Origin of the sequence: Streptomyces lacrimifluminis (assembly GCF_014646095.1) — a bacterium.
Taxonomy (GTDB): domain Bacteria; phylum Actinomycetota; class Actinomycetes; order Streptomycetales; family Streptomycetaceae; genus Streptomyces; species Streptomyces lacrimifluminis.
In genome coordinates, this window is record NZ_BMMU01000002.1 from 344,570 (window position 1) to 459,912 (window position 115,343).

Annotated in this window: 97 protein-coding genes, 1 tRNA gene, 1 pseudogene and 1 riboswitch (2 of these 100 running past the window's edge); of the genes and pseudogenes, 39 read left to right on the top strand and 60 right to left on the bottom strand. The window is 71.0% G+C overall.

Features of this window, described 5'->3' with window-relative positions; genetic code table 11:
• The 3 genes from IEY89_RS04605 to IEY89_RS04615 all read left to right on the top strand — a co-directional run.
• Positions 1-108, top strand: the end of a protein-coding gene (locus IEY89_RS04605) for an FtsX-like permease family protein (RefSeq protein ID WP_189145945.1). Its footprint begins 1,902 nt before the window's first position; 108 of the gene's 2,010 nt are visible here — the last part of the coding sequence; the start codon falls outside the window, past its left edge; the stop codon is at positions 106-108.
• Positions 109-247: 139 nt separating this feature from the next.
• On the top strand, positions 248-958 hold the full coding sequence (locus IEY89_RS04610) for a response regulator (protein WP_189145946.1): 711 nt from the start codon (positions 248-250) through the stop codon (positions 956-958).
• A gap of 93 nt (positions 959-1,051) precedes the next feature.
• The gene (locus IEY89_RS04615) at positions 1,052-1,579 is read left to right on the top strand and encodes an NUDIX hydrolase family protein (protein WP_189146100.1); all 528 of its coding nucleotides are present in this window, start codon (positions 1,052-1,054) and stop codon (positions 1,577-1,579) included.
• A gap of 233 nt (positions 1,580-1,812) precedes the next feature.
• Here the strand turns inward: IEY89_RS04615 and IEY89_RS04620 are convergent, their stop codons facing one another.
• Both IEY89_RS04620 and IEY89_RS04625 read right to left on the bottom strand, forming a co-directional pair.
• Entirely contained in the window at positions 1,813-5,187 is a 3,375-nt protein-coding gene (locus IEY89_RS04620) for a pyruvate carboxylase (protein WP_189146101.1), read from the bottom strand.
• Positions 5,188-5,318: 131 nt separating this feature from the next.
• Positions 5,319-7,190 (bottom strand): ABC transporter ATP-binding protein, encoded by a 1,872-nt coding sequence (locus tag IEY89_RS04625; protein ID WP_189145947.1) that lies wholly within the window; start codon positions 7,188-7,190, stop codon positions 5,319-5,321.
• 279 nt (positions 7,191-7,469) lie between these two features.
• On the opposite strand from IEY89_RS04625, the gene IEY89_RS04630 reads away from it, so the two are divergent.
• Positions 7,470-8,456 carry a glycoside hydrolase family 43 protein gene (locus tag IEY89_RS04630; RefSeq protein ID WP_189146102.1) on the top strand — a complete coding sequence of 329 codons (987 nt, stop codon included), beginning with the start codon at positions 7,470-7,472 and terminating at the stop codon, positions 8,454-8,456.
• Positions 8,457-8,531: 75 nt separating this feature from the next.
• On the opposite strand, the gene IEY89_RS04635 is transcribed toward IEY89_RS04630, so the two are convergent.
• Positions 8,532-8,605 (bottom strand) — tRNA-Pro (locus tag IEY89_RS04635).
• Positions 8,606-8,742: 137 nt separating this feature from the next.
• Here IEY89_RS04635 and IEY89_RS04640 point away from each other — a divergent pair.
• Positions 8,743-9,456 (top strand): thiamine pyrophosphate-binding protein, encoded by a 714-nt coding sequence (locus IEY89_RS04640; RefSeq protein WP_189145948.1) that lies wholly within the window; start codon positions 8,743-8,745, stop codon positions 9,454-9,456.
• 83 nt (positions 9,457-9,539) lie between these two features.
• On the top strand, positions 9,540-10,436 hold the full coding sequence (locus tag IEY89_RS04645; protein WP_189145949.1) for a transketolase family protein: 897 nt from the start codon (positions 9,540-9,542) through the stop codon (positions 10,434-10,436).
• 15 nt (positions 10,437-10,451) lie between these two features.
• On the opposite strand, the gene IEY89_RS04650 is transcribed toward IEY89_RS04645, so the two are convergent.
• From IEY89_RS04650 to tdh, 4 genes are all read right to left on the bottom strand, one after another.
• Positions 10,452-10,811, bottom strand: a complete 360-nt coding sequence (locus IEY89_RS04650; RefSeq protein ID WP_189145950.1) for an MmcQ/YjbR family DNA-binding protein — start codon at positions 10,809-10,811, stop codon at positions 10,452-10,454.
• A gap of 84 nt (positions 10,812-10,895) precedes the next feature.
• Positions 10,896-11,798 carry a LysR family transcriptional regulator gene (locus IEY89_RS04655; protein WP_189145951.1) on the bottom strand — a complete coding sequence of 301 codons (903 nt, stop codon included), beginning with the start codon at positions 11,796-11,798 and terminating at the stop codon, positions 10,896-10,898.
• A 58-nt stretch (positions 11,799-11,856) separates the two neighbouring features.
• Positions 11,857-13,056 carry a glycine C-acetyltransferase gene (locus IEY89_RS04660; RefSeq protein WP_189145952.1) on the bottom strand — a complete coding sequence of 400 codons (1,200 nt, stop codon included), beginning with the start codon at positions 13,054-13,056 and terminating at the stop codon, positions 11,857-11,859.
• 32 nt (positions 13,057-13,088) lie between these two features.
• The gene (gene tdh / locus IEY89_RS04665) at positions 13,089-14,117 is read right to left on the bottom strand and encodes an L-threonine 3-dehydrogenase (protein ID WP_189145953.1); all 1,029 of its coding nucleotides are present in this window, start codon (positions 14,115-14,117) and stop codon (positions 13,089-13,091) included.
• Positions 14,118-14,508: 391 nt separating this feature from the next.
• On the opposite strand from tdh, the gene IEY89_RS04670 reads away from it, so the two are divergent.
• The gene (locus IEY89_RS04670; protein ID WP_189145954.1) at positions 14,509-16,395 is read left to right on the top strand and encodes a DUF2264 domain-containing protein; all 1,887 of its coding nucleotides are present in this window, start codon (positions 14,509-14,511) and stop codon (positions 16,393-16,395) included.
• A gap of 56 nt (positions 16,396-16,451) precedes the next feature.
• Here IEY89_RS04670 and IEY89_RS04675 read toward each other — a convergent pair whose 3' ends face one another.
• The 6 genes from IEY89_RS04675 to IEY89_RS04700 form a co-directional block, all read right to left on the bottom strand.
• Positions 16,452-17,039: a GAF domain-containing protein gene (locus IEY89_RS04675; RefSeq protein WP_189145955.1), complete on the bottom strand. Its 588-nt coding sequence runs from the start codon at positions 17,037-17,039 to the stop codon at positions 16,452-16,454.
• On the bottom strand, positions 17,036-17,644 hold the full coding sequence (locus IEY89_RS04680; RefSeq protein ID WP_189145956.1) for a GTP-binding protein: 609 nt from the start codon (positions 17,642-17,644) through the stop codon (positions 17,036-17,038). The genes IEY89_RS04675 and IEY89_RS04680 overlap by 4 nt, the downstream gene beginning before the upstream one ends.
• The gene (locus tag IEY89_RS04685) at positions 17,622-17,999 is read right to left on the bottom strand and encodes a DUF742 domain-containing protein (RefSeq protein ID WP_189145957.1); all 378 of its coding nucleotides are present in this window, start codon (positions 17,997-17,999) and stop codon (positions 17,622-17,624) included. Before IEY89_RS04685 ends, IEY89_RS04680 begins: the two co-directional genes overlap by 23 nt.
• Positions 17,996-18,430: a roadblock/LC7 domain-containing protein gene (locus IEY89_RS04690; RefSeq protein ID WP_189145958.1), complete on the bottom strand. Its 435-nt coding sequence runs from the start codon at positions 18,428-18,430 to the stop codon at positions 17,996-17,998. The genes IEY89_RS04685 and IEY89_RS04690 overlap by 4 nt, the downstream gene beginning before the upstream one ends.
• A 77-nt stretch (positions 18,431-18,507) precedes the next feature.
• Positions 18,508-20,643, bottom strand: coding sequence for a sensor histidine kinase (locus IEY89_RS04695; RefSeq protein ID WP_189145959.1), 2,136 nt, complete (start codon positions 20,641-20,643; stop codon positions 18,508-18,510).
• Positions 20,644-21,015: 372 nt separating this feature from the next.
• The gene (locus tag IEY89_RS04700) at positions 21,016-22,290 is read right to left on the bottom strand and encodes an MBL fold metallo-hydrolase (protein ID WP_189145960.1); all 1,275 of its coding nucleotides are present in this window, start codon (positions 22,288-22,290) and stop codon (positions 21,016-21,018) included.
• Positions 22,291-22,473: 183 nt separating this feature from the next.
• Here IEY89_RS04700 and IEY89_RS04705 point away from each other — a divergent pair, with 183 nt between their 5' ends.
• Both IEY89_RS04705 and IEY89_RS04710 read left to right on the top strand, forming a co-directional pair.
• Positions 22,474-23,664: a glutamate dehydrogenase gene (locus IEY89_RS04705; RefSeq protein WP_189145961.1), complete on the top strand. Its 1,191-nt coding sequence runs from the start codon at positions 22,474-22,476 to the stop codon at positions 23,662-23,664.
• A gap of 101 nt (positions 23,665-23,765) precedes the next feature.
• A complete protein-coding gene (locus tag IEY89_RS04710) occupies positions 23,766-24,380 on the top strand; it encodes a TetR/AcrR family transcriptional regulator (RefSeq protein ID WP_189145962.1) in 615 nt (204 codons plus the stop codon).
• Positions 24,381-24,472: 92 nt separating this feature from the next.
• On the opposite strand, the gene IEY89_RS04715 is transcribed toward IEY89_RS04710, so the two are convergent.
• The 3 genes from IEY89_RS04715 to IEY89_RS04725 all read right to left on the bottom strand — a co-directional run bounded on the left by IEY89_RS04715 (position 24,473) and on the right by IEY89_RS04725 (position 29,044).
• Positions 24,473-25,258: an SGNH/GDSL hydrolase family protein gene (locus tag IEY89_RS04715; protein ID WP_189146103.1), complete on the bottom strand. Its 786-nt coding sequence runs from the start codon at positions 25,256-25,258 to the stop codon at positions 24,473-24,475.
• 245 nt (positions 25,259-25,503) lie between these two features.
• On the bottom strand, positions 25,504-26,484 hold the full coding sequence (locus IEY89_RS04720) for a M23 family metallopeptidase (protein WP_189145963.1): 981 nt from the start codon (positions 26,482-26,484) through the stop codon (positions 25,504-25,506).
• A 3-nt stretch (positions 26,485-26,487) separates the two neighbouring features.
• A riboswitch (cyclic di-AMP (ydaO/yuaA leader) is annotated at positions 26,488-26,647 on the bottom strand.
• A 303-nt stretch (positions 26,648-26,950) separates the two neighbouring features.
• Positions 26,951-29,044: an alpha-galactosidase gene (locus tag IEY89_RS04725; protein WP_189146104.1), complete on the bottom strand. Its 2,094-nt coding sequence runs from the start codon at positions 29,042-29,044 to the stop codon at positions 26,951-26,953.
• 170 nt (positions 29,045-29,214) lie between these two features.
• Between IEY89_RS04725 and IEY89_RS04730 the strand changes: the two genes are divergently transcribed.
• Positions 29,215-30,012 carry a tyrosine-protein phosphatase gene (locus IEY89_RS04730; RefSeq protein WP_189145964.1) on the top strand — a complete coding sequence of 266 codons (798 nt, stop codon included), beginning with the start codon at positions 29,215-29,217 and terminating at the stop codon, positions 30,010-30,012.
• A 24-nt stretch (positions 30,013-30,036) separates the two neighbouring features.
• On the opposite strand, the gene IEY89_RS04735 is transcribed toward IEY89_RS04730, so the two are convergent.
• From IEY89_RS04735 to IEY89_RS04825, 20 genes are all read right to left on the bottom strand, one after another.
• Positions 30,037-30,159, bottom strand: a complete 123-nt coding sequence (locus IEY89_RS04735; protein ID WP_006377565.1) for a DUF6126 family protein — start codon at positions 30,157-30,159, stop codon at positions 30,037-30,039.
• Positions 30,156-30,773: a helix-turn-helix domain-containing protein gene (locus tag IEY89_RS04740; RefSeq protein ID WP_189145965.1), complete on the bottom strand. Its 618-nt coding sequence runs from the start codon at positions 30,771-30,773 to the stop codon at positions 30,156-30,158. Before IEY89_RS04740 ends, IEY89_RS04735 begins: the two co-directional genes overlap by 4 nt.
• A 96-nt stretch (positions 30,774-30,869) precedes the next feature.
• Positions 30,870-32,279 (bottom strand): aspartate aminotransferase family protein, encoded by a 1,410-nt coding sequence (locus tag IEY89_RS04745; protein WP_189145966.1) that lies wholly within the window; start codon positions 32,277-32,279, stop codon positions 30,870-30,872.
• Positions 32,276-34,186 (bottom strand): 1-deoxy-D-xylulose-5-phosphate synthase, encoded by a 1,911-nt coding sequence (gene dxs / locus IEY89_RS04750; protein ID WP_189145967.1) that lies wholly within the window; start codon positions 34,184-34,186, stop codon positions 32,276-32,278. The genes IEY89_RS04745 and dxs overlap by 4 nt, the downstream gene beginning before the upstream one ends.
• Before the next feature lie 42 nt (positions 34,187-34,228).
• Positions 34,229-35,386: a flavodoxin-dependent (E)-4-hydroxy-3-methylbut-2-enyl-diphosphate synthase gene (ispG, locus tag IEY89_RS04755; RefSeq protein WP_189145968.1), complete on the bottom strand. Its 1,158-nt coding sequence runs from the start codon at positions 35,384-35,386 to the stop codon at positions 34,229-34,231.
• Positions 35,387-35,390: 4 nt separating this feature from the next.
• Positions 35,391-36,413: an adenosyl-hopene transferase HpnH gene (gene hpnH, locus IEY89_RS04760; protein ID WP_189145969.1), complete on the bottom strand. Its 1,023-nt coding sequence runs from the start codon at positions 36,411-36,413 to the stop codon at positions 35,391-35,393.
• A gap of 5 nt (positions 36,414-36,418) precedes the next feature.
• A complete protein-coding gene (locus IEY89_RS04765; protein WP_189145970.1) occupies positions 36,419-37,054 on the bottom strand; it encodes a 5'-methylthioadenosine/S-adenosylhomocysteine nucleosidase family protein in 636 nt (211 codons plus the stop codon).
• Positions 37,054-39,054: a squalene--hopene cyclase gene (gene shc / locus IEY89_RS04770; protein ID WP_189145971.1), complete on the bottom strand. Its 2,001-nt coding sequence runs from the start codon at positions 39,052-39,054 to the stop codon at positions 37,054-37,056. Before shc ends, IEY89_RS04765 begins: the two co-directional genes overlap by 1 nt.
• A 112-nt stretch (positions 39,055-39,166) precedes the next feature.
• A complete protein-coding gene (locus IEY89_RS04775; RefSeq protein ID WP_189145972.1) occupies positions 39,167-40,234 on the bottom strand; it encodes a polyprenyl synthetase family protein in 1,068 nt (355 codons plus the stop codon).
• 62 nt (positions 40,235-40,296) lie between these two features.
• Positions 40,297-41,715 (bottom strand): hydroxysqualene dehydroxylase HpnE, encoded by a 1,419-nt coding sequence (hpnE, locus tag IEY89_RS04780; protein WP_373287190.1) that lies wholly within the window; start codon positions 41,713-41,715, stop codon positions 40,297-40,299.
• Positions 41,712-41,852: a DUF6380 family protein gene (locus IEY89_RS41865; protein WP_373287191.1), complete on the bottom strand. Its 141-nt coding sequence runs from the start codon at positions 41,850-41,852 to the stop codon at positions 41,712-41,714. The genes hpnE and IEY89_RS41865 overlap by 4 nt, the downstream gene beginning before the upstream one ends.
• Positions 41,852-42,802 (bottom strand): presqualene diphosphate synthase HpnD, encoded by a 951-nt coding sequence (gene hpnD / locus IEY89_RS04785; RefSeq protein WP_189145973.1) that lies wholly within the window; start codon positions 42,800-42,802, stop codon positions 41,852-41,854. Before hpnD ends, IEY89_RS41865 begins: the two co-directional genes overlap by 1 nt.
• A complete protein-coding gene (hpnC, locus tag IEY89_RS04790) occupies positions 42,799-43,701 on the bottom strand; it encodes a squalene synthase HpnC (protein ID WP_189145974.1) in 903 nt (300 codons plus the stop codon). Before hpnC ends, hpnD begins: the two co-directional genes overlap by 4 nt.
• 380 nt (positions 43,702-44,081) lie before the next feature.
• Positions 44,082-44,861, bottom strand: a complete 780-nt coding sequence (locus IEY89_RS04795) for an ABC transporter ATP-binding protein (protein WP_189145975.1) — start codon at positions 44,859-44,861, stop codon at positions 44,082-44,084.
• On the bottom strand, positions 44,854-45,783 hold the full coding sequence (locus IEY89_RS04800) for an ABC transporter permease (RefSeq protein ID WP_189145976.1): 930 nt from the start codon (positions 45,781-45,783) through the stop codon (positions 44,854-44,856). Before IEY89_RS04800 ends, IEY89_RS04795 begins: the two co-directional genes overlap by 8 nt.
• Before the next feature lie 99 nt (positions 45,784-45,882).
• Positions 45,883-46,755 (bottom strand): glycosyltransferase family 2 protein, encoded by an 873-nt coding sequence (locus IEY89_RS04805; RefSeq protein ID WP_189145977.1) that lies wholly within the window; start codon positions 46,753-46,755, stop codon positions 45,883-45,885.
• 8 nt (positions 46,756-46,763) lie between these two features.
• Entirely contained in the window at positions 46,764-47,546 is a 783-nt protein-coding gene (locus tag IEY89_RS04810; protein WP_189145978.1) for a CDP-alcohol phosphatidyltransferase family protein, read from the bottom strand.
• Positions 47,524-48,585 (bottom strand): iron-containing alcohol dehydrogenase family protein, encoded by a 1,062-nt coding sequence (locus IEY89_RS04815; protein WP_189145979.1) that lies wholly within the window; start codon positions 48,583-48,585, stop codon positions 47,524-47,526. The genes IEY89_RS04810 and IEY89_RS04815 overlap by 23 nt, the downstream gene beginning before the upstream one ends.
• Positions 48,573-49,325: a phosphocholine cytidylyltransferase family protein gene (locus tag IEY89_RS04820; protein WP_189145980.1), complete on the bottom strand. Its 753-nt coding sequence runs from the start codon at positions 49,323-49,325 to the stop codon at positions 48,573-48,575. Before IEY89_RS04820 ends, IEY89_RS04815 begins: the two co-directional genes overlap by 13 nt.
• Positions 49,322-51,157, bottom strand: a complete 1,836-nt coding sequence (locus IEY89_RS04825; RefSeq protein ID WP_189145981.1) for a DUF5941 domain-containing protein — start codon at positions 51,155-51,157, stop codon at positions 49,322-49,324. Before IEY89_RS04825 ends, IEY89_RS04820 begins: the two co-directional genes overlap by 4 nt.
• A 421-nt stretch (positions 51,158-51,578) precedes the next feature.
• On the opposite strand from IEY89_RS04825, the gene IEY89_RS04830 reads away from it, so the two are divergent.
• Together IEY89_RS04830 and idi are read left to right on the top strand one after the other, a co-directional pair.
• Positions 51,579-52,517, top strand: coding sequence for a cation diffusion facilitator family transporter (locus IEY89_RS04830; protein ID WP_189145982.1), 939 nt, complete (start codon positions 51,579-51,581; stop codon positions 52,515-52,517).
• A 230-nt stretch (positions 52,518-52,747) separates the two neighbouring features.
• Positions 52,748-53,344, top strand: a complete 597-nt coding sequence (gene idi, locus IEY89_RS04835) for an isopentenyl-diphosphate Delta-isomerase (RefSeq protein WP_189145983.1) — start codon at positions 52,748-52,750, stop codon at positions 53,342-53,344.
• A gap of 3 nt (positions 53,345-53,347) precedes the next feature.
• Here the strand turns inward: idi and IEY89_RS04840 are convergent, their stop codons facing one another.
• Complete coding sequence (locus IEY89_RS04840) at positions 53,348-53,857, bottom strand: ATP-binding protein (protein ID WP_189146105.1); 510 nt, start codon at positions 53,855-53,857, stop codon at positions 53,348-53,350.
• Between the two features lie 242 nt (positions 53,858-54,099).
• Here IEY89_RS04840 and IEY89_RS04845 point away from each other — a divergent pair, with 242 nt between their 5' ends.
• Positions 54,100-54,864 (top strand): enoyl-CoA hydratase/isomerase family protein, encoded by a 765-nt coding sequence (locus tag IEY89_RS04845; RefSeq protein ID WP_189145984.1) that lies wholly within the window; start codon positions 54,100-54,102, stop codon positions 54,862-54,864.
• A gap of 70 nt (positions 54,865-54,934) precedes the next feature.
• On the opposite strand, the pseudogene IEY89_RS04850 reads toward IEY89_RS04845, so the two are convergent.
• A pseudogene (locus IEY89_RS04850) lies at positions 54,935-55,177 on the bottom strand (DJ-1/PfpI family protein); the annotation flags it as partial.
• Between the two features lie 150 nt (positions 55,178-55,327).
• Here IEY89_RS04850 and IEY89_RS41460 point away from each other — a divergent pair.
• A complete protein-coding gene (locus IEY89_RS41460; protein WP_268240720.1) occupies positions 55,328-55,459 on the top strand; it encodes an LPFR motif small protein in 132 nt (43 codons plus the stop codon).
• A 105-nt stretch (positions 55,460-55,564) separates the two neighbouring features.
• On the top strand, positions 55,565-57,964 hold the full coding sequence (locus IEY89_RS04855) for a Tex family protein (RefSeq protein ID WP_189145985.1): 2,400 nt from the start codon (positions 55,565-55,567) through the stop codon (positions 57,962-57,964).
• A 331-nt stretch (positions 57,965-58,295) separates the two neighbouring features.
• Here IEY89_RS04855 and IEY89_RS04860 read toward each other — a convergent pair whose 3' ends face one another.
• Positions 58,296-59,939: an ABC-F family ATP-binding cassette domain-containing protein gene (locus tag IEY89_RS04860; protein WP_189145986.1), complete on the bottom strand. Its 1,644-nt coding sequence runs from the start codon at positions 59,937-59,939 to the stop codon at positions 58,296-58,298.
• Positions 59,940-59,987: 48 nt separating this feature from the next.
• On the bottom strand, positions 59,988-61,040 hold the full coding sequence (locus tag IEY89_RS04865; RefSeq protein ID WP_189145987.1) for an oxidoreductase: 1,053 nt from the start codon (positions 61,038-61,040) through the stop codon (positions 59,988-59,990).
• Positions 61,041-61,130: 90 nt separating this feature from the next.
• On the opposite strand from IEY89_RS04865, the gene IEY89_RS04870 reads away from it, so the two are divergent.
• Positions 61,131-62,060, top strand: a complete 930-nt coding sequence (locus tag IEY89_RS04870; protein ID WP_189146106.1) for an FAD-dependent oxidoreductase — start codon at positions 61,131-61,133, stop codon at positions 62,058-62,060.
• A gap of 115 nt (positions 62,061-62,175) precedes the next feature.
• Here IEY89_RS04870 and IEY89_RS04875 read toward each other — a convergent pair whose 3' ends face one another.
• The 5 genes from IEY89_RS04875 to IEY89_RS04895 all read right to left on the bottom strand — a co-directional run bounded on the left by IEY89_RS04875 (position 62,176) and on the right by IEY89_RS04895 (position 70,573).
• Positions 62,176-63,459, bottom strand: coding sequence for a M14 family metallopeptidase (locus IEY89_RS04875; RefSeq protein WP_189145988.1), 1,284 nt, complete (start codon positions 63,457-63,459; stop codon positions 62,176-62,178).
• Positions 63,456-65,408 (bottom strand): Xaa-Pro dipeptidyl-peptidase, encoded by a 1,953-nt coding sequence (locus IEY89_RS04880; RefSeq protein ID WP_189145989.1) that lies wholly within the window; start codon positions 65,406-65,408, stop codon positions 63,456-63,458. Before IEY89_RS04880 ends, IEY89_RS04875 begins: the two co-directional genes overlap by 4 nt.
• Before the next feature lie 473 nt (positions 65,409-65,881).
• Positions 65,882-68,056 (bottom strand): 3-hydroxyacyl-CoA dehydrogenase NAD-binding domain-containing protein, encoded by a 2,175-nt coding sequence (locus IEY89_RS04885; RefSeq protein WP_189145990.1) that lies wholly within the window; start codon positions 68,054-68,056, stop codon positions 65,882-65,884.
• A gap of 119 nt (positions 68,057-68,175) precedes the next feature.
• Positions 68,176-69,390 carry an acetyl-CoA C-acetyltransferase gene (locus tag IEY89_RS04890; RefSeq protein ID WP_189145991.1) on the bottom strand — a complete coding sequence of 405 codons (1,215 nt, stop codon included), beginning with the start codon at positions 69,388-69,390 and terminating at the stop codon, positions 68,176-68,178.
• Positions 69,391-69,436: 46 nt separating this feature from the next.
• Entirely contained in the window at positions 69,437-70,573 is a 1,137-nt protein-coding gene (locus IEY89_RS04895) for a CaiB/BaiF CoA transferase family protein (protein ID WP_189145992.1), read from the bottom strand.
• Positions 70,574-70,780: 207 nt separating this feature from the next.
• Between IEY89_RS04895 and IEY89_RS04900 the strand changes: the two genes are divergently transcribed.
• Positions 70,781-71,968 carry a saccharopine dehydrogenase family protein gene (locus IEY89_RS04900; protein WP_189145993.1) on the top strand — a complete coding sequence of 396 codons (1,188 nt, stop codon included), beginning with the start codon at positions 70,781-70,783 and terminating at the stop codon, positions 71,966-71,968.
• Between the two features lie 30 nt (positions 71,969-71,998).
• On the opposite strand, the gene mmpA is transcribed toward IEY89_RS04900, so the two are convergent.
• From mmpA to IEY89_RS04920, 4 genes are all read right to left on the bottom strand, one after another.
• Positions 71,999-72,145, bottom strand: a complete 147-nt coding sequence (gene mmpA / locus IEY89_RS04905; protein WP_189145994.1) for a morphogenic membrane protein MmpA — start codon at positions 72,143-72,145, stop codon at positions 71,999-72,001.
• A gap of 123 nt (positions 72,146-72,268) precedes the next feature.
• Positions 72,269-72,967: an endonuclease V gene (locus IEY89_RS04910; RefSeq protein ID WP_189145995.1), complete on the bottom strand. Its 699-nt coding sequence runs from the start codon at positions 72,965-72,967 to the stop codon at positions 72,269-72,271.
• A 58-nt stretch (positions 72,968-73,025) separates the two neighbouring features.
• Positions 73,026-73,352, bottom strand: a complete 327-nt coding sequence (locus tag IEY89_RS04915) for a plasmid stabilization protein (RefSeq protein WP_189145996.1) — start codon at positions 73,350-73,352, stop codon at positions 73,026-73,028.
• Between the two features lie 74 nt (positions 73,353-73,426).
• A complete protein-coding gene (locus IEY89_RS04920; protein WP_189145997.1) occupies positions 73,427-74,494 on the bottom strand; it encodes a WD40/YVTN/BNR-like repeat-containing protein in 1,068 nt (355 codons plus the stop codon).
• 204 nt (positions 74,495-74,698) lie between these two features.
• Here IEY89_RS04920 and ssgD point away from each other — a divergent pair, with 204 nt between their 5' ends.
• The 4 genes from ssgD to IEY89_RS04940 all read left to right on the top strand — a co-directional run bounded on the left by ssgD (position 74,699) and on the right by IEY89_RS04940 (position 79,071).
• Positions 74,699-75,115 (top strand): spore wall synthesis regulator SsgD, encoded by a 417-nt coding sequence (gene ssgD, locus IEY89_RS04925; RefSeq protein WP_189145998.1) that lies wholly within the window; start codon positions 74,699-74,701, stop codon positions 75,113-75,115.
• Between the two features lie 280 nt (positions 75,116-75,395).
• Entirely contained in the window at positions 75,396-77,012 is a 1,617-nt protein-coding gene (locus tag IEY89_RS04930) for an ABC-F family ATP-binding cassette domain-containing protein (RefSeq protein ID WP_189145999.1), read from the top strand.
• Between the two features lie 104 nt (positions 77,013-77,116).
• On the top strand, positions 77,117-77,893 hold the full coding sequence (gene ddaH, locus IEY89_RS04935) for a dimethylargininase (RefSeq protein ID WP_189146000.1): 777 nt from the start codon (positions 77,117-77,119) through the stop codon (positions 77,891-77,893).
• A gap of 200 nt (positions 77,894-78,093) precedes the next feature.
• On the top strand, positions 78,094-79,071 hold the full coding sequence (locus IEY89_RS04940; protein WP_189146001.1) for an acyl-ACP desaturase: 978 nt from the start codon (positions 78,094-78,096) through the stop codon (positions 79,069-79,071).
• A gap of 314 nt (positions 79,072-79,385) precedes the next feature.
• Here the strand turns inward: IEY89_RS04940 and IEY89_RS04945 are convergent, their stop codons facing one another.
• Positions 79,386-79,649, bottom strand: coding sequence for a WhiB family transcriptional regulator (locus tag IEY89_RS04945; protein ID WP_189146002.1), 264 nt, complete (start codon positions 79,647-79,649; stop codon positions 79,386-79,388).
• 417 nt (positions 79,650-80,066) lie between these two features.
• Here IEY89_RS04945 and IEY89_RS04950 point away from each other — a divergent pair, with 417 nt between their 5' ends.
• The gene (locus tag IEY89_RS04950) at positions 80,067-80,858 is read left to right on the top strand and encodes a VOC family protein (protein WP_189146107.1); all 792 of its coding nucleotides are present in this window, start codon (positions 80,067-80,069) and stop codon (positions 80,856-80,858) included.
• A gap of 102 nt (positions 80,859-80,960) precedes the next feature.
• On the opposite strand, the gene IEY89_RS04955 is transcribed toward IEY89_RS04950, so the two are convergent.
• Both IEY89_RS04955 and IEY89_RS04960 read right to left on the bottom strand, forming a co-directional pair.
• The gene (locus IEY89_RS04955) at positions 80,961-81,995 is read right to left on the bottom strand and encodes a LacI family DNA-binding transcriptional regulator (RefSeq protein ID WP_189146003.1); all 1,035 of its coding nucleotides are present in this window, start codon (positions 81,993-81,995) and stop codon (positions 80,961-80,963) included.
• Positions 81,996-82,071: 76 nt separating this feature from the next.
• Positions 82,072-83,064, bottom strand: a complete 993-nt coding sequence (locus tag IEY89_RS04960) for a multicopper oxidase domain-containing protein (protein WP_189146004.1) — start codon at positions 83,062-83,064, stop codon at positions 82,072-82,074.
• A gap of 194 nt (positions 83,065-83,258) precedes the next feature.
• Here IEY89_RS04960 and IEY89_RS04965 point away from each other — a divergent pair, with 194 nt between their 5' ends.
• Positions 83,259-85,790, top strand: coding sequence for a ThuA domain-containing protein (locus IEY89_RS04965; protein WP_229695052.1), 2,532 nt, complete (start codon positions 83,259-83,261; stop codon positions 85,788-85,790).
• A 47-nt stretch (positions 85,791-85,837) separates the two neighbouring features.
• A complete protein-coding gene (locus tag IEY89_RS04970) occupies positions 85,838-87,994 on the top strand; it encodes an OmpL47-type beta-barrel domain-containing protein (protein ID WP_189146108.1) in 2,157 nt (718 codons plus the stop codon).
• 40 nt (positions 87,995-88,034) lie between these two features.
• Here the strand turns inward: IEY89_RS04970 and IEY89_RS04975 are convergent, their stop codons facing one another.
• Positions 88,035-89,414 (bottom strand): cytochrome P450, encoded by a 1,380-nt coding sequence (locus IEY89_RS04975; RefSeq protein WP_189146006.1) that lies wholly within the window; start codon positions 89,412-89,414, stop codon positions 88,035-88,037.
• Positions 89,415-89,597: 183 nt separating this feature from the next.
• Positions 89,598-90,608, bottom strand: a complete 1,011-nt coding sequence (gene ligD / locus IEY89_RS04980; protein WP_189146007.1) for a non-homologous end-joining DNA ligase — start codon at positions 90,606-90,608, stop codon at positions 89,598-89,600.
• 74 nt (positions 90,609-90,682) lie between these two features.
• Here ligD and IEY89_RS04985 point away from each other — a divergent pair, with 74 nt between their 5' ends.
• Positions 90,683-91,753 carry an ATP-dependent DNA ligase gene (locus IEY89_RS04985; protein ID WP_189146008.1) on the top strand — a complete coding sequence of 357 codons (1,071 nt, stop codon included), beginning with the start codon at positions 90,683-90,685 and terminating at the stop codon, positions 91,751-91,753.
• A 142-nt stretch (positions 91,754-91,895) separates the two neighbouring features.
• Positions 91,896-92,894 carry a DUF3048 domain-containing protein gene (locus tag IEY89_RS04990; protein ID WP_189146009.1) on the top strand — a complete coding sequence of 333 codons (999 nt, stop codon included), beginning with the start codon at positions 91,896-91,898 and terminating at the stop codon, positions 92,892-92,894.
• 423 nt (positions 92,895-93,317) lie between these two features.
• Here IEY89_RS04990 and IEY89_RS04995 read toward each other — a convergent pair whose 3' ends face one another.
• Together IEY89_RS04995 and IEY89_RS05000 are read right to left on the bottom strand one after the other, a co-directional pair.
• Positions 93,318-94,106: an IclR family transcriptional regulator gene (locus IEY89_RS04995; protein WP_229695053.1), complete on the bottom strand. Its 789-nt coding sequence runs from the start codon at positions 94,104-94,106 to the stop codon at positions 93,318-93,320.
• A gap of 110 nt (positions 94,107-94,216) precedes the next feature.
• The gene (locus IEY89_RS05000; protein ID WP_189146010.1) at positions 94,217-94,681 is read right to left on the bottom strand and encodes a MarR family winged helix-turn-helix transcriptional regulator; all 465 of its coding nucleotides are present in this window, start codon (positions 94,679-94,681) and stop codon (positions 94,217-94,219) included.
• Between the two features lie 219 nt (positions 94,682-94,900).
• Between IEY89_RS05000 and pcaH the strand changes: the two genes are divergently transcribed.
• From pcaH to pcaDC, 4 genes are read left to right on the top strand one after another with little or no spacing between them, the layout of a single operon-like run.
• Positions 94,901-95,674, top strand: coding sequence for a protocatechuate 3,4-dioxygenase subunit beta (gene pcaH / locus IEY89_RS05005; protein ID WP_189146011.1), 774 nt, complete (start codon positions 94,901-94,903; stop codon positions 95,672-95,674).
• Positions 95,674-96,246: a protocatechuate 3,4-dioxygenase subunit alpha gene (pcaG, locus tag IEY89_RS05010; protein WP_189146012.1), complete on the top strand. Its 573-nt coding sequence runs from the start codon at positions 95,674-95,676 to the stop codon at positions 96,244-96,246. Before pcaH ends, pcaG begins: the two co-directional genes overlap by 1 nt.
• The gene (pcaB, locus tag IEY89_RS05015; RefSeq protein ID WP_189146013.1) at positions 96,243-97,604 is read left to right on the top strand and encodes a 3-carboxy-cis,cis-muconate cycloisomerase; all 1,362 of its coding nucleotides are present in this window, start codon (positions 96,243-96,245) and stop codon (positions 97,602-97,604) included. The genes pcaG and pcaB overlap by 4 nt, the downstream gene beginning before the upstream one ends.
• Positions 97,601-98,728 (top strand): bifunctional 3-oxoadipate enol-lactonase/4-carboxymuconolactone decarboxylase PcaDC, encoded by a 1,128-nt coding sequence (gene pcaDC / locus IEY89_RS05020; protein ID WP_189146014.1) that lies wholly within the window; start codon positions 97,601-97,603, stop codon positions 98,726-98,728. The genes pcaB and pcaDC overlap by 4 nt, the downstream gene beginning before the upstream one ends.
• A 403-nt stretch (positions 98,729-99,131) precedes the next feature.
• Here the strand turns inward: pcaDC and IEY89_RS05025 are convergent, their stop codons facing one another.
• Positions 99,132-101,813 carry an ATP-binding protein gene (locus IEY89_RS05025; protein ID WP_189146015.1) on the bottom strand — a complete coding sequence of 894 codons (2,682 nt, stop codon included), beginning with the start codon at positions 101,811-101,813 and terminating at the stop codon, positions 99,132-99,134.
• 520 nt (positions 101,814-102,333) lie between these two features.
• Here IEY89_RS05025 and IEY89_RS05030 point away from each other — a divergent pair.
• Positions 102,334-103,347, top strand: a complete 1,014-nt coding sequence (locus tag IEY89_RS05030) for a DUF2510 domain-containing protein (protein WP_189146016.1) — start codon at positions 102,334-102,336, stop codon at positions 103,345-103,347.
• Positions 103,348-103,515: 168 nt separating this feature from the next.
• Here IEY89_RS05030 and IEY89_RS05035 read toward each other — a convergent pair whose 3' ends face one another.
• Entirely contained in the window at positions 103,516-104,127 is a 612-nt protein-coding gene (locus IEY89_RS05035) for a TetR/AcrR family transcriptional regulator (RefSeq protein WP_189146017.1), read from the bottom strand.
• 240 nt (positions 104,128-104,367) lie between these two features.
• On the opposite strand from IEY89_RS05035, the gene IEY89_RS05040 reads away from it, so the two are divergent.
• Both IEY89_RS05040 and IEY89_RS05045 read left to right on the top strand, forming a co-directional pair.
• A complete protein-coding gene (locus tag IEY89_RS05040; protein ID WP_189146018.1) occupies positions 104,368-105,168 on the top strand; it encodes a phosphatase PAP2 family protein in 801 nt (266 codons plus the stop codon).
• Positions 105,165-106,199, top strand: a complete 1,035-nt coding sequence (locus IEY89_RS05045; RefSeq protein ID WP_189146019.1) for a DMT family protein — start codon at positions 105,165-105,167, stop codon at positions 106,197-106,199. The genes IEY89_RS05040 and IEY89_RS05045 overlap by 4 nt, the downstream gene beginning before the upstream one ends.
• Before the next feature lie 84 nt (positions 106,200-106,283).
• Here IEY89_RS05045 and IEY89_RS05050 read toward each other — a convergent pair whose 3' ends face one another.
• Entirely contained in the window at positions 106,284-107,189 is a 906-nt protein-coding gene (locus IEY89_RS05050; protein WP_189146020.1) for an LURP-one-related family protein, read from the bottom strand.
• A 76-nt stretch (positions 107,190-107,265) separates the two neighbouring features.
• On the bottom strand, positions 107,266-109,320 hold the full coding sequence (locus tag IEY89_RS05055; protein ID WP_189146021.1) for a phosphocholine-specific phospholipase C: 2,055 nt from the start codon (positions 109,318-109,320) through the stop codon (positions 107,266-107,268).
• A 392-nt stretch (positions 109,321-109,712) separates the two neighbouring features.
• On the opposite strand from IEY89_RS05055, the gene modA reads away from it, so the two are divergent.
• The 6 genes from modA to IEY89_RS05085 form a co-directional block, all read left to right on the top strand.
• A complete protein-coding gene (gene modA / locus IEY89_RS05060) occupies positions 109,713-110,537 on the top strand; it encodes a molybdate ABC transporter substrate-binding protein (protein ID WP_229695054.1) in 825 nt (274 codons plus the stop codon).
• Positions 110,534-111,391 (top strand): molybdate ABC transporter permease subunit, encoded by an 858-nt coding sequence (gene modB / locus IEY89_RS05065; RefSeq protein ID WP_189146023.1) that lies wholly within the window; start codon positions 110,534-110,536, stop codon positions 111,389-111,391. Before modA ends, modB begins: the two co-directional genes overlap by 4 nt.
• Positions 111,392-111,396: 5 nt before the next feature.
• A complete protein-coding gene (locus IEY89_RS05070; protein WP_229695055.1) occupies positions 111,397-112,485 on the top strand; it encodes an ABC transporter ATP-binding protein in 1,089 nt (362 codons plus the stop codon).
• A 92-nt stretch (positions 112,486-112,577) separates the two neighbouring features.
• Complete coding sequence (locus IEY89_RS05075) at positions 112,578-112,997, top strand: TOBE domain-containing protein (protein WP_189146025.1); 420 nt, start codon at positions 112,578-112,580, stop codon at positions 112,995-112,997.
• Between the two features lie 585 nt (positions 112,998-113,582).
• Positions 113,583-115,331, top strand: a complete 1,749-nt coding sequence (locus IEY89_RS05080) for a bifunctional phosphatase PAP2/diacylglycerol kinase family protein (RefSeq protein WP_189146026.1) — start codon at positions 113,583-113,585, stop codon at positions 115,329-115,331.
• Positions 115,332-115,343: the beginning of a YihY/virulence factor BrkB family protein gene (locus tag IEY89_RS05085; RefSeq protein ID WP_189146027.1), read on the top strand. The gene runs 942 nt beyond the window's last position; the window shows 12 of its 954 coding nt (coding positions 1-12); the start codon lies at positions 115,332-115,334; its stop codon lies off the right edge, out of view.

The following is a 115,343-nucleotide window of genomic DNA, read 5'->3' on the forward strand; positions in this document are numbered from 1 at the left end:
CTGGCAGGGTGCGTGACCGTGGGCGCACTGGCCATGTTCGCGGCGATAGGAGCGAGCAGGCCACTGCTGCGGGCGGTCACGGAGGACGCTGCGCGGACGGCGGACTGAGGGCGAAGCACACGTCAGGGCCGGCAACGGCGAGGACCATCACGAGGGGCCACGCCCCTTCTCCTCGTCCCCCTCTCCTCGTCCCCCTCTCTCCCCAGTGCACCACCTTCCCCTCCTACCCCTGAGGCATGATCGAGCCATGACGCCCGCCCAGCCCAGCCCTCCGATCCGCGTCCTCATCGCGGACGACCAGGACATGGTCCGTACCGGCTTCCGCTTCTTCCTGGACGCCCAGCCCGACATCACCGTGGTCGCCGAGGCCGCGGACGGGGAGGAGGCCGTGGCGCTGGCCCGGCGTGAGCGTCCTGACGTGTGTTTGCTGGACATCCGGATGCCCAGGCTCGACGGCCTGGAGGCGACCCGGCTGCTGGCCGGCCCCGGTGTGACCGACCCGATGCGGGTCGTCGTGGTCACCACCTTCGACCTCGACGAATACGTGTACGGGGCACTGCGCGGCGGCGCCTGCGGGTTCCTGCTCAAGGACTCGGGGCCCACCCTCCTCGCGGAGGCGGTACGGGCCGCGGCGGCCGGTGACTCCCTGGTGTCGCCGTCGATCACGGTCCGTCTGCTCCAGCACATCACCGCCCCGCAGGGCACCGCGTCACGCCCTGCGGCGACGCCCCCGGTTTCCGCGGCGACGCTCAAGGAACCTCTCACCGAGCGGGAACTCGACGTGGTCCGGCTGGTCGCGCTGGGCCGCACCAACGCGGAGATCGCCTCCGCGCTGTTCGTCTCCCTCTCCACGGTCAAGACGCACCTGTCGAGCGTGCAGCTGAAGCTGGCCGCCCGGAACCGGGTGGAGATCGCGGCCTGGGCATGGCAGAACGGACATGCGCGCCGGGAGGCGTGAGAGTGGGGCGGGTCACCCGGATGTGGCGCGTTCGACGTGGAGCGGCTATGCAGAAACAGGACGAGTTGAAAGTACGATCAGCCAATGTCTGACATGATCGAAACCACGCCCGGCTGGCTGGCACCCGACGAGCTCGAACAGTCTCGCGCACGGATGCCGATCCTGTACGTCGAAGCAGTACCGGTGCGCGTCGACGACAACGGTGAAGTCACCAAGATCGGCCTGCTCCTGCGCATCAGCTCGGACGGCACTGTCAGCCGCGCTCTGGTGTCGGGCCGCGTCCTGCACCACGAGCGTGTGCGCGACGCCCTCCTGCGCAACCTGGAGAAGGACCTGGGCCCGGTGGCACTGCCCCGGGTCCCGGCATCCCCGCAACCGTTCACCGTCGCGGAGTACTTCCCGACCCTGGGGGTCACTCCGTTCCACGACCCGCGCCAGCACGCGGTGTCGCTCGCATACATCGTCCCGGTGGCCGGCGACTGCCGTCCCCGCCAGGACGCCCTGGATCTGGTCTGGTTCAGCCCGGAGGAGGCGTCCTCCCCCGTGGTCCAGAACGAGATGCCGGGTGGTCAGGGAGTCCTCCTCAAGCAGGCCCTGGCCCATGTCGGCTGCCTGTCCTGACCAGGGCGACCGGCCGAGCGTTTCGGAACCCGTCGCTCACCGGCGGTTCACGGACAGCAGTCACTTCGTCCGCGCCCTCCATGGCACCAGGGCCGGACGCCCACCCGGTACGCCCGGTCGGCCACCCGCCCGGCGGCGATGAGCACCGGTGGGAACAGGTCGGCCGGGGGGCGGGTCCATGGTGCTCCTGCGGACTCTCAGGAGCACCATGGACCACCCCTCATTCAGGCGAACTAGGCGATCTCGACGAGCAGATCGCCGCCCTCCACCTGCTGGATCCTGTTGATGGCCAGCCTCGTCACCTTCCCCGCCTTCGAGGCGGTGACCGAGGCTTCCATCTTCATCGCCTCGATGGTGGCCACCGTGGCGCCGGCCGCCACCTCGTCCCCCTCCGCGACGGCGAGGGTCACCACTCCGGCGAACGGCGCGGCGACATGCCCGGGGTTGGCCCGGTCCGCCTTCTCCGTAGCCGGGATGTCGGAGGACACGGCGGTGTCGCGCACCTGGATCGGCCGCAGTTGACCGTTCAGGGTGGACATCACGGTGCGCATGCCGCGCTCGTCGGCCTCGCCCACGGCCTCCAGCTCGATGAGCAGCCGTACGCCCTGTTCGAGGTCGACGGCGTACTCCGTCCCGGGACGCAGCCCGTAGAAGAAGTCCTTGCTGGCCAGCACGCTGGTGTCGCCGTAGGTCTGACGGTGTGCCTCGTACTCGCGGGTCGGCCCGGGGAACAGCAGCCGGTTGAGCGTCGCCCGTCGGTCCTTGGCCAGCCCCGTGCGGTCGTCCGCGGTCAGTTCCGTCATCGGCTTGGGGGCGGCGCGGCCCTCCAGCGCCTTGGTGCGGAACGGCTCCGGCCAGCCGCCGGGCGGGTTGCCGAGTTCGCCGCGCAGGAAGCCGATGACGGAGTCGGGAATGTCGAACCTGTTCGGCGTCGCCTCGAAGTCGTCCGGCGAGACGTCGGCGCCGACGAGGTGGAGTGCGAGGTCCCCGACCACCTTCGACGACGGGGTGACCTTCACCAGCCGGCCGAGGATCCGGTCGGCGGCGGCGTACATCGCCTCGATCGCCTCGAAGCGGTCGCCGAGGCCCAGCGCGACCGCCTGGGTGCGCAGGTTGGACAGCTGGCCCCCGGGGATCTCGTGGTGGTAGACGCGCCCGGTCGGTGAGGCGAGGCCGGCCTCGAACGGTGCGTAGACCTTCCGGACGCTCTCCCAGTACGGCTCCAGATCGCCCACGGCCTGCAGACTCAGCCCGGTGGGCCGCTCGGAGTAGTCGGTCGCGGCGACGATGCCCGACAGCGAGGGCTGCGAGGTGGTACCCGCCATGGAGGCCACCGCACCGTCGACCGCGTCCGCGCCGGCCTGGATCGCGGCGAGGTAGGTGGCGAGCTGACCACCCGCGGTGTCATGGGTGTGAATGTGCACCGGCAGGTCGAACTCGCGGCGCAGCGCCGATACGAGGGTTGCGGCGGCCGGGGCCCTGAGCAGGCCTGCCATGTCCTTGACGGCCAGGATGTGGGCTCCCGCGTCGACGATCTGCTCGGCGAGGCGGAGGTAGTAGTCCAGGGTGTAGAGCCGCTCGGAGGGATCGGACAGGTCGGACGTGTAGCACAGGGCGACCTCGGCGATCGCCGTTCCCGTCTCACGTACGGCGTCGATGGCGGGCCGCATCTGCCCGACGTCGTTGAGCGCGTCGAAGATCCGGAAGATGTCGATGCCGGTGGCTGCCGCCTCCTGGACGAAGGCGTCGGTCACCTCGGTCGGGTACGGCGTGTAGCCCACGGTGTTACGGCCGCGCAGCAGCATCTGCAGGCAGATGTTCGGAACTGCCTCCCGGAGTGCGGCCAGGCGTTCCCAGGGGTCCTCGGCGAGGAAACGGAGCGCGACGTCGTAGGTGGCGCCGCCCCAGCACTCCAGGGACAGCAGCTCGGGCAGGGTCCGTGCCACCACCGGGGCGATGGCGAGCATGTCCTTGGTACGGACCCGGGTGGCCAGCAGTGACTGGTGGGCGTCGCGGAACGTGGTGTCGGTGACGCCGATGGTCGGTGACTCGCGCAGCCACCTGGCGAAGCCCTCCGGGCCGAGTTCGACGAGCCGCTGCCGGGAGCCGGCGGGCGGTTCCGTGTTCGGCAGGGGCGGGACCTTGCTGACCGGGTCGATCAGCTCGGGCCGTTCACCGTGCGGCTTGTTCACCGTGACGTCGGCGAGGTAGGTGAGCAGCTTCGTACCGCGGTCGGCGGAGTGACGTGCCGTGAGCAGGTGCGGTCGTCGCTCGATGAACGACGTCGTGACCCGGCCGTTGCGGAAGTCCGGATCGTCGAGTACGGCCTGCAGGAAGGGGATGTTGGTGGCCACGCCACGGATCCGGAACTCGGCGACGGCACGCCGGGCCCGGCTGATCGCGGTCCCGAAGTCGCGGCCCCGGCAGGTGAGTTTGACCAGCATCGAGTCGAAGTGCGCGCTGATCTCCGTACCGGCATGGGTGGTGCCGCCGTCCAGCCGGATGCCTGAGCCGCCAGGTGAGCGGTAGGCGCTGATCCTGCCGGTGTCCGGGCGGAAGCCGTTGGCGGGGTCCTCGGTGGTGATCCGGCACTGGAGCGCCGCGCCGTGCAGGGTGACCGTCTCCTGGGAGAGGCCGAGGTCGGCGAGTGTCTCACCGGAAGCGATGCGCAGCTGTGACTGTACGAGGTCGACGTCGGTGACCTCCTCGGTCACCGTGTGCTCGACCTGGATGCGCGGGTTCATCTCGATGAAGACGTGGTTGCCGTCGCGGTCGAGCAGGAACTCCACGGTGCCCGCGTTGCGGTAGCCGATCTGTTCGGCGAACCGCACGGCGTCGGCGCAGATCCGGTCGCGCAGCTCCGGGTCGAGGTTCGGCGCGGGGGCCAGCTCGATCACCTTCTGGTGGCGGCGCTGCACCGAACAGTCGCGTTCGAAGAGGTGGATGACGTTGCCCTGCCCGTCGGCGAGGATCTGCACCTCGATGTGGCGTGGCTCGACGACCGCCTTCTCCAGGAAGACCGTGGAGTCGCCGAACGCCGAGGCCGCCTCGCGCGCCGCGGCCTCGATGGACTCACGCAGCTGGGCGGGTTCCTCGACCCGCCGCATGCCGCGTCCGCCACCGCCGGCGACGGCCTTGACGAACACCGGGAAGCCGATGTCCTCGGCGGCGCGGACGAGTTCGTCCACGTCGGCGGAGGGCGCCGAGGAGGCCAGCACCGGTACGCCGGCCGCGCGGGCGGCGGCCACCGCGCTCGCCTTGTTGCCGGTCAGCTCCAGCGTGTCGGCGCTGGGCCCGACGAAGGTGATGCCGGCCTCCTCGCAGGCGCGCGCCAGATCGGGGTTCTCCGACAGGAACCCGTAACCGGGGTACACCGCGTCCGCGCCCGCCTTTCGCGCCGCGCGGACGATCTCCTCCACGGAGAGGTACGCCCGGACCGGGTGTCCCGGCCTGCCGATCTCGTAGGCCTCGTCCGCCTTCAACCGATGCAGTGAATTGCGGTCCTCGTGCGGGAAGACGGCGACGGTCCTCGCGCCCAGCTCATAGCTGGCGCGGAACGCGCGAATCGCGATCTCGCCTCGGTTGGCGACCAGCACCTTGCGGAACATCCTGGATCCCTTCAGCCTGCCGGTGACGCGCCCCATGGTGTCGGCCCGGCCCGCCTCGCGCCATGTGAGCCGGGCCACTCACCCCCGCCGGGCCGCGTTCACTCAGGTTTGCCGCGGGATGTCCGCACCGGTCATTCCAGCCGACCTGCCTTCTGCCGGGGGTCCGGGTCGTCCCCCGGGAGGACGCAGCCGCGGAGGTCCGCCCGTGCGGGGCTGTCGTCCAGGAAGCCGCCCGACTGGTGCTGCCAGAGCTTCGCGTAGGCGCCCTCCGTAGCGAGCAGCTCCTGGTGCGTGCCCTGCTCGACGATCCGGCCGCGGTCGAGGACGACGAGTCGGTCCATGGTGGCGACCGTGCTCAGCCGGTGGGCCACCACGAGCGCCGTCCGTCCCTCCATGAGCCGCCACAGCGCCTCCTGGACGAGGATCTCGCTCTCCGAGTCCAGTGCGCTGGTGGCCTCGTCGAGCAGCAGGATCGGCGCGTCGCGCAGGATCGCCCGGGCCAGGGCGACCCGCTGACGCTGTCCGCCGGACAGCTTTACCCCGCGTTCGCCCACCATGGTGTCGAAGCCGTCCGGCAGCGCGTCGGCGAACTCCGTGACATGTGCCGCCTCGGCCGCGCGGCGGATTTCGGCGTCGGTGGCGTCCGGCCGGGCGAACGCGATGTTGTCCCGCAGGGTGCGGTGGAACATCGCCGGGTCCTGCGGCACATAGGCGATCAGACCGCGCAGGTCCGCCTGGCGCAGCAGGCTGATGTCCTGCCCCCCGATCAGGATCCGGCCGGCGTCGATGTCCGTCATCCGCAGCAGCAGTCGGCTGAGCGTGGTCTTGCCGCCGCCGGAACGGCCCACCAGTCCGATCTTCGCCCCGCTGGGAACTGCCAGGTCGAGTCCCTGGAAGAGCGGCTCGGCGCCCGCGTGGGCGAAGGTGACGTTCTCGAAGCGGACGTCGGCGGCCCGGGACCGCAGTGCCTCGGGCGCCACGGGGTCGAGCACGGTCGGCGACGTCAGCAGCAGTTCGGTGAACTGCGCGGCCTCCGTCATCGAGCTCTCCAGCCGACGGTAGATCTGGTTGAACTCGAACATGATCCGCGTGGCGTTCGAGTAGTACGTGAAGGCGACCACGACCGTCTCCACACCGTGCCCACCCCCGGCTAGCGTGACTGCGAGCAGCAGACCCAGGGCGTTGGTCAGCACGGACAGCGGCGCCACCAGGGTGTCGATGCGCAGGTTGCCGTAGTCCCACGACCTCAGCGTGAGCCGCCGCGATACCGCGACGCGGGAGCGGTGCTCGGCGGCCTCACGTTCCTCGGCGGCGAAGGCCCGGACCGTGTCCATGTTCATCAGGCTGTCGGCGACATGGCCCGACACCCGGGCGATCGCCTCCTCGCGCTTGGCGACGAGCGCCTGGCGGCGCCGGATGAGGGGCACCACGCACAGCGCCGTCAGGGCGATCATCGCCAACAGGCCGACCACGAGCAGGGGTTCGTAGCGCCACAGCACCACCGACCCGAACACGAGTGGCACCAGACTGCCCACGACCTGGAAGGTCAGCGTGTCGACGAACTCCTCGAACCGGGAGGCGAAGCTCAGAACGCGCTTGGTCAGCGATCCGGCGAAGTTGTCGTGGAAGAACGCGGCGTCCTTGGCGAACAACTCGTCCATCCCGATCACATACAGATGTTCGATGCCGCGGGCGTCGACGCGGTTCAGACAGTGCAGGCCCACGCGCCACAGCACCTCCGAGACCAGCATCACGCCGGCGAAGACGAGGACGTAGGGCATCGCCGAGCCGGTGGTGATGCCCTCGTCGTCGGCGATTCTGCCGACGAGCTTCGCGACGACCAGAGGCGCGATGTAGGCGAGGCCGATGTTGCCGAGCGCCGGCAGCAGCATCGCGGGGAGCGTCAGCCACCTGAGGCGGGCCAACTCCCGTCCGTAATAGCGAAGTGCGAGGAGCACCGGTCCTTTGCCCGGTGAGACCTCGCGAGATTCAGGCGATCCCATTCCCACCCTGTGTCGTCGTAGGGCGGCCCGCCACACGCTGTCGCCGGGGTCGTCCCGACAGATGGGCACAACGACGGAGCCCCCGCGCGTTCACGGCGGCGCCGAAGTGCGAGTACGGGCAGGCCGGAAAGCCCAGTGTCCCGTGGCGGCTCCCGCACGGTCCAAGCGTTTTTCTCGGCCAACGGCACGCCCGAACACGGGTGCGAGGCCGGGCCGGACAGGCGCGTTTATCCTTCGACCGTGGCTGACACCGACACCGACCCGCTGCGGCTTCCCGACATGCCGCTGCACGATCCGTTCGTCGTCGCCGACGAGAAAACCCGCACCTACCACCTCTACACGTCCAACGACCCTTCCGTATCGGGTGTGGACGGCACCGGCACGATGGTCTACCGCAGTCACGACCTGTGCGACTGGACGCGTCCCGTGGTGGTCTTCCTGGCTGCCGAGCAGAAGGAGATCTGGGCGACCGACGGCGGCTGGGCGCCGGAGGTGCACGAATGGGACGGCAGGTACTACCTGTTCACCACCCTGCACAACCAGGACAGGCCGCTCCCGGTGCCGCCGTCCAACCAGTGGGGTACGCCGTTCCAGATCCCGGCCTACATGCGCGGGACGATCACCGCCGTCTCCTCCTCGCTGCTGGGCCCGTTCACCGTCGTCGACCCCGCACGCCCCACCCCGCCCGAGAACCTCATGACGCTGGACGGCACGCTCCACGTCGACCCGTCCGGGCAGCCGTGGATGGTGTACGCGCACGAGTGGCTGCAGACCATCGACGGCACCATGGAGGCGATCCGGCTGGCCCCGGACCTGTCCCGGACGATCGGGGATCCGGTCTTCCTGTTCAAGGCCTCGGACGCCTCCTGGCTCACCGAGGAGATCCCCGCCGGCCTGCCGAACCAGCTCCCGCCCTACATCACCGACGGGCCTCAGCTCCACCGTACCCCTGACGGGTCACTGCTCATGCTGTGGTCGACGTACGAGAAGAACGCCGTCGGCCGGGACGGGAACATCAGCGGCGGCTATGTGCAGACGTACGCCACCTCGGAGTCCGGCGCCATCACCGGACCCTGGCGGCAGCACCGGCCGTTGGTCCGCGACGACAGCGGTCACGGCATGCTCTTCCACACGTTCGACGGCCGGCTGATGATGATTCTCCACCGCCCCTTCGAGGACGCGCGGGGCAAGCTGTACGAGATGGAGTTCGCCGGTGATGAGCTGCGGGTGCTCCGCCGACGCGCCGACCTCGACGGCGGCGGCTGACGCCGCTGTGCGAAAACGCCGGAGGCCGTTCTCCCATTGCTGGAAGAACGGCCTCCGGCCTCCGACTTCGTAAAGTCGGGACGACAGGATTTGAACCTGCGACCCCTTGACCCCCAGTCAAGTGCGCTACCAAGCTGCGCCACGTCCCGATGCTGTCTGACCTGGGGTTTCCCCTGGCCGAACACGCATGGAAACAATACCGCACTCGGGTCGATGGTCGCGCACCTCTTTATTCGCACCTCCACCCCTTGACCTCAAGTTTGGTCGAGGTCGCACGATCGTCTGTATGACAGCCACGACACACGACACAGTCGCCCACTCCCGCTCCCACGCCGAGCTGACCGGGCTCATGGGGCTGATGACCGGCGACGAGAAGCACGGGCCGGCCGCGACCTCCACGCTGGACGTGCTCTGGGTCCTCTACGACCGGGTCCTACGGGTCGGCCCGGACCGGATGACGGACCCCGAACGCGACCGTTTCCTGCTGTCCAAGGGGCACGGGCCCATGGCCTACTACGCGGTACTCGCCGCCAAGGGCTTCCTGCCCGTGGACTGGCTGCCGGGCTTCGGCTCGTTCGACTCACCGCTGGGCCACCACCCCGACCGCGTGCTGGTGCCGGGGGCCGAGATCGGCAGCGGTTCGCTCGGACACGGTCTGCCGATCGCCGTCGGTACGGCGCTGGGGCTGCGCGCCCAGGGGCTCGACGGGCCCACGGTGTGGGTGCTGATCGGCGACGCCGAACTGGACGAGGGCAGCAACCACGAGGCGATCGCCTTCGCCGGTCCCGCCGGCCTCGAACGCCTGCACACCGTCGTCGTCGACAACTCGTCCGCGCGCCATGCCCGGCCCGGCGGCATCGCCGCCCGCTTCGAGGCCGCGGGCTGGTCCACGGCAACCGTCGACGGCCGTGACCAGCAGGCCCTGTACACCGCGTTCACCGCGCCCCATCCCGGCCGCCCGCACGCCGTCGTGGCGCGGGTCGAACCGAAGTCCGGCTGATCCGGCACGCCCGACCTGCGCGACCCATGACACCGACCCACCGCACCGAGCCATCTCACCGACCCGAAGGGATCCACTCCCCCATGGACACCATGCGTGACCGCTTCGCTCCCGTCCTGACCAGGCTGCTCGACGAGGACCCACGCGTCGCCGTCGTCCTCGCCGAGATCGGCGCGGACGCGTTCGCTCGGGCACAGGCCCGGCATCCCGACCGGGTGATCAACGTGGGCATCCGTGAGCAGCTCCTCGTCGGCGCGGGCGCCGGCCTGGCGCTCACCGGTATGCGCCCCGTCGTGCACACGTTCGCGAGCTTCCTCGTGGAGCGCCCCTTCGAGCAGGTGAAGCTCGACCTCGGCCACCAGGACGTCGGCGCCGTGCTCGTGAGCGCCGCCGCCTCCTTCGACTGGCCGGCGGGCGGCTACACGCACATGGCACCCGGTGACGTGGCCCTCCTCGACACCCTGGACGGCTGGACCGTCCAGGTGCCGGGGCACCCCGACGAGGCCGAGACGCTGCTGCGGCACGCGGTCGCCGCGGGCGACGACAAGGTGTACGTACGGCTGTCCACGCAGTCCAACGCGGAAGGTCTCGCGGTCGACGGCGAACGGTTCCTCCGTGTCCGCGAGGGCCGCTCCGGTGTCGTGATCGCTGTCGGGCCGATGCTCGACACGGTGCTCACCGCCACCGAAGGGCTCGATGCCACCGTCCTGTACGCGACGACGGTGCGGCCCTTCGACTCGACAGCGCTGCGCCGGGCCACAGAGGTGGCGGGCACCGATGTCGTCCTCGTCGAGCCCTACCTCGCGGGCACGTCGACAGCCGTCGTGAACGACGCGCTCTCCGGCGTGCCCCACCGGGTGCTGGGCCTCGGCGTGGGCCGCCGCGAACTCCGCCGCTACGGGAACGTCGACGAGCACGTGGCCGCGCACGGGCTCGACGCCCGGACGCTCCGGGAGCGGATCCGGGGCTTCCTGGCCTGAGCTCGCCGCCCGGGTTCAGTCGGCGTCCGGCGCCCCCAGCTCCGGGTGGGCGTCCAGCAGTCGGGTCGGGGCCGCCTGGCGCCAGGAGTCGGCGAGGATGTCACGCAGTTCCCCCTCGTCCTCCAGTGCGGCCAGGCGCACTCTGACCCAGGCGAAGCCCGCCTCGTGGTCGGCGATCCAGAACTTCTCGGGCTCGGCCAGGACCAGTTCGTCGCGTTCCTCCTTCGGGCAGCGCACGGCGATGGAGGTCTCGTTCTCGGGCAGCGTGGCGAACATCTTGCCCGCGACCCGGAACGTGGGCATGCTCCAGGCGATCTTCTCCGTCGTGTCCGGCAGGGAGAGGGAGATACGGCGTACGTCTTCGGCTTCCGGCATGCGACGCACCGTAGCCAATGCCACTGACAATCACCCGCGGCCATCCGGCGGGAGTGCTCGCTCCCCCGCGCCAGGAGGCACCCCCTACGCCTGCGCCGCGGTGCCGAGCGCCTCCAGCACCGGGCGGATCAGCGGGTGTTCCTCCGCTCCCCGGCGTACGGCCGCGAAGACCCTCCGGGTGGGCGCCACGCCGTCGACCGGCCGCACGACCACCCCCGTCAGCTCCATTCCGCGCAGCGCCGAACGCGGTACGAGGGCCACGCCGGCGTCGGCCGACGCGAGGGCCACGACCGCGCGGAAGTCGTCGGAGGAGTGTTCGAGGCGGGGCCGGAAACCGGCGTTCTCGCAGGCCAGGACAACCACCTCATGGCAGGGGTTGCCGGGGTAGGGCCCGATCCACGCATCCTTCGCCAGCTCGGCGAGCGGCACCTCGTGGGCGTCGGCGAGACGGTGGGCGACCGGAACGACCGCGTCGAAGGGCTCGGCGTAGAGGGGGACGTGGGTGAGGCGGGGGTCGTCGGCGGGCGGCGCTCCCCGGTACTCGACGGCCACCGCGACGTCGACCTGCCGGTCGAGCACCATCGGCAGGCTGGCGTCACCCTCGGCGTCCTGGACGCGGACCCGGATACCGGGGGCGGTCTCGGCGAGGCGGGCCAGGGCGGGGGCGACGACCAGGGCGATCCCGGTCGCGAAGGCGGCGACGGTGACCGTGCCCGCGGCGCCCGAGTCGTACGCGGCCAACTCGGCCTCGGCCCGTTCCAGTTGGGCGAGGACCAGGTTGGTGTGCGCGAGCAGGATCTCGCCGGCCGGGGTCAGCCGTACCCCCTTGGCGCCGCGCTCCACGAGCCGGTGGCCGGTCTCCTGCTCCAGGGCCGTGAGCTGCTGGGAGACGGCCGAGGGGGTGAGGTACAGCGCGGCGGCAGCCGCCGTCACCGTGCGGTGGTCGGCCACCGCACGCAGGATGTGGAGCCGCCGCGCTTCGATCATGCGATCGATTATCCAGTACGTCCGGTACGTCCGGACCGCTGTGCCCGGAACGGCCCGGTCAGCCCGCCAGCTCCGCCCGGGCCGCGACGAAGGCGTCGACCGCGCGGTTCACGTCCTCGGTGGAGTGCGCCGCCGACAGCTGGACGCGGATCCGGGCCCGGCCCTGCGGGACGACCGGATACGAGAAGCCGATCACGTACACACCGCGCTCCAGCAGCAGCTCCGCCAGCCGGCCGGCCTTCGTGGCGTCACCGATCATCACGGGTGCGATGGCGTGGTCGCCGGAGAGGATGTCGAAACCCTCCTCGGTCATCCGGCGGCGGAACAGGGCGGTGTTCTCGGCGAGCCGCGTCCGCAGGTCGTCCGCCGACTCCAGCAGGTCGAGCACCTTGAGCGAGGCGGCGGCGATCACCGGGGCAAGCGTGTTCGAGAACAGATACGGCCGTGAGCGCTGCCGGAGCAGCGCGACGATCTCGGCGCGTGCGGCCACGTAGCCCCCGGACGCACCGCCCAGCGCCTTGCCCAGCGTGCCGGTGACGATGTCCACGCGGTCCATGACGCCGTGCAGTTCGGGGGTGCCCCGGCCGCCGGGGCCGACGAAACCGACGGCGTGCGAGTCGTCGACCATGACCATGGCGTCGTGGCGGTCGGCGAGGTCGCAGATCTCGCGCAGCGGGGCCACGTAGCCGTCCATGGAGAACACGCCGTCGGTGACGATCAGCTTCCGGCGTGCGCCACCCTCCGTGGCCTCCTTCAGCTGGCGTTCCAGGTCGGCCATGTCACGGTTGGCGTACCGGAAGCGGCGGGCCTTGGACAGGCGGATGCCGTCGATGATCGAGGCGTGGTTGAGGGCGTCGGAGATCACCGCGTCCTCGGCGTCTAGGAGGGTCTCGAAGACACCGCCGTTGGCGTCGAAGCAGGAGGAGTAGAGGATCGTGTCCTCCTGCCCGAGGAACGCCGACAGCCGGGCCTCCAACTCCTTGTGCACCTCCTGCGTACCGCAGATGAACCGCACGGAGGCCATGCCGTACCCCCAGCGGTCGAGTGCCTCGTGGGCGGCGGCCACGACCTCGGGGTGGTCGGCGAGGCCGAGGTAGTTGTTGGCGCAGAAGTTGAGGACCTCGCCGGGGCGCCCGCCCGCGGTGACGGCGACGGTCGCGGACTGCGGGGTGCCGATGACGCGCTCGGGCTTGTGCAGCCCGGCGGCGCGGATCTCGTCGAGGGTGGCGCGCAGGTCGTCGCGCACGGAGTCGAACATGGAGAAGCTCCTGGGGAAGGGGGACGAGGGAGTTACGTGTTCCAGTCGAGGATGACCTTGCCGCCCCGGCCGCTCGCCGCGTCCGCGAACGCGGCCTCGTGGTCGCGGTGGTCGTAGCGGCCGGTGATGACCGGGGAGAGGTCGAGGCCGCCCTCCAGCAGCACCGACATCGCGTACCAGGTCTCGAACATCTCACGGCCGTAGATCCCCTTGATGGTGATCATCGAAGTGACGATCCGGGACCAGTCGACCGGGAACTCCTCGGCCGGCAGGCCGAGCATGGCGATGCGTCCGCCGTGCGTCATGTTGGCGATCATGTCCCGCAACGCCTCGGGGCGGCCGGACATCTCCAGGCCGATGTCGAAGCCCTCGCGCAGACCCAGGGTGCGCTGGCCGTCGGCGATGGTCGCGCCGGAGACGTTCAGCGCCAGACTCGCGCCGATCTTGCGCGCCAGTTCGAGCCGTTCCTCGCTGACGTCGGTGACGACGACGTTCCGCGCCCCCGCGTGCCGGGCCACGGCCGCCGCCATCAGCCCGATCGGGCCGGCTCCCGTGATCAGGACGTCCTCGCCCACCAGGGGGAAGGACAGCGCGGTGTGCACGGCGTTGCCGAACGGGTCGAAGATCGCCGCCACGTCGAGGTCGACGGGCACCCGGTGCACCCAGACGTTGGCGGCGGGCAGTGCCACGTACTCCGCGAAGGCACCGTCCCGCCCGACGCCGAGCCCCACCGTGGCCCGGCACAGGTGGCGGCGCCCGGCGAGGCAGTTGCGGCACCGGCCGCACACCAGATGCCCCTCGCCGCTGACCCGGTCGCCGACAGCGATGTCGGTGACATCGCGCCCGGTCCCGACGACCTCACCGACGAACTCGTGCCCGACCACCAGCGGCGTACGGATCGCCTGCCGCGCCCAGCCGTCCCAGGCCCGGATGTGCAGGTCCGTGCCGCAGATCCCGGTCCGGAGCACCTTGATCAGTACGTCACCGTGGCCGACCACCGGTTCCGGTACGTCCGCGAGCCACAGCCCGGGCTCCGCCTTCTTCTTGACCAGTGCCTTCACCGCAACGCTCCTGTGGGTAGGCCCCGGGCAGGGCACGCCGAAGGAGCCCGTGGCGGGGAGAATGGTGACGTCGACGGCAGGACCGACGAGAACGCGAACCCTGCGAACACGGGAACGCGAGTCGAAATCTGCCGTACCGCGGCTCCCCGGTCCATCGAGGTTTTCTTAAGCGCCGCCGCAGCTTTCCTTCACGCGTCCGCGGCACGTCGGGCGGTCGTGCGAAGGAACGGCGTCTGGCATATCCCCATTGGCCGGAAGAGCGACAACAGCCGCACACCGGTTGATCCGACCGGAACGATCAGCCGTATCCCTTCTGGGAAACCGCGCGAACCGACAGCGGAACACCGACAGCCGCGCCCCGCCGGGGGCCGTAAGGAGCCAGGAACCCGTCATGCCCGCACCGCACTTGGCGCTTCCGCCCAACGACCGGGTCCTGTCTCTGTTCACCGGCTGGACCCGGGCGCACTGGGAGGCACTCGCAGACCGGCAGTTGGAGGCGCTGGTCCCCTATGCGACGCCGGGGCTCGCGCAGTACCGGCTGCCGGGCCGGAACTCCTCGGCGGGCGTGGTGGCGGACGGACTCGAGGGTTTCGCCCGGTCGTTCCTGCTGGCCTCCTTCCGGATCGCGGGAGCATCGGGCGAGGTGGATCACCGTCTCGTCGAACGCTACGCGCGGGGTCTGACAGCGGGCACGGACCGTGACAGCGGCGAGGCCTGGCCCGAACTCACCGACTGTTCCCAGCCGATGACCGAGGCGGCCTCGATCGCCATCGGGCTGCACGAGACCCGCCCGTGGATCTGGGACCGGCTCGACGTGGACGTGCAGGAGCGGATCGTCGACTGGCTGTGGGGTTTCGTGGGCCGCCGTACCCGGGACGACAGCGGACGGCTGTGCCAGGTGGTCACCGAGCAGTTCCTGGCCTCCGTCGGAGCGCCGCACCGCCAGGAGGACATCGACGGCGGCCTGGACCGGATCGACGACTGGTATGTCGGCGGCGGCTGGTACAGCGACGGCGACGGCCGTACGTTCGACTACCACGTCGGCTGGGCCCTGCACCTCTATCCGGTGCTGTGGGGCCGGATGGCGGGCGGCGAGGACGGCGGGCGCGGCCGGGTCCACCAGCACCGGCTGGCCCGGTTCCTCGCCTCCTACCCGCACTTCTTCGGGGCGGACGGCGCCCCCGTCCACCAGGGCCGCTCCCTGACGTATCGTTTCGCCGCGACCGCTCCCGTCTGGTTGGGCGCGCTGGCGGAATGCACTCCGCTGGCGCCGGGACTGACCCGGCGGCTTGCCTCGGGCGCGGTGGCGCACTTCGTGGAGCGCGGGGTGCCCGACGAGCGCGGGCTGCTCCCGCTGGGCTGGTACGGCACGTTCCTGCCGGTGACCCAGGCGCACTCGGGGCCCGGATCGCCGTACTGGTCGAGCATGGCCTTCCTGGGGTTGCTGCTGCCGCCGGAGCACGCGGTGTGGACCGCCCGCGAACGCCCGCTGCCCGTCGAGGAGTCGGACCAGTACACGGCGTTGCCTGGGCCGGGCTGGCTGCTGCACGGCACCCGGCACGACGGCATCGTGCGTCTCGTCAACCACGGCAGCGACCACACCCCGATGGAAGGGCCCGCCGGCGACGATCCGCACTACGCCAAGTTCGCCTACTCGACGGCCACCGCACCGGAGGCGGGCGAGGTGGCCTGGCAGCGGAACGTGGACGGTCACCTGGCGCTCCTCGCCCCCGACGGCACGGCGTCGCGTCGGCGCGGAATCCTTCCGCTGCACTGCTCGGGGCAGGTGGCCGCCTCCTGGCACGAAGCCGAACTCCCCGGCGTGGAAGGGGAGTTCCGGGTCGAGTCGACGAGCGTGCTGCACGGCTCCTGGGAGATCCGCGTGCACCGTGTCCAAGTGCCCGCCGACGCCGCGGTCCGGGAGGGCGGCTACGCCGTGGCCGACACCGCCCTGCCCGAGGCGGAGCGGGGTGACGGCTGGGCCCTGACCCGTACCGGCTCGGGGCTGACCAGCGTGGTCGTCGCGCTGCACGGCTGGGACGAGGCCACGGGCGTGGCCCGCGAGGTCGACGCGAACGCCTTCGGCCCGCACTCGGCGACGCCGTATCTGCAGCGCGCCGCCGAATCGCCGGGCGCGAGCAGGCTGTTCGTGACCCTGGTCGCGCTGACCCGGGACGCCGTGCATCCGCAGGCCCTGCGCGAGGCGGTGTCGTGCGCGGTGACGGAGGAGGGCCGTGCCCTGATCATGTTCCCGGACGGCGAGACGGTCTCCGTATGACGCTCTCTGACTCTCTGGCTCTCTGTATGACGCTCTCTGTATGACGAGGACGCCCCTCAGAGAGGGGCCTCCCCCGGCGCGAGCTGCCCTACCAGTTCCGCCGCCATCGCCTTGATGGTCTCCAGCCCCGCCCGCCCCCAGGGGCGCGGCTCGAAGTCGGCGACGCACACCGTGCCCAGCGCCATGCCCGCCCTGTCGATGAGCGGCGCCCCCAGGTAGGAGCGGATGCCGAACTCGTCGACGACCGGGTTGCCCGCGAACCGCGGATAGTCACGGACGTCCTCCAGGACGAGCGCCTTGCGCCGGACCACCACATGCGGGCAGAACCCGTGGTCGCGCGGCAGCCGACGGCCCACCAGCGGCTTCACCTCGTCGGAGTCGGCACCGGCGGCACGACCGGAGTCGGTGTCGGCACCGCCCGGGACATGGAGCCCGGCGAAGAACTGCCGCTCCTCGCCGACGAAGTTGACCATCGCGTACGGCGCGCGGACCAGTTCGGCGAGGCGGTCCGCGAAGGCGTCGAGGGCGGGCTCTGGCCGTTCCCCGAAGCCCAGTCCACGCAGTCGTCGGGTGCGGGCCGGGGCCTCGTCGTCCTCGGGAGTCAGCAGCAGACGACCTGCCGGGCGGGGCGGGTCGTAGCTCATGGGCGGGCTCCCTCACTGTGGGCACTGGGTGCGGGGGCGGGCGTGTGGGCGAGCAGATGCCGTACGAGGGTGAGCAGGGTCTGCACCCCCGAACTGGAGATCCGGGCGTCGCAGCGCACGATCGGGATGTCGGGGTCGAGGTCGATGGCGGCGCGCACCTCCTCGGGGTCGTAGCGGTACGAGCCGTCGAACTCGTTGATCGCGACGATGAAGCCGAGGCCACGCTGCTCGAAGAAGTCGACGGCCGCGAAGCAGTCCTCCAGGCGCCGGGTGTCGGCGAGGATCACCGCGCCGAGCGCCCCCTCGGAGAGCTCGTCCCACATGAACCAGAACCTCTCCTGCCCGGGCGTGCCGAACAGATAGAGGACGTGTTCAGGGTCCAGGGTGATGCGGCCGAAGTCCATCGCCACGGTGGTCTCGACCTTGTTCTCGATGCCTTCGAGACTGTCGGTCGAGGCGCTCACCGTGGTGAGCAGTTCCTCCGTGCTGAGCGGCGCGATCTCGCTCACCGCGCCGACGAGGGTCGTCTTGCCGACTCCGAAGCCTCCGGCCACCAGAATCTTCAATGCGGTGGGGAAGGGATCAGAGCTGTCGTCGTAGTCCATCGAGCACTGCCTCCAGAAGAGACCGGTCAGTGGGTTTGTGGTAGAACTCGGGCGGTTTCGTCGTGAGTGCCCCGCAGTCGACGAGGTCGGACAGCAGCACCTTGGTGACCGCCGCCGGCAGTTTCAGCTGGGCGGACACCTCGGCGACCGAGATGGGTTCCCGGCACAGGTCGAGCGCCTGTGCGTGGTCGGGGCCGAGGTAGCCGAGGGGGGTGGCTCCGGTGGCCATCACCTGTGACATGAGGTCGAGGGCGGTGGTCGGCCGGGTCCGGCCGTTGCTGACGGTGTAGGGGCGCACGAGCCTTCCGGCCGCGTCGTCGAGCCAGGGCCCGTCGCCGGCCGCCGTGACACTCAAGGCCTCATCGCCGTAGGTTCGACGGCGGACTGCCGGGGGGCGGTCATCAGGTACGGACGGACGCTCTTGACCAGCATCGCCATCTCGTAGCCGAGGACCGCGGCATCGGCCTCGCGGCCGGCCAGCACGGCGAGACAGGTGCCGGAGCCGGCGGTGGTGACGAACAGCAGGGTCGAGTCGAGTTCGACGACGACCTGCCGCACCTCACCGCCGTCCCCGAACCGGACGCCCGCGCTGCGTCCGAGGGAGTAGAGACCGGAGGCCAGGGCGGCCATGTGGTCGGCGCTGTCCGGGTCGAGTCCGTGCACGGACTTGACGAGTCCGTCGCAGGACAGGAGTACCGCGCTCGTGGTGTGCGGTACTCGCTGGACGAGGCCGCTCATCAGCCAGTCGAGATCGGATACATGGCCGGTCGGCACATCGCTCGCCATGGTGGATCGACTCCTTGGGGTACGAAGGTCTGCGGGAGCGCTGGGGGTGGGGGCAGGGGTGGTGCTGCGGGGGGTGGTCATCCGGCCGGTGCGCTCCCGTCGTGCCGGGCAGTGAGGTCCAGGTCGTGTCCGGGCGCGCGCAGCCGGTGCACCTCGGATATGCGGGACGTGTCCATGGGCGGTACGTCCATGGGGTCCATGGCGGGCGCGGCTGCATCGGTGCGGCCCGCGTCCTCGGCCGACGGGGGGATCGACACCGGCTGCGGGCGCGCTGCCTCCGGCACGGCCGGGTACGTGGGCTCCGCGTACGCAGGCTCCGGGTACGTCGGTTCCGAGGGTGCCGGTCGCCCGGCCGGTGCCTGGGCGTGCGCCGACTCCCCGTACTCCGCCTCGTACGCCCGTTCCATCGCCGCCACGGCCGGGTCCGTGTAGTCCGACTCCAGCTGGCGCGCCTCGGCGAGCCCGATGCCGCGCTGGAAGGCGGCCATGAGTCCGGGGTCGTGCTCGACGTGTTCGCTCTCCGGGCGGGGGGCCGCCGGGCCGCCGCGCAGTTGGGGCGCGATGTGTTCCTGGGCGCGGCGGCGGGGCAGTTGGGGCTTGCCCATGGTGCCGCGCACCGCGCTGTTACGGGGGGTGGGCGGCGCGGCCACGTTCTCCGCGACGGTCCGCCGGTCGTCGGGCCGGACGCCGGGCATCGCCTCCGCGGGGTTGGGCCGCTCGGCACGGGCCCCGCGTACGGGCAGCGGTGCCGGGCCCCGGCCGTTCGGCACCGGTGCGGTGGGCCGGGGTGTCTCCGGGCGCAGCCGTGTCGAGCCGCCGGACGGCGTGCCGGGGCCGGGAGTCGGGGGGCGTCCCTCGTGGCCGGCGGCCGACGGACGCTGCCGGGGCGGCTCGGCCACCCTCCGCATGCTCCCCGTCTCCTGGGTCCGGGCCTGGACGGGAGCCGGGGGCTGAGCCGTCGCCTGCGGCCGCGACTGGACCACGCCCACGACTCCGCCGGGTCGCGTGTCCGTGCCCAACAGCCCCTGCGGTACGACGAGTACGGCCTGCACACCGCCGTAGATGTTGGTCTGGAGGCGGACGTGGATGCCGTGCCGTCGGGCGAGCTGGGAGACCACGAAGAGTCCGATGCGACCGTCCTGGAGCAGGCTGGCGACGTTGACCTGGTCGGGGTCGGTGAGCAGCGCGTTCATCTTGTGCTGTTCGTCCACGGGCATACCGAGGCCGCGGTCCTCGACCTCGATGGCGAGCCCCGAGGTCACGAGGTTGGCACGCAGCAGCACCTGGGTGTGCGGGGCGGAGAACACCGTGGCGTTCTCGACGAGTTCGGCGAGCAGGTGGATGACGTCGGCGACGGCGTGTCCGCGCAGGGTGCCGTCGATCGGGGGCACGAGCTTGACCCGCGAGTACTGCTCGACCTCCGCGATGGCCGAGCGGAGCACCTCCGTCATGGAGACCGGGTTGCTCCACTGGCGGCGGGAGACCGCCCCGCCGAGGACGGCCAGGTTCTCGGCGTGCCGGCGGATGCGGGTGGCGAGGTGGTCGACGTGGAAGAGACCCTTGAGCAGGTCGGGGTCCTCGATCTCGTGTTCGAGCTCGTCGAGGATGGAGATCTCGCGGTGCACGAGCGACTGGAGGCGCCGGGCGAGGTTGACGAAGACCTCGACCTTCTGTTCGCTGCCCGCCTGGCTGGAGAGCTGCGAGGCCTGGACGACCGCGATGACGGCGCTGTCGTGGGCGCGCGCGAGATCGGCGCCGAGGAGTTCGAAGTCGTCGGCGTCGGCGGCGGGTGCGCCCCGCGCCTTACGGGCCGGCGGTGGGTCGCCGCGCCGCAGCCCCTCGACGAGGGCCCGCAGTTCCACCTCGGCGCGGGCGCTGGTGCGGCGCAGGGCGCCGAGACGTTCGTGCACGGATCTGGCGGTGCGGTCGGCGGCCACCAGGGCGATGACGACACCCCCGACGGCCACCCCGACCGCCCCGGTGAGCACGGCGAACAGGGCGAGCGTGGGCCGCACCCCGGTGGAGCGGACGATGAACAGGACGGCCGCGCAGGCGCTGAGGCCGACCGCGAGGGGCGGCAGCACGGCGAGCCGCATGAGCTGGGGCCGTATCTGGGTCTCGGGCAGCGAGGGGACGGTACGGGCGACCGGCCGACCGTGCCGCCCGCCCTCACGGCGGTCTGCTCGGGGTGCCGGTGCTCGGAGGTGAGACATCTTCGTCCTCGTACTGGTGCGTCGGGACCTGGGGACCGCGCGTCTGCGCGACTCGGGCGTGCGCCATCACGGTGCCGGTCGAGAGCCGAAAATAACGGCCCTGTGTTGCCCGGCGGCCACTCACAGTAGTCGGCAACGCATCACGTGCGGTGGGCAGTTGACAAACTCCCCCGACCGGGGTCCCGCTCTGGTATGGCACCTCGCACGGCAGACCGATAAGCCTTTCGGACCTACGTTCCCGCACCCCACCGAATCGATCAGAGCTGGTCGGAACCGGTCACGAACAGACGGCGAGGGCCGGGGAGTCACCTGCTCCCCGGCCCTCGCCGTCCGTACGGTTGTGCGTCCGTCGCCCGTTTTCGCCCGTCGCCGTCAGCCCGCGGAAACCGGCTTGGGCTCTCCGCTGCCGTCGGCAGTTCCGCCCTGAATGTCACCGGCCGTGTCGGTCCGGGGGTCGCCCACATCAGCCGTACGAGTGATATCGGCCGCACGAGGGCCATCGGCAGCCCCGTCGGCGCCGACCGCCGGCCAGCCGCCCGCCGGGATCACGGCCACACCCCGCCACCAGGGCTCCGAGGGGACGGCTTCGGCGGCGGGTTCGAAGGGCTCCCCCGGGTGGGGCAGCGCGATCCGCGCGTCCGCCGCGCGGGCTGCGGCGATCGTGCCCTCGCCGGGGTCCGACCACGCGTGCGCCGCCAGGTTGAAGGTGCCCCAGTGGATCGGCAGCATCAGACCGCCTGCCGCCCCGCCCTGGAGGTCGAGGTGGGCACGCATGCCCTCCTCCGGGCTCATGTGAATGTCCGGCCAGAACTCGCTGTAGGCCCCGATCTGGATCATCGTGGCGTCGAACGGACCATGGTCGGCGCCGATGTCCCGGAAGCCTTCGAAGTACCCCGTGTCACCGCTGTGGTAGACGCGGTGCTCCGCACCGGCGACGACCCACGAGGCCCAGAGGGTGTGCTGGGTGTTGCGCAGGCCGCGGCCGCAGAAGTGGCGGGCCGGGGTGGCGGTCAGGGTCAGGCCGCCGACCTTCGTGGACTCGTGCCAGTCCAGCTCGCGCAGCCGGTCGGCCGGGACGCCCCAGCGCTCCAGGTGGGCACCGACACCGAGCGGCACCGCGAACAGCGTGTCCGTGTCGGCCAGCTCCAGAATCGTGGGCATGTCCAGGTGGTCGTAGTGGTCGTGCGAGATGACGACGACGTCGACCGGGCCGAGCGCGGCCAGCGGCAGGGGCACCGGATGCAGCCGCTTGGGCCCGGCGAAGGCGAACGGCGAACAGCGCTCGCCCCAGACGGGGTCGAAGAGCACGCGCTGTCCGTCGATCTCGGTGAGCACGCTGGAGTGGCCCATCCAGGTCAGTCGGAGACCGCTGGCCGGGGGCTTGGCGAGGTCGGCGAGGGTCGTGGCGTGCACCGGCACCGTCCCGGCCGGGGCGCGGCGGACGCGGTCCTCCTTGCGCAGGGAGGCCTTGGCGAACTCGAGCATCGCGCCGTCTGGACGTGGGGTGCCCGGCGGGTTCTGGAAGACACCGTTCGCGAAGTGCGGCGATCTGCGGATCCGCGCCAGGCGCTCCCCACTCGGGTCCGCACCGAAGGCGGCGGGCCGCAGCGCACGCAGCCTCAAGTTCGGAGAGGGGAATCCGGTCACGGTACCTCCAGGTGGAGTCGGTCAGGCATTCCATTATGGTCGCCCCCTCCGACCGTCCGGCGTCGTGCGTGTGTCGACCGGGTTTTTCCAAGGAAAGACCAAAGTTCCGGACGTACCCGGAGCGTGTGGGGGCGATGGCGTACGGCGACACACAACTGAATGGCGAGTCAGTATATTGCCCTCATGGCAACCCTCCAGGGCGCTCCCCTGCTCTCCCTCACCTGGACCGATCACCTCACCGGCCGCCAGGGCTTCCTCGTCGTGGACAGGCTGGTGCGAGGCGTGTCCAGCGGCGGGCTGCGGATGCGCGCGGGCTGCACCCTGGACGAGGTCGCGGGGCTGGCCCGGGGCATGACCATGAAGGAGGCCCTGCACTACAGCCCCGAGGGCCGATACATCCCGCTGGGCGGCGCCAAGGGCGGTGTCGACTGCGACCCCCAGGACCCGGCGGCGTACGGCCTGCTGGTGCGCTACCTGCGCGCGATGCGGCCGTACGTCGAGAGCATCTGGACCACGGGCGAGGACCTGGGCCTCACCCAGGACCTCGTCGACCGGGCGGCTGTTGAGGCCGGGCTCGTGTCGTCGATCCAGGCCGTCTATCCGCTGCTGGACGACGAGACGGTGGCCCGCGAGCGGCTCGCCGACGCCTTCAAGGCCGAGGTGGACGGCATCGGGCTCGATGAGCTGGTCGGCGGCTGCGGGGTCGCGGAGTCCGTGCTCGCGGCGCTCGACCGGGCCTCGGTGCCGTACGCCGGGACCCGGGTCGCCGTACAGGGGCTCGGCACGATGGGCGGGGCCACGGCCCGCTTCCTCACGCGCGCGGGGCTCACGGTGGTGGCCGTCGCCGACGTCAAGGGCACGATCGCCAACCCGGCGGGCCTCGACGTCGAGGCGCTGCTCACGGCCCGGGACACGTACGGCACCGTGGACCGCGCGGCGCTGCGCCCCGACGACCGCGAACTGCCGGGCGAGGCCTGGCTGTCCGTGGACGCGGAGGTGCTGGTGCCGGCGGCGGTCTCGTACGCCGTCGACACCGGGAACCAGGAGGTGATCACCGCGCGCTGGATCGCCGAGGCCGCCAACATGCCCGTGCTGCCCGTGGCCGAGGCGTTGCTCGCCGCGCGCGGCATCGTCGTCCTGCCGGACGTGGTCGTCAACTCCGGGACGAACGCCTGGTGGTGGTGGACGCTGTTCGGGGACATCGGCGCGGACCCGGAGGAGGCGTTCGCTTACACCCGGCGCTCGATGCGGGCCCTGACCGACCAGGTGCTCGCGCGCGCGGAGGCCGACGGGACGACTCCGCGGGCGGCGGCGCACGCCATCGCCGAGGACCGGCTGCCGGTGATCGCGGAGCGGTTCGGGTGGTACCGGTGACCGTGTCCGGCAGGGGGCGCCACCCCCGCGAACCGGCCGTATCGGCGGGGATTGACGGGGTTGCCCCGTCATCGTGTCCGGTGGCGGATTAGTGTGGACGCGTGGCAAGGGTGCGGTTGAACGTGGCCGAGCGGCGCGAGGAGTTGTTGCGGGCCGCCATCGAACAGATCGAGGCGCGAGGCGTGGCCGCGGTCAGGATCGCCGACGTGGCCGCCGTTCTCGGGGTGAGCAACGCGCTGGTGCTGTACCACTTCTCCACCAAGGAGAAGTTGGTCGCTGCCGCGTTCCGGTACGCGGCCGAGGCCGACCTCACACACCTGGGCAAGCTTCTCGGACGCCGCTCCTCCGCGCTGCGCCGACTGCGGTCCGCCGTGCGCTGGTACGCGCCGACGGGTCAGGCCAAGGGCTGGCGGCTGTGGATCGAGGGGTGGGCGGTGTCCCTGCGCGACCCGGCGCTGCGGGAGGTCGCCGGCGACCTGGACCGGCGCTGGAAGGCCGCGATCACCGAGGTCATCGCGGAGGGAGTGGCCGCGGGCGAGTTCGAGTGCCCCGACCCCACGGGCACCGCCCTGCGGCTCACGGCCCTGCTGGACGGCCTGGCCGTCCAGATGACGGCGTACGACGGGGTGTCGCGGGCGCGGGCCGAGCAGTGGGTGGACGCTGCGCTGGCCGGGGAACTGGGGGTGGAGCGGGCGGCGTTGACATCCGGTAGGTGAGTTGGTGTGGGCGTTACCTTGGGCTGCCGCCCCCAGACCCCAGCTTCGGCCTGGACGGCCTCGTCCTCAAACGCCGGACGGACTGGAAACCCTCACGCGACCCACTCGATCCGGCTCTTGATGTCCACCGGCGACAGGCTCCCCTTGGCCGTCACATGGTCGCCCGACGACTCGCCGCGCAGGCGTCGGCCGATCCACGGGACCAGGTACTCGCGGGCCCAGTGGACGTCGTCGCGGCGGATCTCGAAGGTGCCTCGCGGAGGCAACGGGGGCCAGGGCTGGTCCGGGTCGGCCGGGATCTCCAGGCCGAGGACCTGTCCCGCGCGCAGCGCCACGCGCGTGTGCCCCTCGGGCGAGAGATGCAGCCGGTCGTGGTCCCAGGCTCTGCGATCCTGGATGGTCTTCAGGGACCACAGGTCGAGCACGGGGCAGCCGTAGCGGTCGGCGATGGCCCGGAGGTGTCCGTTGTACGTGGCGATCTTGCCGCGCATGCGCCTGAGCACCGGGACGTTGCGGGTGTCGAAGCCGGTCGTCACCATGACCGTGCCGACCGCCGAGGTGAGGCCGATCACCGCGCGCTCGAAGCGCTCCGCGACCTCGTCCGGGTCACTGCCGGGCCGGATGATGTCGTTGCCGCCCGCGCAGAAGGAGACCAGGTCAGGGGCCTGTTCCCGGGCGCGCGGAAGCTGTTCGGCCACGATGTGGTCGAGCAGCCTCCCGCGTACCGCGAGGTTCGTGTAGTCGAAGTCGCCCTCGGGGCGCCGGTCCGCGAGCAGTACCGCGAACCGGTCGGCCCAGCCGACGAACGCCCCGTCGGGGCCGGGGTCGCCGACGCCTTCGGTGAAGCTGTCCCCCACCGCCACGTACGACCCGATCACTGCTCTGCCGTCATTCTTCGAATCGTCTGCCACATCGCCCCATGATTCACCTTCCGATGTGAGCTACGCGACCGTAGGAAGGGGTTGACGCGCGGTGAGATAAGCCACTCGTCAAGTGTTGGTCAACCCGGAATAACGCGATGCCGCGACTGGCTGGTGGACCACCGAACCGCGAGACGGGCCGATGGCCAGACCCCGAGCAGGGGGTCCGGCCATCGGCCCGTGTGCTGCGGAGCGTGTGCGCGTCAGCCGACGGCGACGCCCTTCGAGCGGAGGAACGCGACCGGGTCCAGGTCGGAGCCGTAGTCAGGGGTGGTGCGGATCTCGAAGTGCAGGTGCGGTCCGGTCACGTTGCCGGTGGCACCGGAGAGCCCGATCTGCTGACCCGCCGTCACACTCTGGCCTGCCGAGACGGAGAGCTGGGAGAGGTGGGCGTACTGGGCGTAGTAGCCGTCGGCGAGCTGGACGACGACCTGGTTGCCGTACGCACCGCCCCAGCCTGCGGAGACGACGGTGCCGGCACCGACGGCCTTGAGGGAGGTGCCGGTCGGGACGACGAAGTCGACGCCCGTGTGGTAACCGCTGGACCACATGCTGCCCGCCACGCGGTAGGCGGTGCCGACGGTGGCGCCGGCCACGGGGAGGGTGAAGCCACTGGAGGTGCCGGTGTCGGCGGCCTCGGTCGTCGAGGTCTCGGCCGTCGCGCTCTCGGCGGCCGGCCTGGAACTCTCCGTCTGCGTGGACTTCGAGGAGGACGAGGAGTTTTCGGAGGACGAGGAAGGCGAGGAAGGCGAGGAGGTCGACGCGGCCTTCTTGCCGATCGTCAGCTTCAGACCGGGGTGGATCAGGCCCGGGTCGGCGCCGATGGCGGTGCGGTTGTCCGAGTAGAGCTTCTGCCAGCCACCGCTGACGCTCTGCTCCTGGGCGATCTTCGAGAGATAGTCGCCGGCCTGGACCGCGTAGGTCCTGACGCTCGCCTTCTTGGCGGCGGAGGGCGCGGACGCTGCGGCCTTTGCCTCTTTCGCGGAAACGGAATCAGCCGTTACGGACTTGGCCGACTCCGAAAGCGACGACACCGACTGGGTCGCGGACTCCGCCGTGGCCGCATGGGCGCCGGTGGCTCCCAGCAACGGCAGGGCGAGAGCCGCTCCACCGGTTCCGGCCACGGCTATCGAGCGGGTGAATCGCTGGGACTTGGGACGGCGGTGCTTACCCTTCGCGGGCATGACGAATTCCTTCTCCGGCGCCTGCGAGGTGAGCTGTCGGGTGCGGACTGGAGATGTCCGGCCACGCCTGAACGTGACTTAACCCCAAGCCTGTTCCAGAGACCGGAACAGGCGTTCTACCTGTGGGTCCCCCACTCCTGCCGTTCTCGGGTGTTCGATGCGGGCTCCGGGCGGCGGCAGGATTGGGCGTCCGTCCGGATTGGTGGCGAACGTAAGCGACCAGGACGCACCGGAACAAGCCTCAGGTTCCCTGTGTACGGATTTCCTGTGATCCTCCCCGGAATTCCCGGTCACTGTCCGTGAATTCGAGCTCCCTCAGAACCGGGAACTCCCTGAGAACACACCGAAATTACGTGAACATGACGGCGACTCACGGTCACGGATATGACGCTGCTCACGCCTCCGACGCACAGCAATCCTCATTTCCCAGCGAGTTGGAATGAAGGTGCCATAACGGACAGAAGCATCAGAGGTGGCGCAGCCGGAAAACTGCCGCATCGAGGTCGCCCTTCAGCCCGGTCCGCAGGCCGCGATGCGAGAGCACGGCACCTCGATGGATTTCACCCGTTTCACGGCATTCATACGTCGCCGTCGGGTCAAGTCCGCGCAACCGCAGAGCCGGCACCGGTTCGCCATGGTGCTGCGCCTGGAGCCAGGCGAGGACGACGGTCTCGTCCCCGAGCACGTACTGCACCGCGCTAAGTCCGCCGGTCGGCCGCCGCAGCCGGTAGAGGTCGCCGCGCTGCACGACGGGCCGGATCTCCTTGTAGAGCCCCACCCACTCCCCGGCCTCGGCCAGCTCCTCCTCCGCCCACTTCGTGAGGTCACCGCCGACGCCGAGCACCCCGGCCATCGCACTCACAAAACGGAACCGCAACGAGCTGACCCGGTCGTTGAGCTGGGTGTTCGGGCTGTCCGTGACCCAGGCGGCCATGACCCGCGCCGGATGGATCTGACTGAAGCCCTCCTGGATGGCCAGGCGGTCCAGCGGGTCGGTGTTGTCGGAGGTCCACACCTGGTCCGTACGGGCGAGGACCCCGAGGTCGATCCGGCCGCCGCCGCCCGAGCAGGACTCGAAGGCGACGGCCGGGTGGGCCGCCCGCAACCGGTCCAGCAGGGCGTACAGCCCGTGCACGTGGTCGACCCACAGACGCTGCGGGTAGTCCTCACCGGGCCAGCCCGCGTCGGTGAAGCAGCGGTTGAAGTCCCACTTCACGTAGTCGATCGGGGCGCTGGAGAGCATCCCGTCGAGCTGCTCCCAGAGGTACTCGCGGACATCCTCGCGCGCGAGGTTCAGTACGAGCTGATTGCGGAACTCCGTCCGCTTCCGTCCCGGCTGGAACTGCACCCAGTCGGGGTGCGCGCGGTACAGGTCACTGTCGGGGTTGACCATCTCGGGCTCCACCCAGATACCGAACCGCATCCCCAGGGAGTGCACGTACTCGGCGAGCGGCCCCAGGCCCGCCGGGAAGCGGTCCGGGTTGGGCGTCCAGTCGCCGAGGCCGGCCCGGTCGCTGGTGCGGGCCCCGAACCAGCCGTCGTCCACGACGAACAGTTCGACACCGATCGCGGCGGCCCGCCGGGCCAGCGTCCCCTGCTGCTCCTCGGAGATGTCGAACTCCGTGGCTTCCCACGAGTTGTAGAGCACGGGCCGGTCCCGGTCCGCGTCCGGGACGACGAACGCGCGCTGGTACGCGTGCCATGCCCGGCTCGCCCCGCCGTGTCCGCCATCGGTCCACAGCCCCGCGAAGACGGGCGTGGTGAAGGACTCGCCCGCCGCCAGGCGCAACAGGCCCGAGTCGTCGTATCCGGCGCCGCCGGTGATCTGCACGCGCGCGTCGGGCAGTTGGGCGACGGCGATCCGCCAGGACCCGGACCAGCCGAGCGCACAGGCATACACCTCACCGTGCTCCTCGGTCGCGTCGGTGTCGAGCGCCACCCAGGGCAGGTGCTGGTGCCCGGTGTGACCGCGCCGGCTGCCGATGACCTTCTCACCGTAGGTGAGGTCCGCTTTCACGAGCCGGGACTCGGCGGCCCAGCGGCCATGCAACTGGGAGAGGCGCCAGCCGTCGCGCACGGGGAGCGTCCAGGTGGCGGAGTCCGCGCGAAGCAGCTCCAGCGGGCCGGTTCCGGCGGGCCCGTCATGGGCGAGGGTCACCCAGCGCTCCACGACGTCGTGGCGCATCCGGTAGTGCAGCGTGATCGACAGCCCTCCGTCACGGAACCGCAGCCGCAGTTCGTCCCCCTCGTCGCCGCGCCCGGTCTCGTACGCCTCGTAGCGCCACTCGGTGCCCCGGCGCTCGTCGGTCCGCACGGACAGCGCGGGCCGGACGAAGCGGGGGCCGCCCTCGACCGGGTACTCCTCGTGGCCGTCGAGCGGGGCCTCGAAGGGCCAGTACTCCGGCAGGGGACGAACGGCGAGCGCCTCCGCGTCGGCGAGGGCGATCCGCGGACCCCAGTGCAGGTGCAGCAGTTCGTCGTCCTCGGTGAGGTGGACGGCGTAACTGCTGCTGGGCCCCGAGAGAAGCCACGTACGACCGGTTCCGGCAATTTCCAGCATCATGTCCCCACAGATTCGAACAGGCACGCTCAAGCATCAACATCATCAGCGCCACGGCCCCGGACGGCAACGCCTGTGGAAAACTCATTGGCCTGCTCACCCATGTCGTATCGTCGAAGCGCGCCCGTCGACGAGCAGCGTCCGCGGGGCGGTGTGGGAGGGGAGCCCCCGTGACGCAGCAGGTCCCGTCGACCGAGCCCGAACTGGGCGGGGTACGAAACTTCCGTGACGTGGGCGGACTGCCGACGGTGGACGGCCGACGCGTGGCGCACGGGCGACTGTTCCGCAGCGGTCATCTCGCTCACGCGACCGACGAGGACGCGGCGTTTCTGGGCTCCCTCGGGCTGCACACGATCTTCGACTTCCGCAACGCGGCGGACATCGGGCTGGAGGGGCCGGACATCGAGCTGCCGGGCGTGCGCAACGTGAACATCCCGTTGTCCGACCCGGCGCACGGCGCGGAGTTCTGGAAGATGGTCCGGGACGGCGATCTCGACGAACTGCGCAGCCTCCTGGCCGACGGCAAGGGCGAGCAGCGGATGATCAACTCCTACCGGGAGATCGTCCGGGACCGCACCGCCGAACATTCCCGCATGCTCCACGCGCTGGCGGAGGACAGCGTCCCGGCCCTGATGCACTGTGCGGCCGGCAAGGACCGCGCGGGCCTGTCCATCGCGGTGACGCTGCTCGCCGTCGGGGTGGAGCGCGACGCCATCGTGGCCGACTACATGGAGTCGAACGCGCAGCACCGCCGCTACAAGGTGCGTCGCAACGGCTCCGCGGCCAAGGCCTACAGCCCCGAGGTCCTGGAACTGCTCAACCCGCTCTTCGGGACCCGTCCCGATTATCTGAAAGCGGCGATGGAGGCCGTCGAGGAGACCTGGGGCGGCGTCGACAGCTATCTGGAGCAGGGACTGGGCGTCACCCCCGAGATACGGGAGCGGCTGCGGGAGCGGTTCTTGGACTGAGACCGGACCCGCCGTCCGTGACCGCTACTGCTTCGCGCCCACCTCGAACAGCAGGTAGATGAAGCCGGCGAAGAGGTGTCCGACCGCGATGTAGATGATCAGTCGGACCCACAGGGCCCGGGGGAACTTTTCCTCCATGTCGGTCATGGCGTCACTCCAGTGGTCGGGCCGATACAGAGGCCGGCGGTCGGGCTTTGAAGCAGGGTGTGGACGAAGAGCAGGTCGGTGCCGTCGCGGCCGTCGGCGGCGAGGCGGTGCGGGGTCAGCGAGTCGAAGTGCGCGCTGTCACCGGGTGCGAGGACGTGTGCGGTGTCCCCCAGCCGCAGCCGCAGCCGCCCCTTGAGGACGTACAGCCACTCCTCGCCGGGGTGGACGCGCACGATGTCGCCCTGCGCCCCGTGCGGAACATGGACGCGCAGTGCCTGCATGCCGCGTCCGGACGCACCGGCCTGCCAGTAGGACCAGCCGCCCGCGGCTGTCGGCTCCATGTCGGCGGCGCGTACGATCGCGTCCCGGTCGGCGACCGTCTCACCGAGCAGTTCGGAGACCGTCGTACCGTAGACACGGGCGAGTCCGAGCAGCATCGGCAGGGAGGGCTGGCGCTGCCCGGTCTCCAGGCGGGAGAGATGGGCGGGCGACAGTCCGGCCGACCGGGCCGCGGCCTCCAGCGTGAGGGAGGCCCGGCGACGCAGCGCCCGAAGCTGCGGTGCGACGACGGGCAGGTCCTCGACCGGCCCGGACGACTCTTCGGGAAGGCTCATGCCTCCATTCAGCCGCAGTTTTGCCTCTGAGGCAAATATCTTGCCTCAGAGGCAAACCGCGTAAGGGGGTCCGCCCGGCCCCTTTTCCCTGTCGTCCTACCTGTTGGCCACCGCCTGCTTGACCAGCGTCTTCCCGAAGTCCCACATCAGCCCGCCCCCGCTGTGCGCGTCGTCCATCACGGCGGTGAAGGCGTCCACGAAGCGGTCCACTTCCCGCTCGCCGACGATCAGCGGCGGAATCAGCTTGATCACCTCCAGGTGGTCGCCGGAGACCTGCGTCAGGATCCGGTGCCGTTGCAGCAGCGGTACGACGACCATCTGGGCGAACAGCCCCTTGCGGGCGGCCTGAAGCATCGTCCAGCGGCTGCGCAGCTTCAGTGACCTGGGCTTCCCGAACTCGATGCCGATCATCAATCCCCGGCCGCGTACGTCGGCCAGCAGCTCGTACTTGTCGACGAGCGCCGCCAGCCGGGACCTCAACCGGTCCCCCGTGGCCCGGGCGTTGGCGACGATCTGCTCGTTCTCCATGACCGACAGCACGGCGAGGCCCGCCGCCATGGCCTGGGCGTTGCCCCCGAAGCTGGCCGAGTGCACAAGGACGCGGTCGATCGACGAGTACACCTTCTTGAAGATCCACTCCTTGCCGATCGTGGCACCCACGGGCACGTATCCGCCGGACAGCGCCTTCGCCACACACACCAGGTCGGGCTCGACGCCGTCCTCGTGCTGGTAGGCGTAGAAGTCACCGGTCCGCCCGAGACCGGTCTGCACCTCGTCAGCGATCAGCAGCGCCTTGTGCCGGTGCAGCAACTCCTGCGCGGCGCGCAGATATCCGGGAGGCGCCTCGTGCACGCCCTTGCCCTGGATCGGTTCGACGATCAGGGCTGCCACGTCGCCCTTCTTCAACTCCCGTGCCAGGGCGTCGAGATCACCGAGGGGGACGGCGGTGTCGGGCAGCAACGGGGCGAAGCCGTCCCGGAAGCCGTCCTCGCCGTTGACGGAGAGGGACCCGGTGGTCAGGCCGTGGAAGGCGTGCTTGCAGTACAGGACGCGCGGTTTCCCGGTGGCGTACCGGGCGAACTTGAGCGCGGTCTCCACCGCTTCCGTGCCGCTGTTGCCGAAGAACACCCGGTCCAGATGCGGACTGTGGGTGAGGAGCCGCTCCGCGAGCAGTCCGGGCAGCGGCTGGCAGTCGAAGCGGGTGAGGTCGGCGAGCCGGGCGTCGAGGACGTCGTGCAGCGCCTTGCGGACCACGGGGTGATGACGGCCGAGGCCCATCACCCCGAACCCGGCGAGCATGTCGAGGTAGTCGTCGCCGTCCGCGTCCCAGAAGTACGCGCCCTCGGCCCGCTCGTAGACCTTGTCGAAGCCGATGGTGTGCAGCATGCGTGGGAGTTGGTGGTTGAGATGCCTGCTGTGCAGCTCGTAGCGTTCGGCACCGCGCTCGGCCAGCAGCGCGCCGAGGTCGAACTCCCCCGACGGGGACCCGGGTTCAGCGGATGTCATTCCTGTTTCTCCTTGGACTTCCCCTTGGACAGCTCTTCCTTGGTGGCCAGCCCGGCGCTGATCCGTCCGGCGATCTCGACAGGTGTGAGGCCGATGTCGGCGAGCAGCTCACCGCGCTTGGCATGCGCGAGGAACTGTTCCGGAATCCCGAACCGCCGCACAGGTACGTCGACTTCGGCGTCGCCGAGGGCCAGCGCCACAGCGGCTCCGACCCCGGACGCGCGGCTGTTGTCCTCGACGACGGCGACCATGCGATGTCCGGCGGCCAGGCCCGGCAGCGCCGGGTCGACGGGCTTGACCCAACGCGGGTCCACAACCGTGCAGTTGATGCCGCGCCCCACCAGCAGCTCGGCGGCCTGCAGACACACCGGAGCCATCACGCCGACGGCCACCAGCAGCACGTCGGCGGCCTCCTCGGACCGGTGCAGCACATGCATTCCGCCCACATGGCCGACGGCCTCGATCGCCGGCCCCACCGACTCCTTGGGGAACCGGATCAGCGTGGGCGCGTCGTCGACGGCCACCGCCTCCCGGAGCTGGGCGCGGAGCTGGTCGGCGTCACGCGGTGCGGCGATCCTCAGACCGGGCACGACCTGGAGGATGGACAGGTCCCACATCCCGTTGTGCGACGCTCCGTCGACTCCCGTGACACCGGCGCGGTCCAGGACGAACGTCACCCCGCACCGGTGCAGCGCGACATCCATCAGCAACTGGTCGAAGGCACGGTTGAGGAAGGTGGCGTACACGGCGACGACGGGATGCAGACCGCCCGTCGCCAGTCCCGCCGCCGACACCGCCGCGTGCTGCTCGGCGATCCCTACGTCCCACACCCGCTCGGGGAACCGCTCGGCGAACCTACCGAGGCCCACGGGATGCAGCATGGCCGCGGTGATCGCGACGACGTCGTCGCGCTCCTCCCCGATCCTCACGATCTCGTCGCCGAACACCGAGGTCCAGGAAGGCCCGTTGGAAGGCGCGAGCGGCTCGCAGGTCAGCGGATCCATCACACCGACGGTGTGGAAGTGGTCCTCCTCGTGCGAACGCGCGGGCTCGTAGCCGCGCCCCTTCTCCGTCAGGCAGTGGATCAGCACGGGCCCGTGGAAACGCTTCGCGCGCCGCAGCGCGGACTCCACCGCCCCGATGTCGTGCCCGTCGATCGGGCCGACGTACTTCAGCCCCAGGTCCTCGAACATGCCCTGCGGATTGAACGCGTCCTTGAAGCCCTTCTTCGCACCGTGCAGCGACTCGTAGAGGGTGTTGCCGATGAGAGGGGTCCGCAGCAGTACATCCTTGCCCCAGGCCAGCACCTGCTCGTAGCTGTCTGTCGTCCGCAGGGTCGCCAGGTGGTTGGCGAGGCCGCCGATGGTGGGTGAGTAGGAGCGTTCGTTGTCGTTGACGACGATGATCAGGGGCCGGTCCTTGGCCGCCGCGATGTTGTTGAGCGCCTCCCAGGCCATCCCGCCGGTGAGCGCGCCGTCGCCGATGACCGCGACGACATGCCCCTTCCCGCCCTGCACCTGGCGGGCCTTGGCGAGCCCGTCGGCCCAGCCGAGCGCGGTGGACGCGTGGCTGTTCTCGATGATGTCGTGCTCGGACTCCTCGCGCGAGGGATAACCTGAGAGGCCTCCCTTGCCGCGCAGCTTGGAGAAGTCCTGACGTCCCGTCAGAAGTTTGTGTACGTAGCTCTGATGGCCGGTGTCCCACAGGATGCGGTCGGCCGGTGACTCGAAGACCCGGTGGAGCGCGACGGTGAGTTCCACCACCCCCAGATTGGGTCCGAGATGCCCGCCGGTCCTGGCGACCGCGTGCACCAGGAACTCCCGTATCTCGTCGGACAGTTCACCGAGTTCCGCCTCGGACAGCGCCTTCAGGTCGCGTGGTCCCCGGATGTTCTCCAGAATCGTCACGCTCGGGCCCCCTTTTCTTCCGTACTCGCCAGCCCGTGCTGTTCAGCTCACGGTGACCGCCGGTTCCCCCGACGTGACGCCGTCCTGCTCCATCTGTTCGGCGATCTTCATCGCCTCCTCGATCAGGGTCTCCACGATCTTCGACTCGGGCACGGTCTTGATGACCTCGCCCTTCACGAAGATCTGCCCCTTCCCGTTGCCGGAGGCGACCCCGAGGTCCGCCTCCCGTGCCTCGCCGGGGCCGTTGACGACACACCCCATGACCGCGACGCGCAAGGGAACTTCCATGCCCTCCAACCCGGCCGTCACCTGGTCGGCGAGCTTGTAGACGTCGACCTGGGCACGCCCGCAGGACGGACAGGACACGATCTCCAGCCGCCGTTGCCGCAGGTTGAGTGATTCCAGGATCTGGATGCCGACCTTGACCTCCTCGGCGGGCGGCGCCGACAGCGAGACCCGGATGGTGTCCCCGATGCCCTCGCTCAGCAACGCCCCAAAAGCCACAGCCGACTTGATGGTCCCCTGGAAGGCTGGACCGGCCTCGGTGACGCCCAGGTGCAGCGGGTAGTCGCACCGTTCCGCGAGCAACCGGTAGGCGTTGACCATGATGACCGGGTCACTGTGCTTGACCGAGATCTTGATGTCCCTGAAGCCGTGCTCCTCGAACAGCGACGCCTCCCACAGCGCCGACTCGACGAGCGCCTCCGGCGTCGCCTTCCCGTACTTCTGGAGCAGCCTCCGGTCCAGCGAACCGGCGTTGACCCCGATCCGGATCGGCGTGCCGTGGTCCTTGGCAGCGCGCGCGATCTCCTTCACCTGGTCGTCGAACTGCTTGATGTTGCCGGGGTTCACCCGGACCGCCGCGCAGCCGGCCTCGATCGCGGCGAACACGTACTTCGGCTGGAAGTGGATGTCGGCGATCACCGGGATCTGCGACTTGCGGGCGATGGTGGCGAGGGCGTCCGCGTCGTCCTGCGTGGGACACGCGACCCGCACGATCTGGCAGCCGGACGCCGTCAGCTCGGCGATCTGCTGGAGCGTGGCGCCGATGTCCGACGTACGCGTCGTCGTCATCGACTGGACCGACACCGGGGCCCCGCCCCCGACCGCCACCGGCCCGACCTCGATGCGCCGGGAGACCCGGCGCTCGGCGATCGGACGGAGCGGCATCTCGGGGACACCCAGGGAGACGGCGGTCACGACGTCACTCCCGGTTTCCGGCGACGGTCTCGCGCATGGCACGCAGGGACTCCTTGAGGGACCCCATAGTGGCCATGACGGCCGTCGGTTCGTAGCCGCAGTGGGCCATGCAGTTGGCACACCGGTCGTCCTTGCCCCGGCCGTAGGAGTCCCAGTCGGTCTTCTCGATGAGCTCCTTGTACGTCGTCACATACCCGTCGCTCATCAGGTAGCAGGGCTTCTGCCAGCCGAACAGCGAGTAGTTCGGGATCGCCCACGCCGTGCACGGGAAGTCGACCTTGCCCTCCAGGAAGTCCAGGAAGAGCGGGGAGTGGTTGAGCCGCCAGCGCCGGCGGTTGCCGCCGCCGAAAGCTTTCTTGAACAGTTCACGGGTCTGCTCGACGCCGAGGAAGTGCTCCTGGTCGGGAGCCTTCTCGTAGGCGTAGGCGGGCGAGATCATCATCTCGTCGACCTGGAGGTCGTCGTTGAGGAAGTCGAGCACCTCGATGATGGTCTGCGGGGTGTCGGTGTTGAAGAAGGTCGAGTTGGTGGTGACCCGGAAGCCGCGCTTCTTGGCCTCCTTGATGGCGGCCACGGCCTCGTCGAACACCCCCTCCTTCGCGACGGACTCGTCGTGCCGCGCACGCAGTCCGTCGATGTGCACGGCGAACGCGAAGTACGGCGAGGGCGTGAACCTGTCCATCTTCTTGCGCAGCAGCATGGCGTTGGTGCAGAGGAAGACGTACTTCTTCTTCGCCACCAACTGCCGCACGATCTCGTCGATATGAGGGTGCATCAGGGGTTCGCCGCCGGCGATGGACACCATCGGGGCCCCGGATTCGAGGACCGCTCCGACGGCCTGGGCGACCGGCATGCGCTGCTTGAGCACACCGGCCGGATGCTGGATCTTCCCGCAGCCCTCACACTTGAGGTTGCAGGCGTAGAGCGGCTCCAGTTCGACGATCAGCGGGAACTTGTCCCGCTTACGGATTTTCTGTTCGGCCAAATACGTAGCGATCTTGATGGATTGACGGAGCGGCATGACCATCTGGCTCACCTCCGGGGGAGCAGCAAGGAACGGTGCCATTCGACAAAAGCGGGAAGGACCGAACGAAGAACGCGGAAGGCCGATATTCCACCGCGAAGTGTGCCGATCCGGACGAGTTCATGCTCTGGAGCGTCCACGACCACCCGTACGGCCGCAACGGGGCGCACGCCTGTGCGCCCGGCGCTGTGGAGCGTGGCCGCCGACTCCATGTCGACCGCGATTGCGCCGGTCGCCAGCAGATCCGACCGTTCGTGACCGCGTACGACGTGATCGGAACCGGTGAGGGGGCCGGTGTGGACGGTGCGCCCGGGCACGGCACGCACCAGTTCCTCGACGAGCCGTTCGGTGCCGACGCAGCGGGTGGTGCCGCGCGGGTCCCGGGTCTCCTCGGCGACCACCAGGTCGCCGGGGTGCATTCCGGGGGCGAGTCCCGCGCAGAAGCCGGTGGCCAGCACTGCGGCGTCGCGCAGCGCCGGGTCGGCGAGGGCCCGGGTGACGGCCGCCTCGGCGGCGACGGGCCCCATTCCCGTACGCAGCACGGTGACGGTTCCGGCGCCGCGCTCGCCCCGGCGCAGGGCGAGCCGTTCGATGCCGAGCGCGCAGGCGATCAGCAGCGGGGCCGACTCGGACGGTCTGTCCATCAGGCCCCCTTGGCGTCGGCGAAGGGCTCACCGTGGACATACCGGCCGAGCGCGGTGAGCGGGAAGACCTGGCGGTAGAGGTGGTAGTTGATCGAGAAGTCCCAGGGGAATCCTGTGCCGGTGAAGTACGGCTCGTCCCACGAGCCGTCCGGCAACTGGGTCGCCGCGAGCCACTCGACACCGCGTTCGACGGCCTTGGAGTCGTGCTCCCCGGCGGCCAGCAGGGCGAGCAGCGCCCAGGCCGTCTGGGAGGCGGTCGAGGCGCCCCGGCCGCTCCAGTTCACGCTGTCGTCGTAGGAGCGCAGGTCCTCGCCCCAGCCGCCGTCGTCGTTCTGGACCTTCTCCAGCCAGCCCACCGCGCGCCGGATCGCCGGGTGCGCGGCCGGCAGGCCGGCCGCGGTCAGTGCGGGCACCACCGAGCCGGTGCCGTAGACGTAGTTGACGCCCCAGCGGCCGAACCACGCACCGCCCGGCTCCTGTTCGGCGAGCAGCCACTCGATGCCGCGCCGGGTGCGCGGATCGTGGGACATGCCCTCGACGGCGAGCATCTCCACGACATGCGCGGTGACGTCGGCGGACGGCGGGTCGATGACCTCACCGAAGTCGCAGAACGGCAGCTTGTTGGGGAGGGTGCTGGTGTTGTCGACGTCGAAGGCGCCCCAGGCACCGTTCTTCGACTGCATCCCGAGGTTCCAGCGCACCCCGCGCCCGATGGCCTTCTCCACCCGCTCGGGGTCGTGGTGCCGGACGCGGCGCAGCGCGAGGACGACTTCGGCGGTGTCGTCGATGTCGGGGTAGTTGTCGTTGTGGAACTCGAACGCCCAGCCGCCCGGAGGCAGTTCGGGGCGGCGTACGGACCAGTCGCCGGGCCGGACCACCTGCTCGCCCAGCATCCAGTCGGCGGCCTTGACCAGTTGGGGGTGGTCGGCGGGCAGCCCCGCGTCGGCGAGGGCGATGACGGCGAGGCAGGTGTCCCACACCGGCGACTGGCAGGCCTCGATCATCCGGGCCCCGTCCTCGCGCCACACCGTGAAGCGGTCCAGGGACTCCAACCCGGCCCGCATGACCGGGTGTTCGAGGTCGTAGCCGAGCAGGTGCAGGGCGATCACCGAGTAGACGGCGGGCGGCTGGATGCCTCCCCAGCAGCCGTCGTTCTCCTGGCGCTCGATGATCCAGCGGGCGGCGGCGTTCATGGCCGCCTTCCGCAGCCGGCGCACCGCCACCTTGCGGTAACCGTGCAGGACCCGGTCGAGACGCTGGAAGGCACCGTCCCAACTGGCCAGCGGGGCGAAGGACTTGCCCGGGTTCGGCAGATCGGGGTCGATGTGAAGCTCGTCGAGCGGGAAGGGCGCCGGGCGGACCGGGCGCTTCGCGCTGACGATGGTGAGCGGCACGATGGTCTGCCGGGCCCAGCAGCCGAAGTCGTAGATGTTGAGCGGCATCCACTTCGGGAAGTAGATGAGTTCCGGCGGGAGTTCGGGGAGATCGTCCCACTTCCACCAGCCGAACAGGGCCAGCCAGATGCGGGTGAAGACCCGGGCGGCGGCGATGCCTCCCCGGTCACGGATCCAGGCGGACGCCTTCGCCATGTGCGGCGCTTCGGGTGCGTCCCCGGCCAGCCGCAGGGCGACGTACGCCTCGACGGTGGCGGAGAGGTCGGCGGGTCCGCCGTGGAAGGTGGCCCAGGTGCCGTCGTCGCGCTGCTCGCCGCGGATGAACAACGCGGCTGCCTGGGTGGTCTGTTCGTCGCGGATACCCAGGAACTGACGGAGCAGCAGGTCCTCTGCGTCCATCGTGACGTTGGTCTCGAGGTCGCCCTTCCACCAGCCCTCGGCGTCCTGCCGCGCGAGCAGATGATCGGTGGCACGCCTCATGGCATGCGCGGCGGCATCCTGAATCCCTGCCGCCACTGGGGCGTTGGTGGTGTCGGTGTCGGTTTCGCTGGCCGAGGCAGCGCGAGGCGGGAGTGCCCCGGTGCTTCCGTCGGTCGTCGCTGTCATGGCTTCCCCTTCGTGCAGTGGCATGTCTCTGCTGTGGGTCCGCCGTCGGCCGGTGCGCCGCTGAAGGCGGCGCCGGCCGGCGACTACGCGAGGCTTATTCGACCGATAGTGATCATCTCTTTCGTACGACGACGAAGTCGGCGAGCGCCGTGAACTGCGCACGCACCCGGTCGGGCATGTCGATGGCGCTCAGTGCGTCGACGGCGATGGTGTGCTGCCGGCGCGCCTCCTCTGCGGTCCACTCACGGCCGCCCGCCTGTTCGATCAGGGCGGCGCGGGCGGCGAACTCCTCCTCGGAGAAGTTCTCGAAGTCGCTGCTCTTCGCGTCGGCGGCGAGGAGAGCGCCGAGCCGCTCGGCGGCCGGGCCGTTCGCCGCGAGGGCGGCGACGACGGGCAGGGACTTCTTGCGCTGGCGCAGGTCGCTCCAGGTCTGCTTGCCGGTGGACTCCGGGTCGCCCCAGATGCCGAGGAGGTCGTCGACGGCCTGGAAGGCCAGGCCGAGGTGGTAGCCGTACTTCTCCAGGGTGTCGGCGGTGCGGTCGTCCGCGCCGCCGAGGACCGCGCCGATGGAGCTGGCGCAGGCGAGCAGGGCGCCGGTCTTGTTGCCCTCCATCTCCAGGCACTCCTCGACGCTGACGCGGTCGCGGTGCTCGTAGGAGATGTCCTGGGCCTGGCCGTCGATGAGGGCGCGGGTCGCGGTGGTGAGGCGGCGGGTGGCGCGGCCGGCCTCGACGGTGCCGAGTTCCAGGAGGATCTCGTTGGCCAGCGCGAACAGGGCGTCACCGACCAGGATGGCCTGGGCGGGGCCGTGCACCTTCCAGACGGTGTCGCGGTGGCGGCGCTGTTCGTCGCCGTCCATCAGGTCATCGTGCAGCAGCGAGAAGTTGTGCACCAGCTCGACGGCGACCGCGCCGGGGATGCCGACCTCGGGGTCGGCGCCGGTGACCTCGGCCGACAGCACGGCGAGTGCGGGGCGTACGGCCTTGCCGCCGTCGCCTGCGGCAGGCCTGCCCTGGGCGTCGATCCAGCCGAAGTGGTAGGCGGAGACGGTGTCCATGGGCGCCGCGAGACGGTCGATCGCCGCCCGCAGTACCGGAGTGGCCAGGGTCCGGCCGCGCTCCAGGAGCGCGGTCACGTCCACCGCGTCGGCGACTTTCGGGGCCGGGGGCACAGTGGGCACAGTCTCTCCTCTTGTTGCGGTGCTGGGGGTGCGAGGACCTGCCGCGTGCTGATGATCGAGCATCAGGCTGCCTCCTCCACGTCGAAGAGGTGGTGGCGGGGCCGGCCCAGGGCGCCCAGCGCGGCACCGGCCGCGCCGACTCCGCTGCGGACCGCACTCTCCATGGTCGCGGGCCACCCGGTGGCGGTCCACGAGCCGGCCAGGTACAGGCCGGGGATTCTGGTACGGGCGCCGGGCCGCAGCCGGCCGACGCCGGGGGTGGGGGCGAACGTCGCTGTCCGCTCCCGGGTGACGAAGAAGTCCCGTACGCCGGCGCCCCGCGCGCGGGGCAACAGCCGCTCCAGCTCCGGCAGATACCGCTCGCGCAGCGCTGCCACGGGCTCGTCGATCTCGTCGTGCGCCGCGGACTGCGACAGCGCCAGATACTGGCCGTCACCGCCGAGCCCGGACGCCTCGGTCCGGTCGAAGACCCACTGGACCGGGCTGCCGAGCGCGGCCAGGAACGGCGTGCTCAGCACCTTCCGGTCGTACACCACATGCACGTTGAGAATGGGTGCGGTGCCGATCTCCAGCAGCCGTTCGGGGGCGTCCAGCGCGCCTTCCGGCAGCAGATCGTGCGCCTCTCGCTGGGCCACGGCGAGCACGACGGTGTCCACGTCGAGCGTCTCACCGGGAACCTGAACGGTCCAACGGCCGTTCTCGTTGTGTTGGATGGAGGTGACGCGTGTACGGACTTCGGTACGCACGCCCGCGGAGTCGAGCGCCTTGCGGGCCAGAGTGTCGTGCAGTTCGCCCAGCGGGACGCGCGCCCAGCCGATGTCGGCCGCGCCCGGGTCGGACAGCAGACCGGTCTTGAACACCATCGCGGCGAGCCCCAGGGAAGAGTCCCCGGCCACCGCGTTGAGGGTGGCGACCCCCACCAGGTCCCACAGTGCCTCGACGGCACGCTCGGACTGACCGTGGGCGGCCAGCCAGCTGCCGAAGTCCTGCGCGTCGAGCGCCGGGTCGGCGAGGTCCAGCGCCTTGAGCGCGAGCGCGGCACGTCCCACTCTGGCGCGCTCGGCGAGCGAGAGGTGCGGATACGTGGCCAGGCTGCGCCCGAGATGCAGCGGCACGGGCAGCGCGTCGCGGCGGAGTCTGCCCAGGCGCCGTCCGGCCGGCTTCGCCACGTCGACGACGGGTACGTCGAGACGAGCCTGTACCGGAGCGAGCTCGGCACCGTCGATGCGGTCGAGGAACCAGCGGTAGGCGGTGCAGCAACGCAGGTACACGTGCTGGCCGTTGTCGACGGTGAGGCCGTCGCGCTGGAAGGAGAAGGCGAGCCCGCCGAGCCGCGGCCTGCCTTCGAGCAGCGTGACGCGGACACCGGCGTCGGCGAGCGAGAGCGCCGCGGTGATGCCCGCGAGGCCTCCGCCGACCACCACGGCGCTCTTCTCACCGTGCCTGCCCGGACGTTCCCCATGCTGTGTACCGTCGCTCATCGCGCACTCCCCCCTGTGCACCCGCCGCGCCGGATGAACGCCGCACGGCAGGCCGTTGAAGTCAGGGACGCCGTCTTCGACCGGAGGGTTGCGCGACGTTTCGCCGGAGGCACATCACCTTGCACCGAATTGTCCATCAGACACGCCTCCTGACGTTCCGCCGGGAGACATGCCGGGCGTCCAGACCCGACAGGCCGCGCACCGCGACGTACGCCTTCTCGCGCCCGGGCAGTGAGACCCGGCCGCGCAGCACGGCCTCCGGCTCGCGCTCGATGCGGTCGAGGAGCCGACGGTAGATGCCGGCCATGGCGGCGACACAGGCGCCACTGCGCCGGTCGAGCATGGGCAGCAGCCCGTAACCCTCGGCGAACAGGGCGCGGGCGCGCCGTACTTCGAAGTGGACGAGGCCCGCGAAGTCGGAGCCCTCCGGCGGCCTCGGCCCGCTGAACCCGGCCGAGCAGCCGAACTTGGCGAGGTCGTCGGCGGGCAGATAGATCCGCCCGTCCTCGGCGTCCTCGCGGACGTCCCGCAGGATGTTGGTGAGCTGGAGTGCGAGCCCCAGCGTGTCGGCGTACTCGGAGGCGCGTTCCGAACCGCGCGCGCCCCGCTCCGTACCGAACACGCCCAATGACAGCCGCCCGATGGCCCCGGCCACACAGCGGCAGTAGACCTTCAGGTCGTCCCAGGTCTCGTACGTCTCCCCCCGTACGTCCATCACGACGCCGTCGATGAGTTCGTCGAGGCCGCCGAGCGGGATCGGGAAGTGCGTCGCCGCGTGACTGAGGGCGACCGCGACCGGGTCGGTGTCGTCCTCGTCGACCGCGCCCTCGCGCACCCGGGTGAGCAGCGCTCTGGTGTCCTCCAGGCGTGCCGCCTTGGCCTCGGGGGCCAGCGTGCCGTCACCGATGTCGTCGACGCGCCGCGAGAACGCGTACAGGGCGGACATCGCGCGCCGCTTCGACGTCGGCAGCAGTCTGATGCCGTATGCGAAGTTGCGGGCCTGCTGCCCGGTGACGGACTCGCAGTAGCTGTAGGCGGCGAGTACCGGTGCGGACACGTGCGGTTCCGACTCCACGCTCCGGATCACCCCTCTCCTCGCAGGGTTGTGCCCACCTCGCGCAGCAACTGGATCCTGCCGGGCTTGGGCGGGCCGGGAAGTACGTCGTACTCGGCGGCGACGATCGCTCGGACCGCCGCCTTTCCCCCCGCCACGAAGCCCGCGAGCAGCAGCCTCAGCCTGCCGTGGACGCTACCCACGAGAGGGGTGCCTTCATCCAGCAGGCCACGGGCGCGTTCCGTTTCGTACGCGATCAGTGCGCGCACCGCCGCGCCTGCGGTGGGGGCGGCGAGATCCGCCTCCTGGACGTGAAAGCGCTTCATGTCCTGGGCGGGCAGATAGATCCGGTCGCGGCCGAGATCCTCGGCGACGTCCTGGAGGTGCTCGACGATCTGGAGGGCCGTGCACACGGAGTCGGAGCGGCGGATCCGCTCGGGCGTCGCGGTGCCGGTGACAGCGAGGACGAGGCGCCCGACGGGATTGGCCGACAGCTCGCAGTAGGCGAGGAGGTCCTCGTACGTCTCGTACCGCCCGACCAGCTGGTCCTGACGGTTGGCGGCGATCAGGCCGAGGAACGGCTCGGGGGTGAGCGAGCACCGGCGGACGGTCGGCTGGAGCCGGCGCAACAGGGGGTGGCGCGGGGTGTTGTCGAAGACCCTGCGCAGGTCGGCCTCGAGGGCGTCGAGGAGGACGAGCCTGTCGTCGGCCTCTTCGGGGGCGACGCCCAGCAGGCGGGCGTCGGCGCCGCCGGGGGCCAGGTCTCCGTCGCCGATGTCGTCGACCAGACGGGCGAAGCCGTAGACGGCCATGAGGTCGGTGCGCCAGGCCTTGGGGAGGAAGAAGGGTGCCACGGGGAAGTTCTCGTCCGCGGCCTTGTCGAGGGTGCCGCGCTCCGGGTCGTCGGTCCGCGCGGGGCCGGTTGCGGTCACCGGTCGCTGCCCGGGGCGGGGACGGCACTCGGTGTGGGGAGCTGGGGAGTTTCCGTAGCCATCGCCGTCACATCTCCCGTTCTACACTGCGGACCCAATGGGCACTATTTCGGACACGCCGCCCAGCCGTCCACGCGGCGGTCTATGCCGGGTGTCGCGTGTTATCGCCCCACTTGCCGCGATTCAGCACTGGTACAGCTTACGTTGTACAACGCGCCATGGTCCGTCGGGGTGTCCTGCGCATCACAAGAACGCACCGATTGGCGTCAAGATTCCTAGGGCGTCACGGAGTTGACGTTTCCTTTGCAGACGCGGGGCCCCGCCGGAACAGTTCCGGCGGGGCCCCGATTCGCCCGGTTGATGACCGGTTCACCGACCGGCTACCTGCCGGTGAACTTCTCGTACTCCTTGAGGACCTCGTCCGTCGGCCCGTCCATGCGCAGTTCGCCGCGTTCCAGCCACAGGACACGGTCGCAGGTGTCACGGATGGACTTGTTGTTGTGGCTGACGAGGAACACCGTGCCCGCGTGCTTGCGCAGCTCGCGGATGCGGTCCTCGGAGCGCTTCTGGAAGGAGCGGTCGCCGGTCGCCAGTGCCTCGTCGATCATCAGTACGTCATGGTCCTTGGCCGCGGCGATGGAGAACCGCAGCCGCGCCGCCATGCCGGAGGAGTAGGTGCGCATGGGCAGAGTGATGAAGTCGCCCTTCTCGTTGATGCCGGAGAAGTCGACGATCTGCTGGTAGCGCTCCCTGATCTCCTCGCGGGACATACCCATCGCGAGGCCGCCCAATATGACGTTCCGTTCGCCCGTGAGGTCGTTCATCAGGGCGGCGTTGACGCCGAGGAGCGAGGGCTGCCCGTCCGTGTACACATGGCCGCTCTCGGCCGGGAGCAGGCCGGCGATGGCGCGCAGCAGGGTCGACTTGCCGGAGCCGTTGGAGCCGATCAGGCCCACGGCCTCACCACGGTAGGAGACGAAGGAGACGCCCCGTACGGCGTGCACCTTGCGGACGCCGGGTGACTCGCCGCGCCTGATGATGCGGTTGAGGGCGGCGGTGGCGCTGCCCTTGCCGGTCTTGGCGCCGTTGACGCGGTAGACGATGTGGAGCTCGTCCGCGATGACAGTGGGGATCTTGTCCCCGGGAATCGGGTCAGCCACGGCCGTACCTCTCCTCCGCCTTCCAGAAGTACACGAAACCGCCGACGGCGAGGAGCGCGGCCCAGCCGCCCGCGACCGCCCAGACGTGCGGCGGCAGGTTCTCCGAGCCGTAGCCGTCGATGAGCGCGAAGCGCATCAGGTCCATGTAGATGGCGGCCGGGTTCCACTGGAGGACGTCGGCGAGCCACTGCGGCTTGTCGGCCAGCATGACCGGGATGGAGAACATCACGCCGGACGCGTACATCCACGTACGCATCACGAACGGCATCAGCTGGGCGAGGTCCGGGGTCGACGCGCCCCACCGGGCCATGATCAGCGCGAGCCCGGTGTTGAAGAGGAACTGGAGTACCAGCGCCGGGACGATCAGCAGCCAGGACGCCTTGGGGTAGCTGCCGAAGCCGACCGCCACCACGAACAGCACGATCATCGAGAAGAGCAGCTGCTGGAGCTGCTGGAGCGCGAAGGAGACCGGCAGGGCGGCGCGCGGGAAGTGCAGGGCGCGCACCAGGCCCAGATTGCCGGAGATCGCGCGTACGCCCGCCATCACCGAGCTCTGTGTGAAGGTGAACACGAAGACGCCCGTGACGAGGAACGGAATGTACACCTCGCGGGGCATACCGCGGTCGGCTTCGAGGATCACGCCGAAGATGAAGAAGTACACGGCCGCGTTCAGCAGCGGTGTGGCCACCTGCCACAGCTGGCCGAGTTTGGCCTGGCTGTACTGGGCGGTCAGTTTCGCCTGCGAGAAGGCCAGGATGAAGTGACGCCGTCCCCAGAGCTGGCGGACGTACTCGACGAGTCGAGGGCGGGCGCCGCTCACGGCGAGCCCGTACTTCGCGGCGAGGTCGGCCGCGGAGAGGCCGTCGTCGGGTGACGGTCGGTCGCTCACCGCGACACCGCCGTCATGCGTTGTCTCACTCACAAATGGAAACTTTCGTCTTCAATATGCGCAGCTGAACGGGGCAGAGCGCGGGCCGTGGCCGGGATGCGGCCGGCCCGCGGGGCTCTCAGGGAGAGCTTGTCAGATCACTGGGGGGCGGCCCAGTCGGGTCAGCCGCCACACCGTACGCCACCGGATGGGCCGGCGCGGCCCGCACGGGGTGGTCAGGCCCTCCTTGAACCCGCCCCACCAGGCCCTGAGGGCCGGGCGGGAGGGTCTGCGGAGGAGTGTGAGGAGCAGCCAGTCCCCCAGGTACACGGGTACGAGGGGGGCGGGAAGGTTTCGGCGGGCCAGCCAGACACGGTTGCGGGCGACCATGCGGTGGTAGACGGCGTGCCGCGAGGGCGCGGTCGCGGGGTGGTAGAGCAGCATGTCGGCCCGGTAGTCGATCATCCAGCCCGCGTCGAGGGCCCGCCAGGCGAGGTCGGTCTCCTCGTGGGCGTAGAAGAACTCCTCGGGGAGGATGCCCACTTGGGCGAAGACCTTGGTACGGACGGCGTTGGCGCCGCCCAGGAAGCTGGTGACCCGGGAGCTGCGCATCGGGTCCGTGGTGCCTGGGCGGGGGACATGGCGGCGCTGGGTGAGGCCGGTGTCGGGGTCGGCGATACGGAAGCTGATGATGCCCAGCTCCGGATCGGCGGCGAAGGCCTGGCGGCACAGTTCGGCGGTGTCCTGGTGGCCGAGGAGGCCGTCGTCGTCCAGGAACATCAGGATGTCGACGTCGCGGCCGGCCGGGCCGAACGCCTCGATGCCGACGTTGCGTCCGCCGGGGATGCCGAGGTTCTCGGGCAGCTCGATGCTCCGTACGCCCTCGGGGAGGTCCGGGACGGGCGAGCCGTTGCCGACCACGACGATCTGGACCGGGTCGCCCTCCTGTTTGCCGATCGAGTCGACGAGGGCGCGCAGTTCGTCGGGGCGGTTGCCCATGGTGATGATCACCGCGCCGACTCTCATCCCCGTACTCACCGCAACCTGCTCGACGCGAGGATGGACACGAGATGCAGCACGGTCTGCAGGATGGCGATGCCGGCCAGGACCGCGATGCCCAGGCGGGTCCAGAACAGGTCGCCGCCGATGAGGTCGAGGACCGCCACGAAGAAGATGAACAGGCTCGCCTCGATGCCACCGATCAGCCGGTGGAACTGGAGCGCGGCGGCGGCCTTGCGGGCCAGGGCGAGCCCTTCGGAGCGCGGCACCGACAGCTCCTCCTTGGCGGCGGCCAGGCCGCTGCGGGACCGGGCCACGTCCACCAGATCGGTCTCGGCCTTGATCAGGATCGCGCCGAGGGCCGCGAGGGTGCCGAGGAACGCCCACAGCCACTCGGGGCTCCCGGAGCCGTCCCACAGATCGGCGCCGCGCAGCCCGAAGCCGATCAGCAGGGCCGCCTCGCACAGGTAGTGGCCGATCCGGTCGAGGTACACGCCGGTGATCGAGGTCTGGCCCCGCCAGCGGGCGATTTCCCCGTCGACGCAGTCGAGGAGCAGGTACAGCTGCATCAGTACGACGGCCAGGACCGCCCCGGTGAGGCCCGGCACCAGGAGTGCCGCGCCGGCCAGACCGCCCGCGACGACCATCAGGTACGTGAGCTGGTTGGGCGTGATCCTGGTGTCCACCAGGTAGCGGTCGACCCGCAGGGACACCTCGCGCATGTAGAGGCGTCCCGCCCAGTGCTCGCCGCTGCGCCGGTCCTTCACCCCTTCGGGGTGGACGACGGGGCGTAGTTCAGCTACCGATGGCCTTGACATAGTCCGCGTACGTGTCCTTGATCTGGTCGTTCGTGAGGTCGAGGTGTTCCAGGATCGTGTAGCGACCGGGTCTGGTCTGCGGGGCGTACCCGACGACCCGTACGAACTCGTCCGTGGTGAAGCCGATCTCCTCCGGCAGCACCGGCAGCCCGTGCCGGCGCAGCACCTCGGCCATGTAAGCCGCCTCGTCGAGTGCGCCCCGCAGGAACATGGCGAAGGCGGCGCCGAGGCCGCACTGTTCGCCGTGGCTGGCGGCGCGCCTGGGGTACAGCAGGTCGAAGGCGTGGTTGATCTCGTGACAGGCGCCGGAGGACGGGCGGGAGTCGCCCGACACCGACATGGCGATACCCGTGAGGACGAGGGCCTCGGCAAGTACCTGGAGGAACGCGTTGTCGCCCACCCCGCCGGGGTGGCGCAGCACGGCTTCGCCGGCCTGGCGGGCCATCGCTGCGGCGAGTCCGTCCATCTTCTCGCCGTTGACCTGGCAGGCCAGCTCCCAGTCGGCGACCGCCGAGATGTTCGACATGGCGTCGCCGATCCCGGAGCGCACGAACCGCGCGGGTGCCTCGCGGATCACGTCGAGGTCGATGACGACGGCGATCGGGTTCGGTACGCCGTACGAGCCGCGTCCCGCGTCGTTGTCGAGGGTGGCGACCGGGGAGCACAGGCCGTCGTGCGCGAGGTTGGTGGCGACGGCGACGAGGGGCAGGCCGACGCGGGCGGCGGCGAACTTGGCGCAGTCGATGATCCGGCCGCCGCCGAGGCCGACCACGGCGTCGTAGTGGCCGGACTTGATGGCGTCGCCCAGTTTGACCGCGTCGTCGATGGTGCCGCCGGCGACCTCGTACCAGCTCGCGCCGGGCAGCGCCGGGGCGAGCCGCGCGCGCAGCCTGGCGCCGGAACCGGAGCTGATCGCGACGGCGATCTTCCCGGAGTGCGAGATCCGCTGGTCGAACAGTACGTCCGCCAGGTCGTTCAGTGCCCCCCGGCGGATGTCGACGACGACCGGCGAGGGGATCAGCCTCGTCAGTACCGGCACGCGATCTCCCGTCCTCGGGCGAGATCGTCGTGGTTGTCTATCTCGACCCACGGGACCTCACCGATGGGCGCCACGTCGATCCGGAAGCCGCGGTTCACCAGTTCCTGGTAACCGTGCTCGTAGAACTGCTGCGGGTCGGTCTCCCACACGGTCTTCAGCGCGTCGGCCAGGTCCGCGGCGGCGGCGCCCTCGATGAGGGTGACGCCGATGTACTCGCCGGTGGCCTCGGCGGGGTCCATCAGCTTGGTGATCCTCCGCACGCCCTGCTCCGGGTCCACGACCACCTTCATCTCCTCGTCGGCGAGATCCTTCACCGTGTCGAGGGCCAGGATGATCCGCTTCCCGTCGCCGCGCGCGGCGAGCAGTGTCCGTTCGACGGAGACGGGGTGCACGGTGTCGCCGTTGGCGAGGATCACCCCGTCGGCGAGGGCGTCACGGCCGCACCAGAGGGAGTAGGCGTTGTTCCACTCCTCGGCGCGGTCGTTGTCGATGAGGGTGACCTTCAGCCCGTACTTCTTCTCCAGGGCCGTCTGCCGCTCGTACACGGCTTCCTTGCGGTAGCCGACGATGATCGCGGCCTCGGTGAGACCGATCTCGGCGAAGTTGGCGAGGGTGAGGTCGAGGACGGTGGGGCCGTCCTCGTCGCCCGCGGGGCCGACCGGCACGAGAGCCTTGGGCAGGCTGTCGGTGTAGGGGCGCAGACGCCGTCCGGCGCCGGCCGCCAGCACGAGGCCGATCATGCGGGTACTCCTTCGTCGTGTACGGCGGGCGCGCCGCCCTGGTGGGCGGTCACCCAGTAGCGGATGCTCTCGGTGAGCACCAGCAGGGCCACGGCCACGGCGAGGACCGTGAGCGCGACCACGAACTGCGAGGCACTGAGCAGCGCGGCCAGTACGACGACCACCAGCGTCCGGCCCTCGTGCCCTCCGCTCGCCCGTACCAGCCAGCGCGGGGGCGCTCCGGCGTTGCCACGGATGCGGTACACCGTGTCGTAGTGATGGTAGGCGACGGCGGCCACGAGTCCGAAAGCCGCGGGAAGTGCTCCGTTTACCTCCGCTTTGCCCGCGAGAACGAGGACTGTGCCGTATTCGGCGGCCCGGAAGATCGGCGGGACGAGCCAGTCGAGGCGGCCCTTGAGGGGGATCGAGACCGCGGCACCCGAGCTGAACACGTACAGCGCGGCGAAGGCGACGGGCACCCAACTGCCGTAGGAGCACAGCCACAGCGCGACAACCAACGGCACGGTGGCTTCCAGCGCCGGGATGAAGCGCGAGCTGCCCGGTGTGCGCACGGGGATGCGCCCGATCAGCTCCGCGAGCGGTCCGCTGTCCGCGAGGTCAGCCAGTGCGCGCGTCGCCCGGTCGGTGCGCTGGGCCTTTCGGGTGAGTGAGCGCAGGACGCGGCCCGCCGTGGTGTACGTGGCCGCGAAGCCGCAGCCGACGAGCAGCACGGTGAAAGTGGTCCGGGGGGTGGTGAGCGCCGTGAGGACGGCGATCAGGGCCCAGCGCTCGCCGATCGGCAGGACGATCATCCGCCGTACCCAGACCGTCCAGCCGACCCCGTCGAGGCGGTCGGAGAGGGTGGCGGTGGGGCTGGTGTTCGCCGTCGCGTCGTGGTTGGCCTCGTTGAAGGCGAAGTCGACGACGTGCCGGCAGGTCTGCAGGACCATCGCGCCGAGGGCCAGCGCCCATACGTCGTCGCCGCCCCGGGCCGCGCCCAGTGCGAGGCCCGCGTAGAAGGCGTACTCCTTGGCACGGTCGAAGGTGGCGTCCAGCCAGGCGCCGAGCGTGGAGTACTGGAGGGAGTAGCGGGCGAGCTGGCCGTCGGTGCAGTCCAGGACGAAGGAGACCAGGAGGAGTACGCCCGCCGTGACGAAGCCGCCGCGGGTGCCGGTGGCCGCGCAGCCTGCCGCGATCAGCGCGGTGAGCAGCGAGGCGGTGGTGACCTGGTTCGGGGTGAGGCCGCGGCGGGCGCACCAGCGGGCCAGATACCGGGAGTACGGGCTGACGCAGAAGGTGGTGAAGAAGCCGTCCCGGGACTTCACCGCCGACTTCAGGCGTACGGCCTCTTCGTCGACGTCGGCGACGGTCTGCCGTGCCAGCTCGCGCGCCTCGGGACCGGCGGGGACTACGGCGGTCAGGCTGCCCAAGCCGGGGCGGTGGACGCCGACGCCGTCCGCGTCCAGGGCGAGGGCGATGCGGTCGGCGAGGCTGTCCACGGCGACGGCGGAGGGCGCTGAGCCGGGGTCGTCCCGGGCGTCGCCGCTCGCGGAGATCTCCCGGGCCAGTACGCGGGTCAGGGCGGTGCGGCCGGCGCCGGGCTGTGCCGTCACGGCGCCCGGTAGCGCGGCCAGCGGGAAGCGGGGGTCGGTGAGGCCGAGGCGCAGGGCGTGGAGATGGCCGACGAAGCGGGCGTCCACGACGGCGACCCGTTCGTCACAGGACGACTCCGCGAGGAGGGTCTCGGTGTCGGCGACGTCGGTCGCGCTCCGCACGTCGAAGCCGAGGGCCCGCAGATCGCCCTCGATCGACGATCCGGGAACCGGCTGACCCGTGAGGATGGCGGTCGGCAACCGAACTCACTCCCTGGACGCCGACGCGTGCACGCCGGTCCTGTACGTGATGGTGGGGGAACCCTGACCCACGGTGGCCGGGCAGCATGTCGGCAGAGGCTATCGGATGGGGCCGGGCCTTGGTTCACCGGCTGTTCAGGGTCCGATTCCGGCGGACCGTCGGCCGCCTCGACCGGATCATCATGAGCGACCCGGCCTGCCGCGCACAAACCGTGACCCGCGTCAAGGACCGCCACGGCCTCCCTCGTCGCGTCCCTGTCCGTGGAGTCGCGTTGATCTCCACACCCGCTGACCTGCTTTTCGTTTCCGCAGGTCAGAGCACATGACAACGGTGTTCAGTGCCGCGTTGCCACATACCCCCCACCCGTAGTTGACTGATCCCGGGACGGGGATTCGGGACGAACACCAGGAGGCGGCTTCCATGGGGGCTGGGCACGATCACGGACACGCGCACGGCGCGCCGACCACGGGTACGGCGGCAGCGGCGTACCGCGGGCGGCTGCGTTTCGCGCTGGCCATCACGCTCACCGTCATGGTCGTCGAGATCGTCGGCGGGATCATCGCCGACTCGCTCGCGCTCATCGCGGACGCGGCACACATGGCGACGGACGCGCTCGGCCTCGGTATGGCGCTGCTCGCGATCCACTTCGCGAACCTCCCGCCGAGCGGCAACCGCACCTTCGGGTACGCCCGCGCCGAGATCCTCGCCGCGCTCGCCAACTGTCTGCTGCTGCTCGGCGTCGGCGGATACGTCCTGTACGAGGCGATCCAGCGGTTCGTCACGCCCGCGGAGACCGAGGGCGGGGTGACCGTCGTCTTCGGTCTGATCGGCCTGGTCGCCAACATGATCTCGCTGACGATGCTGATGCGCGGCCAGAAGGAGAGCCTGAACGTGCGCGGCGCCTTCCTTGAGGTCGCCGCGGACGCGCTGGGCTCGCTGGCGGTGCTGATCTCGGCGGTCGTCATCATGGCGACGGGCTGGCAGCGGGCCGACCCCATCGCCTCTGTCGTCATCGGCCTGATGATCGTCCCGCGTACCTGGAAGCTGCTGCGCGAGACACTGAACGTGCTGCTGGAGGCGGCTCCCCGGGACGTCGACATGGCGGAGGTGCGGGCCCACATAGTGGCGCTGCCCGGCGTGGAGGACGTACACGACCTGCACGCCTGGACGATCACCTCCGGGATGCCGGTGCTGTCGGCACACGTGGTCGTCAGTTCGGAGGTGCTGAGCGGGATCGGGCACGAGAAGATGCTGCACGAGCTCCAGGGCTGCCTGGGCGACCACTTCGACGTGGAGCACTGCACCTTCCAGCTGGAGCCGAGCGGGCACGCGGAGCACGAGTCGAAGCTCTGCCTCTGAACCCGTCTGACGCGCGCCGCCGACGGAACGCAGCCGTCCGGCGCGCGCCCGCGTCTCCTTCTTCGAGCCCCCTCACGGGCGGTTCCCCGGCCGGGGAACAGGGCACGCTTGACTTTCCGGTCACCGTTGGTCCGCTTTCGCGGCGGACATGCGGGGGGCGCCGCGAAGTGCCGGGAGTGCCGGATTCGTACGGCAGACTTGGGACTCGAAGACCGAGGCGAAGGATGGGTATGCCGATCACACCTGCCACCGCGACGCACAACAGTTCGTCGAACGGCACCGCAGAAGCGATCTTGCTGGAGCTGGTCGACGAGAACGGCACGACGATCGGCACCGCCGAGAAGCTCTCCGCCCACCAGCCACCGGGTCTGCTGCACCGGGCGTTCTCCGTCTTCCTCTTCGACGAGCAGGGCCGACTGCTCCTCCAGCAGCGCGCGCTGGGCAAGTACCACTCCCCCGGTGTCTGGTCCAACACCTGCTGCGGCCACCCCTATCCCGGGGAGGCGCCCTTCGCGGCGGCGGCCCGGCGGACGTACGAGGAGCTGGGGATCTCCCCGTCGCTGCTCGCCGAGGCGGGCACGGTCCGCTACAACCACCCCGACCCAAAGTCGGGGCTGGTGGAGCAGGAGTACAACCACCTGTTCGTCGGGATGGCGCAGTCGTCGCTCGCGCCGGACCCGGAGGAGGTCGGGGACACGGAGTTCGTGACCCCGGCCGAACTGGCGGAGCGGCATGCGAAGGACCCGTTCTCGGCCTGGTTCATGACCGTGCTGGACGCGGCGCGGCCGGCGGTCCGGGAGCTGACGGGCCCGTCAGCCGGCTGGTGACGGCTACGGCCGGCCCTGGGCGGGCGTGAGCGGCAGCGCCGCCCAGACGACCTTGCCGCCGCTCGCCGTGTGCTCGATGTCGCAGACCCCGCCCGCCTCCCTGGTGATCTCGCGGACCAGCAGCAGACCGCGTCCTCCGGTCCGGCCGTGGTCGGCCTCCAGGGCGGTGGGGCGGTAGGGGTGGTTGTCCTCCACGGACACCCGCACCCACTCGGCGCCGACGGCGACCTCCACGGCGAGTGTCGGCGACAGGACCGCCGCGTGCCGGACGGCGTTCGTCGCCAGCTCCGAGACGATCAGCAGCAGCCCGTTCACCAGGTCCGGCGGGGCCGGTACGCCCTGCCGGTACAGCAGGTCCCGGACGGCGTGCCGCGCCTGCGGGACGGAGGCGTCGACGGCGGGCGCGGTGAACCTCCAGACCCCTTCGTAGGGAAGCGGATCCGGAGGTCTCCGCTCCACGGGTACGTCGTCGTCCGCTGGGCGGGAGCCGGACTCGCGCCCATGGTTCTCCATCGTTCGGTCGCCGCCCTCGCGCTCGATTGTCACCACACGATGAGTGTTGGCAACGACGGGTCCCCACCGGAGAACTGAACAGAAGTCAGCACGTATCGAGCGCTACTGACAGATGGTGTGCGGCACGAGCCCGCAAACGACTGGACATGGTCATCTCGGGCCCACTTCGTGAACTATTCGGGTTGTACGGGTTTGGTGCCGCCCCGTCGGGACGTCCGTCACCGGCGGATACGATCCGGCGCATGGAGCCGCAGCTGACCCACAGTGCCGCCGACGGGATCGCCACCGTCGTCATCCGCCACCCGGCCAAGCGCAACGCCATGACGGCCGGCATGTGGCGTGCGCTGCCGCCGCTGCTCGCCGGCCTGGCCGCCGATCCGGACGTCCACGCCCTGGTGCTCACGGGAGCGGGCGGGACGTTCTGCGCGGGGGCCGACATCTCGACGCTCCAGGGCTCGCCGGAGGAGGCGCAGCGGCTGTCCGTGCTGGCGGAGGACGCGCTCGCGGCCTTTCCGAAGCCGGTGCTCGCGGCGATTCGCGGGCACTGTGTGGGCGGCGGGGCACAGCTCGCGGCGGCCTGCGATCTGCGGTTCGCCGAGGAGGGGGCACTGTTCGGGGTGACTCCGGCGAAGCTGGGCCTGGTGTACTCGGCGTCCTCCACGCGGCGGTTGGCGGCCCTGGTGGGCCCGGCGACGGCCAAGTACCTGTTGTTCTCGGGCGAGTTGATCGACGCGGAGCGCGCGCTGCGCACCGGGTTCCTCGACGAGCTGGTGCCCGGGGGCGAACTCAACAAGCGGGTCGCGGAGTTCACCCGTCTCCTCGCCTCGCGTTCGCGCCTCACCCAGGCGGCGGCGAAGGAGTTCGCGGACGGGCGCACCGACCGGGACGCGTACTGGGCAGAGCAGGCGCGGGAGAGCGGCGAAGCCACGGAGGGCGTCGCCGCGTTCCTGGAGCGCCGTACCCCCGACTTCTCCTGGACGGGGCCGGCGTCGCCCACGCCACGGTGAACCGGCTGCGGGAGCGCAGCAGTTCGACCAGGTGCGCGGGTGCCTTGTGCGGGGCGCCGGTCGACCAGGCGCGGGAGCCCGGGCCGCCGGGGACCAGGAGGGTGTGCGGTACGGGTACGTCGGCGAGCGTCCCGTCCGGTACGAGGGTGAGACCGCTGGACGTGCGGACCGGCTCCCCGGTCAGTGAGGCCGTACGGATGCGGTAGCTGCCCGGGTGCCGGGCCGAGGCCCCCGCGAGCACGTCGACCGGGCCGGAGACATCGGGACTCTGGACGCCGTCGAAGAGGACGACGAGAAGGGTTCGTTGCGCCAGGCCCCGATTCCTGGCGGCCACGGGTGATGGCGGCAATGACGGGTTTCCCACCCTTCCTGCCTTCGGCACGGGGCGGGCACGCATGGATGGCGATCTCCGAGGTATCCGATTGTTCCGGCCGCAGTGGCCGGACGACGAAAGGGGAGTTACGTGTTCCGCGCGATCGCAGACGTACTGCGCCAGATCGGTGGCGCCATAGCCACCGTCGTTACTCTGCCGTTCCGGGCACTGGCCCGGCTGTTCGGCGGTGCCTCGAACTCGGCCCGCGGCCGCCGGACCTGAGCCGGGCCCGTCCCGGCCCGCCGGGTCTGCCGCCCTGATCCCCGGATGTCGGTGCCACCTGCCACAATTGCCGCGCAACCTCAGTGGAGAAGGCGGTACGGGATCGTGACGACACCCCTCGTAGGGTCCATCGAAGGCAGGATCGCCGAGGAACTCGGCGTACGGGAGCGGCAGGTGAGGGCCGCCGTCGAGTTGCTCGACGGCGGCTCGACGGTGCCCTTCATCGCCCGCTACCGCAAGGAAGCGACCGAGATGCTCGACGATGCGCAGCTGCGCACGTTGGAGGAGCGGCTGCGCTATCTGCGGGAGCTGGAGGAGCGGCGGGCCGCGATCCTCGACTCGGTGCGCGAACAGGGCAAGCTGACGGCCGAGGTCGAGGCGCAGATCCGCGGTGCCGAGACGAAGGCCCGTCTGGAGGACATCTACCTGCCCTTCAAGCCGAAGCGGCGCACAAAGGCGCAGATCGCGCGCGAGGCGGGCCTGGAGCCGCTGGCCGAGGGACTGCTCGGGGACCCGTCCGTCGACCCGCTCGCCGCGGCGGCGGCCTTCGTCGACGCCGACAAGGGCGTCGCCGACGCGCAGGCCGCGCTGGACGGCGCCCGCTCGATCCTCACCGAGCGCTTCTCGGAGGACGCCGACCTGATCGGCGAGGTGCGCGAACGCATGTGGGTGCGCGGGCGGCTTGCCGCCAAGGTGAAGGAGGGCAAGGAGGAGGCCGGCGCGAAGTTCGCCGACTACTTCGACTTCACCGAGCCCTTCACCGCTCTCCCCTCGCACCGCATCCTCGCGATGCTGCGCGGCGAGAAGGAGGACGTCCTCGATCTGGTCCTGGAGCCGGAGGAGCCGACGGAGGGTCCTTCCTCGTACGAGGGGATCATCGCCCACCGTTTCGGGATCGCCGACCGCGGCCGTCCCGGCGACAAGTGGCTCAAGGACACCGTCCGTTGGGCCTGGCGGACCCGGATCCTGGTTCACCTCGGCATCGACGTGCGCCTTCGGCTGCGTACGGTCGCGGAGGACGAGGCGGTCAACGTGTTCGCGGCGAACCTGCGCGACCTGCTGCTCGCCGCCCCGGCCGGCACGCGCGCGACGCTGGGGCTGGACCCCGGGTTCCGTACGGGCGTGAAGGTGGCCGTGGTGGACTCGACGGGCAAGGCCGTCGCCACGGACGTGATCCATCCCCACGTACCGGCGAACAAGTGGGACGAGGCTCTCGCCAGGCTGGCGCGGCTCGCCAAGGAGCACTCGGTCGACCTGATCGCGATCGGCAACGGTACGGCCTCCCGCGAGACGGACAAGCTCGCCGGTGAACTCATCGCCAAACACCCGGAGTTGAACCTCACCAAGGTGATGGTGTCCGAGGCGGGCGCGTCCGTGTACTCGGCGTCGGCGTTCGCCTCGCAGGAGCTGCCGGGCATGGATGTGTCGCTGCGCGGGGCGGTGTCGATCGCACGGCGGCTGCAGGACCCGCTGGCCGAGCTGGTGAAGATCGACCCGAAGTCGATCGGGGTAGGGCAGTACCAGCACGACCTGTCCGAGGTGAAGCTGTCGCGGTCGCTGGACGCGGTGGTCGAGGACTGTGTGAACGGGGTCGGTGTCGACGTCAACACGGCGTCCACGCCGCTGCTCTCGCGGGTGTCCGGCATCTCCTCCGGGCTGGCGGAGAACATCGTGGCGCACCGTGACGCGAACGGGCCGTTCACGTCACGGTCCCAGCTGAAGAGTGTCGCGCGGCTCGGGCCGAAGGCGTACGAGCAGTGCGCGGGGTTCCTGCGGATCCGGGGTGGGGACGACCCGCTGGACGCGTCCAGTGTGCACCCGGAGGCGTATCCGGTGGTGCGCCGGATGGTGAAGCAGGCGGGGAGCGGGGTGGCGTCGCTGGTAGGGAACACGGCGGTGCTGCGGTCGCTGCGTCCCGATGACTTCGTCGACGAGAAGTTCGGCCTGCCGACGGTGACGGACATTCTGCGCGAGCTGGAGAAGCCCGGGCGCGACCCGCGGCCCGCCTTCAAGACGGCGACGTTCAAGGACGGGGTCGAGAAGATCGGGGACCTGTCCTCCGGGATGGTGCTGGAGGGGGTCGTCACGAACGTGGCCGCCTTCGGGGCGTTCGTGGATGTCGGCGTCCACCAGGACGGGCTGGTGCATGTGTCCGCGATGTCCAGGACGTTCGTGAAGGACCCGCACGATGTCGTGAAGTCCGGTGACATCGTGAAGGTGAAGGTGCTCGACGTCGACATCCCGCGGAAGCGGATCTCGCTGACGCTGCGGCTGGACGACGAGGCGGTGGCCTCCGGCGAGGGGCAGGGGCAGGGGCAGGGACAGGGGCAGCAGGGCGGCGGTGGGCGGCCTCAGCGCGGCGGGCGTCCGCCGCAGCCTCGGCAGCGACAGCAGGGCCAGGGTCAAGGGGGCGGAGGGGGTCGGCAGCAGGCGCCCGCGCCGGGGAACAGTGCGATGGCTGATGCGTTGCGGAAGGCTGGGTTGGTGGATCCGAAGCGGCGGTGAGGCTTGGCGGAGCTTGGTGCCGGGTGCCCTGATCGTGCGGGCACCCGGTGCTGGTGCTGAGGTACGGGTGGGTCGCGCGGCCCGGCGTCAACGGGGCGCCGCCTGCACCCACCCGTGCCGCCCCTGGCGGCACGCATGCCCGCAGCTATGCCCTGCCGTGCCCGCAGCCCGGTACCCGCGAACTCCGCCCGCCTGGGGCAACCCGACAGGCGCGCGGGGAACTGCGCGCTCAACCCCCACCGGCCCACAGCCGAACGAATCGGGACGGACGGGCTTTCAGAGGCGCGGGGAACTGCGCGACCAGCCCCCACCGGGCCCTCATCCGAGCGAACTACGGCAGCTCCGACACCTTGCCGTCCGCCACCTCGAAGCGGCGGGTCACCTGTACCGCGTCCAGCATCCGGCGGTCATGGGTCACCAGGAGCAGGGTGCCCTCGTAGGTGTCGAGGGCCTGTTCCAGTTGTTCGATGGCCGGGAGGTCGAGGTGGTTGGTCGGCTCGTCCAGGACGAGGAGGTTGACGCCCCTCCCCTGGAGGAGCGCCAGGGCCGACCGGGTGCGCTCGCCCGGGGACAGGGTCGCCGCCGGGCGCAGGACGTGCTCCGACTTCAGGCCGAACTTGGCCAGGAGCGTGCGGACCTCCGCCGGTTCCGTGTCGGGGACCGCCTCGCAGAACGCGTCCAGCAGCGCCTCGGGACCGAGGAAGAGCTTGCGGGCCTGGTCCACCTCGCCGACCACCACACCCGAGCCGAGCGTGGCGTGGCCCGCGTCCAGCGGGACCCGGCCCAGTAGGGCACCCAGCAGGGTCGACTTGCCGGCGCCGTTCGCGCCCGTGACCGCGATCCGGTCGGCCCAGTCGATCTGCAGGGTCACCGGGCCGAGGGTGAAGCCCGCGCGGCGCACCTCCGCGTCCCGCAGGGTCGCGACCACCGAGCCGGAGCGCGGGGCCGCCGCGATCTCCATGCGCAGTTCCCACTCCTTGCGCGGCTCCTCGACCACATCCAGGCGTTCGATCATGCGCTGGGTCTGGCGGGCCTTCGAGGCCTGCTTCTCGCTGGCCTCGCTGCGGAACTTGCGGCCGATCTTGTCGTTGTCGTTGTTCGCCTTGCGCCGGGCGTTCTTGACGCCCTTGTCCATCCAGCCGCGCTGCATCTGGGCCCGGTCCTGGAGCGCGGACCGCTTGTCGGCGTACTCCTCGAAGTCGTCGCGGGCGTGCCTGCGGGCGACGTCCCGTTCCTCCAGATAGGCCTCGTAACCGCCGCCGTACAGCTTGATCTGCTGCTGGACGAGGTCGAGTTCGAGGACCTTGGTGACCGTGCGGGTGAGGAACTCGCGGTCGTGGCTGACGACGAGGGTGCCGGCGCGCAGACCCTTGACGAAGCGCTCCAGGCGCTCCAGGCCGTCGAGGTCCAGGTCGTTCGTCGGCTCGTCGAGGAGGAAGACGTCGTAGCGGGAGAGGAGCAGGGAGGCGAGGCCCGCCCTTGCCGCCTGGCCGCCCGAGAGGGACGTCATCGGCTGGTCCAGGTCCACGGTGAGGGCCAGGGAGCCGGCGACCTCCTCCGCCCGTTCGTCCAGGTCGGCGCCGCCGAGGTCGAGCCAGCGCTCCAGGCTCACCGAGTACGCGTCGTCCGCGCCCGGGGAGCCGTCCACCAGCGCCTGTGTCGCCTCGTCCATCACCCGCTGGGCCTCCGCCACGCCCGTGCGGCGCGCGAGGAACTCGCGGACGGTCTCGCCCTCCCGGCGCTCCGGCTCCTGCGGGAGATGGCCGACGCTCGCGCTCGGCGGTGACAGGCGCAGTTCGCCCTCCTCGGGCGGGAGCAGCCCGGCCAGCATCCTGAGCAGCGTGGACTTGCCCGCGCCGTTGGCACCGACGAGCCCGATCACGTCTCCGGGGGCGACGACGAGGTCGAGCCCGGAGAAGAGCGAGCGGTCGCCGTGGCCGGCGGCGAGGTTCTTGGCGACGAGAGTGGCAGTCATCAGAAAGCCGATCCTAGCTGCCGCGCGCGGTGCCCCGCGTCCCGTATTTCACCGGGCCATGGGCTCCACCAGGACGGTTCCCGCGGAACGTGCCACGAGGAACGACTCCCCCTTCACCGCCTTCGCGTCCAGGGCGATGCGGTGCCGGCCGGGTTCGAGGATGCCGTCGAAGACATCGAGCGTGTGGGTGCGGTACAGCCGGTCCAGGCGGTACGCGGTGAGGTGGACGCGGCAGGTGGAGGTGACCTCTATGCCCGCCTCGCCGTCGGCGGCGACCAGGCGGGTGAGGCGGCGTTGTTCCAAGGGGCTGCGGTCCAGGGCGTGTTCGATCTGGGCGACGAGGAGCGGGATGATCGGGGCGAGACCGTCGACGTACGCCACCTCGACGCCCGCGTGGTCGAAGGAGCGGCGTACGGCGGCACGTTCCTCCTCGTCGATCGCGCGGCCGAAGGCGACGGCGCCGTAGCCGCGCAGTTCGTCGGCGGGGACGTCCGTGGCGTCCCGGGTGATGTCGGCGCCGATGCCGATGGTGCGCAGGGCGGCGGCCAGCTTGGCGAGGACGGCGACGCGGGCGCCGATCAGCAGGACCCGGCGGCGGGCCGCACCGGACTCGGCGGAGTGCGCCTCCTCGGCGGTCTCCGCGGTGTCCAGGAGGGCGCCGAGCACTTCCCGGTACTCGGCGCCCGGGAAACGGAAGGGTCCGATGCCGTGGTAGCCGTTGCGCTCCAGGTCGGCGTGGGTGTCCGTCTGCCAGGCGAAGTCTCGCCAGACGTAGTCGTCGCCGTCCTTCGCGATGGCCGCCGTCACGGCGCCGCATGCCAGGTCGGCGCACTCGGGACAGCCGTAGATGACGTAACGGCCGCCCACCAGGGGTGCGTCGGCCTCCAGGAGCAGGCCGCGGACCTGGGCGGTGAAGATCGCGGGCGGGATGTCGGAGGCGAGCGGGGAGACCGCGTCGAGGTCGGACAGCTGGTAGAGGAGGGGGCGGCCGTCGACGATGAAGTCGAGGAAGTCCCGGTGGACCTGGTAGTCACCGTTGGCGAGGACTCCACCGGCACGCATCGCCGGTGCCAGGCCGAAGGTCGCGTAGTCGGCAGACATGCTGTGAGTATCCCCAGACGGGGACCGATCTGAGCACGGCATGACATATTCCGCTACGGTCCCCCGGTGGAGAAGCGGCGGAGTGGTGAAGTGATCGTGGTCGGCGGCGGGGTCATCGGCCTGACGACGGCGGTGGTGCTGGCCGAGCGTGGGCGCCGGGTCCGGGTGTGGGCGCGGGAGCCCGCCGAGCGGACCACCTCGGCAGTTGCGGGCGCGCTGTGGTGGCCGTACCGGATCGAGCCGGAGGCGCTCGCCGGGGAGTGGGCGCTCGCGTCGCTGTCGGTCTACGAGGGATTGGCGGACCGGCCCGGGGAGACGGGCGTACGCATGGTCGAGGGTGTACAGGCCGGGCTGCGGCTGGACGAGCTGGGATCGTGGGCGGCTCGGGTACCCGAGTTGCGGGAGACGGACGAGGGCCTCCGGGCGCGGCTGCCGTTGATCGACATGCCGGTGCATCTGGGGTGGCTGCGGGAGCGGTTCCTCGCGGCGGGTGGAGTGGTGGAGAAACGATCCGTCAAGGATCTCGCCGAGGCCGGTGGGTCGGGCGATGCGGGCAGGGTGGACGTCGTCGTCAACTGCACGGGGCTCGGTGCGCGCGATCTCGTGCCCGACCCGGCCGTGCGTCCCGTGCGGGGGCAGTTGGTCGTCGTGGAGAACCCTGGGATCACGACGTGGTTCGCGTCGGCGGGGCACAACGACGCCAAGAGCACGTACTTCTTTCCGCAGCCCGGCGGCCTGATACTGGGCGGCACGGCCGAGGAGGACGAGTGGTCGCTCGTGCCCGATCCGGCGGTGGCCGAGGAGATCGTGCGGCGCTGTGCGCAGGTGCGGCCGGAGATAGCCGGGGCGCGGGTGCTCGGCCACCGGACGGGGCTGCGGCCCACCCGCCACGCGGTACGTCTGGACCGCGAGCTCCTCCCCGACGGGCAGGTGTTGGTGCACAACTACGGACACGGCGGCGCGGGGATCACGGTCGCGTGGGGATGCGCGCAGGACGCTGCGCGGCTCTGCGAGGACTGAGCGATCGACGGGCCACGTGGTTCGTGTCGCTGCGGGCCGGTGGAGGCCGGTCGTGCGGTTCCCCGCGCCCCTGGGGGCGCGGGTTCGCACCCGCACTTCAACGGCACCGCCCCGTTCAGCAGCCGGTGTCCGCCTCCCCCGCCGTCAGGTGGTACGGCGCCCGCTCGTCGAGAAGCAGCGGCACGAGGGCGCGCAGCGACTGGCGCAGCGGCACGTAAGCTCCGGTCCCCGCCCCGTCGTTGTCCCGCCGTACCCGCACTCCGTGCAGCGCGAGTTCGTCGGCCACCTCCGTGTACTGGTCCCCGGTGAGCCGATAGCCGCACGCCGGATTCTCGATCACCTCGGCGGGTTCGGCCGGATCGTTGTCCGCGCCCCCGAGGTAGACCGGGCCGGTGTCCCGGTGTCCGGCCAGCCGGGCGGCGCCCGTGACCGCGTCGACCTGCCTGCCCCGCTCACCCGCGAAGCTGAACAGCCCTTTCAGCGCGCCGAGTTGGGAGTTCACCCGGCGTCGGTTGTTGTCCGGCTCCGGTGTCCCCTCCGTCGACGGTTCGACGCGGCTCTCGATCAGCAGCCCGACCGCGTGCTTCACACCGGAGATGTTCCGCAGGATGCGTTCCTGACCGTCCCCGGCGACCTGCCGGATCGGGTCACCGGTGACGGGGTCGGTCCAGATGCCGTACGTACCGGTCGTGAACCCGGCGCTCTGGGCGGCCGGCCGTACGTACGTCTGCGACAGGGTCTGTGCCTCGGCGTGCACGGCCGTGTCGGTGTTGAGGTTGCGCGGCCAGAGGTCGAACAGGTCCTTGTCGTAGTACGGGGGCGTCGCCCCGTACTCGTGCAGGTCGTAGACCACGTCGGGCCTGCGGTCGCGGAGGACCGCCGCCATCGCCCGGGCTTCCGCCGTCCGCAGGGACAGATGGTCGCGGTTGACGTCGACGCCGTCGCTGTTGCCCCGGGTGCCGGCTGCCCGCCCGTCGGGGTTGGCCGTGGGGACGACGAGAACGGTGGTGCGCGACAGGAACGCCTTGGTCCGCGCGTCCTTCGCGTACGCCAGGTCGCGGATCGTCGTGAGACAGGCCTCCCGGCCGGACGGTTCGTCGCCGTGCTGGCTGCAGATGAGCAGCACGGTGCGGGTGGCGGGGCGTTCGCCGATGCGTACGAGTCGCAGGGGGCGGTTCTGCTCGGTGGTGCCGATGCGGGTGAGCGTCACGCGGTCGCTCGCCCGGTCGACGGCGGCGAGGAAGCCCTGCTCCTCGGGTTGGCTGGTCCAGCGGGCACCGTTCGTCTGCTCGAATCCGGTGCGTGGAGCCCGGCTTCGGTCCTCGGCCGCGTGGACGGGGGCCGACAGCAGGGGTGCGGCGAGGGCGGCGGCGATCACCGCGACCGCGAGCGCTTTCATACGGCTCCCGGTATGCGGTGGGCGGCGCGCGGGTCGCGGACGCCGTCGAGGAGGGACGGGCTCGGGGTGGCCGTCACCGTGCCCGCCGTGGCCCGTGCGAACGCGCCCGCACCGCCGACGAGCGGGACCCTGGCCGTCGTACGGGACAGGTCGAGCGTCAGCGTCGGGGTGGTCGACGGGGGGTCGATGAGGTCCTTGTCCGTGCCCGCGACGATCAGGGCGAGTCGGTGGCCCGCCGGGACGACGTGGTCGCTCGCGTGCAGGTCGAGGGTGATCGTGTAGGGCTTGCCCGGGGTCAGCGGGACACCCTTCGTGGCCGAGGCGTGGTTGCCCAGGTCGGCCCAGCCCCGGCTGAAGATCGTGTAGTCGACGGGAGTTGTCCTCGCCTGCGTCGAGCGGAAGCAGGAGCTGTCGCCGGCGGTGCTCGGGCCCCAGCAGGTGCGGTCGGTGAGCGTGGTGATGCCCTCGGCGGCGTCGGCGTAGTCCCGGATGGTGTCGGGGCCGAGGTCGACCAGGACGGCGGTCAGATGGGCCGTCAAGGTGCTCGGGGTGGCCCGCACGGTCACCGTGGACGAGCCCGATACGCGCAGGTCCCTGGTGAGCGGCCTGGTGATGAAGCCGGCCTTGCCGGGCGTGGCGCTGTCGATCCGCGCCGACCAGTCGGTCTCGCTCAGGCTCGGGTCGTCGGTGAACGCCGCCGTGCCGGACTGTCCCCGCAGGCCCAGGGTGCCGACGCCGGGCTGTTCGCCGGTGCCGGGACGCAGGCTCACCGTCTGTGCGGCACGGGGAGGCCAGACGGTCGAGGTGACCCACTGGTCGGGGTGGCGTTCGACGTCGGCCATGGGCTCGTCGTCGATGCCGTTGTCGTAGCCGAGGAGTTCATGGTCGAACCAGCGGTGCAGGGTGTCGACCCAGGCGGCGCGGCGGAAGTCGAAGGGGTCGACGTGGCCGGTCTGGGAGAGCCAGATCTTGCGCTCGACGCCGCGCTTCGCGAGGGCGTCCCACCACTGGCCGAAGTGCTTGGGGCGGACGTTGAGGTCCTGCTGACCATGGATGACGAAGACGCTGGCCCTGACCTTCCGGGCGTCCTTCACGTAGTCGCGCTCGCTCCAGAAGGATGTCCGGTCACCGGTACGAGGGGTCCCGTCGACGATCCTCTGCTGTACGGCGGCGCACTTGGCGCGGGCGGCCGGGCTGTTGACGTAGTCGGACAGCCATTCGGGGCCGGAGTCGTAGAGCGGGGCGCCCTTGGCGAAGTAGTAGTCGTACCAGGAGGAGATGGCGCTGATCGGGACGATCGTCTTCAGGCCCTCGACCCCGGTGGCGGCGACGCCGTTGGCGATCGTGCCGTCGTAGCTCTTGCCGATCATGCCTGTCTTGCCGTTGGTCCAGGTCGCCTTGGCGCGGTCGGTGCCCGTGCGGCTGGTGTAGCCCTTGGCGCGGCCGTTCAGCCAGTCGACGACGGCCTTCGCGGACTGGACGTCGGAGCGTCCGCCGACGTCGACGCAGCCGTCGGAGCGGTTGGTTCCGGCCAGGTCCACGCCGACGAAGGCGTAGCCGCGTGGCACGAAGTAGTTGTCGTAGAACAGCGGCATCTGGACAACGTTGCCGCTCGCGTCGTACGTCTTGCGCTGGCCCTCGTTGCCGCGTCCGCAGCAGGAGTAGTAGGGGCTGGCGTCCATGATCACGGGTATCCTGCGGCCCTGCGCGGCGGGTTCGCGCGGTCTGACGATGTCGACGGCGACGCGGTCGGTCCTCCCGTCGCTGTCGCCGTCGAGTCCGGTGTCCACCCAGACGGCCTCGCGGATCGCGTTGTCGTAGGAGTAGACGGGTCTGCTCTCCCGTGGGGCGCTGTGGGCGACGGCCGGGGTGAGCAGGGCGGCCGTGAGGGCGGCGGTGGCCGCCACGGCGAGCGTTCTCCAGGCCGTGAGGCGCGTGCGTATCGGCATGCGCGGACGGTACATCGGTCAACTCCCGTACAGAAGAAGGCAGCTGAGGGGCGGGCGGGAGTGAACCGACCGGGGGTGGCTGAGAAGTGCCTGTGGGACGGGCAGTGGGTGGTGGGCGAACCGCGATCGTGTGACACCGGTGGCCGTGGACGCGCTCGGAGGGACGGGGAACGAACACGCTCGGGACGGACTTCGCGCGCCTCCCCGGCTACGGCTGCCTCTACGGCCTGGAGCTCTCGTGCGCCGCAGACTCATCGCCCCCGGCGCGCTCACGGCCTCCCGGCTGCCCGCCGATCCCGGCATCGGCCGCGAGCCGAGTCCCTGGGGCATCGGGCGTCGGGCATCGGCGACCCCTGCTACCCGGCATACGGCAACGGCGGACACGACGTCCCGCGCGCTGGTGCCTGAGTCCGATCGCCGGGAGCACTCCAATCCTCTCGACGCCGGGCGGCGTTTTTGCCCCGTCCGGCTTCCTAACCGTCCCCGAACCCCTCCCCCTTCGCCGCCTTCTCCACCAGCAGCGCCGGCGGGGCGAACCGCTCCCCGTACCGCTCGGCCAACTCACGCGACCGTGCGACGAACCCGGGCAGGCCGCCCTCGTAACCGTTGATGTACTGCAGGACACCCCCCGTCCAGCCCGGGAACCCGATCCCGAAGATCGAGCCGATGTTGGCGTCGGCGACCGACGTCAGCACGCCCTCCTCCACCAGCCTCACCGTGTCCAGCGCCTCCGAGAACAGCATGCGTTCCTGCATGTCCACGAAGGGGATCCGCGCGCCCTCACGTGTGAAGTGCTCGCGCAGTCCCGGCCACAGCCCGGCCCGCTTGCCGTCCTCCCCGTACTCGTAGAACCCCCCGCCCCCGCTCCGCCCGGTACGCCCGAACTCGTCCACCATGCGGTCGATCACCGCCTCCGCGGGATGCGTCTGCCATGTGCCGCCCGCCTCCTCCACCGCCCGCCTGGACTCCGCCCGGATTTTGCGCGGCAGCGTCAGCGTCAGTTCGTCCATGAGGGACAGCACCTTCGCCGGGTAACCGGCCTGCGCCGCCGCCTGTTCGACCGACGCGGGCTCGATGCCCTCGCCGACCATCGCCACGCCCTCGTTGATGAAGTGCCCGATGACCCGTGAGGTGAAGAAGCCGCGCGAGTCGTTGACGACGATCGGGGTCTTCCTGATCTGACGGACCAGGTCGAAGGCCCGCGCCAGCGCCTCCTGGCCCGTCCGTTCGCCCTTGATGATCTCGACGAGTGGCATCCTGTCGACCGGCGAGAAGAAGTGCAGCCCGACGAAGTCGCCCTGGCGTTCGACGCCTTCGGCGAGGGCGCTGATGGGCAGTGTGGAGGTGTTGGAGCACAGCAGCGCGTCCGGTGCGACGAGGTGCTGGATCTCCTGGAACACCTTGTGCTTCAGGGCCGGGTCCTCGAAGACCGCCTCGATGACCGCGTCGCAGCCGGCCACGTCCTGCGGATCAGCGGTCGGTGTGATCCGAGCCAGCAGCTCGTCCGCCTTCTCCCTGCTCGTACGTCCCCGGGAGACGGCCTTCGCGCACAGCTTCTCGGAGTAGTTCTTCCCCCGGGCCGCCGCTTGGGCCGACACGTCCTTGAGGACGACGTCGATGCCCGCGCGGGCACACGAGTAGGCGATGCCCGCGCCCATCATCCCGGCGCCGAGGACCGCCACCTTCCGGACGGGGCGCGGCTCGACGCCCTTGGGGCGGTTGGCGCCCGAGTTGACGGCCTGGAGGTCGAAGAAGAACGCCTGGATCATGTTCTTCGCGGTCTGTCCGGCGGCCAGTTCCACGAAGTAGCGGGCCTCGATGACCTGTGCGGTCTCGAAGTCGACCTGGGCGCCCTCGACGGCCGCCGCGAGGATGCTGCGCGGGGCCGGGTAGGGCGCGCCGTTCGTCTGCTTGCGCAGATTGGCGGGGAAGGCGGGCAGGTTCGCCGCGAACCCGGGGCTGGCCGGGGTGCCGCCAGGGATGCGGTAGCCGGGCCTGTCCCAGGGCTGTCGCGACTCGGGGTTGGCGTCGATGAAGGCGCGGGCCTTGGCCATCAACTCGTCCTGGGTGGCGGCCACTTCGTCGATCAGGCCGTTCTTCAGGGCGCGCTGCGGGCTGTACTGGGTGCCCTGGAGCAGCACCTTCAGCAGCGCGTCGGCGATGCCCAGCAGGCGTACCGTACGGACGATCCCGCCGCCTCCGGGGAGGAGACCGAGGGTGACCTCGGGGCAGCCGATCTTCGTGCCCGGCGTGTCGAGCGCGATCCGGTGGTGGCAGGCCAGCGCGAGCTCGTAACCGCCGCCCAGGGCCGCGCCGTTCATCGCCGCGACCACCGGCTTGCCCAGGGTCTCGATGCGACGCAGGTCGCGCTTGATGGCGAGGCCGCCCTCGAACAGTTCCTGGGTCGTGTCGGGGGTGACCCGGATCAGGTCGCGCAGGTCGCCGCCCGCGAAGAACGTCTTCTTGGCGGAGGTGAGGATGATGCCGCGGATCGTGTCCTTCTCGGCCTCCAGGCGGTCGGTGACCACCGCGAGGGAGTCGCGGAACGCCTGGTTCATGGTGTTCGCGGACTGGGCCGGGTCGTCGAGGACGAGGGTGACGAGACCGGTGCGGTCCTGTTCCCAGCGGATGGTGGTGCTCTGTGTCATGACGGGGGTCTCCGTAGAAGCTCAGAAGTCTCTTGATGCCGCTGAGTCGGCCGAAGCGCTCGTGCGCCGGTCTCACCGACTCCGCCCGGTCTGCGGGTTCTGCCGGTTCCGCCGGGAGTTCAGATCCGTTCGACGATCGTCGCGATGCCCATGCCGCCGCCCACGCACAGCGTGGCCAGGCCGTACCGCTTGCCCTGGCGCTCCAACTCGTCGACGAGCGTGCCGAGGATCATCGCGCCGGTGGCGCCCAGCGGGTGGCCGAGCGCGATGGCGCCGCCGTTGACGTTGATCTTGTCGAGAGACAGGCCCATGTCCCGGGCGAAGCGCAGGACGACGGCCGCGAACGCCTCGTTGATCTCGACGAGGTCGATGTCGTCGATGGTCAGTCCGGCCTTGGCGAGCGCCTTGCGGGTGGCGGGTGCCGGGCCGGTGAGCATGATGGTGGGCTCGGACCCGGAGACGGCGGCGGAGACGATCCGCGCGCGCGGACGCAGCCCGTAGCGCTCGCCGACCTCCCGGGAGCCGATGGCGACCAGCGAGGCGCCGTCCACGATGCCGGAGGAGTTGCCCGCGTGGTGGACGTGATCGATCTTCTCGACCCAGTGGTACTTCTGGAGCGCCACGGCGTCGAAGCCGCCCAGGTCGCCGATGTCCGCGAACGACGGCTTCAGCCGGGCCAGTGAGTCGGCGGTGGTGCCGGGGCGCAGGTGCTCGTCGTGGTCGAGGACGACGAGGCCGTTGCGGTCCTTCACGGGGACGAGGGACCGCTCGAAGCGGCTCTCCTTCCAGGCCGTCGCCGCCCGCTCCTGGGACAGCGCCGCGTACTCGTCGACGTCGCGCCGCGAGAAGCCCTCGACGGTGGCGATGAGGTCGGCGCCGATGCCCTGCGGCACGAAGTCGGCGGCGAGGTTGGTCATCGGGTCGTTGAACCAGGCGCCGCCGTCCGAGCCCATCGGCACCCGTGACATCGACTCGACACCGCCCGCGAGAACGAGGTCCTCCCAGCCCGAACGCACCTTGGCGGCGGCCATGTTGACGGCCTCCAGGCCCGACGCACAGAAGCGGTTCTCCTGGACGCCCGCCACCGTGTCCGGCAGTCCGGCGACGACCGCGGCGACCCGCGCGATGTCGGAGCCCTGGTCGCCGACCGGTCCGACGACGCCCAGCACGATGTCGTCGATCGCGGCCGGGTCGAGGTCCGGGAAGCGGTTCCCGATCTCGTGGATGAGGCCGACGACGAGATCGACGGGCTTGGTGCCGTGCAGCGCTCCGCTCGCCTTGCCACGCCCGCGCGGGGTGCGGATCGCGTCGTACACGTACGCTTCGGTGCTCACTGGTGGGCCTTTCGGGGTGGGTTGGGCGAGCGGGGCCGGCAGAGGGTCAGCCGCCGTCCCGCAGGAGTCGGGGCACGTCCCAGTCGCGCGCCACGTCCGCCGTGTCGGCGCCGGGCTGGGCGGGGCCGCTGTGGATCGACGTGGGGGTGACGGAGAAGCGGGGCGCGGGGGCCGGCTGGGTGATGCCGCCGTGGTCGGTGAAGGTGCCGCGGGCGGCCAGGTGCGGGTGGTGCGGGGCCTCGCGCAGCGAGAGGACAGGCGCCACGCAGGCGTCGGAGCCCTCGAAGACGGCCGTCCACTCGTCCCTCGTGCGGGTCCTGAAGCGGGCGGTGACGGCCTCGCGCAGGTCGTTCCAGCGGGCGATGTCCTTGCGGGCGCCGGAGTGCTCCGGGAGTCCGAGCAGGCCGAGGAACTCCTCGTAGAACTGCGGTTCCAGCGCGCCGACCGCCATGTACCGGCCGTCGGCGGTCTCGTAGGTCCCGTAGTACGGGCAGCCGCCGTCGAGAAGGTTAGCGCCGCGCCGGTCCTGCCAGCCGCCCGCCGCGAGCATGCCGTGGATCATCGTGGCGAGGTGGGCGGCGCCGTCGACGATCGCGGCGTCCACGACCTGGCCGGTGCCCGTGGCGCGCGCGTGGTGGAGGGCGGAGAGGACGCCGACGACGAGATAGAGGGAGCCGCCCGCGTAGTCGCCGAGGAGGTTGGCCGGGACGGGCGGCGGTTCCTGCGGGCTGCCGATCAGGCCGAGGATGCCGGTCGGAGCGAGGTAGGCGATGTCGTGCCCGGCTCGGCGGGCGAGCGGGCCCTCCTGGCCCCAGCCCGTCATCCGGCCGTAGACGAGCCTCGGGTTGCGGGCGTGGCAGGTCTCGGGTCCGATGCCGAGGCGCTCGGCGACGCCGGGGCGGTAGCCCTCGACCAGGATGTCGGCGCGGGCGGCCAGGTCGAGGACGCGGGAGGGGCCGTCGGCCGCCTTCAGGTCGACGATCACCGACCGCTTGTTGCGGTTGGTCACGTCGTACTCGGGGTTGACGGCGAGTCCGGCACCCCCGGGCCGGTCCACCCGGACCACGTCGGCGCCCAGGTCTGCGAGGAGCATGGCGGCGAACGGTCCGGGCCCGATCCCCGCCAGTTCGACCACGCGCACTCCGGTGAGCGGGCCGCTTCCCGCCGTCCCCGCCACTGACATCGAGCCCCCGTTCCCGTGACACAACCGATGCGACACCAGCGATGCTAGGAACGCGTTCCGCTCCGCACAAGGTTTCACCGGTCGTTGATTAAGCAAGCGCTTGGCCAAGCCGCTTCGATCCGGACGACGACCGGCCGCACGACTCCACTCCCCCTCACGCTAGCCTCGACCACCGACAACGGCGCGGAACGCACAACGAGGGGTGTCATGAACAGGCCGAGCAGGGTGGAACACCCGTACGACATCGTGCTGTTCGGAGCCACGGGCTTCGTCGGCACGCTCACCGCCGAATACCTCGCCGCACACGCGCCCGACGGTCTGCGCTGGGCGGTGGCCGGCCGCAGCAGGGACCGACTGGAGCGGTTGCGCGAGCGGCTGGTGGGAGCCGGCAGGGCCGCCGAGGTCGGGGTGCTGGAGGCGGACGTGTCCGATCCGGTCTCGCTGCGCGCTCTCGCCGGGCACGCGCGCGTGCTGGCCACGACGGTGGGCCCCTATCTGACGTACGGCGAGGAACTGGTCGCCGCCTGCGCGGACGCCGGCACCGACTACCTCGACCTCAGCGGTGAGCCCGAGTTCGTCGACCTGATGTACGTCCGGCACGACACCCGCGCGCGGGAGACCGGTGCCCGGCTGGTGCACGCCTGCGGTTTCGACTCGATCCCGCACGACCTCGGCGCGTACTTCACCGTCGCCCAGCTGCCCGAGGGCGTGCCGCTGACCGTGGACGGATTCGTGCGCGCCGAGGGGATGTTCTCGGGCGGCACGTTCGCCTCGGCCCTCAACCAGTTCTCCCGGGGACCGCGGATGCTGGCCGCCGCACGTGACCGCCGACGCCACGAGCCACGGCTGCTGGGCCGCCGGGCGACCGCCCCCGCGGGCGCACCCCGGTACGCCGGGGAGGTCGGTGCCTGGGCGCTGCCGCTGCCCACCATCGACCCGCAGGTGGTCGTGCGTTCGGCACGCGCGCTGGAACGGTACGGCCCCGATTTCCGTTACCGCCACTACGCGGCGGTGCGGCGGCTGCCCTTCGCGGTGGGCGGGGTCGCCGCGGCGGGTGCGGTGTTCGCGGCGGCCCAACTGCCGCCCGCGCGGCGCTGGTTGTCGGGGCGGCTGCAGCCGGGGGACGGGCCGAGCGCGGAACGGCGGGCGAAGAGCTGGTTCTCGGTGCGGTTCGTGGGTGAGGGCGGCGGGCAGCGGGTGTTCACGGAGGTCGCGGGCGGCGACCCCGGCTACGACGAGACGGCGAAGATGTTCGCCGAGTCGGCGCTCTCCCTGGCCTTCGACGACCTCCCGGCGACGGCTGGTCAGGTCACCACCGCCGTGGCGATGGGCGACGCGTTGATCGAACGCCTGCGCAAGGCGGGGATCACGTTCCGGGTCGCGGCCGGCAGGTGACCGGCCGGGCGCCCGGAGCTCAAGGAGGGCTCACTGGGCCCAGCCCGTGACCGTGTAGATCATGCCGCCGATCCAGGCGAGGCCCGCCAGTACGGCGACGATCAGTGCGGCCGTGACGGCCCGCTCGACGGGCTGGGCGGGGCCGGCGACGGGTTTCGGGGCTCGGTGCGTGGTCATGGGCACAGCCTGCCGACAGCTCAGGGCCGCCGACATCCGTACAGATACTCAGAACACGTACTCAGATGATCACCGGATCACCTGACCGTCCGATCGCCCGAGCGCCTCGGGCGGTCGCTCCCGTCACGCGGTCGCTTCCTTCAGTGCCCGTCTGCACAGGGCGTCCGCCCGGCGGGTCGTCTCCGGGAGGCGGTACTCCGGGGTGAGCGCGAGGGTGTGGGCGCAGGCCGTGTCGAGGGAGGTGCGGTGGCCGACCGAGACGAACACCGGTTTGACCGCGTCCCGGGTGCGCAGGGCGCGGCCGACCTCCTCCACGCCCGCCAGGAGCGGGGAGGCAGCCCCGCGCCGGGTACCCGGCTCCTCGTACGTGAAGGTGAACGGGTTCTTCGCGACGCCGATCGTGGGGAGGCCGGTGAGGACGCCGAGGTGGCTGGCGAGGCCGAAGCGGCGCGGATGGGCCACGCCGTAGCCGTCGCAGACGACCAGGCCGGGCGGGACGGGCAGCGCGTCCAGGGCCGCCAGGACGGCCGGGATCTCGCGGAACGCGAGCAGGCCGGGCACATACGGGAAGGGGACCCGCCCGGCGGCGGTGGCCTCGGCGACGACGTGGAGGCTCGCCGCGTCCAGGACGACCGCGGCGGCCACGACGAGGTCGCGCTCGTCGTCGTAGGCGACATCGACGCCCGTGACGTGACCCGTCCCGGGCGGTGGTCCCGGCTCGTCCAGGACCACCCGCAGCCGCAGCTCGTCCTGGACCGCGCGGGCCCGTTCCTCGGTCGTGGGCCAGCCCGCCGGAAGGGGTACGGTCGTCGTCATCGTCATGGTGACGACGAGCGTACGGGCCCGCCGGCCGGTCCTCCGCCGCTGGCCGCCCGCCGCCTCACTTGTCGCCGAGGGCCTTCTTCAGCTGCGCCTTGTTCATGCCCGAGCGGCCGTTCACGTTCCGCTTCCTGGCCTCCTCGTAGAGCTGGTCGTACGTCGGCCCCTGGGCGCCCTTGTGCGAGCGCTGCCCGCCGCGCTCGGCGGACGACATGTCCTGGGTGGACGTACGGCTGGCGGTCCTGGACTCGCCGGACCGGGCGCGTTCCTTGTTGACGGTCCGCGCGGCGATCTCCTCGGCGCGCTTCTCGCTCTCTCCCCGGTCCAACGCACTGTCCTTGATGTGCTCGTACTGGCGTTCCCGCTTGGGGCTCGCGCCACGTGGCATGACCGTTCGCCTCCTCGGCTCGTGCTGCCCTCTCGTGCCTCTCGTGCCGTTTCGGTGAACGGGTACCCACTGGCTCAGGATTCGAGCCGTGCCACGCGCCCCTTCTCACCGGCCGCCCAGCACCCCAGGTCGGGCGTGCAGTCCACGGTGTCGTACGAGCCCGTGTCGACGGTCCTCCAGGTGCGCCCCGCGTCCGTGGTGAGGTCGGTGCCGGTCGGGCCGACCGCGAGCGCCGCCGTGCGGCTGTACGGGAGCCAGGCGACGCCGGAGCGGTAGGCGGGTGGGGACGCGGCAGCCGTCGCCCAGGTGCGACCGCCGTTCGCGGTGATCGCCCCCGCGCGCGGGGAGGCCTGGTCGGCGCGGTAGTCGCCGCCGACGGCCAGTCCGTGCTTACGGTCGCGGAAGGCGAGCGCGAAGACGCCGCGGGCAGGGTCGCCCGCCGGTATCGGTGTGTCGGTGGCCGTCCAGGTGAGCCCGCGGTCGGCGGAGTGCAGCACACGCGCGCGTGCACCCCCGCCCGTGGCCAGCCACACGTCACGCGGCCCCGCACTCACCAGGCACTGTCCGCTCGCCGCGAAGCCCGCCTCACCCTCCAGCGCGGCCGGCATGCCGGCGCTGGGCAGCACCGTCCAGGAACGTCCGCCGTCGCTGGTGGAGAGGATGCGGAACTTCCCGTCCACCGGGTCGCTCATGGCGAGGCCGTGTCGGGGGTCGAAGAAGGTGAGGCAGTCGTAGAAGGCCCTGGGATCGGTGTTGCGGAAGGACTCGGTCCAGCTCACCCCGCCGTCGTCGGTGCGGTAGACGCGGGAGGCCTCTCCCTCGCCGATGGCCAGGACCACGGCGCGTCGCGCGTCGAACGCCTCGATGTCCCGGAACTGGAGCTCTGCCGCACCCGGCGGAGAGACGTTTCGCCAGCTCGTTCCGCCGTCGGTGGTGCGCAGGACGGTGCCCTGGGTGCCGGCGAGCCAGGCGGTACCCCGGCTGACGGCGGACAGCCCGCGGAAGCGGACGTCGGTGGTGCCGCTGTCCTTCGGCGCCCAGTGCGGCGCACGGTGCCCGGCGCCCGTCCGTTCGTGCGCCTGCGCGGGTGCGGCCAGTCCGGCGGCGACAGCGGCGAGCGCCGCCACGTACGCGCCCGCCATCACCGTTCGCCTCGTCCGACCCGTACACCTGTTCTGTCGCTGCGTCCCCAAGATCCTCATGGCGGGCGAAGGTAGCAGTGAATGAACTCGGTGACAGAGGTCACTCGAAAATCAGGTGCACTGATTGGCTCATTCCAGCGTCTCTCTCAGTGTGCGGACCGTTCCATCCCGGAGTCCGGCCAACCGTCACAAGGGAGCAAGGCGTTGTTCACCGTCATCGAGCAGCTCGTAGAGGCCCGTCTCGTCGCCGCCGCACCGCGGATGACGAGCATTCCCGCAACGCTCACCTACGACCGGAGCGACCCGTTCGCGGTCCGGATGACCTTCCCCGCACCGGCCACGCTGGAGGGCGTGGAGGTGTGCTGGACCTTCTCCCGCGAACTCCTCACCGACGGCATGCGGGACCCGCAGGGCCACGGCGACGTACGAGTGCGGCCGTACGGCTACGACCGTACGGTGCTGGAGTTCCACGCCCCGGAAGGGACCGCGGTCGTGCATGTCCGCTCCGGCGAGCTGCGGCGCTTCCTGGCGGCCACCACCGAGCTGGTCCCCGTCGGCCTGGAGCATCTCCAGACCGACCTGGACCGCGACCTCGCGGAGCTGATGCGCGACGCCCTGTGACAGACCCGTTTATTGCTTTGACAGCCTGAAACGCCTCTTCCTACGCTTGCAGCGGTCCTGTTGCCGTCGAATTGGAGAAGGACGTTGCTCTACTGAGGTCCTGAGACACCGCGCCCCACACCCTCCAGTGGTGTGTGTGCGTAGCGTGCGACCTCGGTGTTCGAGCCGTCCGTGCCTCCCTCCGGAGCAGGACCTTCCTCGTGCCATCAGGACTCTTTCGCCGCCCGCCGGTGTCTCGACACGCGTTTGCCCCGACCGACTCACGCAACCGCGAGGCCACATGTCAGCCACCACATCCGTCGCCGTCACCTCCCTCTCCTTCGCCTGGCCCGACGGCACCCCCGTCTTCGACGGTCTCGACGTCACCATGGGCCCCGGCCGCACGGGGCTCGTCGGCGTCAACGGGTCAGGGAAATCAACCCTGTTGAAGCTCATCGCCGGGCAACTGCGGCCCACCGACGGCACCGTCCGCGTCGCGGGCGACGTCGGCCACCTCCCGCAGACCGTCACCCTCGACACCGCGCTGCGCGTCGAGGAGGTCCTCGGCATCTCCGCCCAGCGGGCCGCGCTGCACGCCATCGAGGCGGGTGACGTGGCCGAGGAGCACTTCGAGACGATCGGCGACGACTGGGACGTAGAGGAACGCGCCCTTGTCACGCTCGGCGAACTCGGCCTGGGTCACATCGACTTGGACCGCACGGTCGGCGAGGTCTCGGGCGGGGAGGCGGTCCTCCTGCGGCTGGCCGCGCTGCTGCTGGACCGCCCGGACGTTCTCCTGCTGGACGAGCCGACCAACAACCTGGACCTGCACGCACGCCGACGGCTGTACGCGGCTGTCTCCTCCTGGCCCGGCGTGATGATCGTGGTCAGCCACGACCGTGAACTCCTGGACCTGGTCGACCAGATCGCCGACCTGCGCTCCGGCGAGGTCACCTGGTACGGCGGCAACTTCTCGGCGTACCAGGAGGCACTCGCCACCGAACAGGAGGCGGCCGAGCGCATGGTGCGCGTGGCCGAGGCCGACCTGAAGAAGCAGAAGCGCGAACTGTCCGACGCCCAGGTCAAGTTGGCCCGCCGCAAGAAGTACGGGCAGAAGATGTTCGAGCAGAAGCGCGAGCCGAAGATCGTCATGGGGGCGCGCAAACGGTCCGCCCAGGAGTCGGCGGGCAAGCACCGCATCATGCACGAGGAGCGGCTCGCCGGAGCCAAGGAACGGCTCGACGAGGCGGTGGACGCCGTCCGGGACGACGACGAGATCCGCGTCGACCTGCCGTACACGGCCGTACCGCCCGGGCGTACCGTTCTCACGCTCCTGGACCTGGAGCTGGCGTACGGAGCGAGCGCGGGCTCCTTGGATCTGCGCGGGCCCGAGCGCATCGCGCTGGTCGGGCGCAACGGGGCGGGCAAGACGACCCTGTTGCGGACGATCGCCGGTGAACTGGCCCCGGTCTCCGGGGAGACGAGGACGCACGTACCGCTGCGCTTCCTGCCACAGCGGCTCGACGTCCTCGACGACGAGCTGACCGTCGCGGAGAACGTTGCCAGGTTCGCGCCGGGCGCCACCAACAACCGGGTCCGCGCCCGGCTGGCCCGCTTCCTGTTCCGGGGTGCCCGCGCCGACCAGCGGGCGGCGACCCTGTCGGGCGGCGAGCGGTTCCGCGCCGCCCTGGCCGCCCTGATGCTGGCGGAGCCCGCGCCCCAGCTCCTGTTGCTGGACGAGCCGACCAACAACCTGGACATGGCGAGCGCGCGACAGCTCACGACGGCTCTGGACTCGTACGAGGGAGCACTGATCGTCGCCAGCCACGACCTGCCGTTCCTGGAGTCGATCGGGATCACCCGATGGCTGCTGCTGGACGGGGAGTTGAGGGAGATCGACCCGGACGAAGCGGGGTGATCGGCAGCCGGGTCCGGGCCCCGGCCCGGCCTCCGGGGCTTTTGTCCGCCAGTTCCACCCTGCATGATGTGCGCGGACACCCCCTTCCGATACGGAGCTCCCTCGTGCCCAGCAAGAAGGCCCTCATACGCCGCCCCAGCCCGCGCCTGTCCGAGGGCCTCGTCACGCACATCGAGCGCGAGGAGATCGACGCCGACCTCGCCGGCCGGCAGTGGGAGGTGTACGCGGAGGCGCTGCGCACGCACGGCTGGGAAACCGTCGAGGTGGATCCGGCGGACGACTGCCCGGACTCGGTGTTCGTCGAGGACGCGGTGGTCGTCTACCGGAACGTCGCGCTGATCGCGCGGCCCGGCGCCGACTCCCGGCGCGGTGAGACCGGCGGCGTCGAGGAGGCGGTGGCCCGCCTCGGCTGTTCGGTGAACTGGGTCTGGGAGCCGGGCACCCTGGAGGGCGGTGACGTCCTCAAGGTCGGTGACACCATCTACGTCGGGCGGGGCGGTCGGACCAACGCCGCCGGCGTGCAGCAGCTCAAGGCCGTGTTCGAACCGCTCGGCGCCCGGGTCGTCGCCGTGCCGGTGAGCAAGGTGCTGCATCTGAAGTCGGCGGTCACCGCGCTGCCGGACGGGACCGTCATCGGGTACGCACCACTGGTGGACACCCCGTCCCTCTTCCCGCGTTTCCTGCCGGTGCCGGAGGAGTCCGGGGCGCACGTGGTGCTGCTGGACGGCGGAAAGCTGCTGATGGCGGCGAGCGCGCCGAAGACGGCCGAACTGCTCGCCGATCTCGGGCACGAGCCGGTGATCGTGGACATCAGCGAGTTCGAGAAGCTCGAAGGCTGTGTGACATGCCTCTCGGTCCGGCTGCGGGAGCTGTACATCTAGCCGGCCGATCGGGGTACTCGTCCGGCCCTGGACCTGCGAGTCCGGAGCCGTACCGGATCCCGGCGACAAACTCGCTGATCAGCGATCTTTACCACGCCCTTAACTTACGGCGGCGTAACCTACGGGAACGTAGCCTACGATGCCGTAGGTTGACTGAAGGCAGTCCGCTCACCCGCTCGCAACGTCATCCTGGAGCATTCATGACGATCACTTCTCCGCACCTCGGCAGCCCGTCCAGCGAGTGGACCGACGCTCGACTGCTGTACGCCCTGGAAGAAGTGGTCGAGACGGAACTCAACCGTCATCTGAAGGTGGCCAAGGACTGGATGCCGCACGAGTACGTGCCGTGGAGCGACGCCCGCAACTTCCCCGGCATCTTCGAGGACGGCGAGGCCTGGGGCAAGGAGCAGTCCAAGGTCACCGAGCTCGGCCGGATCGCCCTGGTCGTCAACCTCCTCACCGAGGACAACCTCCCCAGCTACCACCACGAGATCGCCAGCCTGTTCGGCCGCGACGGCGCCTGGGGCACCTGGGTGCACCGCTGGACGGCGGAGGAGGGCCGGCACGGCATCGTGATGCGCGACTACCTGCTCGCCTCCCGCGCGGTCGACCCGGACAAGCTCGAAGCGTTCCGTATGCAGCACATGGCCGAGGGCTTCGAGTCGGACAACCGGCACTCGATGCTGCACTCGGTGGCGTACGTCGCCTTCCAGGAGCTGGCCACCCGCGTCTCGCACCGCAACACCGGCCACCAGTCCGGCGACCCGGTCTGCGACCGCATGCTGGCCCGCATCGCGACCGACGAGAACCTGCACATGGTCTTCTACCGGAACCTGCTCAAGGCCGCGTTCGAACTCGCGCCCGACCTGACCATGCAGGCGGTCCGGGATGTGATCGTCAACTTCCGCATGCCCGGTCACGGCATGCCCGGCTTCGAGCGGGCCGCCGCGCAGATGGCGATCGGCGAGGTCTACAACATGCGCATCCACCACGACGACGTGCTCCAGCCCGTCCTGCGCCACCTGAAGGTCATGGAGATGGGCGACCTCGGCCCCGAGGGTCTCCACGCCCAGGAGGAACTGGGTATGTACATGAGCGGCCTGGACTCCGAGGCCGCCAAGTTCGACGAGAAGCTCGCGGCCCGCAAGGCCCGCATGGCGGCCCGCGCCGCCGGCTGACCCACCCCACGACACCGTTGCCTCGTACGCCGTCACCTCGTCCAGAGCCGCGTCCCGCACGTCGGCCACGGGGTGGCGGCGCAGTGTTCTCGGCTCCTCGCGCCAGGGCACGGCCAGTCCGTCCGGCTGCCCCGGCGCTCCGGTGACGGCGACCGCGAGACGCCCTTCGGCCTGGCCCCCATGGGCGGCCAGGCCATGGACCCCGGCCGGCAGCACGGGCGGGGCGACCGGCGGGTGGGCGCGGCCAGCTGTTCGAGGCGGGGCGATGGCGCCCGCTCGGTACCGGCCGGCGTTCGGGAATACCGTCCGAGAGGTCAGTGAGAGGTACGCGAGGTGTGTGAGGTGCGCCGGAGGTTGAGCCGCTCCTTCTCGGAGAGGCCGCCCCAGACGCCGAACCGTTCGTCGTTGCTGAGTGCGTAGTCCAGGCAGGCGGGGCGCATCTCGCACATCCCGCAGATGCGCTTCGCCTCGCGCACCGAACTGCCCGGCTCGGGAAAGAAGAAGTCGGCCCCGGTCTCCGCGCACAGGGCCTGCGCCTGCCAGGCGCTGTCCATCGGGGTGATCGTCTCGTAGTGCATGCACGAGAGCGTGCCCGGCGGTGAAAAACGTTCGCTCAACGTCCGATCAACGGCGACTTCCGGGCCCGCTGCCCGGCGAACGGCCCGGGCGGTTCGCCGGTTCGCCGGTTCGCCGGTTCGCCGGTTCGCCGGTTCGCCGGTTCGCCGGTTCGCCGGTTCGCCGGTTCGCCGGTTCGCCGGTTCGCCGGTTCGCCGGTTCGCCGGTTCGCCCGATGATGCTCCCGGCTGATGAGCGAGCGCACGGCGGCGCGCGAGCGTCTGGGAACAAGGCGCTGCTTCTTCCTCACCCAGGGTGAGTGCTGCCTGCGCCCGGGTCCGCGGAAGCTCTCCGGCAGCGATTGTCAGTGGGCGGTGCAAGACTCGGCAGAACAGGCAACGGGTCCCTCGCAGAGGCGGGGCCCACAGAGGAGGGCAATGATGCTCACCACCCGTTTCGTGACCGGTGCTCCGAACTGGATCGACCTCGGCACCCCCGACATCGAGGGCGCCACCGCCTTCTACCGGGCTCTCTTCGGCTGGGACTTCCGGTCGGCGGGCCCCGAAGCCGGCGGATACGGCTTCTTCCAGTTGGGCGGGCGGACCGTCGCGGGTGGCATGCAGTCCACCGAGGACCAGGGTCCGCCGTCCTGGTCGGTGTTCTTCCAGACTTCGGACATCGACGCCACCGTAAAGGCCGGCGAGCGGGCCGGCGGCGGCACGCCGGCGCCGCCCATGGATGTCATGGACGCGGGCCGGATGGCCATCCTCACCGACACCGCCGGCGCCGTCTTCGGCCTCTGGCAGCCCGGCCGGATCAAGGGCTTCGACATCGCCGGCGAGACCGGCTCCCTGTGCTGGGTGGAGCTCTACACGACGGACGTTCCCAAGGTCGCCGCGTTCTACGGCGCGGTGCTGGGCCTGGAGACCTCGGCGGTGTCGTTCCCGGGCGGCTCGTACACATGTGTGAACCCGGCGGGTGGCGGGGACGACGGGATGTTCGGTGGAGTCGTCGACGTGAACGACGACCCCACGGGCACCGAGACCACTCCGTACTGGCTGCCGTACTTCGAGGTCACCGACACCGACTCGACCGTCGCCGCGGCCCAGGAACACGGGGGCCAGGTCCTGATGCCGGCCACGGACGTGGAGGGCGTCGGCCGCATCGCACGGCTCACCGACCCCTACGGGGCACATTTCGCGGTGATCAAGAGCGCACCGGCTCAGATGTAGGGAGAGAGGACCATAGGCGAGGCGCCCCCCGAAGGGGCGTGGGGAACTGCGCGACCAGCCCCCACCGGCCCGCGGCGAAACGAACCGCTTACCCCGCGAGAGCTACGCCGAGGCGCGGCGTACCAGCGTCGTCGGCAGGACCAGGCCGGACGGCGCGCCCGCCGGGCCGCGCCTGGCCGAGGGGTCGAGGTCGCTCAGCAGCAGGCGGGCCATCAGCCTGCCCATCTCCTCGATGTCCTGGCGGACGGTGGTGAGTGGCGGCTCGGTCTGTTCGGCGACCGGCAGCATGTCGTCGAAGCCGACGACGGCGACGTCCTCGGGTACGCGCCGTCCGCGTTCACGCAGGACGCGCAGGGCGCCCGAGGCGGTGAGGTCGTTGGCGGCGAACACGGCGTCCAGGTCCGGGCACCGCTCCAGGAGTTCCCGCATCGCGTGTTCTCCGCCGGCCGGGGTGAAGTCGCTCTCGGCGATCAGCCGCGGGTCGGTGGCGGGCATGACGTCCCGGAACCCGTCGAGCCGGTCCGCCGCCGAGGTCTGGTCGAGGGGGCCCGTGATGTGCGCGATCCGCGTCCGCCCCAGGGCGACAAGGTGGCGTACGGCCGCCCGGGCACCGCCCCGGTTGTCGCTGTCGACGTACACGGCGTCGCGGTTGCCGTCGCCCCAGCCGGGCCTGCCGCCGAACACGGTGGGCACGCCCGCGCGCCGGACCAGGTCGGGCAGCGGGTCGTCGAGGTGCAGGGAGAAGACGAGGGCGCCGTCGACATGCCCGCCGGCGAGATATCTGCCGACCCGGGAGTGGTCGTCGCGCCCTTCGGTGAGCAGCAGCACGAGTTGGGAGTCGTGGGCGGTCAACTCTTTGCTGATGCCCCGGAGTTGAAGACCGAAGAAGGGGTCGGCGAAGACCCGGGTCTCGGGCTCGGCGATGACGACGGCGATGGCGTCGTGCCGTCTGGTCACCAGGGAGCGGGCCGCCTGGTTGGGCACGTAACCGAGTTCCTCGACGGCCTGCCTGACCCGTTCGACGAGCGGTTCGCGCACACCGTCCCCGCCGTTCACGACGCGTGACGCGGTCGCCCGGGAGACGCCTGCCCGCGCGGCCACGGCCTCCAGGGTGGGACGCGACGCGGTCTCGGTCACTTCGGGGCTCCTCATCGGCGGTTGCCGATCAGGATAGTCCCGGCCCGGCACCGGATGAGAGCGCTCTCCGAACCCGTCAGTGCTCGTGCGCCCCCTGCGCCTCCCCCGCCGCTCTCGCGCCGTGCGACTCGTAGCCGGGAATCGTCCCGTCCGTCTTCCGCACCAGGAACAGACCCGCCATCCCCATGTCCGAGTGGCTCTGCACATGGCAGTGGTACATCCACGCGCCCGCCCCGACCCCCTCCCCCGCGATCACCTGGAAGCCGAAGGAGTCCGCCGGTCCCACGATCTTGTTGTCGACGACCTGACTCGGGTCGTCGGGGCCGGTGAGCAGGCCGGTGCGGTTGTCCGCCCAGCGGTGACCGTGCATATGGAAGGTGTGGTAGTACTCGCCGTGCGTGATCATGACGAACTCGACGCGATCCCCCACGGTGGCCTCGAAGTCGGGGCTCTGATGGCCGGGCCGGTTGTTGATCGTCATGTCGTTGAAGACGATCGTGTAGGTGGTGTCCGGGAGGATGTCGCCCTTGCGCCGGACGATCACCGGGCCGTAGAGGCCCTTGCGGATGCCGCCGGTACCGTGTTCGGTGCCGACGACATGGTCGTGGTAGTGCCAGTAGCCGGCGCTGCCCGCCCGCCAGGTACCGTCCGCGCGGCGGCCCGGGGCGTGCGTGCGCCAGGTGTAGGTGCGCGTGCCGCCGGGTTCGACGTCGCTGCGGCTCAGTTTCGTGCCGTCGCTGGAGATCTCGTAGTCCAGGCCGTGGACGTGCAGGCTCACTGCCACGTCCGTGGTGTTCTCCAGGGTGATGTGTGCCGTGTCGCCCTCGTTCAGCTCGATCAGGGGCCCGGGAACCGACGCCGCGCCCTTCGTGAAGCCGTAGCCCATCTGCCCGTCGGCGAGCCGCTCGACGTACAGCTGGAGGTGTCGTACCTCGCCGCCGGCCGGGGCCGTCCTGGCGAGTGCGGCGGATGCGACGGTGGCGCCGCCCGCTTCGGAAGTGACCGACAACGATGTCGCGACGGCCGCGCCACCCAGCAGCACCCGCCGATTGAAGTCACGCCTGTCCATGCCGAACTCCCCACCCTGGTACGGAAGATGCGCAACGGGAACGAAGGGAACCGGTGAGACGGTAGCGGCACGGGACCCGTTTATCCACACTCAGGACAAAGTTCGTGTCATCCCGGTCATACCCCTTGGCGAGTCACCGAAAGAGGTCTAGCTTCCTCTGCGTTTGCTGTGACCGAGGAGGGGTGGGTGACCACATGCGGTTCACATCGCATCAGGAGTCCAGGTGTTTACGGGAGTTGAGCGCGAGAAACAGAGGCAGCGGCGGGAGCGGACGGCGACGGGCCTGGGCGGCCACCGTCATCGCCGGAGTCGTCACCGCCGGGCTGCTGTCAGGGCCTGCCGCGAGCGCGCGGCAAGCCCCCGATCCGTCGGTGACAACGATGTCCGTCAAGTCGCCGCCCGGCGGCAGCGGTGTACGCGTCCTGGTCTTCCACGGTTCTGCGGCATCCGGTGACGAGTCACCGGTTGTCAACGCCGGGATCGAGGCGATCGAGCGGATCGGACTGTCCGGCCCGGTGGAACAGCGCTTCGAGGTCGAGGCGACGGACGACGCCGCCGTGTTCACGGACGGGCCCCGGCTCGGGACCTTCAACGCCGTCGTCTTCCTGACCGGGGGCGGTGACGTCCTCGACCCGGACCAGGAGGCCGGGCTGGAGACGTACATGGAGGCCGGCGGCGGCTTCGTCGGTGTCCATGATGCGGCCCGGGCGGAACCGTACTCCGACTGGTTCACCGGCCTGTTGGGCGCCCGACCGGCAGGCACCAGCCCAACGGCCGTACAGCGGGCGACCGTTGAGGTCGGTGACCGGCGGCATCCGGCCACCAAGGACCTGCCGGCACAGTGGAAGCGGCCGGACCGGTGGCTCAACTGGGTGAAGAACCCCTCCGGTGAGGTGCACACCGTGGCCCGGGTGCGCGAGTCGACCTACCAGCCCGGCTCAAGCGCCAACGGCTGGGACCACCCGGTGAGTTGGTGCCGTGACTACGACGGCGGACGGTCCTTCTACACCGGCATGGGCGGCACGGTGTCGTCCTACGACGAGACGGACTTCCGCACTCATCTGCGCGGGGCACTGCTGTGGACGACCCGGCTGGCACAGGCCGACTGCAAGGCCACCATCAACGCCGGTTACAAGGCGGAGCGGCTGACGCAGCCCAACCAGCCGGGGCAGAACGACCAGATCGGTGAGCCGCACGGGCTGGTGACCGCACCCGACGGGCGGGTGTTCTACATCGGCCGTGGCGGCGCCGACTCCTCCCAGCCGGTGGTCACCGACTGGAACAACCCGAACATCGGCAAGGGCAAGGGCCAGATCCACGTCTACGATCCGAGGACCGGGAAGGTCGCTCTGGCGGGCGAGTTGACCGTCTTCGGCAACAAGGGCGGCGGGGACGAACTGCTCAAGGTCGAGGAGGGGTTGCTCGGCATCGAGCTCGATCCGTCCTTCGAGCGCAACGGCTGGGTGTACCTCCACTACACGCCCCACGCACGGATCAACCGCGACACCAGGATGGCCGAGCGGTACGTCTCCCGCTTCACGCTCGACCTGGCCACCAACCGGCTCGATCTGAACAGCGAGAAGGTGCTGCTCAAGTGGCCGGTACAGATCCACAGTTGCTGTCACTCCGGCGGCGGGATGGCCTGGGACTCCAAGGGCAACCTGTACATCGCCACCGGTGACAACAACTCCTCCCAGTTCAGCGACGGTTACTCCGGCAACAACCCCCAACCCGCCTACAAGGGCGTGTCGTTCGCCGACGCCCGGCGCACCGCGGGCAACACCAACAACCTCAACGGCAAGATCCTGCGCATCCATCCGGAGGCCGACGGCACGTACACGCTCCCCGCCGGCAACCTCTTCACGGGCCGGGAGACCGACGAGGGCGGCGGAAAGACGCGCGGCGAGATCTATGTGATGGGAGTCAGGAACCCGGCCCGCATCTCCGTCGACAAGGCGACCGACACCCTGTACGCGGGCTGGGTCGGACCGGACGCGAGTGCGCCCTCGACGACCTGGGGTCCGGCGAAGTACGACACGTTCGCCGCCATCACCCGGGCGGGCAACCGGGGTTGGCCGTACTGCATGGGCAACAAGCAGCCCTATCGGGACCGCAATCTGCCCGATCCGGCGAAGCCGCTGGGCTGGTACGACTGCGACCACCCGAAGAACGAGTCGCCGAACAACGACGGTCTGGTCAATCTGCCGCCCGTCACCGGCAACAACATCTGGTACTCGCCCCAGGGCGGCGCCCCCGACTTCCCGCGCGACGCGAACGGCATTCCGTCCTACAAGCAGGCGGAGAGCACATATCTGCTGCCGTGGCTGAAGGGCGGCGGTCAGGCCGCGATGAACGGTCCGGTGTACCGCTACGACGCGGCGAGCGCGAGCACGACCAAGTGGCCGGCCTACTGGGACGGCAAGTGGTTCGTGGGCGACTTCTACGACGCCGACCAGCCGCGCAACGCGGTCGTCACCGACCCGAAGACCCAGGGAGACGGCGGACTGCCCGTCCACTCGGAGTCGTTGAAGAAGATCGTGCCGATCGGGAACGACGGCATCAAGAACCTCATGGACTGGAAGTTCGGCCCCGACGGCTCGCTGTACGTCCTCGACTACGGCCGGGGCTTCTTCACCTCGGACGCCAGGTCGGCGCTGTGGCGGGTCACCTACACCGGCGGCGGCCCCACGCCCGCGGTCGGCGACCTCGTGAGGGGAGCGGAGTAGTGCGCGGACGCAAGGCTCTCTGGACGGCCCTGCTGGCGTCCCTGTTCATGGTCCTCGGACTGACATCGGTGGCAGGGGCTCGCTCCGGCACCGAACCCGCCGCCGGACCGGCCGCAGCTCAGGTCCTCACCTGGACGGCGGACGACGACATCACCAAGTACGCGTCCGTACCGGCCACGGCGGTGGCGGGCGCCACGACGATCGTCTTCGAGAACAGTGCGGCGACCGGCAACACCATGGGTATGCCCCACACGTTGACGTTCGACGTCTCCGACCCGGAGTACAACAACGACGTACCGCTCAACATCCTCGCCAACCCGAACGACGACCAGGGCGGCCGGCACACCGCCGAGGTCACGCTCGCCCCCGGCCGTTACCGCTACTACTGCACGATCCCTGGCCACGGCCAGATGCAGGGCATCCTCGTGGTGACGGAGGGCGGCAGCGGCGACACGACCGCGCCGGAGACCTCGGCGAATGTCACCGGTGCGCAGAACTCGCAGAGCCAGTACGTCGGTTCGGCGAGTGTGGCGATCGGCGCGAGCGACGAGGGCTCGGGCGTGGACCGGGTCGAGTACGCGATCGGCACCGACGGCGCCTGGCAGCCGTACACCGCGCCGGTCGTGATCGACCGGGTCGGAAGCCATACGGTGCGCTACCGGGCGTTCGACAAGGCGGGCAACGCCGCCGCCGAGAAGAGCGTCACGTTCACGGTGGTGGCACCGCCGACGGACGACACGGCGCCGCCGGAGACGTCGGCGACGGTGAGCGGCGAGCGGAACGCGGACGGGGCGTATCTCGACATGGCGACGGTCACCGTCTCCGCCTCGGACACCGGGTCCGGGGTCAACACGGTCGAGTACGCGGTCAACAGCGGGAGTTGGCAGCTGTACAGCGGGCCGGTGATGGTGCATCAGGTCGGCAGCCACAGTGTCCGCTACCGGGCAACCGACAAGGCGGGCAACGTCTCCGCCGAGAAGACCGTCGCCTTCAGCGTCGTCGCCCAGCCCGCCGAGGACACCACCCCGCCCGTGACGGGGGTGACCGTCGAGGGCATCCGGAACGCGAACGGCGCCTACGTCAACAGTGCCAAGGTGACCGTCAGTGCGACGGACCACGGCGGGTCGGGTGTCGCCACGGTCGAGTACTCGCTCGACGGCGGCCCCTATCTGGCGTACACCACACCGGTGGTGGTCGACCGGGCGGGCGCGCACACCGTGGCGTACCGGGCGAGCGACAAGGCGGGCAACACCAGCGACGCACGCTCGGTGAGCCTCACCGTCGTGGCCGGCGGCGGGGTTCCCGCGCCCAACTGCCCGGAGTACGACGAGCGGTTGACAGTGATCGTCGGTACGGCCGACTCGGGGGTGTCCAACCGGGTCACCAACAATCGGTGCCGGATAGGCGAGTTGATCGAGGACGAGCGGGAGTGGACATCCCAAGCCCTGTTCCTCAAGCACGTACGGACCGTTCTCGACCGGCTCGTCAAGGACGGCGCCGTCGACGAGCGCGAGGACGCGGCGATCGAGGAGGCGGCCCGCGCCTCCGGCATCGGCAGGCCGGGTCAGACCGAGGGCTACCGCACGATTCTCGACGGTACGCCCGCGTCCTTCGCCAAGTGGCAACAGGTGGGCGGCGGTTCGTTCGCGCCGAACGGCGACGGGTCGATCACCAGCGGCACCGCGGTCGCGGGGCTCGGCATGCTGTGGTTCCCGGAGCGGAAGTACGCCGACTTCTCACTCAAGCTCCAGTGGCGGGACGACGCGCCGGGCACGGGAAACGCCAACTCCGGTGTGTTCGTGCGGTTCCCGTGGGTCCACGGTCATCCGGAGGAGGCCAGGCCGGAGTGGGCAGCCATCAAGTTCGGGCACGAGGTGCAGGTGTTCGACCGGCCCGACGGCGACATGTACAAGACGGGCTCGGTCTACGGCTTCGACCGGGTGGGACTCGCCGGGGCAGGTGTCACCCAGAAGGGCACCTGGAACGACTACGAGATCAGGGTGGTCGACCAGCACTACTCGGTGTACCGGAACGGCGTCCTGATCAACGAGTTCGACAACACCGGCGGCCAGGACTTCACCCCGCCGCGCTCGGACGATCCGGGCACGGACGGGCGGCGGTTCGCGTCCGGGTACATCGGCCTCCAGGTGCACGGCACTACCGATGTGGTCTCGTACCGGGACATCCGGATCAAGGAACTGTGAGGCGGCCGATGCCCCCGACCGACATGTCGGCAAAGGCGGTTCAGGGGGCGTAGGCAGCGGCCCGGCGCGTCACCGTCATGCTCATGGGGCTGGGTCTCATGGTCCCCTTGACCAGCGGGGTCACCTCCCGTCCGGTGGCGTGCCGGAGTCGCCAGTGCCGCAGCAGGGTCGCGACGACGAGCGGGATCGCCGTACGGCCGTACACCTCGCCGATGCACTGACGGGTGCCGGCGCCGAACGGGAAATGTGCCTCCCGCTGGGCGTCGGTGACCCGGTCGGGGAGCCAGCGGTCCGGGTCGAAACGGTGCGGGAAGGGGAACGCCTGCGGGGCGCGGTGCAGGCAGTACAGGCTGAAGGCGATGTCCGCGCCTCCGGGAATCCGGTGGCCGCCGAGTTCCGCGGGACCGGTGGTGACGCGGCTGAGCAGCCAGAAGGGCGGGTACAGGCGGAGCACTTCGGCGAACACCCGCTTGAACAGGGGGAGGTTGGCGAGGTCCCCGGCGCGCAGCGGCCGGTCGCCGACCGCGATACGCAACTCGCCGAGTACGGCCTCCTCCACCTTGGGGTGAATGGCGAGGCAGTGCAGAAGCCAGGCCGCCACACTCCCCGTGGTCTCGACGGCGGCCAGCAGCATGCCGACGACCTGTTCCGTCAGTTCAACGTCGGTGAGGGTGGCGCCGGTGCGCGGGTCCGTGGCGTGCATCATCGCGGAGAGCAGGTCACCCCGGTCGCGCCCGCCGCTGCGGTACGTCCGGATCTCCCTGTCGATGATCCGGTTGATGCCGTTCAGGGCCGAGCGGAAGCCGATGTTGGCGGGCAGCGGCATCCGGTGCGCCCAGCCGACGGGGAGCAGCATCCTGCGGTACAGCCCGACGAGCAGCTGCGGGAACAGCCGCTGGATGTCCTGCCCGGCCTGCACGGTCCCCGGCCCGGAGAACAGGGTGCGGGTGACGACCTCGGCGGCCAGCCGGTGCATGCCATGGACCATCTCCAGCCGCTGCCCGTTGTGCCAGGACCGTGCCAGCGCGTCCGCGCACGCCTCCGTCACACGGGAGTAGTCGGCGATCCGCCGCTGCTGGAAGGCGGGTTGAAGGATCGGCCGCTGCACCCGGTGGTCGGCGGCGGGGCAACTGGCGACGCTGTTTCCGGCAAGCGCCCGTACACCCTCGATGTAGATGCCGCCCTGCTCGAAGGTCCCCGGGTCGGCGAGCAGGTGCCGTACGAGATCCGGCCGGGTCACGAGGTGGACGGGCCTCGGCCCGACGCGCACGACGACGACTCCGGAACGGGCCGCGGGGCCCGTGTGCCGACGCTCGAAGAAGAGCAGCGGGTCGCGCAGGATCTGCCACAGATGCCCGGCCACCGGGAGGGCGCCGGGGGCGGCCGGCGGACTGGTGGGGACCGTCGAGGCCGGATTCATGGTGCGCTTCCCCCAGGGTCGAACTCGGACGTGTGCCGGGCAGAGCCCGTACGGTCGCAGGTCCGACCGCCGCCGAGGAAGGCGCCCGGAGACAGCGCCCGTTGCACCCGAGCGGCTCGACTCCCGCCCCGTGCGCCCCTGACGTGTCCTCTGATCCCTTGTGTACGTGCCGAGTTGGCGAAGTCAGGCCTTGCGGGCGCGACTTGGCTGTACGCGCCTGGGCTCGCCCGGCATCTTCGGGTACTCCGGGGGATACGGCAGGTCACCGAGTCCGTGCTCGTGTTCGTCGCGGGTGGCGAGTTCGAGCAGGGCGTCGAGAGAGAAGGCGTGGTCGTCCATGTCCGCGTGGACGTCGCCGAGTTGGGCGAATCGGCCTGGCATGGTCGCGAGGTCGAAGTCACGGGGGTGCGCGTCGCCGACCTCCTCCCACTTCAGCGGCGCCGAGACCGGAGCGTGCGCGTGGGGCCGTACGGAGTAGGCGGACGCGATGGTGCGGTCTCGTGCGGTCTGGTTGTAGTCGACGAAGATCCGCTCCCCGCGTTCCTCCTTCCACCACTTCGTGGTCACCTGCTCCGGCATGCGCCGTTCCAGCTCCCGCCCGACGGCGATCGCAGCCCGCCGCACCTGGGTGAACGTCCACCTCGGTTCGATCGGCACGAAGACATGCAGCCCTCGGCCGCCGGAGGTCTTGGGCCAGCCGCGCAGACCGCCGAACTCGTCGAGCACGGCGCGCAGTTCGTGCGCCGCGCGCACCGCGTCGTCGTAGTCCGTGCCGGGCTGCGGGTCGAGGTCGATGCGCAGTTCGTCGGGGTGGTCGACGTCGGCGCGGCGCACCGGCCAGGGATGGAAGGTGAGCGTGCCGAACTGCGCGGCCCACAGCACGGCGGCGACCTCGGTCGGACACATCTCGTCGGCGCTGCGACCGCTGGGGAAGGTGATGTGGGCGGTCGGGATCCAGTCGGGCATGTTCTTGGGCGCCCGCTTCTGGAAGAAGTTCTCGCCGGTCACCCCGTCCGGACAACGCTCCAGGGTGGTGGGCCGGTCGCGCAGTGCCCGCAGGATGCCGGGGCCGACGGCGAGGTAGTACTGGGCGAGGTCGAGCTTGGTGAAGCCACGCTCCGGAAAGAACACCTTGTCCGGGCTGGACAGCCGTACTGTCCGGCCGAACGCTTCCAGCTCCACTGCTTCGCCCATGCGAGCCACGGTAGGCCTACCGCACCAAGCTCGCATACCGGGCGATCACGGTCGAGGGCGCGCAGAATCGGAGCATGGATCTGCCGGTCATGCCTCCCGTGAAGCCGATGCTCGCCAAGTCCGTGGCGAAGATCCCCCCGGGTATGCAGTACGAGGCCAAGTGGGACGGCTTCCGGGCCATCGCGTTCCGCGACGGCGCCGACGTCGAGGTCACCAGCCGCACCACCAAGTCGCTGAACAGGTATTTTCCCGAGCTGGTGGCGGCCTTGCGGGAGCGGCTGCCCGAGCGTTGCGTGGTGGACGGCGAGATCGTGATCGCGCTCGGCGGGCGTCTCGACTTCGACGCGCTCACCGAGCGCATCCACCCCGCCGAGTCCCGGGTGCGGACGCTGGCCGAGCGTAACCCGGCCTCGTTCGTCGCGTTCGACCTGCTGGCACTGGGCGACGAATCGCTCCTCGACGTCCCGATGACCGAGCGGCGCGCACTGCTCACCATGGCGTTGTCCGGCGTAACCCCGCCTGTTCATGTGGCGCCCGCGACCACCGACGCCGAGGTGGCGCAGCGGTGGTTCGAGCAGTACGAGGGGGCGGGCCTCGACGGTGTCATCGCCAAGCCGCTCGCCCTGCGCTACCGGCAGGACGAGAGAGTCATGTTCAAGGTCAAGCACGAGCGGACGGCGGATGTCGTGGTGGCCGGATACCGGCTGCACAAGAGCGGACCGATCGTGGGTTCACTGCTGCTGGGGCTGTACGACGCCCGGGGCACCCTCCAGCATGTGGGGGTGAGCGCCGCGTTCCCGATGAAACGGCGCGCCGAGCTCGTCGAGGAACTGGAGCCGCTGCGGCTCGCGGACGTGGGCGAGCATCCGTGGGCCGCCTGGACGGACGAGACGGCGCACGAGGCGGCGCGGCTGCCGGGGGCGCCGAGCCGGTGGTCGGCGAAGAAGGACTTCTCATGGATTCCGTTGCGACCCGAGCTGGTGGCCGAGGTGGCGTACGACCACATGGAGAACGGGGTGCGCTTCCGGCACACCGCCCGTTTCCGCCGCTGGCGCCCGGACCGTACGGCCGACAGCTGCACGTACGACCAGCTGGACGAGCCTGTGGGGTACGACCTCGCGGAGATTCTCGGCCCCAAGGGCTGAGGTCACCCTCTCGGCACCTCTTCTGTGGGCCGTTCGGTCCTTTGAGCGCGCGCGAGCAGAACCGATCAGGCATGGCCACCAATGACCTGATTAGCGCACAATCATAGACACGGACTTGGTGGCGACGGTGGGCATGCGACAGATGGCGCGAACGGCACGGACCCGGCGGCGCGGGACAGCCACGGCGGCGCTGGTGGCCGGCGCCGTGACGGCCTTTCTGATGGCCGGCTGCACGACGGACGACCGCCCCTCCGACGACGGACGCGGACGGACCCACAGCCGGAGCCAGGAACCCGACCACCGCGATTCACCCGCTCCGGGGAGCGCCGGACCGGTCCTCGCCGTAAAGATCGACAACGTCCGCGCGGCCCGCCCCCAGACGGGCCTGGACGCGGCGGACCTCGTGTACGCCGAGCAGGTCGAGGGCGGTCTGAGCCGGCTGATGGCGGTCTACGCGACCCGGCTGCCGCAGGCCGTGGGGCCGGTACGCAGCGCACGTGAGTCCGACCTGGAGCTGCTACGTCAGTTCGACGAGCCGACGCTCGCCTTCTCCGGCGCCCAGGGCAAGCTGCTGCCGTTGATCGACCGGGCACCGCTGAACGCCGAGTCCCCGGAGTCTGCGGCTTCGGGCGCCTACTACCGGGGCACGGACAAGGCGGCGCCGCACAACCTGTACCTGAGACCGCAGCGGCTGATCGGCGCCGCGCCGGGGGCGGACGCGCTGACCACCGGCTTCCGTTACGGCGTCGCACCCGAGGGCGGGACCCCGGAGAAGTCGCGCACCGTCCGCTTCCCGTCGGCGCGCTTCACGTTCACCTGGTCGGCGGACCGGAACGGCTGGCTGGTGTCGATGGACGGCACCCCGACCGTCACGACCGACGGGGTACGGGTCGCCGCCGCTACGGTTGTCGTGCAGTACGTCAAGGTACGCGAGTCGCGGTTCCACGACGTCCTCGGCAACAACTCGCCGTACACCCAGTCCGTGGGCTCGGGCCGGGCTCAGGTACTGCGCGACGGCCGGGCGTTCGACGCGGAGTGGCGGCGCGGATCGGCCACGGAGGGGACGGACTTCACGACGGCCGACGGTACGCCGGTGAACTTCGCGAAGGGTCAGGTGTGGGTGGTGTTCGCGCAGGCGTGATCTGTACGGCCCGACGCCCTGTGTGCGGAGCCGTGCCCGGGCCACGCTCCGATCGGCCGCCCCCCTGCCGCCCGGGCGGCGCCGGGTACGGCACCCTCGCCCGAAGGACGGGCACGGACCGACACATGCGGCTCCGCCGCCCGGGCGCCACCAGCCGCGGGGAACCCGCGGTGGCCGCATCGCGCCGCCTCGAACGGCAGCCCTGCCCGCGCCAGCACGCCACCCGCCCCGCGCAGCACCGCCGCGAGGGGCCACCAGCAACACCGGGCCCGCGATAACCATGCCGTACACCCAGCGGAGCCCCTACACCTCGAACAGCAACCCCGCCCGCGCCAGCTCGCCCGCCGCCCCGCGCAGCGCCGCCGCGAGGGCCACCAGCAACACCGGGCCCGCGGTGACCATGCCGTACACCCAGCGGAGCCCCTACGCCTCGAACGGCAACCCCGCCCGCGCCAGCTCGCCCGCCGCCCCGCGCAGCGCCGCCGCGAACCGTGTCACCCGCTCCGGCGTGAACCGCGTGCTCGGCCCGCCGAAGGACAGCGCGGCGAGCACGGCCCCGCTCCTCCCCCGCACCGGCACGGCCACCGCCGACAGCCCCTCCTCGCGCTCGCCGTGACTCACGGCGTACCCGTGGTCGCGGGCCTCCTCGATCCAGGTCCGCAGAGTCACCAGATGTGCGGCCCCGTACGGTGAGGCCTCCGCGACCCGGAGCAGCAGCCCGTCCGGGGCGTCCAGCAGCAGTGCCTTGGCGACGCCGCCCGCCCACAGCGGGAGTTCGTCGCCCACCCGCACGACCTGGCGCAGCGCCTGCGGGCCCTCTTCCTGGGCGATGCAGACGCGGTGGGTGTCCCGGCGCACATACAGGTGCACCGTCTCCTTGTGCTCGGCGGCGAGATCGCGCAGCAGGGCCCGGGCCGCGGGTGGCAGCCGCCAGGCCTGTTCGGCGAGCCGGGACCAGCGCAGCAGCGCGGGACCCGCGAGGTAGCGGCCGTGCTCGTCGACCCAGAGCAGTCCGTTGAGCCGCAGGGTCTGGAGCAGTCGCAGCACGGTGGTCTTCGGCAGCCCGGAGGCGCTGACGATCTCACGGAGGGACAGCGCGGGCCGGACGTCGTCGAACAGCCCGAGAACGTCGATGGCCCGCTGGACGGTACGCATCCCCGCGGGTTCGGACTCGGCTGCGTCCCGTGCCCCGGATGATCCTCCGGCTGCCATCCCTGTGCCTCCTCGGCTCCGGACCGCCCCACGGTCCGGGCGGCGGTCTCGCCCCGCACGGTATCCGCTCCCGGTCCGCTGAGCGGACCCGGCCTGGCACGGAAGGGCGCTCAGCGAGGGGAGGCGAGGGGCTCCACCGGGTTGCGCAGCCCTTCCGCCGCGTCGGCGACGCGCTGGATGAGGTCGAGGAAGACGGACTGTTCGCCGGCGGAGAGCGGCGCCAGGAAGACCTGGTTCATCCGGGCTGTCCGCACGGTCAGCCTGCGGTGCGCCCGCATCCCGTCGTCCGTGGGGCGCAGCAGGGAGCGGCGGCCGTCCTCCGGGTCGCGCACCTTGTCGATCAGGTCGCGGCGACCGAGCCTGCTGACGACCTCGGCGACCGTGGACCGGTCGAGGCCCACGCGCTCCCCGACCGTGCGCTGGTCCAGGCCCGGTTCGGCGACCAGCGCGTTCAGGACCGCGAACTGCGGCGAGGTGATCTCCTCGGAGACCATCGTGTTCCACAGCAGGTAGTGCGCCTGCTGGAGTCGCCGGGCGAGGTGCCCGGGGTGGGTGGAGAGGTCCACCGCGGCCATGTCCGCTCCTGGGGTTGTCTCTTCAGAGCACTGAATTTCGTTGGTGTACTGACGATACAGCCCAACGACCGCCGCGTCTCCAGTTGAGCCATACGACCACCACCTGGCATTTTATCGCCACTCTTGACGACGGGACCGGCGAATGGCAGCGTGAGGGAAACCTTGCTGAAATACTCAGTGCCCTGAGTAATTGGGCTCGGAAGAGACTAGGAACCCCTCATGGCTCTCACCCAGTCGGACATCGACGTCGAGGTCGGCGACCTCCAGGACGCCTACGACAAGGCGGTCGCCGAAGGCGCCCCCGTACAGAACCATCCGCCGCGCGACTACGCCCCGTACCGCAGCTCGGTGCTGCGTCACCCGAAGCAGCCGCTGGTCGCGGTGAGCGGCGGGGACCCGGAGACGGTCGAGCTGTCGGGTCCCGTGTTCGGGGTCACCGACATCACCGACATCGACAGCGACCTCACGATCCAGCACCAGGGCGAGCCGCTCGGCGAGCGCATCACCGTCTCCGGACGGCTCCTCGACCGTGACGGGCGGCCCGTGCGCGGCCAGCTGATCGAGCTGTGGCAGGCCAACGCCTCCGGCCGGTACGCCCATCTGCGGGACCAGCATCCGGCACCGCTCGACCCCAACTTCACCGGCGTGGGGCGGGTCCTGACGGATGATCAGGGAGCGTACCGGTTCACCACGATCAAGCCGGGCGCTTACCCGTGGCGCAACCACACCAACGCCTGGCGGCCCGCGCACATCCACTTCTCGGTCTTCGGCACGGCGTTCACCCAGCGGCTCGTGACACAGATGTACTTCCCGAACGACCCGCTCTTCCGCTACGACCCGATCCTGCGCTCGGTGACCGACGAGGCCGCCCGCAACCGTCTGGTCGCCGAGTACAACCACGACCTGTCCCAGCCCGAGTTCTCGCTCGGCTACGAGTGGGACATCGTCCTCGACGGTCCCTCCGCCACCTGGATCGAAGAAGGCCGCGACTGATGAGCGTCTCCCCCGAGAACCTGCTGCCCACCCCGTCCCACACCGTCGGCCCCTTCTACGGCTACGCCCTCCCCTTCCCCGAGGGCGAGCAGGTCGCGCCCAAGGGCCACCCGGACACGATCGCCCTCCACGGGTACGTCCTGGACGGCGAGGGCGACCCGATCCCCGACGCCCTGCTGGAGTTCTGGCAGGCGGCGCCCGACGGCTCCCTCACCGGTGCCCCCGGCTCGCTGCGCCGCGACCCGGTGACGGGCGGCTTCCTGGGCCGCAACGGCACCGACTTCACGGGCTTCGGGCGGGTCGCCACCGACGCCGACGGGCACTACGCGCTGTACACGCTGCCGCCGGGCAACGCGGGCCTGCCGTACATCAGCGTGTGCGTGTTCGCGCGCGGTCTGCTGACCCACCTGTACACGCGCGCGTATCTGACGGACGGCGCCGATCCGCTGCTCGACTCCCTGTCGGCGGAGCGACGCGCCACGCTGGTCGCCGCCGAGGGCGAGCGGCGCACGTACCGTTTCGACATCCGCCTTCAGGGTGAGGGCGAAACGGTCTTCCTGGAGTTCGAGTGACACCACCCGCCGATGCCGAGTCCGCCACCGACACCGGCCTGCTCTCCCCCGGGTGGGCCGGTTCCCCGGCCGCCTCCGCGACGAGCGACACCGCGTATCTGCGGGCGCTGCTCGACGCGGAGGCCGCGCTGACCCGTGCGCAGGCCGGGCTGGGCCTGGCTCCGGAAGCAGCGGCCAGGGCGGTCGGCTCGGCGGTCGACGGGGCCGCCGCCTTCGATGTGCGGTCGATCGCGCTGCGCGCCCGGGCCGGCGGCAACCCGGTGATCCCGCTGGTCGCGGATCTGACGGCGGCGGTCGGCGCGGAGTACGGGCCCTACGTCCACCGGGGTGCGACCAGCCAGGACATCCTGGACACGGCGACGATGCTGGTCGCCGCCCGCACCCTGGACCTGATCCTCGCGGATCTCGACCGCACCGCGCGGACCCTCGCCCGCACGGCCGCCGACCACCGCGACACCGCGATGCCGGGCCGCACCCTCACCCAGCACGCCGTACCGACGACCTTCGGTCTGAAGGCGGCGGGCTGGCGCTCGCTGATCCTCGACGCACGGGACCGCCTGACGACCGTACGCCACAGCCTCCCCGCCCAACTCGGGGGAGCCGCAGGCACCTTGGCCGCGTTCACCGTGTTCGGCACGACCGGGGGCACTGTCGACACCCGGGCCCTGGTCGCCGCCTACGCCCGTGAACTCGGCCTCGCCGCGCCGGTGCTGCCCTGGCACACCCTGCGCACCCCGGTCGCGGATCTCGCCGGGGCGCTCGCGTTCACGGCCGGGGCCCTCGGGAAGATCGCCGCCGACGTGCTGACGCTGGCCCGTACCGAGATCTCCGAGGTGTCCGAGGGCAGCGGCGGCGGTTCGTCCGCGATGCCGCACAAGGCCAATCCCGTACGGTCGACGCTGATCGCCGCCGCTGCCCGGCGCGCGCCACAGCTGGCGGCCACCCTGTACGGGGCGCTCGTCGCCGAGGACGAGCGGCCGGCCGGTGCCTGGCACGCCGAGTGGGAGCCGCTCAGGGAGCTGCTCCGGGTGACCGGGGGCTCCGCCCGGGACGCCGCCGAACTGACCGAGGGGTTGCGGGTCCACGCGGACACCATGCGTCAACACCTCGGCCTCACCCACGGGTTGATCGTCTCCGAGCGGCTGGCCGCCGAACTCGCGCCGGTGCTGGGCCGGGCCCGCGCGAAGGCCCTGCTCACCGAAATGGCCGCCCGCACCTACACCGAGGGACGCCCGCTCGCCGAACTCCTCGCCGAGGAGCCGGAGTTGAAAGACCTGCCCGTCGACGACCTGACCGACCCCGCCCGTTACACCGGCTCCGCCGGCGCCCTCACCGACCGTGCTCTGGAGCGACCGTGACCGACAAGCTGCTGCACCACCGTGCCGAGGGTTCCGCCACCGCTCCCCCGCTGCTGCTCGGGCCCTCGCTCGGGACGTCGTACGCCCTCTGGGACAAGGTGGCGCCCGAGCTGTCCGTCACCCACCGGGTGGTCCGCTGGGACCTGCCCGGGCACGGGGGTTCGGCGCCCGGACTGATCGGGCCCGGGGCCACCGTCGGCGATCTGGCCGCGCTCGTGCTGGCCCTCGCCGACTCGCTCGGCATCGACCGATTCGCCTACGCGGGCGTGTCGTTGGGCGGCGCGGTCGGTCTGCATCTGGCCGTCCACCACCCCGAGCGGGTGTCGTCGCTCGCCGTTCTCTGCTCCTCGGCCCACTTCAACGGCAGCAAGCCGTGGGAGGAACGCGCCGCGCTGGTACGGCGCGACGGGCTGGCCGGGCTCGCGGAGAGTGCCGACGCGCGCTGGTTCACACCCGGGTTCACCGTGCCGGAGCTGGTCGCGGATCACCGGAACGCCGATCCGGACGCGTACGCCGCCTGCTGCGACGCGCTCGGCGCCTTCGACCTGCGTGACCGGCTCGCCGGGATCGACGTGCCCACGCTGCTCGTCGCCGGGCGCCAGGACCCTGCCACTCCCCCTGCCCATCTGCGGGAGATCGCGGACACCGTGCCGGGTGCCACGCTCGTCGAACTTCCGGGCGCCTCGCATCTGGCGGTCGCGCAGTGCCCGGAGGCCGTACTGGCCGCGCTGCGCCCGCACTTCGGGGCGGCACCCCGGCGGGGCATGGAGGTGCGCCGGCAGGTGCTCGGCGACACGCACGTGGACGGGGCGCAGTCGCGGCAGACGCCCTTCACCGCACGCTTCCAGGACTTCATCTCGCGCTACGCGTGGGGCGAGATCTGGACCGACCCGACGCTCACCCGGCGCGAGCGCAGCATGATCACGCTCACCGCCCTGGTCGCCCACGGCCACTACGACGAACTGGCGATGCACGTCCGCGCGGCCCGCCGGAACGGGCTCACCCCCGAGGAGATCGGCGCCGTGCTGCTGCAGACGGCCGTGTACTGCGGGGTCCCGGCGGCCAACTCGGCCTTCGCGGCGGCGCAGCGCGTACTGGCGGAGGACGACGGTACGGAGGGCTGACCCTGCCGGTCGGGGCCTCGGCAGGGTCGACGGCGTGGCTCCGGCCGTGAACCGGGCGTCGGCGGGCGCGAGTCTCAGCTCGCGGCTCGCGGTGAACCACCTCGACTCGGCCGTCCGCACCCGCGCCATGCCGTCTCCCTGCGGGCGGGCTCGCCCGCGCGGTCCGTGCCCGTCGGTTCGGCCGGTCAGACGCCTCGCGACGTCGACCGGGCCTCGCCGACATTGCGGCGGCCGTACGCGCGCCGGCGCCCCGGACGCCCGGGCAGTGGAGGCCACTTCGGCGGTACGAGTCCGGCGCGGGCGCGCACGGGGAGGCGTACGACGACATCTGCGAGGGGCCTGCGGAAGGCCCCGGAGCAGTTGCTCCGGGGCCCGATCAGCTGCACCCGGCGCCCCCGGCGGGTCAGCGCAACCCCCGTCCCGTCTCCAGCACCTCCCGTGCCTGGGCGACCAGGCCGTCCGCGCCGCACGACTTGGCCAGGGTCAGGCCGCGTTGGATCTCGGCGACCGAGCGGGCGGCGATGCCGTACTCGACGCGGGCCGCGGCGTGTTCGTACTGGCAGGGCGATGCCTCCAGATAGGCGACCGCCTGGGCGGCCAGGCGGACCGCCCGCTGGCCGGTCTCCAGGGCCGCGGCGCAGCGCAGGGCCTCGCCGATGGCGGTGTCCGTGCCGAACCGTTCGGCGTACCGGCGGGCGTCGGCGACCAGCACGGCGGCCCGGAGCGGGTCCTCCGTGGCCAGCGCGCGGGCGAGGTCGACGGCCCAGGTGGCGAGTACCGGGTTGTGGAAGCCCCGCCCGGTGGCCGCCTTCTCCGCGGCCTCCAGTTCGTTGATGCCCTCCTTGGTGCGGCCGACGGCGATGAGCAACCGGCCGCGTACCGCGCGGGGTTCGGGCAGCACGATGGTGGACGGGTAGGGCGGGGCGAAGCCGTACTGCTCGGCGATCGCCCAGGCCTCCTGGACATGACCGCGGGCGAGGAGCGTGTCGACGAGGTTGCAGGTCGCCGACCAGTACAGGGGCAGACCGCGCCCCACGCGTTCGGCGAGACGCAGGGACTCGCGCAGGGACGTCTCGGCCTCTCTGAGGCGGCCCCGCCTGCGGTGCCCGAGACCGACGTACGCATGGGCGAGGGAGAGGTGTCCGCCGCTCCAGCCCGCCGTCTCATAGGCGCGCAGGGCGTCCATGTAGAGGGACTCGGCACGGTCCAGACGGTCGGTGTAGGCGTACGCGCAGGCGAGCATCATCAGCAGCTCGATGCCCCACTCGGGGTCGGTCCAGCCGAGACCGGGAGCGAGGCGGCCGTTGACGAGGGCTCGGTCGCACATCTCCACGACCTCCTCGGCGTTCTCGCCGTGGGTCATGGCGTCGAAGCCGCGCAGGATGAGCAGCGCGCGCTCCGAGTTGTCCCGGCCGGTGCAGGGGCGGGCGAGGTCGGCGAGGCGCTCGGAGCGGCCCGGCGCCGTCACGTCGCCGCCGTGGATGCCCTCCAGCATGAAGTGCACGCCCTGCAGACGCATCCGGGCGGGGCCGGGCTGGTGCCGGGCGGCCTCCGTCTCGACCGTGCGGACGGCCTCCTCCAACTGGTCGTTGTGCAGCAGGGCCTGCGAGAGCCGGACGATCGCGTCGACGCGCTGGTCGCCCTCCAGGCCGGGCATCGCGAGTGCGGTCTGGAGATGCCCGATGGTGGTGGCGGGTGCGGTGAGGTGGGTGGCGCTGCCCAGTTCGAAGAGCACGTGCGCGTGGCTCTCGGGCCGGGGCGGTTCCAGCAGGGCGCGCTCCAGACAGCGGCGGGCCGCGTCCGGGGCACCGACCGCCTGGTGTTCACGGGCGGCCTCGCGCAGCTGGTCGACGAGTTCCTCGTCGTCGTCCGGATACACGTGGAGCAGATGGTGGGAGGCCGCGGCGGCGCCGCGCCCGGACTCGGTGACGACCTGCGCGGCGATGCCGTGCATGGCGGTGCGCATCCCGTCCGGGATGGAGTCGTACACGGCGGTGGCGATCAGCGGGTGGACGAACTCCAGGTCGCTGTCGGCGACTTGACCGGCCGCCAGATGGGGCTCGGTGAGGATGCGGGCGGTGCACAGGAGGTTGGCGCAGCGGTAGGCCTCGTAGTGGCTGAGGGTGGCCAGCCGGGCCACGAGGTCCACGGAGATACCCGTACCGAGAATGGCCGCCGCCCAGGCGAAGCGGGTGGCTTCGACGCCCAGTTCCTCCAGGCGGGCGACGAGGCCGCCGCCGCGTGCCGCGTTGTTGAGTTCGCGCAGTCGGCCGCAGGACGCCTCGACCGGGGCCAGTCCGGCGTCCTGGACCTTGGCGAGGAGCTCGACGGTCTCGTACGGGTTGCCGCCGGTGACCGCCCACACCTCGCGGCAGAACGGGGCGTCGGCGTGCGGGCCGAGGGTGGTGCGGGTGAGGCCGGCGGCGGCTGCCGGCGTCAGGGCGTCGAGCGTGGCGACGGGGCCGGCCGCCTTGGCGATCTCCTCCAGGTGGACGGCACGGCCGCCGGTGGCCTCGCCTGGCCTGCGGGCCACCACGACGAGGACGGACAGGTCGTCGAGCCGCTCGGCGAACGCGGCCAGCCAGCGCAGGCTCTCCTGGTCGGCCCAGTGGGCGTCGTCGATGAGCAGGACGAGCGGCCAGTCACGCTTGGCGAGCCGCCGTACGGCCGCGACCAGGCCGTCGCACACGCCCTGCGGGTCGGCCAGGCGGTCACCGGGCTCCGTGATGCCGAGGGCGGGGCCGGCGATGTCGTACCAGTCGCCGAGGTATTCGCGGGCCTCCTCCGGCATCAGCGAAAGGAGCGCGGGCTGCAACAACTGGCGCACGACGTTGAAGGGGACGGACCTGAGGGTCTCGCCGCCGCGCACCGACCACACCGTGCAGTTGCGCCGCTCGGCGATGCGCCGGGTTTCGGTCATCAGCGCGGTCTTGCCGAGACCCGCGTCGCCGGTGAAGAGCAACAGACTGCCCGAGGAGGAGTTGTCGACGCGCAAGGTGTCGATCGCCTGTTCCACAGCGGCGATTTGCGTGTCGCGCTCCCACAGGGCGGCAGAGCCGGCCGTCCCGGGCCGTTCCTCCGTCATCCCGCTACCTCCCCAAGTCGCCTGAATGACGTACGAACTTGAGACTAGCCGTCCGGCTGCCGATGTGGAGGCGGGTCCGCGCAGGTGTTGCCGGGACGGGTGACAGGGAGTGCGCCAGGGCGACGCGGCGAATCCGCCACCGGCCGTCGTGAAAGGTCTCGACGACCGCCGGTCCCTCAGTCCTGGAATGAGGCTGACACTCCCGCGGAGCCCTGGTAGCGGGCTCGGTGGGAACTTCGAGTGGTACGGGTTCCGATGTCCTCGGCCGGTTCGCGACGGTGATCGCGGCCTGCTTCCTCCCCCTGGAAGGGGGTGGCGAGGCACCGGGACCGATGAACACGCATCCGCCCCTCGCGCTGACGTTCCCCTTCCGGCCGGTGGGCACAGCAGCGGTCGCGGCCGGGACGCCGACCTCTCGTATCCCGCTATCTCGGTATCTCGTCCCGCCTTTCTGCGCCGTTCCCGGCGGAAAGGGGACTCCTCTCATCCGCCTTTCACGCGAGCCTCATACGGTGGGGGCATGACGCAGGAGACTCCTCCCGGCTGGTACCCCGACCCCGGGCAGACAAGTGAAGGCCCCGCCACCGAGCGCTGGTGGGACGGTAGGACATGGACGGAACAGACCCGTCCCGAGGGCTCGGCCGCCGCCTGGGGTCCCCCGGTGCTGGCCGCCGGCGGGGCGTACCCGGCGTATCCCGACCGTCCGCCGCCGGGCGCCCGGCGCGGACTGCGCACCGGCATAGCCGTCGCGGTGGCGATCGCCGTCCTCGCCGGCATAGGCGGCGGCGTGTACGCGCTGACCAAGGACGACGGGGGCAGCGGCAGCAACGTGGGCTCGCAGGTACCCGGCGGCCAGGGCGGGACAGGTGGTCAGGGCGGGCCCGGCGGCCAGAACGGCGGCGGTCAGGGCGGGCCCGGTGGTGGCACCGGCGGCGGGCCCGGTGGCGGCTCGGGCGGGCAGACGCCGGACCCGCAGCAGTCGGAGCCCTCCGAGAGCCCGAAGATCGACAGCGGTTCCGTGCCCGACTCCATCAACGGGATCAGCATCCCGATCCCCGACGGCTGGTACGGCCAGTCGATCACCGTGGGCGGGCAGGTGACCTCGGACAGCTCGTACAAGTGCCCGGGTGACACGACGAAGACCTGCACCAAGGGCGGGGCCTACTCGGCGCCCGCGGTGGCACTGGGCACGTCGGGCAGCACGGCCGAGGCGGTCGCGAAGGCGGACATCTCGGCGAACGCCGAGGAGTCCTACGGCGGGACGACCTACGGGAAGATCACCTCGCACGACGTACTGGCGTCCAAGGCGGTGACCGTTGCCGGACAGAAGGGCTATCTGGTCCGCTGGAAGGCCGTGACGAGCAAGGGCGCCGACGGCATCGTCGAGTCGCTGGCCTTCCCCGCGCCGTCGAACCCCCAGCAGATGGTCATCGTCCGATTCGGTGTCGACGCCGACCAGAAGGAGTCGGTGATCGACGAGATCACCGCGGGCATCAAGGTCTCCTCGGCCGGCGGAAGCGGGCAGAACGTCTGATCCGCCGATCCGCACCCCGGGCCGGTGGACGTGGATCGGCCGGGTGGGGCGCCTCTCCGCTCAAGAGGAACCCCACCCGGCCGGGGGGTGCGCGCCGCCCCCGTCCCCACGGGTCGGCGCGGACAGGTCACCGTCGGGCCGGGCACGGCACGGACGGCGGCCTGTGTCTCAGGTGATGCCGAGTGCGGGCAGCACCGCGGCCTCCACGAATCCGACGAGGTACTCCGGGTCGGCGTACCGCCCCTCCAGGACCGGACGGGCCCGCAGGACGCCCATCATCTGCGCCGGCACGTACTCCAGCGCCGGATGGCCGGCGGGGACCTCGCCGCGCTCGACCGCGCGGTGGATCATCTCGCGGAACGCGGCCAGCTCCGGTTCGACGATCGCGTCGCGCAGCGCCTTCTGGAGCTCCGGGTCCTGCATGGCGGCATGACCGAGAGCCTGCAGCAGCTGGGTGTCGTGCCCCGACGCCTCGCCCGCCGCCCGCGCCGCCGCGCGCAGGTCCCCGGCGAGGGACCCCGTGTCGACGGCGAAACGGGCACGGCGGTTGGCGCGCAGCGCGGCGGCGACGAACTGCGGCTTCGTCTTCCACTGCCGGTAGAGCGTCGACTTGCTGCACCGCGCGCTGGCGGCGACGCCCTCCATGGTCAGCGCCTCGTATCCGCACTCGCGGATCTGGCGGAGCACGGCGTCGAAGTACTCCTGCTCACGCTCCGGCGTGATCTTGGAGCGGCGCGAGGCGACGACCGGTTCCGGTCCCTCCGCGGCCTGCGACGTCATGACTGCGCTCCCTGTGGGTTTCGTTCCGGTGGTCGTTGCCGACGGGCCGCTCTGCGGCTTATTCCCGATTGCAGTGTGTCGTAAGTCCATCGATACGCCAGTGTACCGGTACGGATTCGTTTCGGTACACTCTCGTATCGGTACACCAACGTATCGATGAGACGAGCGCCCGTACAGACGAGTTCCCGCCCATCACGCACCACGTGCGCACACGCGCCACCTCAGGGAAAGGGCCGGGGGATGAAAGCCAGCACCGAGCCTGCCAAGGCGGAGCCCGTCGGCATACGACGGCCGCCGCTCGTCCGTGAACTCCTGCTGGTGGCAGGGCTGTTCCTGGTCTACAAACTCGGCCGGCAGCTGGCGACCGGGCACACCGCCGAGGCCTTCCGGAACGCGCGTCGCGTCTGGGACGGGGAGCGGGCCCTGCACCTCCCCGGCGAGGGCGCCGTGCAGGCGGCCCTGCTGCACAGCGACACCACGATCCACTTCGCGAACACCTACTACGCGACCGTGCACTTCCCGGCCACCGTCGCCTTCCTGGTCTGGCTCTACCTGCGACGCCCCGCCCACTACGTCTGGGCCCGCCGGGTCCTCGCCGCGGTCACCGGGGCGGCCCTGGTGATCCATCTCACCTTCCCGCTGGCCCCGCCGCGACTGCTGGGCGAGGCGGGCCTCATCGACACCGGGCAGGTGTTCGGGCCGACGGTCTACGGCGCCTCACCCGAGGCGGACACCCTGTCCAACCAGTTCGCGGCCATGCCGTCGCTGCACTTCGGCTGGGCCCTGATGGTGGCGGGCGGCCTGATCGTCGCGACCCGCTCACGCCTGCGCTGGCTGTGGCTGCTGCATCCGCTGGTGACGCTGCTGGTGATCGTCGGTACGGCGAACCACTACTGGCTCGACGCGATCGTGGCCTCGGCCCTGCTGGGCATCGCCCTCGCGGTCGTCCACGCACCCCACCGCACCGAGTCCACGGCCGCGGGGCAGAGCAGGCGGCTCGCCCCGGCCGACGAACCCGTCCTCGTGGGAGCCGGCCGATGAACGCCGCCACGCTCGCCGCCGTCGTCCTCTCCCTCTTCTCCGCCGTCGCCTACGCCGCCGCGGCCGTCGCCCAGGAACGGCTCGCCTCCCGCAACGCCGACGCGGGGATACGGCGACTTCTGGCGTCCGGCGCCTGGTGGGGCTCGGTGCTGCTCAACGCGGGCGGCGCACTGCTGCATGTCATCGCCCTCAACTACGGACCGCTCACGGTGGTCCAGCCGCTGGGTGCGCTCACGCTGGTCGCCGCGGTGCCGCTGGGCGCGCGGGTCGCCGGGCGCCGGGTCAGCGCGGTGGAGTGGCGCGGGACCGCGCTGACGCTGCTCGGCCTGGCGGCGATCCTGGTGACGGCGTCCGGTCCGGCACCGGACGACGTCCTGAGTCTCCCGGAGGCCCTGGCGGTCGCGGGTACGACGATGGTCCTGATCGGGGTGCTGGCCCGCCCCGGCGCCCGGCCCGGCCTGCGGCACGCGAGCGCGTCCGGTATCGCGTCCGGGGTGGCCTCGGCGCTCACCCAGACGGTCACGGTCGCGGCCACGGACCACTCGGGCCCGGTGATCGGCTGGCAGGTGATCGGGGTGGCGCTGCTGGTCGCGGCGTTCGCGGCGGGTGGCCTGATCCTGTCCCAGACCGCCTACCGGGGAGGCCTCGGCGGTCCGCTGGCGCTGGTGACGCTGGCCAATCCGGTCGCCGCGGCGGTGATCGGCCTGACGCTGCTCGGCGAGCGGCTCCAGGGCGGGGCCTCGGGTCTGCTCCTGGCGCTGGCGGGCGCGGGGCTCGCGGGATGGGGTGTGGTGACACTGTCCAGGGCGACGCCGAAGCCGGTTTCCGTACCGGTGCCTCCGGAACGCGTCACGATTCCGGCATCGACTTCGGCTACGGCTACGGCATCGACTTCGACAGCGGCGTCCGCCCTGGCCGGCGAGGAGCATCCGGTGGCGTCGGTTCTCGCGCTGGAGGCTCGTTCGGCACCCGTCGAACCGTCGTTGATGCCCCGGCAGCCGTCGGAGCCGGGGCACCTCACATCGCTGTGAACCGACCGGCCCCTGTGAACACACCTGTGTACAGGGGCCTCGGTCGACCGTTGTGAACCGACCCGTCCTCCGTGAACCGACCTGTCAGCCCAGGCCCCGTGAATCCTGCTTCAGCGCCGTGTCGACGGTCAGCGCCGTCGCCACCACGAGGCTCAGCAGGGGCTCGGGCAGCTGGTAGTGGATCTGCAGGACATAGTTGTCCGCGGTCGTGAACATCGTCTTCGCCAGACCTTCCCAGGTCTTGGTGATACGGGCGACCTCGTTCTCCGCGTGGTCGACGATCGCGAAGTTCCAGGCCCGCCAGTTCTCCGCCCTGATCGCACCGACCTGCTGACCGCCCGCGTTGATCGCGAAGTTGATCTTCCCGATCATGTTCTGCTGGACGATCTCACCGACCGGCGACCCGTCCGGACGCTGCACGATCACCCGCGACTTCATGAACTTCCGGGGGCGCGTCAGCAGGAGCACCGGCTGCCCGTGGGCGTCCCGGATCTCCAGCCTGTGCGTCATGAACTGGTCGATGCTGGCGACGAAGCGCAGGATCTTCTTCAGCGCGCTCTGGCCGACCTGGACGACCGAGCCGAGTTCCCGGCCCTGCTGGTCCATGACCTTGTACTCGTTGGTCAGCTCGATCAGCTTGGCCTTCTGGTTGACCACCAGCACCGGCTCGCTGAACAGCGTGCCGCCACCCGCCCCCGCCGCGACCCCGGCCTGCTGCTGCACCTGCTGCGGCACCCGCGGATCGACACCGGCGGCGGACGGCTGCGGGGCACCGAACCCCTTCTGGGGCTGACCCTGGGGCTGACCGAATCCCTGCTGGGGCAGCTGAGCCGGCGCCGCCTGCGGCTGCTGGGCCTGGGGCTGCCGCGCCTGCTGCTGGTCGGTGTTGGTGTGGTCGGTCCACTGGGAACCGTCCCAGTACCGGAGTGTCTGGGGCGCTCCGTGGGGATCCGGGTACCAACCTGCAGGTATGTTCGATTGCGTGGTCACCGGGGCACACTACCGTGACGTGGCTGGATGACAACCATGTCCCGGTCAAGGCACCCCGGGCCCCGCTTCACCCCTCTCAGCCGGTCACGATCGCCGGATCGCTGACACCGGCCCGGCCGTTCTCCACGTGCCCGGCGAACCGGCGCAGGAACGACGCGTCCGCCTCGGCGGTGACCGTCAGGTCGTACCAGCGCTTGCTGGCCCCCAGGTCCACCCGGTGCCGCACAGTGGCCCCGGCCCGCACCCTGATCGTGCGCGCGCGTCCCCCGTACCCACTGCTCAGCTTCAACTCCACTGTCTTGGAGCCCTTGTTGGTGAGGGTCAGCTCAAGGTCGTCCCCGACGTGCCGTGCGGTCGCCTCGGGTCCGGCGGCGCCCTTGCCGCGCCCCTTGAAGACCCGCAGGAAGCCGTTCGGGCCGTGCACGGTCAGGTCGTGGGCGTCCTTCGAGTACGCCGAGTTCCAGGTGTCCGCGACGGTCCTGCCGGCTTCGGTGGTGTAGTACCAGGGGCCGTCGGTGCGGTTGCCGGACGTCACCAGGAAGGCGGCACCGGCGTGGGCGCCGGAGGCGAAGGTGAGCGTGAGCCTTCCGGTCGCCGGGTCGGCCGAACCGTCCACGTACGGGGCGTACTTGAGCGGACGGGCCGGGCGCAGGCCACGCTCCTGCCGGGGCATGCGCGGGTCGGCCGGCGGAGTGGGCCGGTAGTCGGGGTGCCGTTCGCGGTCCTGCGGCTCATAGTCGTCGGTCTCCGGCAGCGCGACCGGGTGCGCGTCCTTGCGCGAGAAGTCGAAGGCGGCGGTGAGGTCCCCGCAGACGGCCCGGCGCCAGGGCGAGATGTTGGGCTCGCGCACGCCGAAGCGCGCCTCCATGAACCGGACGATCGAGGTGTGGTCCAGGGTCTCGGAACAGACGTAACCGCCCTTGCTCCAGGGCGAGACCACCAGCATGGGGACTCGCGGCCCGAGACCGTACGGGCCGGCCACGCGGCCCGCGTCCCCCTTGTAGAGGTCCAACTCCACATCCACCGTGGACCTGCCCTGCGCGGCGGACGCCGGCGGCAGCGGCGGTACGAGGTGGTCGAAGAAGCCGTCGTTCTCGTCGTACGTGATGAACAGCGCCGTCTTCGCCCAGACCTCGGGGTTGGAGGTGAGCGCGTCCAGTACCTGCGAGATGTACCAGGCGCCGTAGTTCGAGGGCCAGTTGGAGTGCTCGGAGAAGGCCTCGGGAGCGGTGATCCAGGAGATCTGCGGGAGCGTGCCCGCCTTGACGTCAGCCTTCAGCCGGTCGAAGTAGCCGTCGCCGTTCTTCACGTCCGTGCCGGTGCGGGCCTTGTCGTACCAGGGGTCGCCGGGCTTGGCGTTGCGGTACCTGTTGAAGTAGAGCAGGGAGTTGTCGCCGTAGTTGCCCCGGTAGGCGTCCTGGATCCAGCCCCAGGAACCGGCGGCGTCGAGACCGTCGCCGATGTCCTGGTAGATCTTCCAGGAGATCCCTGCCCGTTCCAGACGCTCGGGGTAGGTGGTCCAGTCGTAGCCGACCTCGTCGTTGCCGAGGACCGGGCCGCCGCCCTTGCCGTCGTTGCCCGTGTAACCCGTCCACATGTAGTAGCGGTTGGGGTCGGTGGAGCCGATGAACGAGCAGTGGTACGCGTCGCAGACGGTGAATCTGTCCGCGAGCGCGTAGTGGAACGGGATGTCCTCGCGGGTCAGGTACGCCATGGTCGTCGCACCCTTCGCGGGCACCCACTTGTCGTACTTGCCCCCGTTGTAGGCGGCGTGCCCGTCGGGCCAGGAGTGCGGCAGTCCCTCCAGGAACTGCATTCCGAGGTCGTCGGCCTCCGGGTGGAAGGGGAGCAGGTCCTTGGTGCCGTCCGACTGGTGCCAGACCGACTTGCCGTTGTCCAGGGTGACCGGATGCGGGTCGCCGAAGCCCCGGACTCCGCGCAGCGCACCGAAGTAGTGGTCGAAGGACCGGTTCTCCTGCATGAGGACGACGATGTGCTCGACGTCCTTGATCGTCCCGGTGCGGTGGTGCGCGGGGAGGGCGGCGGCGCGCTCGATGCTGCTGGAGAGCGCGGTGAACGCCGTTGTCGCGCCCGCGAGTTGGAGGAAGTGGCGCCGGTTGACTTCGGGCATGGGAGAGGGGCCTCTCGTCCTGATGACGGCATTGGGGGGAACGTGACGGAATGCGCGCGCCTGGAGTTTCCCAGGGGTACCGAACGGCACGGAAGGGTCCGGTGGCATCCGTGTGAAGGTCATCGGTACGTGAGATGAGAGGCGGGCCAAGTCCGGCCCAAGAGACTTCGCGCGCCGCAGCCAAGCGGCTCACCCACCTCGGGGAACCGGGACGTCGCCGCAACCCCGTACAAGCGCATATGCCGGTCAAGCTCGGCTGGATCCCGGCTCATGCGATGCGACGGCAGACTTTCTCCTTGCATCTGCGGAAGTATCATCGGCGTACACGTCCTCGTCGGACGGGGAAATCCCCCATCCGACGGGATGTCCGTGAGAGCAAAGGGAGCAGACCCGTGACGACCCGTTCCGCACGCCGGACCCGCCGCGCCCGCCAGGTGGCCGGCGCGAGCGCCGCCGCGCTGCTGGCCCTGAGCGCCTGCTCCTCCGCCGACGGCTCGGCGTCCTCCGGCTCCCCCGCCTCCACGTCCGCGTCGGAGAAGCCGTCCGGCCCGGTGACCGTGTTCGCCGCCGCCTCTCTCAAGGAGGGCTTCACCGCGCTGGGCAAGGAGTTCGAGGAGAGGAACCCGGGCACGAAGGTCACCTTCAGCTTCAGCGGCAGCGACTCCCTCGCCGCGAGCATCACCGGCGGCGCACCGGCCGATGTGTTCGCCTCCGCGAGCTCCAGGACGATGAAGATCGTCACCGACGCGAAGGACGCCGCCGGCACTCCGGCCACCTTCGTCCGCAACCAGCTGGAGATCGCCACCCTGCCGGGCAACCCCGACAGGATCACCTCGCTCGGGGACCTGGCAAGGCCCGGACTGAAGGTCGTTCTCTGCGACAAGGAGGTGCCGTGCGGCGCCGCCGCGCAGAGAACCCTCGACGCGGGCGGCCTGAAGCTCACCCCGGTGTCGTACGAGCAGGACGTCAAGGGCGCCCTGACGAAGGTCGAGCTGAAAGAGGCCGACGCCGCCCTCGTCTACCGGACCGATGTGAAGGCGGCGGGTGACAGGGTGGAGGGCGTGGAGTTCCCCGAGTCGGCCGAGGCCGTCAACGACTACCCGATCGTCCTGCTCAAGGACGCGCCGAACGCCGACGCCGCGAAGGCGTTCATCGATCTGGTCAGGTCCGCCGCGGGCCGGCAGGTCCTGACCGCGGCCGGATTCCTTCAGCCGTGACCGAGCCCGACAAGTCCCGTGCCGCGGTCGGCACCCTGACCGGTGGGCCCCTGCGCGGGCGCGTCCGGAGGCATCGGCCGGCGGTCCCGATTCCGCTCCTCGTCCCCGCCCTCGTGGGCCTGGTGTTCCTGCTGCTGCCGCTGCTCGCGCTGCTGGTACGGACCCCGTGGCGCAGCCTGCCCGGGCAGTTGACCAGCCCGGAGGTCTGGCAGGCCCTGCGGCTGTCGCTGCTCTGCGCCACCACGGCGACGGCGGTGTGCCTGGTGCTGGGCGTCCCGCTGGCCTGGCTGCTGGCCCGCACCGAGTTCCCCGGACGCGGTTTCGTACGGGCCCTGGTGACACTGCCGCTGGTGCTGCCGCCGGTCGTCGGCGGTGTGGCGCTGCTTCTCGCCCTCGGGCGCAACGGGGTCGTCGGTCAGTGGCTGGACTCGTGGTTCGGCGTCACGCTGCCGTTCACCACGGCGGGCGTCGTGGTCGCGGAGGCGTTCGTGGCGATGCCGTTCCTGGTCATCAGCGTGGAGGGCACCCTGCGGGCAGCCGACCCGCGCTACGAGGAGGCCGCCATGACGCTGGGCGCGTCCCGCTTCACCGCGTTCCGCCGGGTCACGCTGCCGCTCATCGCCCCCGGGGTCGCGGCCGGCGCGGTACTGGCCTGGGCGCGGGCGCTGGGCGAGTTCGGGGCGACGATCACCTTCGCGGGCAACTTTCCCGGCCGTACGCAGACGATGCCCCTGACGGTCTATCTGGCCCTGCAGAGCGACCCGGCCGCGGCCATCGCCCTGAGCCTGGTCCTGCTCGCCGTCTCGATCGCGGTCCTGGCCGGGCTGCGCGACCGTTGGATGACCGCGTCATGACCTCCATGGACAAAACGAGGCCCGGCCTCGCCTCAGGTTCCGGCAGCGCGTCCGGAGAAGGACTCGACGCCCGGATCGTCGTCGACCGGGGTTCCTTCCGGCTTGACGTCCTGCTGAGAGCGGCGCCCGGCGACGTGGTGGCGCTGCTCGGCCCGAACGGCGCCGGCAAGACCACCGCGCTGCGTGCACTGGCCGGGCTCACCCCGCTCGACGGCGGCCATCTGCGGCTGGACGGGGCGGAGTTGGAGCATACGCCGCCGGAGTCCCGACCGGTGGGCGTCGTCTTCCAGGACTACCTGCTCTTTCCCCACCTCACCGCCCTCGACAACGTCGCCTTCGGCCCGCGCTGCCAGGGGGCGACCAAGGCGGAGGCCCGGGCGACAGCCGCCGGGTGGCTGGAGCGGATGGGGCTCGCCGAGCAGGCCGGTGCCAAGCCGCGCAGGCTCTCCGGCGGCCAGGCCCAGCGCGTCGCCCTCGCCCGCGCCCTGGCCACCCGCCCGCGGCTGCTGCTCCTCGACGAGCCGCTGGCCGCGCTGGACGCCCGTACCCGCCTCGATGTCCGCGCCCAACTCCGGCGCCATCTCGCCGACTTCGAGGCAGTGGCGGTCCTGGTCACGCACGATCCACTGGACGCGATGGTGCTCGCGGACCGGCTGGTGGTCGTCGAACACGGCCGGGTCGTCCAGGAGGGGCCGCCGCAGGACATCGCGCGCCGCCCGCGCACCGACTACATCGCCCAGCTCGTGGGCCTGAACCTCTACCCGGGCCGGGCGGACGGCCACACCGTCACGCTGGACACCGGTCCGGCGATCACCACCACCGAGGACCTCACCGGGCCGGTCTTCGTCGCCTTCCCACCCAGCGCCGTGACCCTCCACCGCCATCGCCCCACCGGCTCCAGCGCGCGCAACCTGTGGCGCTGCGAGGTGGCCGGCCTGGAGACCCACGGCGACCGGATCCGCGCGAACCTCACCGGCGAACTGCCCCTCGCCGCCGACCTCACCACCGTCGCCGCGGCCGAACTCGAACTCCGTCCCGGTGCCGAGGTCTGGGCGACCGTCAAGGCGACACAGACGCACGCGTACCCGGCCTGACCGGGACCCGGCGCCCGGCCCGGCTAGCGTGAGCCTCATAAAGACCCCAGAGGTTCACATTCCGCACCTTCTTCCCTGTGAGGCGTTCCGCCATGAGCCTGAGCATCCGCAACCAGATTCCCGGCACCGTCATCGCCGTCACCACCGGGGAGGTCATGGCCACCGTCAGGGTCCGCCTCGACGGCGGTCAGGAAATCACCGCCGCGATCACCCGGGAATCCGTCGGGGATCTCGGTCTCGCCGCGGGCGCCACCGTGCGCGCTCTGGTCAAGTCCACGGAGGTGTCGCTCGCCGGAGCCGTCGTCGAGGGCATCTCCATCCGCAACCAACTCCCCGGCACGGTCGCCGACATCACCACGGGCGCCGCCATGTCGTCCGTCAAGGTCGCCGTCGCGGGCGGCACCCTCACGGCCGCGATCACCACCGACGCCGTGCACGACCTGGGCCTGGCGGCCGGTTCCCCGGTCGTCGCCCTGATCAAGTCGACCGAGATCTCCCTCGCCACCAGGTGAGCGGTGCCCTCCCACGCGGACGGCAGGTGTGTGGCCAGTCCGTTTCGACCAACTCCGCGTCACAGGCGGCTACTTGGTCTCCGCTGGGGGTCGGACGACGGCTTCTGCCCCCTTCCCCCCTTCCCCCTGGCCGCAGCCGATCTCGTCCTCCTCGGGGACCTCACCGGCCGCTACGCCACCGGCAGTTGCAGCCGGCTCACCCCTCGACCGGCGGACCGTGTCACGGTGGCGAGACAACGTCAGCCGCGAGGCCGGGGCCGACGCGTGGCGCGGGCGCGACAGCGCACTCGTCGGCCGCCGCACGGGATGGACGCTCGATCAGCTCGCCGAAGTGCTGCGACCAGCGGCGGGGATCACACCCCGTGGGCTCCCCGTCCGCCGGTGGGTGACGAGGGCCGGCGTCCCGGCCCCGGGCCGTCGGCCGGTGCCCCACAGGCACCTTCCGTGGGCGTCCGGGGCGCGAGTTCGTGGATTCCCACCTCACGGAGCGTCTGCGCCTCCGCTTCGGGGGCATACGGCGCTGCATCGGGTGCGAACGCCACCCGGCCGAAGACCACCGCGAGCCGTCCACCCGTGGGAGCCCCGATGCCGACCGCCGTACCGGAAAGAGCCGCAGGAGCCACCGGGCGAGAACCCGAAGCTGTCCGGCCGGGCCACTCGGCCGTCCTCCCCCGCGGTACCGGCAGGACCGCCGCACGCATCGGCGCACTGACCGTCTGCCAGGCCGCCCTGATGGTGGGCTTCGGGCTCCTGATCACGGGCCCCGCCCGGAACGTGTGGCCGCTGACGGTCGAGGACGACGTCAACGAGGGATTCGAGCGGATCCGTACGGGCCCGCTCACCGACCTGTCGTACCTCGGGTCGGAGGCGGGCAACACCCTCACGGTGATCGCCATCACCCTGCTGAGCTGCGTGGGTCTGGTGCTCCTGCCCCGGCTGCCGATGTGGCGTCAGGCGGTCTTCCTCGCCGTCGCCGTCTCGCTCCAGTCGCTGGTGTTCCTGGCTGTCACCGAGTCGGTGGACCGTACCCGCCCGGAGGTGCACCGCCTCGACGCCTCCCCGCCCACGTCCAGCTACACCTCCGGCCACACCGGCGCGGCCACCGCGCTCTATGCCGGACTCGCGGTGCTCGTGCTGTCCCGGGTCCGCAGGCCGTGGCGGTGGCCGCTGGCCGGGCTGCTGTTCCTCGTGCCGCTGGCCGTCGGCGTCGCCCGCCTCTACCGGGGCATGCACCACCCCTCGGACGTGGTCGGCGGACTGGCCAACGGGGCCCTGTGCCTGCTGATCGTCGGCCGTGCCCTGTTCACCGACGGGTCCGTGGCCGCCGTACCCTCGCCTCGGACCGGGCACGACGACGCGACCGCCGGGGTCCGGAAGCGGGTGCCCGGCAGCACCACCGTGATCTTCAACCCCACGGTGACCGGCGCAGCCGCCCTCGAGAAGCTGCGGCAGGTCCTCGAACAACACGGCCACGGCACACCGGCGTTCATCGAGACCACCGCCGACGACCCCGGTACCGGCCAGGCGGCCGGTGCGGTCCGTGACGGGGCGACACTGGTCGTGGTCTGCGGCGGCGACGGAACCGTCAGGGCTGCCGCGGACGCAATGGCCGGCAGTGGGGTACCCCTCGCCGTGGTGCCCTGCGGCACCGGCAACCTGCTGGCCCGCAACCTCGGCCTGCCCCTCAACCCCTCCGCCGCCCTTGACGCCGCACTGTCCGGCAGCCCCCAGCGCCTCGACCTCGGCCGTATCGAGGGCGACGGCCTCGCCTCCACCCACTTCACCGCGATGTCCGGGGCCGGGCTCGACGCCGCGATGCTGGAACACACCGACGACCGCGCCAAGTCGGCCGTCGGCTGGCCCGCCTACGTACTCGCCACCATCGCCACACTGCGTACGCCCCGGATGAGGCTGACGGTCCGGCTCGACGACGCACCCGTCCTGCACCGCACGGCTCGCATGGTGCTCCTCGCCAACGTCGGCACCGTACAAGGCGGTCTCACCCTCCTCCCGGCGGCCCGGCCCGACGACGGACTGCTCGACCTGCTGATCCTCGATCCGCGCGGTCCCGGCGGCTGGATGCGCGCCCTGGGCGTCATGATGCGCGGCAACCGGCGGACCCCGCCGCCCACGACCGTGGACCACCTCGCCCCCGAGGGCACCGGCACGAAGGGCGTACCGGTGGAGTTCCTCACCTTCCGGCGAGCCGAACTCACCTTCGCCACACCGCAGTCGCGTGAACTCGACGGGGACCCGGTGTCCCACGGCCGACGTCTCACCGCCGAGGTCAGGCCCGGCGCGCTGACCGTCCTGCTGCCTACCCGGGAGAAGTGAATGGGCACCGCC

Coding starts and splice junctions, on each gene's coding strand:
- IEY89_RS05070 (WP_229695055.1), top strand. CDS start 111,397: ATGGACAAAACGAGGCCCGGCCTCGCCTCAGGTTCCGGCAGCGCGTCC.
- IEY89_RS04840 (WP_189146105.1), bottom strand. CDS start 53,857: ATGGAGAACCATGGGCGCGAGTCCGGCTCCCGCCCAGCGGACGACGAC.
- IEY89_RS04805 (WP_189145977.1), bottom strand. CDS start 46,755: ATGAGAGTCGGCGCGGTGATCATCACCATGGGCAACCGCCCCGACGAA.
- ligD (WP_189146007.1), bottom strand. CDS start 90,608: ATGGGCGAAGCAGTGGAGCTGGAAGCGTTCGGCCGGACAGTACGGCTG.
- IEY89_RS04940 (WP_189146001.1), top strand. CDS start 78,094: ATGACGATCACTTCTCCGCACCTCGGCAGCCCGTCCAGCGAGTGGACC.
- IEY89_RS04875 (WP_189145988.1), bottom strand. CDS start 63,459: ATGAAAGCGCTCGCGGTCGCGGTGATCGCCGCCGCCCTCGCCGCACCC.
- IEY89_RS04995 (WP_229695053.1), bottom strand. CDS start 94,106: ATGGCAGCCGGAGGATCATCCGGGGCACGGGACGCAGCCGAGTCCGAA.
- IEY89_RS41865 (WP_373287191.1), bottom strand. CDS start 41,852: ATGGACAATTCGGTGCAAGGTGATGTGCCTCCGGCGAAACGTCGCGCA.
- IEY89_RS05035 (WP_189146017.1), bottom strand. CDS start 104,127: ATGACGTCGCAGGCCGCGGAGGGACCGGAACCGGTCGTCGCCTCGCGC.
- IEY89_RS04660 (WP_189145952.1), bottom strand. CDS start 13,056: ATGTTCGACTCCGTGCGCGACGACCTGCGCGCCACCCTCGACGAGATC.
- IEY89_RS05045 (WP_189146019.1), top strand. CDS start 105,165: ATGAACGCCGCCACGCTCGCCGCCGTCGTCCTCTCCCTCTTCTCCGCC.
- IEY89_RS05040 (WP_189146018.1), top strand. CDS start 104,368: ATGAAAGCCAGCACCGAGCCTGCCAAGGCGGAGCCCGTCGGCATACGA.
- IEY89_RS04920 (WP_189145997.1), bottom strand. CDS start 74,494: ATGGCGGGCGCGTACGTGGCGGCGCTCGCCGCTGTCGCCGCCGGACTG.
- IEY89_RS04945 (WP_189146002.1), bottom strand. CDS start 79,649: ATGCACTACGAGACGATCACCCCGATGGACAGCGCCTGGCAGGCGCAG.
- IEY89_RS05025 (WP_189146015.1), bottom strand. CDS start 101,813: ATGACGGAGGAACGGCCCGGGACGGCCGGCTCTGCCGCCCTGTGGGAG.
- IEY89_RS04820 (WP_189145980.1), bottom strand. CDS start 49,325: ATGATCGGCCTCGTGCTGGCGGCCGGCGCCGGACGGCGTCTGCGCCCC.
- IEY89_RS04830 (WP_189145982.1), top strand. CDS start 51,579: ATGGGGGCTGGGCACGATCACGGACACGCGCACGGCGCGCCGACCACG.
- hpnE (WP_373287190.1), bottom strand. CDS start 41,715: ATGAGCGACGGTACACAGCATGGGGAACGTCCGGGCAGGCACGGTGAG.
- IEY89_RS04895 (WP_189145992.1), bottom strand. CDS start 70,573: ATGTCAGTGGCGGGGACGGCGGGAAGCGGCCCGCTCACCGGAGTGCGC.
- IEY89_RS04695 (WP_189145959.1), bottom strand. CDS start 20,643: ATGTCTCACCTCCGAGCACCGGCACCCCGAGCAGACCGCCGTGAGGGC.
- IEY89_RS04915 (WP_189145996.1), bottom strand. CDS start 73,352: ATGCCACGTGGCGCGAGCCCCAAGCGGGAACGCCAGTACGAGCACATC.
- pcaH (WP_189146011.1), top strand. CDS start 94,901: ATGGCTCTCACCCAGTCGGACATCGACGTCGAGGTCGGCGACCTCCAG.
- IEY89_RS04705 (WP_189145961.1), top strand. CDS start 22,474: ATGGCAACCCTCCAGGGCGCTCCCCTGCTCTCCCTCACCTGGACCGAT.
- shc (WP_189145971.1), bottom strand. CDS start 39,054: ATGACAGCGACGACCGACGGAAGCACCGGGGCACTCCCGCCTCGCGCT.
- IEY89_RS04720 (WP_189145963.1), bottom strand. CDS start 26,484: ATGCCCGCGAAGGGTAAGCACCGCCGTCCCAAGTCCCAGCGATTCACC.
- IEY89_RS04930 (WP_189145999.1), top strand. CDS start 75,396: ATGTCAGCCACCACATCCGTCGCCGTCACCTCCCTCTCCTTCGCCTGG.
- hpnH (WP_189145969.1), bottom strand. CDS start 36,413: ATGGTCATGCCGCTCCGTCAATCCATCAAGATCGCTACGTATTTGGCC.
- IEY89_RS04975 (WP_189146006.1), bottom strand. CDS start 89,414: ATGAATCCGGCCTCGACGGTCCCCACCAGTCCGCCGGCCGCCCCCGGC.
- IEY89_RS04960 (WP_189146004.1), bottom strand. CDS start 83,064: ATGGACAGGCGTGACTTCAATCGGCGGGTGCTGCTGGGTGGCGCGGCC.
- IEY89_RS04740 (WP_189145965.1), bottom strand. CDS start 30,773: ATGAGCCTTCCCGAAGAGTCGTCCGGGCCGGTCGAGGACCTGCCCGTC.
- IEY89_RS04885 (WP_189145990.1), bottom strand. CDS start 68,056: ATGACACAGAGCACCACCATCCGCTGGGAACAGGACCGCACCGGTCTC.
- IEY89_RS04630 (WP_189146102.1), top strand. CDS start 7,470: ATGCCGCTGCACGATCCGTTCGTCGTCGCCGACGAGAAAACCCGCACC.
- IEY89_RS04990 (WP_189146009.1), top strand. CDS start 91,896: ATGGCGCGAACGGCACGGACCCGGCGGCGCGGGACAGCCACGGCGGCG.
- IEY89_RS05055 (WP_189146021.1), bottom strand. CDS start 109,320: ATGCCCGAAGTCAACCGGCGCCACTTCCTCCAACTCGCGGGCGCGACA.
- IEY89_RS04640 (WP_189145948.1), top strand. CDS start 8,743: ATGACAGCCACGACACACGACACAGTCGCCCACTCCCGCTCCCACGCC.
- IEY89_RS04745 (WP_189145966.1), bottom strand. CDS start 32,279: ATGACATCCGCTGAACCCGGGTCCCCGTCGGGGGAGTTCGACCTCGGC.
- IEY89_RS04965 (WP_229695052.1), top strand. CDS start 83,259: ATGCGGTTCACATCGCATCAGGAGTCCAGGTGTTTACGGGAGTTGAGC.
- IEY89_RS04650 (WP_189145950.1), bottom strand. CDS start 10,811: ATGCCGGAAGCCGAAGACGTACGCCGTATCTCCCTCTCCCTGCCGGAC.
- IEY89_RS04810 (WP_189145978.1), bottom strand. CDS start 47,546: ATGTCAAGGCCATCGGTAGCTGAACTACGCCCCGTCGTCCACCCCGAA.
- IEY89_RS04725 (WP_189146104.1), bottom strand. CDS start 29,044: ATGCTGGAAATTGCCGGAACCGGTCGTACGTGGCTTCTCTCGGGGCCC.
- IEY89_RS04900 (WP_189145993.1), top strand. CDS start 70,781: ATGAACAGGCCGAGCAGGGTGGAACACCCGTACGACATCGTGCTGTTC.
- pcaG (WP_189146012.1), top strand. CDS start 95,674: ATGAGCGTCTCCCCCGAGAACCTGCTGCCCACCCCGTCCCACACCGTC.
- IEY89_RS04865 (WP_189145987.1), bottom strand. CDS start 61,040: ATGTCTGCCGACTACGCGACCTTCGGCCTGGCACCGGCGATGCGTGCC.
- IEY89_RS04625 (WP_189145947.1), bottom strand. CDS start 7,190: ATGGGATCGCCTGAATCTCGCGAGGTCTCACCGGGCAAAGGACCGGTG.
- IEY89_RS04735 (WP_006377565.1), bottom strand. CDS start 30,159: ATGACCGACATGGAGGAAAAGTTCCCCCGGGCCCTGTGGGTCCGACTG.
- mmpA (WP_189145994.1), bottom strand. CDS start 72,145: ATGACCACGCACCGAGCCCCGAAACCCGTCGCCGGCCCCGCCCAGCCC.
- IEY89_RS04860 (WP_189145986.1), bottom strand. CDS start 59,939: ATGACTGCCACTCTCGTCGCCAAGAACCTCGCCGCCGGCCACGGCGAC.
- IEY89_RS04680 (WP_189145956.1), bottom strand. CDS start 17,644: ATGGACTACGACGACAGCTCTGATCCCTTCCCCACCGCATTGAAGATT.
- IEY89_RS05030 (WP_189146016.1), top strand. CDS start 102,334: ATGACGCAGGAGACTCCTCCCGGCTGGTACCCCGACCCCGGGCAGACA.
- IEY89_RS04690 (WP_189145958.1), bottom strand. CDS start 18,430: ATGGCGAGCGATGTGCCGACCGGCCATGTATCCGATCTCGACTGGCTG.
- IEY89_RS04670 (WP_189145954.1), top strand. CDS start 14,509: ATGCCCGCACCGCACTTGGCGCTTCCGCCCAACGACCGGGTCCTGTCT.
- IEY89_RS04675 (WP_189145955.1), bottom strand. CDS start 17,039: ATGAGCTACGACCCGCCCCGCCCGGCAGGTCGTCTGCTGCTGACTCCC.
- IEY89_RS04910 (WP_189145995.1), bottom strand. CDS start 72,967: ATGACGATGACGACGACCGTACCCCTTCCGGCGGGCTGGCCCACGACC.
- IEY89_RS04620 (WP_189146101.1), bottom strand. CDS start 5,187: ATGTTCCGCAAGGTGCTGGTCGCCAACCGAGGCGAGATCGCGATTCGC.
- IEY89_RS05075 (WP_189146025.1), top strand. CDS start 112,578: ATGAGCCTGAGCATCCGCAACCAGATTCCCGGCACCGTCATCGCCGTC.
- IEY89_RS04765 (WP_189145970.1), bottom strand. CDS start 37,054: ATGGACAGACCGTCCGAGTCGGCCCCGCTGCTGATCGCCTGCGCGCTC.
- IEY89_RS04655 (WP_189145951.1), bottom strand. CDS start 11,798: ATGATCGAAGCGCGGCGGCTCCACATCCTGCGTGCGGTGGCCGACCAC.
- IEY89_RS04985 (WP_189146008.1), top strand. CDS start 90,683: ATGGATCTGCCGGTCATGCCTCCCGTGAAGCCGATGCTCGCCAAGTCC.
- IEY89_RS04610 (WP_189145946.1), top strand. CDS start 248: ATGACGCCCGCCCAGCCCAGCCCTCCGATCCGCGTCCTCATCGCGGAC.
- IEY89_RS04615 (WP_189146100.1), top strand. CDS start 1,052: ATGATCGAAACCACGCCCGGCTGGCTGGCACCCGACGAGCTCGAACAG.
- IEY89_RS04645 (WP_189145949.1), top strand. CDS start 9,540: ATGGACACCATGCGTGACCGCTTCGCTCCCGTCCTGACCAGGCTGCTC.
- IEY89_RS04970 (WP_189146108.1), top strand. CDS start 85,838: ATGGTCCTCGGACTGACATCGGTGGCAGGGGCTCGCTCCGGCACCGAA.
- IEY89_RS05000 (WP_189146010.1), bottom strand. CDS start 94,681: ATGGCCGCGGTGGACCTCTCCACCCACCCCGGGCACCTCGCCCGGCGA.
- IEY89_RS04950 (WP_189146107.1), top strand. CDS start 80,067: ATGCTCACCACCCGTTTCGTGACCGGTGCTCCGAACTGGATCGACCTC.
- IEY89_RS04845 (WP_189145984.1), top strand. CDS start 54,100: ATGGAGCCGCAGCTGACCCACAGTGCCGCCGACGGGATCGCCACCGTC.
- idi (WP_189145983.1), top strand. CDS start 52,748: ATGCCGATCACACCTGCCACCGCGACGCACAACAGTTCGTCGAACGGC.
- IEY89_RS04880 (WP_189145989.1), bottom strand. CDS start 65,408: ATGCCGATACGCACGCGCCTCACGGCCTGGAGAACGCTCGCCGTGGCG.
- IEY89_RS05080 (WP_189146026.1), top strand. CDS start 113,583: ATGCCGACCGCCGTACCGGAAAGAGCCGCAGGAGCCACCGGGCGAGAA.